Annotated in this window: 92 protein-coding genes and 1 pseudogene; 49 read left to right on the forward strand and 44 right to left on the reverse strand. The window is 39.7% G+C overall.

Annotation, left to right across the window (positions count from 1 at the left end; genetic code table 11):
* Window positions 1-54 precede the first annotated feature (54 nt).
* The 4 genes from FTU80_RS03940 to FTU80_RS03955 all read right to left on the reverse strand — a co-directional run bounded on the left by FTU80_RS03940 (window position 55) and on the right by FTU80_RS03955 (window position 3,104).
* Window positions 55-699: a regulatory protein RecX gene (locus FTU80_RS03940; protein WP_180084305.1), complete on the reverse strand. Its 645-nt coding sequence runs from the start codon at window positions 697-699 to the stop codon at window positions 55-57.
* An 80-nt stretch (window positions 700-779) separates the two neighbouring features.
* Window positions 780-1,823 (reverse strand): recombinase RecA, encoded by a 1,044-nt coding sequence (gene recA, locus FTU80_RS03945; RefSeq protein WP_078193524.1) that lies wholly within the window; start codon window positions 1,821-1,823, stop codon window positions 780-782.
* A 146-nt stretch (window positions 1,824-1,969) separates the two neighbouring features.
* Window positions 1,970-2,410 (reverse strand): RNA-binding S4 domain-containing protein, encoded by a 441-nt coding sequence (locus tag FTU80_RS03950; protein WP_180007773.1) that lies wholly within the window; start codon window positions 2,408-2,410, stop codon window positions 1,970-1,972.
* Entirely contained in the window at window positions 2,403-3,104 is a 702-nt protein-coding gene (locus FTU80_RS03955; protein ID WP_180084306.1) for an HAD-IA family hydrolase, read from the reverse strand. The genes FTU80_RS03950 and FTU80_RS03955 overlap by 8 nt, the downstream gene beginning before the upstream one ends.
* Before the next feature lie 13 nt (window positions 3,105-3,117).
* Between FTU80_RS03955 and FTU80_RS03960 the strand changes: the two genes are divergently transcribed.
* Both FTU80_RS03960 and FTU80_RS03965 read left to right on the forward strand, forming a co-directional pair.
* Entirely contained in the window at window positions 3,118-3,969 is an 852-nt protein-coding gene (locus tag FTU80_RS03960) for a 3'(2'),5'-bisphosphate nucleotidase CysQ (RefSeq protein ID WP_180084307.1), read from the forward strand.
* Window positions 3,970-4,038: 69 nt separating this feature from the next.
* A complete protein-coding gene (locus FTU80_RS03965) occupies window positions 4,039-4,782 on the forward strand; it encodes a histidine phosphatase family protein (RefSeq protein WP_078188709.1) in 744 nt (247 codons plus the stop codon).
* 90 nt (window positions 4,783-4,872) lie between these two features.
* Here the strand turns inward: FTU80_RS03965 and FTU80_RS03970 are convergent, their stop codons facing one another.
* Window positions 4,873-5,316 carry a hypothetical protein gene (locus tag FTU80_RS03970; RefSeq protein WP_180004630.1) on the reverse strand — a complete coding sequence of 148 codons (444 nt, stop codon included), beginning with the start codon at window positions 5,314-5,316 and terminating at the stop codon, window positions 4,873-4,875.
* Window positions 5,317-5,760: 444 nt separating this feature from the next.
* On the opposite strand from FTU80_RS03970, the gene FTU80_RS03975 reads away from it, so the two are divergent.
* Entirely contained in the window at window positions 5,761-8,355 is a 2,595-nt protein-coding gene (locus tag FTU80_RS03975; protein ID WP_180084308.1) for a M66 family metalloprotease, read from the forward strand.
* Window positions 8,356-8,459: 104 nt separating this feature from the next.
* Here FTU80_RS03975 and rpsT read toward each other — a convergent pair whose 3' ends face one another.
* Window positions 8,460-8,726 (reverse strand): 30S ribosomal protein S20, encoded by a 267-nt coding sequence (gene rpsT / locus FTU80_RS03980; RefSeq protein WP_078188707.1) that lies wholly within the window; start codon window positions 8,724-8,726, stop codon window positions 8,460-8,462.
* A 215-nt stretch (window positions 8,727-8,941) separates the two neighbouring features.
* Between rpsT and FTU80_RS03985 the strand changes: the two genes are divergently transcribed.
* The 6 genes from FTU80_RS03985 (at window position 8,942) to FTU80_RS04010 (ending at window position 14,575) form a co-directional block, all read left to right on the forward strand.
* The gene (locus tag FTU80_RS03985; RefSeq protein WP_180084309.1) at window positions 8,942-9,607 is read left to right on the forward strand and encodes an NAD(P)H-binding protein; all 666 of its coding nucleotides are present in this window, start codon (window positions 8,942-8,944) and stop codon (window positions 9,605-9,607) included.
* A 10-nt stretch (window positions 9,608-9,617) separates the two neighbouring features.
* Window positions 9,618-10,130, forward strand: coding sequence for a ribonuclease E activity regulator RraA (rraA, locus tag FTU80_RS03990; RefSeq protein ID WP_180084310.1), 513 nt, complete (start codon window positions 9,618-9,620; stop codon window positions 10,128-10,130).
* 145 nt (window positions 10,131-10,275) lie between these two features.
* On the forward strand, window positions 10,276-11,055 hold the full coding sequence (locus FTU80_RS03995; protein WP_180078403.1) for a glutathione S-transferase N-terminal domain-containing protein: 780 nt from the start codon (window positions 10,276-10,278) through the stop codon (window positions 11,053-11,055).
* 225 nt (window positions 11,056-11,280) lie between these two features.
* Entirely contained in the window at window positions 11,281-11,964 is a 684-nt protein-coding gene (locus FTU80_RS04000; protein WP_078188703.1) for a response regulator transcription factor, read from the forward strand.
* Between the two features lie 53 nt (window positions 11,965-12,017).
* Entirely contained in the window at window positions 12,018-13,856 is a 1,839-nt protein-coding gene (locus FTU80_RS04005; protein WP_306669691.1) for an ATP-binding protein, read from the forward strand.
* Window positions 13,857-13,879: 23 nt separating this feature from the next.
* A complete protein-coding gene (locus FTU80_RS04010) occupies window positions 13,880-14,575 on the forward strand; it encodes a hypothetical protein (RefSeq protein WP_180084312.1) in 696 nt (231 codons plus the stop codon).
* Window positions 14,576-14,625: 50 nt separating this feature from the next.
* Here the strand turns inward: FTU80_RS04010 and FTU80_RS04015 are convergent, their stop codons facing one another.
* The 4 genes from FTU80_RS04015 to FTU80_RS04030 all read right to left on the reverse strand — a co-directional run bounded on the left by FTU80_RS04015 (window position 14,626) and on the right by FTU80_RS04030 (window position 17,517).
* The gene (locus FTU80_RS04015) at window positions 14,626-15,792 is read right to left on the reverse strand and encodes a cupin domain-containing protein (RefSeq protein ID WP_180027242.1); all 1,167 of its coding nucleotides are present in this window, start codon (window positions 15,790-15,792) and stop codon (window positions 14,626-14,628) included.
* A gap of 96 nt (window positions 15,793-15,888) precedes the next feature.
* Window positions 15,889-16,434 (reverse strand): hypothetical protein, encoded by a 546-nt coding sequence (locus FTU80_RS04020; protein WP_162689708.1) that lies wholly within the window; start codon window positions 16,432-16,434, stop codon window positions 15,889-15,891.
* Between the two features lie 106 nt (window positions 16,435-16,540).
* On the reverse strand, window positions 16,541-17,134 hold the full coding sequence (locus FTU80_RS04025) for a nucleoside triphosphate pyrophosphatase (protein ID WP_180084313.1): 594 nt from the start codon (window positions 17,132-17,134) through the stop codon (window positions 16,541-16,543).
* Entirely contained in the window at window positions 17,134-17,517 is a 384-nt protein-coding gene (locus tag FTU80_RS04030; protein WP_078188698.1) for a DUF2237 family protein, read from the reverse strand. Before FTU80_RS04030 ends, FTU80_RS04025 begins: the two co-directional genes overlap by 1 nt.
* A 140-nt stretch (window positions 17,518-17,657) precedes the next feature.
* On the opposite strand from FTU80_RS04030, the gene FTU80_RS04035 reads away from it, so the two are divergent.
* From FTU80_RS04035 to FTU80_RS04050, 4 genes are all read left to right on the forward strand, one after another.
* Window positions 17,658-18,845: a phosphoglycerate kinase gene (locus FTU80_RS04035; protein WP_180084314.1), complete on the forward strand. Its 1,188-nt coding sequence runs from the start codon at window positions 17,658-17,660 to the stop codon at window positions 18,843-18,845.
* Window positions 18,846-18,996: 151 nt separating this feature from the next.
* Entirely contained in the window at window positions 18,997-19,272 is a 276-nt protein-coding gene (locus FTU80_RS04040; protein ID WP_078193510.1) for a hypothetical protein, read from the forward strand.
* 122 nt (window positions 19,273-19,394) lie between these two features.
* Complete coding sequence (fba, locus tag FTU80_RS04045) at window positions 19,395-20,432, forward strand: class II fructose-bisphosphate aldolase (RefSeq protein ID WP_180007283.1); 1,038 nt, start codon at window positions 19,395-19,397, stop codon at window positions 20,430-20,432.
* A 111-nt stretch (window positions 20,433-20,543) separates the two neighbouring features.
* Window positions 20,544-21,398 (forward strand): EamA family transporter, encoded by an 855-nt coding sequence (locus FTU80_RS04050; RefSeq protein ID WP_180084315.1) that lies wholly within the window; start codon window positions 20,544-20,546, stop codon window positions 21,396-21,398.
* A gap of 350 nt (window positions 21,399-21,748) precedes the next feature.
* Here FTU80_RS04050 and FTU80_RS04055 read toward each other — a convergent pair whose 3' ends face one another.
* Both FTU80_RS04055 and nfsB read right to left on the reverse strand, forming a co-directional pair.
* Entirely contained in the window at window positions 21,749-21,982 is a 234-nt protein-coding gene (locus FTU80_RS04055; protein WP_078188692.1) for a hypothetical protein, read from the reverse strand.
* Window positions 21,983-22,097: 115 nt separating this feature from the next.
* Complete coding sequence (nfsB, locus tag FTU80_RS04060) at window positions 22,098-22,751, reverse strand: oxygen-insensitive NAD(P)H nitroreductase (protein WP_180084316.1); 654 nt, start codon at window positions 22,749-22,751, stop codon at window positions 22,098-22,100.
* 252 nt (window positions 22,752-23,003) lie between these two features.
* Here nfsB and hpaI point away from each other — a divergent pair, with 252 nt between their 5' ends.
* Together hpaI and FTU80_RS04070 are read left to right on the forward strand one after the other, a co-directional pair.
* The gene (hpaI, locus tag FTU80_RS04065) at window positions 23,004-23,798 is read left to right on the forward strand and encodes a 4-hydroxy-2-oxoheptanedioate aldolase (RefSeq protein WP_180084317.1); all 795 of its coding nucleotides are present in this window, start codon (window positions 23,004-23,006) and stop codon (window positions 23,796-23,798) included.
* Window positions 23,799-24,125: 327 nt separating this feature from the next.
* The gene (locus tag FTU80_RS04070; RefSeq protein WP_111883736.1) at window positions 24,126-24,344 is read left to right on the forward strand and encodes a transposase; all 219 of its coding nucleotides are present in this window, start codon (window positions 24,126-24,128) and stop codon (window positions 24,342-24,344) included.
* Window positions 24,345-24,396: 52 nt separating this feature from the next.
* On the opposite strand, the gene FTU80_RS04075 is transcribed toward FTU80_RS04070, so the two are convergent.
* The gene (locus FTU80_RS04075; protein WP_180084318.1) at window positions 24,397-25,806 is read right to left on the reverse strand and encodes an LLM class flavin-dependent oxidoreductase; all 1,410 of its coding nucleotides are present in this window, start codon (window positions 25,804-25,806) and stop codon (window positions 24,397-24,399) included.
* A gap of 304 nt (window positions 25,807-26,110) precedes the next feature.
* Between FTU80_RS04075 and FTU80_RS04080 the strand changes: the two genes are divergently transcribed.
* Window positions 26,111-27,358 (forward strand): SfnB family sulfur acquisition oxidoreductase, encoded by a 1,248-nt coding sequence (locus FTU80_RS04080; RefSeq protein WP_180084319.1) that lies wholly within the window; start codon window positions 26,111-26,113, stop codon window positions 27,356-27,358.
* A gap of 12 nt (window positions 27,359-27,370) precedes the next feature.
* The gene (locus tag FTU80_RS04085; RefSeq protein WP_180084320.1) at window positions 27,371-28,630 is read left to right on the forward strand and encodes a monooxygenase; all 1,260 of its coding nucleotides are present in this window, start codon (window positions 27,371-27,373) and stop codon (window positions 28,628-28,630) included.
* 234 nt (window positions 28,631-28,864) lie between these two features.
* On the opposite strand, the gene FTU80_RS04090 is transcribed toward FTU80_RS04085, so the two are convergent.
* Both FTU80_RS04090 and FTU80_RS04095 read right to left on the reverse strand, forming a co-directional pair.
* Window positions 28,865-29,584: a UDP-2,3-diacylglucosamine diphosphatase gene (locus FTU80_RS04090; protein WP_180084321.1), complete on the reverse strand. Its 720-nt coding sequence runs from the start codon at window positions 29,582-29,584 to the stop codon at window positions 28,865-28,867.
* Window positions 29,585-29,722: 138 nt separating this feature from the next.
* On the reverse strand, window positions 29,723-30,232 hold the full coding sequence (locus tag FTU80_RS04095; RefSeq protein ID WP_078193500.1) for a peptidylprolyl isomerase: 510 nt from the start codon (window positions 30,230-30,232) through the stop codon (window positions 29,723-29,725).
* A 168-nt stretch (window positions 30,233-30,400) separates the two neighbouring features.
* On the opposite strand from FTU80_RS04095, the gene FTU80_RS04100 reads away from it, so the two are divergent.
* On the forward strand, window positions 30,401-32,128 hold the full coding sequence (locus tag FTU80_RS04100; protein WP_078193499.1) for a glutamine--tRNA ligase/YqeY domain fusion protein: 1,728 nt from the start codon (window positions 30,401-30,403) through the stop codon (window positions 32,126-32,128).
* Window positions 32,129-32,263: 135 nt separating this feature from the next.
* The gene (locus FTU80_RS04105; RefSeq protein WP_180084322.1) at window positions 32,264-33,175 is read left to right on the forward strand and encodes a bestrophin family protein; all 912 of its coding nucleotides are present in this window, start codon (window positions 32,264-32,266) and stop codon (window positions 33,173-33,175) included.
* A 9-nt stretch (window positions 33,176-33,184) separates the two neighbouring features.
* Here FTU80_RS04105 and FTU80_RS04110 read toward each other — a convergent pair whose 3' ends face one another.
* Window positions 33,185-34,108, reverse strand: coding sequence for a LysR family transcriptional regulator (locus FTU80_RS04110; protein ID WP_180084323.1), 924 nt, complete (start codon window positions 34,106-34,108; stop codon window positions 33,185-33,187).
* A gap of 96 nt (window positions 34,109-34,204) precedes the next feature.
* Between FTU80_RS04110 and FTU80_RS04115 the strand changes: the two genes are divergently transcribed.
* Both FTU80_RS04115 and FTU80_RS04120 read left to right on the forward strand, forming a co-directional pair.
* Window positions 34,205-35,269 carry an aldo/keto reductase gene (locus tag FTU80_RS04115; RefSeq protein WP_180084324.1) on the forward strand — a complete coding sequence of 355 codons (1,065 nt, stop codon included), beginning with the start codon at window positions 34,205-34,207 and terminating at the stop codon, window positions 35,267-35,269.
* 79 nt (window positions 35,270-35,348) lie between these two features.
* Window positions 35,349-35,807: an SRPBCC domain-containing protein gene (locus FTU80_RS04120; protein ID WP_373685170.1), complete on the forward strand. Its 459-nt coding sequence runs from the start codon at window positions 35,349-35,351 to the stop codon at window positions 35,805-35,807.
* Window positions 35,808-35,946: 139 nt separating this feature from the next.
* Here FTU80_RS04120 and FTU80_RS04125 read toward each other — a convergent pair whose 3' ends face one another.
* Window positions 35,947-36,483: a lecithin retinol acyltransferase family protein gene (locus tag FTU80_RS04125; protein ID WP_078193494.1), complete on the reverse strand. Its 537-nt coding sequence runs from the start codon at window positions 36,481-36,483 to the stop codon at window positions 35,947-35,949.
* 135 nt (window positions 36,484-36,618) lie between these two features.
* Between FTU80_RS04125 and FTU80_RS04130 the strand changes: the two genes are divergently transcribed.
* Window positions 36,619-37,395 carry a phosphodiester glycosidase family protein gene (locus FTU80_RS04130; protein WP_257221425.1) on the forward strand — a complete coding sequence of 259 codons (777 nt, stop codon included), beginning with the start codon at window positions 36,619-36,621 and terminating at the stop codon, window positions 37,393-37,395.
* Window positions 37,396-37,451: 56 nt separating this feature from the next.
* On the opposite strand, the gene FTU80_RS04135 is transcribed toward FTU80_RS04130, so the two are convergent.
* From FTU80_RS04135 to putA, 4 genes are all read right to left on the reverse strand, one after another.
* Window positions 37,452-37,700 carry a hypothetical protein gene (locus FTU80_RS04135; protein WP_111883726.1) on the reverse strand — a complete coding sequence of 83 codons (249 nt, stop codon included), beginning with the start codon at window positions 37,698-37,700 and terminating at the stop codon, window positions 37,452-37,454.
* Between the two features lie 263 nt (window positions 37,701-37,963).
* Window positions 37,964-38,188 carry a hypothetical protein gene (locus FTU80_RS04140; RefSeq protein WP_078188679.1) on the reverse strand — a complete coding sequence of 75 codons (225 nt, stop codon included), beginning with the start codon at window positions 38,186-38,188 and terminating at the stop codon, window positions 37,964-37,966.
* A 252-nt stretch (window positions 38,189-38,440) separates the two neighbouring features.
* Complete coding sequence (trmA, locus tag FTU80_RS04145; protein ID WP_180084326.1) at window positions 38,441-39,523, reverse strand: tRNA (uridine(54)-C5)-methyltransferase TrmA; 1,083 nt, start codon at window positions 39,521-39,523, stop codon at window positions 38,441-38,443.
* A 229-nt stretch (window positions 39,524-39,752) separates the two neighbouring features.
* Window positions 39,753-43,484: a trifunctional transcriptional regulator/proline dehydrogenase/L-glutamate gamma-semialdehyde dehydrogenase gene (gene putA, locus FTU80_RS04150; RefSeq protein ID WP_180084327.1), complete on the reverse strand. Its 3,732-nt coding sequence runs from the start codon at window positions 43,482-43,484 to the stop codon at window positions 39,753-39,755.
* 133 nt (window positions 43,485-43,617) lie between these two features.
* Between putA and FTU80_RS04155 the strand changes: the two genes are divergently transcribed.
* Window positions 43,618-44,112: an Lrp/AsnC ligand binding domain-containing protein gene (locus tag FTU80_RS04155; RefSeq protein WP_180034812.1), complete on the forward strand. Its 495-nt coding sequence runs from the start codon at window positions 43,618-43,620 to the stop codon at window positions 44,110-44,112.
* A 61-nt stretch (window positions 44,113-44,173) separates the two neighbouring features.
* Here FTU80_RS04155 and putP read toward each other — a convergent pair whose 3' ends face one another.
* Entirely contained in the window at window positions 44,174-45,676 is a 1,503-nt protein-coding gene (putP, locus tag FTU80_RS04160) for a sodium/proline symporter PutP (protein WP_180078440.1), read from the reverse strand.
* A gap of 423 nt (window positions 45,677-46,099) precedes the next feature.
* Here putP and aspA point away from each other — a divergent pair, with 423 nt between their 5' ends.
* The 5 genes from aspA (at window position 46,100) to FTU80_RS04185 (ending at window position 54,053) form a co-directional block, all read left to right on the forward strand.
* Window positions 46,100-47,548 carry an aspartate ammonia-lyase gene (gene aspA, locus FTU80_RS04165; protein ID WP_180084328.1) on the forward strand — a complete coding sequence of 483 codons (1,449 nt, stop codon included), beginning with the start codon at window positions 46,100-46,102 and terminating at the stop codon, window positions 47,546-47,548.
* 316 nt (window positions 47,549-47,864) lie between these two features.
* Window positions 47,865-48,221 carry a hypothetical protein gene (locus FTU80_RS04170; protein WP_180084329.1) on the forward strand — a complete coding sequence of 119 codons (357 nt, stop codon included), beginning with the start codon at window positions 47,865-47,867 and terminating at the stop codon, window positions 48,219-48,221.
* Window positions 48,222-48,400: 179 nt separating this feature from the next.
* The gene (gene mfd / locus FTU80_RS04175; RefSeq protein WP_180084352.1) at window positions 48,401-51,868 is read left to right on the forward strand and encodes a transcription-repair coupling factor; all 3,468 of its coding nucleotides are present in this window, start codon (window positions 48,401-48,403) and stop codon (window positions 51,866-51,868) included.
* 222 nt (window positions 51,869-52,090) lie between these two features.
* Complete coding sequence (locus FTU80_RS04180; RefSeq protein ID WP_067762788.1) at window positions 52,091-52,525, forward strand: HIT domain-containing protein; 435 nt, start codon at window positions 52,091-52,093, stop codon at window positions 52,523-52,525.
* A gap of 61 nt (window positions 52,526-52,586) precedes the next feature.
* The gene (locus FTU80_RS04185; protein ID WP_180084330.1) at window positions 52,587-54,053 is read left to right on the forward strand and encodes an adenylate/guanylate cyclase domain-containing protein; all 1,467 of its coding nucleotides are present in this window, start codon (window positions 52,587-52,589) and stop codon (window positions 54,051-54,053) included.
* A 175-nt stretch (window positions 54,054-54,228) separates the two neighbouring features.
* Here FTU80_RS04185 and fdx read toward each other — a convergent pair whose 3' ends face one another.
* The 8 genes from fdx to FTU80_RS04225 form a co-directional block, all read right to left on the reverse strand.
* On the reverse strand, window positions 54,229-54,567 hold the full coding sequence (gene fdx, locus FTU80_RS04190; protein ID WP_078193483.1) for an ISC system 2Fe-2S type ferredoxin: 339 nt from the start codon (window positions 54,565-54,567) through the stop codon (window positions 54,229-54,231).
* A gap of 16 nt (window positions 54,568-54,583) precedes the next feature.
* On the reverse strand, window positions 54,584-56,443 hold the full coding sequence (gene hscA / locus FTU80_RS04195) for a Fe-S protein assembly chaperone HscA (RefSeq protein WP_180084331.1): 1,860 nt from the start codon (window positions 56,441-56,443) through the stop codon (window positions 54,584-54,586).
* Window positions 56,444-56,482: 39 nt separating this feature from the next.
* The gene (hscB, locus tag FTU80_RS04200) at window positions 56,483-56,998 is read right to left on the reverse strand and encodes a Fe-S protein assembly co-chaperone HscB (protein ID WP_180007824.1); all 516 of its coding nucleotides are present in this window, start codon (window positions 56,996-56,998) and stop codon (window positions 56,483-56,485) included.
* Between the two features lie 104 nt (window positions 56,999-57,102).
* Window positions 57,103-57,423 carry an iron-sulfur cluster assembly protein IscA gene (gene iscA / locus FTU80_RS04205; RefSeq protein WP_078188668.1) on the reverse strand — a complete coding sequence of 107 codons (321 nt, stop codon included), beginning with the start codon at window positions 57,421-57,423 and terminating at the stop codon, window positions 57,103-57,105.
* Between the two features lie 37 nt (window positions 57,424-57,460).
* On the reverse strand, window positions 57,461-57,847 hold the full coding sequence (iscU, locus tag FTU80_RS04210; RefSeq protein ID WP_078188667.1) for a Fe-S cluster assembly scaffold IscU: 387 nt from the start codon (window positions 57,845-57,847) through the stop codon (window positions 57,461-57,463).
* 104 nt (window positions 57,848-57,951) lie between these two features.
* Window positions 57,952-59,169: an IscS subfamily cysteine desulfurase gene (locus tag FTU80_RS04215; protein WP_078188666.1), complete on the reverse strand. Its 1,218-nt coding sequence runs from the start codon at window positions 59,167-59,169 to the stop codon at window positions 57,952-57,954.
* A 1-nt stretch (window position 59,170) separates the two neighbouring features.
* Window positions 59,171-59,644, reverse strand: a complete 474-nt coding sequence (locus FTU80_RS04220; protein ID WP_078188665.1) for an Rrf2 family transcriptional regulator — start codon at window positions 59,642-59,644, stop codon at window positions 59,171-59,173.
* 112 nt (window positions 59,645-59,756) lie between these two features.
* Complete coding sequence (locus tag FTU80_RS04225) at window positions 59,757-60,404, reverse strand: hypothetical protein (RefSeq protein ID WP_078188664.1); 648 nt, start codon at window positions 60,402-60,404, stop codon at window positions 59,757-59,759.
* 206 nt (window positions 60,405-60,610) lie between these two features.
* On the opposite strand from FTU80_RS04225, the gene FTU80_RS04230 reads away from it, so the two are divergent.
* The 4 genes and pseudogenes from FTU80_RS04230 to FTU80_RS04245 all read left to right on the forward strand — a co-directional run bounded on the left by FTU80_RS04230 (window position 60,611) and on the right by FTU80_RS04245 (window position 64,698).
* Complete coding sequence (locus FTU80_RS04230; RefSeq protein ID WP_180084332.1) at window positions 60,611-61,081, forward strand: phasin family protein; 471 nt, start codon at window positions 60,611-60,613, stop codon at window positions 61,079-61,081.
* A gap of 166 nt (window positions 61,082-61,247) precedes the next feature.
* The gene (locus FTU80_RS04235; RefSeq protein ID WP_078188662.1) at window positions 61,248-61,520 is read left to right on the forward strand and encodes an HU family DNA-binding protein; all 273 of its coding nucleotides are present in this window, start codon (window positions 61,248-61,250) and stop codon (window positions 61,518-61,520) included.
* Between the two features lie 132 nt (window positions 61,521-61,652).
* Window positions 61,653-63,518, forward strand: coding sequence for a SurA N-terminal domain-containing protein (locus tag FTU80_RS04240; RefSeq protein ID WP_180084333.1), 1,866 nt, complete (start codon window positions 61,653-61,655; stop codon window positions 63,516-63,518).
* 254 nt (window positions 63,519-63,772) lie between these two features.
* Window positions 63,773-64,698, forward strand: a pseudogene (locus FTU80_RS04245) (alpha/beta fold hydrolase).
* Window positions 64,699-64,774: 76 nt separating this feature from the next.
* On the opposite strand, the gene FTU80_RS04250 reads toward FTU80_RS04245, so the two are convergent.
* Window positions 64,775-65,644 carry a DUF2797 domain-containing protein gene (locus tag FTU80_RS04250; protein ID WP_180084353.1) on the reverse strand — a complete coding sequence of 290 codons (870 nt, stop codon included), beginning with the start codon at window positions 65,642-65,644 and terminating at the stop codon, window positions 64,775-64,777.
* A gap of 34 nt (window positions 65,645-65,678) precedes the next feature.
* Here FTU80_RS04250 and FTU80_RS04255 point away from each other — a divergent pair, with 34 nt between their 5' ends.
* The gene (locus tag FTU80_RS04255) at window positions 65,679-66,149 is read left to right on the forward strand and encodes a DUF6231 family protein (RefSeq protein ID WP_078188659.1); all 471 of its coding nucleotides are present in this window, start codon (window positions 65,679-65,681) and stop codon (window positions 66,147-66,149) included.
* A gap of 111 nt (window positions 66,150-66,260) precedes the next feature.
* On the forward strand, window positions 66,261-66,887 hold the full coding sequence (locus FTU80_RS04260) for a YidB family protein (protein ID WP_111883715.1): 627 nt from the start codon (window positions 66,261-66,263) through the stop codon (window positions 66,885-66,887).
* 86 nt (window positions 66,888-66,973) lie between these two features.
* Here the strand turns inward: FTU80_RS04260 and FTU80_RS04265 are convergent, their stop codons facing one another.
* Genes FTU80_RS04265 through FTU80_RS04275 form a run of 3 tightly spaced genes read right to left on the reverse strand, consistent with a single transcriptional unit; the run spans window position 66,974 to window position 68,929 of the window.
* The gene (locus FTU80_RS04265; RefSeq protein WP_168378601.1) at window positions 66,974-67,582 is read right to left on the reverse strand and encodes an OB-fold-containig protein; all 609 of its coding nucleotides are present in this window, start codon (window positions 67,580-67,582) and stop codon (window positions 66,974-66,976) included.
* A gap of 16 nt (window positions 67,583-67,598) precedes the next feature.
* On the reverse strand, window positions 67,599-67,925 hold the full coding sequence (locus FTU80_RS04270; protein WP_180041404.1) for a Rieske (2Fe-2S) protein: 327 nt from the start codon (window positions 67,923-67,925) through the stop codon (window positions 67,599-67,601).
* Window positions 67,925-68,929 carry an adenosine kinase gene (locus FTU80_RS04275; protein ID WP_180084334.1) on the reverse strand — a complete coding sequence of 335 codons (1,005 nt, stop codon included), beginning with the start codon at window positions 68,927-68,929 and terminating at the stop codon, window positions 67,925-67,927. The genes FTU80_RS04270 and FTU80_RS04275 overlap by 1 nt, the downstream gene beginning before the upstream one ends.
* 277 nt (window positions 68,930-69,206) lie before the next feature.
* Between FTU80_RS04275 and FTU80_RS04280 the strand changes: the two genes are divergently transcribed.
* From FTU80_RS04280 to FTU80_RS04295, 4 genes are all read left to right on the forward strand, one after another.
* The gene (locus FTU80_RS04280; RefSeq protein WP_078188654.1) at window positions 69,207-69,656 is read left to right on the forward strand and encodes a GNAT family N-acetyltransferase; all 450 of its coding nucleotides are present in this window, start codon (window positions 69,207-69,209) and stop codon (window positions 69,654-69,656) included.
* Window positions 69,657-69,823: 167 nt separating this feature from the next.
* Entirely contained in the window at window positions 69,824-70,597 is a 774-nt protein-coding gene (locus FTU80_RS04285) for a hypothetical protein (protein WP_180084335.1), read from the forward strand.
* Window positions 70,598-70,738: 141 nt separating this feature from the next.
* Window positions 70,739-73,678 carry an insulinase family protein gene (locus FTU80_RS04290; protein ID WP_180084336.1) on the forward strand — a complete coding sequence of 980 codons (2,940 nt, stop codon included), beginning with the start codon at window positions 70,739-70,741 and terminating at the stop codon, window positions 73,676-73,678.
* Window positions 73,679-73,696: 18 nt separating this feature from the next.
* Window positions 73,697-74,854: a phospholipase A gene (locus FTU80_RS04295; RefSeq protein ID WP_180034824.1), complete on the forward strand. Its 1,158-nt coding sequence runs from the start codon at window positions 73,697-73,699 to the stop codon at window positions 74,852-74,854.
* Between the two features lie 65 nt (window positions 74,855-74,919).
* Here the strand turns inward: FTU80_RS04295 and FTU80_RS04300 are convergent, their stop codons facing one another.
* From FTU80_RS04300 to ilvA, 4 genes are all read right to left on the reverse strand, one after another.
* Window positions 74,920-76,257: a TrkH family potassium uptake protein gene (locus FTU80_RS04300; protein ID WP_168378596.1), complete on the reverse strand. Its 1,338-nt coding sequence runs from the start codon at window positions 76,255-76,257 to the stop codon at window positions 74,920-74,922.
* Between the two features lie 52 nt (window positions 76,258-76,309).
* Complete coding sequence (locus tag FTU80_RS04305) at window positions 76,310-76,969, reverse strand: TrkA family potassium uptake protein (RefSeq protein ID WP_078188649.1); 660 nt, start codon at window positions 76,967-76,969, stop codon at window positions 76,310-76,312.
* 104 nt (window positions 76,970-77,073) lie between these two features.
* On the reverse strand, window positions 77,074-77,562 hold the full coding sequence (locus tag FTU80_RS04310; RefSeq protein ID WP_180084337.1) for a hypothetical protein: 489 nt from the start codon (window positions 77,560-77,562) through the stop codon (window positions 77,074-77,076).
* A gap of 173 nt (window positions 77,563-77,735) precedes the next feature.
* Window positions 77,736-79,274: a threonine ammonia-lyase, biosynthetic gene (ilvA, locus tag FTU80_RS04315; protein WP_180084338.1), complete on the reverse strand. Its 1,539-nt coding sequence runs from the start codon at window positions 79,272-79,274 to the stop codon at window positions 77,736-77,738.
* A 107-nt stretch (window positions 79,275-79,381) separates the two neighbouring features.
* On the opposite strand from ilvA, the gene rpiA reads away from it, so the two are divergent.
* Together rpiA and FTU80_RS04325 are read left to right on the forward strand one after the other, a co-directional pair.
* Window positions 79,382-80,053, forward strand: a complete 672-nt coding sequence (gene rpiA, locus FTU80_RS04320; RefSeq protein ID WP_078188646.1) for a ribose-5-phosphate isomerase RpiA — start codon at window positions 79,382-79,384, stop codon at window positions 80,051-80,053.
* Window positions 80,054-80,265: 212 nt separating this feature from the next.
* Complete coding sequence (locus FTU80_RS04325; RefSeq protein ID WP_180084339.1) at window positions 80,266-80,943, forward strand: SprT family zinc-dependent metalloprotease; 678 nt, start codon at window positions 80,266-80,268, stop codon at window positions 80,941-80,943.
* 213 nt (window positions 80,944-81,156) lie between these two features.
* Here FTU80_RS04325 and FTU80_RS16375 read toward each other — a convergent pair whose 3' ends face one another.
* Window positions 81,157-81,435 carry a hypothetical protein gene (locus FTU80_RS16375; protein WP_228157131.1) on the reverse strand — a complete coding sequence of 93 codons (279 nt, stop codon included), beginning with the start codon at window positions 81,433-81,435 and terminating at the stop codon, window positions 81,157-81,159.
* A gap of 131 nt (window positions 81,436-81,566) precedes the next feature.
* Between FTU80_RS16375 and argC the strand changes: the two genes are divergently transcribed.
* The 5 genes from argC to FTU80_RS04355 all read left to right on the forward strand — a co-directional run bounded on the left by argC (window position 81,567) and on the right by FTU80_RS04355 (window position 86,600).
* Window positions 81,567-82,619 (forward strand): N-acetyl-gamma-glutamyl-phosphate reductase, encoded by a 1,053-nt coding sequence (gene argC / locus FTU80_RS04335; RefSeq protein ID WP_180084340.1) that lies wholly within the window; start codon window positions 81,567-81,569, stop codon window positions 82,617-82,619.
* A gap of 79 nt (window positions 82,620-82,698) precedes the next feature.
* Window positions 82,699-83,448: a hypothetical protein gene (locus tag FTU80_RS04340; protein WP_180084341.1), complete on the forward strand. Its 750-nt coding sequence runs from the start codon at window positions 82,699-82,701 to the stop codon at window positions 83,446-83,448.
* Between the two features lie 18 nt (window positions 83,449-83,466).
* A complete protein-coding gene (gene clpS, locus FTU80_RS04345) occupies window positions 83,467-83,880 on the forward strand; it encodes an ATP-dependent Clp protease adapter ClpS (RefSeq protein WP_078188641.1) in 414 nt (137 codons plus the stop codon).
* A gap of 12 nt (window positions 83,881-83,892) precedes the next feature.
* A complete protein-coding gene (gene clpA, locus FTU80_RS04350) occupies window positions 83,893-86,169 on the forward strand; it encodes an ATP-dependent Clp protease ATP-binding subunit ClpA (protein ID WP_180084342.1) in 2,277 nt (758 codons plus the stop codon).
* A 77-nt stretch (window positions 86,170-86,246) separates the two neighbouring features.
* The gene (locus tag FTU80_RS04355; RefSeq protein ID WP_180084354.1) at window positions 86,247-86,600 is read left to right on the forward strand and encodes a YnfA family protein; all 354 of its coding nucleotides are present in this window, start codon (window positions 86,247-86,249) and stop codon (window positions 86,598-86,600) included.
* Window positions 86,601-86,647: 47 nt separating this feature from the next.
* Here the strand turns inward: FTU80_RS04355 and FTU80_RS04360 are convergent, their stop codons facing one another.
* The 3 genes from FTU80_RS04360 to FTU80_RS04370 all read right to left on the reverse strand — a co-directional run bounded on the left by FTU80_RS04360 (window position 86,648) and on the right by FTU80_RS04370 (window position 88,902).
* Window positions 86,648-87,124, reverse strand: coding sequence for a hypothetical protein (locus FTU80_RS04360; protein ID WP_180026239.1), 477 nt, complete (start codon window positions 87,122-87,124; stop codon window positions 86,648-86,650).
* A gap of 91 nt (window positions 87,125-87,215) precedes the next feature.
* The gene (gene argF, locus FTU80_RS04365; RefSeq protein WP_078193464.1) at window positions 87,216-88,136 is read right to left on the reverse strand and encodes an ornithine carbamoyltransferase; all 921 of its coding nucleotides are present in this window, start codon (window positions 88,134-88,136) and stop codon (window positions 87,216-87,218) included.
* A 112-nt stretch (window positions 88,137-88,248) separates the two neighbouring features.
* On the reverse strand, window positions 88,249-88,902 hold the full coding sequence (locus FTU80_RS04370) for a TetR/AcrR family transcriptional regulator (RefSeq protein WP_078188637.1): 654 nt from the start codon (window positions 88,900-88,902) through the stop codon (window positions 88,249-88,251).
* A gap of 239 nt (window positions 88,903-89,141) precedes the next feature.
* On the opposite strand from FTU80_RS04370, the gene prpB reads away from it, so the two are divergent.
* Together prpB and prpC are read left to right on the forward strand one after the other, a co-directional pair.
* Window positions 89,142-90,026, forward strand: coding sequence for a methylisocitrate lyase (prpB, locus tag FTU80_RS04375; RefSeq protein WP_180023756.1), 885 nt, complete (start codon window positions 89,142-89,144; stop codon window positions 90,024-90,026).
* Window positions 90,027-90,028: 2 nt separating this feature from the next.
* A complete protein-coding gene (gene prpC, locus FTU80_RS04380; protein WP_111883699.1) occupies window positions 90,029-91,165 on the forward strand; it encodes a 2-methylcitrate synthase in 1,137 nt (378 codons plus the stop codon).
* A 65-nt stretch (window positions 91,166-91,230) separates the two neighbouring features.
* Here prpC and FTU80_RS04385 read toward each other — a convergent pair whose 3' ends face one another.
* Window positions 91,231-91,848, reverse strand: coding sequence for an aminotransferase (locus FTU80_RS04385; RefSeq protein ID WP_180084343.1), 618 nt, complete (start codon window positions 91,846-91,848; stop codon window positions 91,231-91,233).
* 78 nt (window positions 91,849-91,926) lie between these two features.
* Window positions 91,927-92,403 carry a CinA family protein gene (locus FTU80_RS04390; RefSeq protein WP_180041411.1) on the reverse strand — a complete coding sequence of 159 codons (477 nt, stop codon included), beginning with the start codon at window positions 92,401-92,403 and terminating at the stop codon, window positions 91,927-91,929.
* 236 nt (window positions 92,404-92,639) lie between these two features.
* Between FTU80_RS04390 and FTU80_RS04395 the strand changes: the two genes are divergently transcribed.
* Window positions 92,640-92,870 (forward strand): hypothetical protein, encoded by a 231-nt coding sequence (locus tag FTU80_RS04395; protein ID WP_078190858.1) that lies wholly within the window; start codon window positions 92,640-92,642, stop codon window positions 92,868-92,870.
* A 1,192-nt stretch (window positions 92,871-94,062) separates the two neighbouring features.
* Window positions 94,063-94,272, forward strand: a complete 210-nt coding sequence (locus FTU80_RS04400) for a cold-shock protein (RefSeq protein ID WP_180084344.1) — start codon at window positions 94,063-94,065, stop codon at window positions 94,270-94,272.
* Window positions 94,273-94,622: the final 350 nt, after the last annotated feature.

Genomic DNA, 94,622 nt, shown 5'->3' on the forward strand with positions numbered 1-94,622 from the left:
TATATTATTCTTTATTTTAGTTTTATTAATTCTTCATTTAGATCTATATTTTTTTTATTCGTCATCAAATTCTTTACGTGCAATCACTTTAAAAATCGTATCGAGATCAAAGCCTCGATATTGCAAAAAACGTATTTGTTTGGCTTTTTGTTTTGGATCACGTTCAACAGCTTTGCCAAATTTTTTTATCTTGAGCTGGTAGGCTTCAGTGACCCAATCTGTTTCTTTTAATTCATCCTGAATTAATTCACTGTCTACTTTTTTATTTTTTAACGCGAGCTTTATACGATTAGGGCCTTTACCTTTACGTTTTTGACTCGATAGCACCATCTCTGCTACACGCTGATCGCTTTGATAGTTCTCACGCGCGAGTTCTTCCACCAAGTCTATGACTTCTTCACGGCTATCCGCATACAGTGCTAATTTCTCGATTAAATCCGCTTTTGAGTATTCTTTACGTGTGAGTACTGCAAAAGCGTACGAGCGTAGACGAGAGCCGCGCAGTCCTGGTTTTTTTTCAGCATGAACATCTTTACCATTGGTGTCAAAATGCAACGCAGTGTGATCGATCACCGAAGTATTGTCATGTGAAATGTCAGTTTGTGCAGCATGATTTACGCAGGTAGTTTCTTCAGCTTCTGCAAACTGTTGTTTCAGTGCTTCATAATCAAGCAAGAGTGGAAAATGGTCTTTAGTCATGGGGTCATTTTAATACAAATTTTGAGTGCAAAACAAAACGCCCCGTAGGGCGTTTCGTGTGCTATTAAAGTATGCTGTAATTAAGCATCTAAAAAGTCTGGTTCTTCTTCGTCTTTGTCTTCTACAGGTGCTGTACCCGTAGTCAGAAGTTGTTCACGAATCAGTTTTTCGATAGTTTGCACAAGTTCAGGGTGTTCTTCTAAGTGGCGAATGGTATTGTTTTTACCTTGCCCAATCTTGTCACCTTGGTATGAATACCAAGCACCTGCTTTTTGAACAATTTCTTGTTGTACTGCGAGGTCAACAAGCTCACCTAAATGGTTCACGCCTTTACCATAAAGAATTTGGAAAATCGCTTCACGGAATGGAGGAGCCATTTTGTTTTTCACAACTTTCACTTTGGTTTCTGAACCAATGATTTCGTCGCCTTCTTTCACTTGACCAATACGGCGGATATCTAAACGTACAGATGCATAGAATTTAAGTGCATTACCACCAGTTGTGGTTTCTGGGCTACCAAACATTACACCAATCTTCATACGAATTTGGTTAATGAAGATCACCATACAGTTAGAACGTTTCGCATTACCGGTAATTTTACGCAGTGCTTGGCTCATCAGACGAGCTTGTAAGCCCATGTGTGAGTCACCCATTTCGCCTTCAATTTCGGCGCGAGGGGTCAGTGCAGCGACCGAGTCGACAACGATCAGGTCAATGGCACCTGAACGTACCAGCATGTCTGCAATTTCAAGTGCTTGTTCACCATTGTCTGGCTGTGAAACAAGTAAGTTATCAATATCTACGCCAAGTTTACGTGCGTATTGAGGGTCTAATGCATGTTCAGCATCGATGAATGCACAAGTACCGCCAGCTTTCTGACATTGTGCAATAGCTTGTAATGTCATAGTCGTTTTACCAGAAGATTCAGGACCGTAGATTTCTACGATACGACCTTTAGGCAAACCACCAATACCTAGTGCGATATCTAATGTTAAAGAACCTGTAGAGACAGCTTCAACTGCCTGTACGGTGTTATCACCAAGACGCATAACGGTGTTTTTACCAAACTGCTTTTCAATTTGGCTTAAGGCCGCATTTAACGCCTTGCTTTTATTATCATCCATCTTACAACCTCAATACGATGTCACGAAACAATATACTCAAGTGGATGTATTCAGTTTAAATCTGTTCCACGAGGGTATAGTGACAGAAATCATCCTTTTGTTCTATGAAAATCACAACAGGTGCGACATGTTGTGACGCTTTTAACTTAATCATCATTATAAGACCATTGCTGGTCAAACTGTTGATCATTTTCTCTTTTAAATTTACCAATATCTCGACGATCTTTTTTACTTGGTCGATGATCTGGCCGAGCTAGATTATGCAATTTTCTTTGTGATGCGAGCAATTCCCGTTTTGCAATACTGACCTCAGTTTCATCATAAAGCAGCTGAGCGGTTGGGGCAGGCCCACGAACATCCGACAGTGCTTTCACCACCACGGTTTTTTTCTCAAGGCCTTGTGCAATGGTTAATTCCATGCCTACACGAACTTCACGAGAGACTTTAACGCGTTCGCCATTATGATGAACTTTACCGCCTTCAATAGCATTTTTGGCAATAGAGCGTGTTTTAAAAAAACGTGCAGCCCACAACCATTTGTCTATACGCATACCAACCGCATCTTCGGATAGATTTGATTTACGCATATTTTTTCTGTTCCTCGGCTTGCTCAGTCGTTTGAGCTTCTAAAATAGGGATTAAATCTGTTAATGCGGACAGCATTGGGTAATTGCAAGTCTCGCGAGGCGCTTTGGCAGATGAAGGTTGCTGAATCGAATAGAGCTGTTCAATCCCAAAAAGTTTTGCACCATTGAGCACTTTTTCTGTGTCATCAATGAAATAACAGTTTTTTGCATCGAAGAGATGTTTGCTTGCTAATATTTGCCAAAACTCAATAAACTCTTTGGCATGACCGAGAGTCTCTGAACTGACGATAACATCGAAAAAATCACGAAGACCGGTTTCTTCAAGTTTGAATTGTAAGCCTGCATAGTCGGCATTGGTCGCAAGCCAAATAGGATAGCCATTTTCTTTCAGATAGGTGAGTAGCTCAATGCAGCCTTCGCGTTTAGCCACTTTGGCTTTTTGTTCTATTTGCATTGCCAAAACATCAACACCAACTTGTGATGTCCAAAAGCGAGAGGAGTACCATTTTAGGGTATGATTATGTTGTTGATAAAAACTAAATAGCGTTTGCTTGCTTTGTTCGAGTGAGCACTGATGCTGTTCAGCATAGCGAATTGGCAGCAGCTCATTCCAGATAAAATCATCATAAGCAAGATCGAGTAAAGTACCGTCCATATCAAAGATGATCGTCGGCTTTTCTGAGTAATTTGGCATATAAAGGTATTCTATGTTTAAAACAACAACAGCACCGCAAGACCCACTGATTTTGCAGTTGGTTCCCATTGTGACACAAGCTTGCGAAATTTTGCGAGAAGAATATCAGCGTTATTGCTCAGGTGCAGATTTTGATGTGGAACGTAAAAGTGATGATTCACCTGTAACGCAAGCTGACTATCGTGCAAATAGCTATATTACCCAAGCTTTATCCGTAGTTTCTAACTTGCCTGTATTGTCAGAAGAAGGTGATAAGTCAGAGCGTATGCAATGGCAAAGATTTTGGCTGCTTGATCCTTTGGATGGTACCAAAGAGTTTTTACATAAAAGACCTGAATTTACCATTAATTTGAGTTTGGTTGATGGCGCCAATACCACCTTTGCCATATTGGCGATCCCGGGGGAATATAGCGTATATATTTGCCCCTTTGCGGGACTGCCGTTGAAATATGATAGCCAGTCAACTGCATGGTATGAATATGTTGAAACCTCTGAAGAGAATGTCGTACATGTTGGCTTGAGTCAGAGTGCTAAAAATAAACCGATTTATACGGACTATCTAGACGCTTTAGAAAAACTCACTCCTTATCAGGCCTACCATGCTGGTAGTGCATATAAGTTTTGTATGATGTTAGAAGATCGAGTGGATATTTACCCGCGTTTTCATCCTACCTGTGAATGGGATACCAGTGCTGGACAATGTTTAATCGAGCGTATTGGTGGTGGATTGGTTGATTTTAAAGGTCGCGCATTTTTATATAACCAGCGCAAGACTTTATTAAATGGTGGATTTATTGCATTTAAAAATGCCGAAATGAAAGAATTGGCCTTAAATGCTTTGGCAAACATGCCTGACAAAACTTGAGCTAAATCGGGTTCATGCTATAGTGTCAGCACACTCCGTTAAATCTCCTGCATTTAAGAACTGTCAATTATGGCCCTAGATTTGCTCCCTCCTAGTATGCTGAAAGCAATAGACTTATTGCCGGATGAAAAGACGCCTGTAACATTGTTTACACGTCATTCCATTCGTGAAGTTGTACAAGGACAAGGCTTGGCCGGTTATGACTTGCAACTGACCCATCAAGGACGTGATTTAGCCGAAGCGTGGGGCAGCTATTTGGTTGAAAATACCGATCGTGTCATTCAGCACTGTATTTCGAGTCCAATTCAACGCTGTGTGGATACGGCGGCATTGATGATTCAAGGTGCGGATAACGTCACGATTGAACCGAATACCCACCATATCGAGATCATTGAACAAGGATTATTGGTCGAGCCGGGGAGTTTTGTGCTCGATATTAAAAAAGCAGGACCATATTTTCAAAAGCAAGGCGCTTTGGGCTTTATCAATAGTTTTGTGAATAATGCTTTGCCGGGTATGAAACAGCCCATTCATGGGGTGGTAGATGTATTGGAGTTGATTTACAACACTCATCCAACCAATGATTATGGGCTGAGTCTAGCGGTGAGTCATGACACGATTTTGGCTGCAATTCTTGCCATTATTTCAGGTAAAAATATCGTGACACGCGAAGACTGGCCGAAAATGATGGAAGGTTTATTTGTTTGGTTTGAAGGAGATGTATTCCTTGAATCTAAACTGAAATGGATTTGGCGTGGTGAACTAAATGAATTAAATATTCGTGAATTTCAGCAAGCTGAACAGCAACTTTAAGAAATTTTGCTAATAATAAAAAAATTTAAAAAAGGCATCCTATAAATGGATGCCTTTTTTATCTGCTTCAATATTTCATTAAATAAAAGATTAAATATTGGCTTTAATTCGTGCAGGATACTGATTTAAATCAATACTTGAACCGTCGTCACTATAAGGCCAGCGGCTAGTATTGACAGGGAGATGTTGTTGGTGGATTCGACTGTATTTGTCTGCGGCAATCAATGTGGCAATGTCATGATCTTTAATGCTATACGCTTGCACGAGTTCAACTGGATATTGTGTGCGTTCAAAAAATGCAGCTTCCGTTTCCCCTTGATGCAGCGCAAAGATGCGTTCTACAGCCGGTAAATACACGCCATATGCTAACCATGAGTCTACGCCTTGAGAGGCTTGAATCTCAGCGGTTGATTTCATATTTGAAATGACTTTACCTAAAATGTCTTTTTCACCTTTCGATGTAAAATATTCAATATATTGATTTTCTGCTTCTGCAAATTTTTCTAATGATGGCAAAAATTGGTTAATCGACATTTTTATCCCTCTTTTCATTTGTACAGCAATGGCTGCCTAGGATGAAAATTAAAATACCATAAAAAATATATGGGATTAAACCATTTCTAAAAATTTTTATTTACAAAGTTTCTAAAAATATCCTGACAATTTTTGTCGGGAATATACGATTGTATTTAAAGGACTACACCTTAATTTTAGTTGATAAGTGAAGTACCTGTCACAGCAATCGTGATTCAGCCAATACTAAATATTTAGATTTAATTTGAATTGTTAATAAGTGACAAAACGCGGCAATTGAATGATTAATAAAAAGAAAATAGCATTATATTTGTTGTAACTTATTGATTTATATATTTTATGTAAGTCTCTTTATTGGATTTTTTTGTGGCTAATTGGGGAATAGTAGTGAAAAGTGTGATAGATTTTTCATATAACAAATTATCAATTTGTATTGTGTCATTCATGTTAGTTGCTTGTGGTGGTGGAGGCGGTGGTGATAGTTCAAGTGGTTCTGCATCAACTGCAAATTATCCAGAACCGACCCAAGACATAGTCGATGATACCAGTATTGGCTTTTATGACTACGATGCAAATGATGCTGTTCGTGAAATACGAAATGATTTAGTCGGCAACTTTTCAGCGCAAGTTCAATTTGGTCAAAGTCATGTCGTCGATCCGAATGCGAACGAAGCCAAGAAAATGCCACAGTTAACCAGTGAAAAAGAAGCGCTGCTTATCGTGACGCCAACACTTGATATGCAAAACATCAAGCAACTCAAAGTAGAAATCTATCAAAACAACCGCTTAATTCGTACCGCGACATTGGATGATCCGACGCAAATGCCTGTTTCAGACCAGAGTGGGCAAAGAGGTCGTCCAGATGTTTGGTACAGTAAACGCGCGTGGACCACGAAACTCAATTGGGATGAAGTTAAACCCGGTCTAAGATTAAAATTTATCGATGCAAATAAAGTCAGCGGTGAATTGGCTGAAGATAAAATCGATTTTGCTGCACCAGGTGAATTGGTTTTAAATAATATCCGTGTTGGTATGTTGGCAGATAAGCCAAATTCTACCGGTCACTATATGCTGCTTGAGCCTGAAAAAGCAGGTACAGATTATTTCCAAACCATTCCTGCAGCAGAAATGACCGTTGCACAATATGATGATATGCAGTTAACACGTGCAATGGTTTCCTCAGGTGTTATTTATGACAGTAAAAGTGCTGGAGATGGTGGTGTTTATGCAGGAGACATGCGTGAAGATGTCGGTAAATCAACCTTTAGTGTCGGTATAAACCTTGCCAACTGGGGCATTACCAGTGCATCTATGGCCAACCAAAGCCAGCCACAATTAACCCAAACAGTGGTTGTCCATCATACGAAGGGGAGCTATGCCAATGGTGTGCATACTCATGGACTGAGTGGCGGTAATGGTATGCTGACGCTCTATGATTCTGTAGGGAATGAATTTAGCCATGAAATCGGTCATCACTATGGTTTAGGACATTACCCTGGTCAGGTAGGCGACAATCTATTTTGGGCTGCACATCATGCGGATAGTGGATGGGGCTATATTGCCAACCGTCATATGATGCGTGGTAATTTATCGTGGACAGCGACATGGAAGTGGGATGGTAGCAATGGGATCCCTAATTTTAAAAATCTGTTCCCGTACGGTAAAGATGCCATGTCTGGAGGGTATACCGATAGTAATGTATCACGATATACGCACTACACGGGTTACAGCACATTCCTGAAAATTCAACCACACTTTGACCGTTATGTCTGGGATGAAACATCACCTACAGGCTATAAAAAGTGGAACAAAACCACTCGTGAGATGGAAGTCGCACAACCGAAAATGCCAAATTCGACGGCTCCGGTTTGGTATAACGCAGATCAAAATTATCCACGACCACGGGTCTTTGGGCAGCCTGTCATTACAATTTTAGGTGGTTATGATCCAGTCAATCAAGTCGGTTTGTTATACCCTGCGGCACGTTCAAACTGGGGCAATGTTTATGATCTAACAGCTGCCAATACGGCCTTAGATCAAGCGGCATGTTGGTTGAATGTGCAATACACTCATAAAGTCAACAATATTGCTTTAGCACCTGCACGATTAGGTAGTAATGCCAATAAACTGCATGTCAATTTAGCTTTGGCAGATCAACCACAGAAGGTCGATTTATACTGTAAAAAAGCAGGTGAAGAAGCCAAATTATTAGCAAATATTGATATTCCAGTTTACAGCACAGCGATCAAGCCGGCCGTCAAAATTGGACGTCAACATGGTTATAGTGCTTTGCGTGCTATTGAACTTCCTCAATTGGAAAGTGCTTTGGAAGCGCAAGCTGCAAATGCTGTTGTTGCTCTTAATCCAACTGAAAAAATGCTGTATGAGTCATATAAAAATGACAAGTCATTGATGAATAGTGTGGCGCGTCAGCAATTAACCCGTTATGAGTCGCAACAAAACACCGCATACCGACTAAATCGTTGGATGAATGTGTATGCTCAAGACCTAACCAATCAAGTACCTGAGGCGCAAAGCGCGCTCGAAGCATTTATGAAAAAGCTTTCAGTCACTCAAGAAGGTTTGTTCGAGCAGGCGACATTGATCAAAAATGGTAACAACTGTTTGAAATCTGAAACCTTAACTGATGGAACATTAAATTTATACATCAGTGGCCCAAGCGGTTGTACGGCGGATGATACTGAACAGTGGGTATATGATGCGATTGGTCGTATACACAGCAAGTCAAATCCAGATCAATGCATAACAGGCAACGGTGGTTCAGCTAAAGTGACGCTAGAACGTTGCGTGTTAAACCAAACCAACCAAATTTGGACCATGGACCCTACGACTACAACGATTCGTCAAAGTGGTCAATGTATGGATTTAAATACGGGACGTTTGCAGAATAACCGTGCGGATTTAATTCGATATAGCTGTACCAATGGTGGCAATCAACGTTGGACAAATTTGACAGCAAGCCAAAACTTATTATGGACATATTTATCAGCGACGAATATGAGGTTGATCAATAAATAATCTGTAAATAGAAAATAAGGTCCTTATTGGACCTTATTTTTTTGCCTTTAAAAATCGATAGGCACAAAAAAAGCCCTAAAAAGGGCTTTTTTCATCGCAACAAATTAGTTAGCTAAAGCTTTAACTTGTGCATTTAAACGGCTCTTATGACGAGCAGCTTTGTTTTTATGGATGATGCCTTTATCAGCCATACGGTCGATTACAGGAACAGCTTTTTTGTAAGCTTCTGTAGCGACAGCGTAATCACCAGCAGCAATAGCAGCTACTGTGCGTTTAAGATAAGTACGAACCATAGAACGTAAGCTTGCGTTGTGTTGACGTGCTTTAACGTTTTGACGAGCACGTTTTTTTGCTTGAGCAGAGTTTGCCACTCGTGCACTCCTTGAAATAGATTGGTCTGGGCGGGCTGAAATTACATCTGAAAACCAACATCAGAAGAACTATCACCAGCCCGTAAACAAGTGCCATATTGTGATTAAACTAAGCGCTTAAGTCAAGTCTTGACATGCTTTGACAACATTTTAGATGCAGAAAAATTTTAAAGAAAACGTTAGATTAGTCTAAAGTGATTGAGATTGTATGAAAAATGACTAAAAGTATAGAGAATGCAATTGTCATTGGGGCAACAGGATTGGTCGGGCGGGAGCTGGTTCGTCAGCTCAGTCAAAATACAGGATGTAAGAATATTACTGCTGTGGTACGTCAGCGTGACCATGAACTGAATGGACTGGCAAAAGTTCAACAATTGGTTATTAGTGACTTTCTTTCTCTGACTCAGGATGATGTGAGAGATTATAGTCATGCCTTTAGTTGTTTAGGCTCGACCATTAAAAAAGCAGGGTCTAAAGATAATTTTTATCAAATTGATTTTAGCATCAATGCGCATTTTGCTGAATTATTAGAATATACAGAAACCCATTTGATCATTGTCAGTGCTATGGGCGCTGACGCCAATTCCGCATTTTTTTATAATCGAGTCAAAGGGGAATTGGAATATTATTTAAAAACCTTAAAGTTAAATCAACTTTCGATATTAAAGCCTTCGCTGTTACTTGGTGAGCGTCATGAATCTCGACGTTTAGAAGATGCGACACAGAAGCTCTATATGCGCTTTTCGCATTTTGTGCCTGACCGTTTCAAATTTAAGCCAGTGACAGCACAGCAAGTGGCTCATACTATGGTCGAGGCTGCACAAACTCAGACTGAAAAGTTCGAGATTTATGATAATTTACGCATACTAACAATTAAATGAGGGAAATACCGTGTCTACAGTTCCATTCGTCACCTGTGATTTACTTGATGATCATCCAGATAAAGAATTACAAGTGGTGATCCCGTCATTGGATGGTAAGTTCTTTCAAAGTTATGGTGCACGGAAAAGTTTTGGCGGTCAGGTGATTACGGTCAAATGTTTTGAAGATAACTCTCGTGTTAAAGAATTATTGGCAACCGATGGTACGGGTAAAGTATTGGTTGTGGATGGTGGTGCGTCGATGCGCTGTGCCTTGATGGGTGATATGATTGCTGAATCTGCAGTCAACAATCATTGGAATGGTGTCATTATTTACGGCTGCGTGCGTGATGTTGATGCGATTGCAGAACTTGATTTAGGTGTGCATGCTTTGGCTGCGATTCCACAAAAAAGTAACCGCAAAGGCGTGGGTGAAACAGATATTCCATTAAGTTTTGGTGGTGTAAACATTCAGTCTGGTGATTTTATCTATGCTGATAATAACGGCATCGTTGTTTCAAAAGAGCAATTGGTTGCTTTATAAGCGTATTTGAATTTTTAGTCGTGGAATGAAAGCGTAATTCTTGCTCATACACGACGATATAAATGTGAAAAAGAAAATACAAACATCAGCTGAGGACTCTCGGCTGTTGTATAAAAATACCAAATAAAAAAAGAAAGGAAAAAGTATGTTGTTGCATCAATTAAAAGTGGCGCAAGCGTTGCTCTCAGGCGTAGCAGAAGGCGGACGAGGTACAAATGGGACGCCTTATCCGAAACAACCTGAAAAAGCCCTTAAACTGTATGAATTTGAAGGGTCTCCCTATTGTCGTCGTGTACGAGAAGTACTAACCACACTCAATTTGGATTATGAGGTCTACCCATGTCCCAAAGGGGCTAAAAAGTACCGTTTAGAGGTACAGAAATTAGGTGGAAAACAACAATTTCCTTTCTTGGTGGATGACAATACTGGGGATCGTTTGTACGAATCTCAGCAAATTATTCATCATCTATTTAAACATTATGGCAAAACAGGCCAAACGCCTAAAAAATATGCCAATTATCCTAAAATTCCGTATGTTGCCTATGTTGGAACTTTAATTAATGGGGCTCAAGGGGTGTGGGTGCAGCGTAAAGTTATCCATCGTGATGCACCAAGTCAACTCTTAGAACTATGGGGTTTTGAAGCGAGTCCATATACACGCATCGTACGTAGCGCATTGTCTGAAATGGAATTGGCATATACCTTTCATAATGTGGCTAAGGAGCGTTGGCAAGATCAAGGATTAGCGATAATGCGCTTAAAACCTGGTAAATATGTACCTCTAAAAGGTGGTAAGCGTGAACAAGTGTTAAAAATCATGGGGAACAATATTCAAGTGCCATACTTGAAAGATCCTAATACTGGTGTAGAACTTTTTGAATCTGAAAAAATTGTGCAATATCTGAAAAAGCAATATTTGAGCTAATCTTACTCAAGTTTAAGCTAAGTGCAGTGTATAGTCAGACAGATGGCTATACACATATTGTAATGATAAATGGGTCTAAAATTAGAAGAAAAATGCATCATAGCTGCATCAATTGAATTAGAATAAATTATTAAAAATAAGAAATTTACTTAATTATAGGGATATCCTAAAAGGATTAAACTCATTAATGTAAAAGACATTTCATTTTTTCGGGGGAAGTAAATCATGTCACCACAAGAAGTCATACTACCCGTACCGGTGCTTGTCGTTGAAGATGAGGAAATTATTCAATTACGTTTACGTCAAATTTTGACGGAGCTGGGTTATAAGCGTGAAGAGCTTATCTTCACCAAAAATGTTAAAGAATCTATTCAAGCCGTAGAGACACAACCGATATCATTAGCCTTAGTTGACTTAGGTTTGCCTGATGGCAGTGGTATCGAAATTATTGAAAAAATACGTTCCCTCGAAAGTAATACTATGATCTTGGTTGTCTCTGCATGGAGTACACAAGAAAGCTTATTTGCTGCGATTAAAGCAGGTGCAACAGGCTATGTATTAAAAGAACGTGATGATGCTGAAGTACTTTTATCTATTCGGAGTATTTTACGTGGTGGGGCGCCGATTGACCCATTTATTGCACGAGAAATCCTAAAACAAATATCCGAAGCTGAAGCACCAAGTCCAGAACAAACAGTCGCCGATGAAGCAGACTTAAACCTGCTGACCAGTCGTGAAAAAGAAATTTTATGTTTGGTTGCTCAAGGTTTGAGTAACCGTGAGATTGCTGAACAGCTTTTTGTATCACGCTATACCGTAGAAAGCCATATTAAACATATTTACCGAAAATTAGCCGTAACGAAACGAACCAAAGCCGTGAGTACAGCAAGATCTATGGGTATTCTATAATGCGTAAAGGAGGATATTTTTTCTTATTTATCCTCTGTTTAGTATGGGGGAGCTTGAGTCATGCAGAGCAAGTATTCCCTGTAAATGATCAATGTAATGTAACTGTGAATAGCATTTCAAGGGTGAAGACACCATCCAATCAAGAATTACCCAGAACGGGATGGAAAACCACACAATTACCTGATCGTTGGAAAGAAGATAAAGACTGGGAAGGTTATCAAGGTGGTGCTTGGTATAGACTAGACTGGTCTTGGTACTGTAAAAATAATGCCCGTTTGGCAGAACCCATCGTACTATATATTGATTATATCATTAATACGGGTTCAGTCTTTCTGAATGGCGACTTGCTGTGGACCAATAAAAATCTTCAAGAACCGATTTCTAAAAGTTGGAATGTTGCGCGCTATTGGATTTTACCGATAAGTGGAATCAAACATGATCATAATGAAACTTTGATCTATGTGTATGGTTACTCGAGTTTAAATGCTGGCTTGGGCCCAGTAGTATTTAACAATGTAATGGCAACGGTAGAGCAAGCCGAAAAAACAACATTTACACGTCGGACCATATTACAGTTAAATATTTTTCTTTCTGGGGTCTTGGGTCTAATTTGCTTTATCATTTGGTTGATGCGTCCTCGTGATACCAGTTTTGGCTGGTTTGCGCTTTCAACAGTGCTGTGGATTTTATTTCTCAGTAATGCCCTGACTACTGAAACCTTTCCATACCCAGATTCGGTTTTTTCTGCCAAAGCTAATCTGATATTTGTAATGCTGTACTTTCAGTGCTTTAGCATTTATATCTTACGCTTTCTTGGGCGTAAGTTTCCACGAATAGAACTGTCATTTACAATGTTGACTGCTGCACTGATTGGTGCGGTGTGTATTTGGCCATTCGAACAAAATGCAGATATTTCGAGCCTTATTTTCTTTTTGTATTGTGCATTCTTTTTTATCACTTACCTCTATCTGTGTAAAATTTGTTTCAAAGAACGAAGAAAGGACTATATTTTATTAGCAATCTGTTTGACTGCGATAATTGTGATAGTCATAGCTGACATCATGGTCTTGGTACTCTTTCCAAAAGAAAATTTTACACCTTTATCACCCTTTACTTCACCGATTATAACCTTATTTATAGTGGTGATCTTGGGGGCGAGACTCAATCGAAATATACAGAAAATTGAAAAATATAATGATGATTTGGCATTTGAAGTTCAGAAAGTCAGTGATGAACTATGTAGTAGCTTGAATGATAAACATCAGCTTGAACTGAGTAATGTACGCCTGCAGGAACGGATTAAATTATCGCATGATCTGCATGATGGTCTGGGCGCATCCATTGTGCGCTCGATGATCTTGGTTGATCAGTGTGAAAGTAATATTCCAAACAGACAGTTCTTGTCGATGTTGAAATTATTGCGCGATGATTTAAGGCAAATTATTGATAGTGGATCATCTTTAGACAGTAAAGTGCCAGATTCACCTTTGCTCTGGATCGCACCTGTTCGACATCGCTTTAGTCAGTTGATGGATGAAGTGGAAATGAATGCCAAATGGTGTATTCCTTCGCAGTGGGCGATCAAACCAACGGCAATTCAGTGTCTGACTTTAATACGAGTGATTGAAGAAAGCCTGACCAATATTGTGAAACATAGCCAAGCAAATCATGTCAATGTCACGCTGTCACAGTTCGAAAATGGCGCATTGTTATTAACTATTGAAGATGATGGCGTCGGTTTTGATGTTGAGAGTGTTTCAAATCATGGCATGAGTATCGGTATGAGAAGTATGAAAATGCGTGTGGAGCGTATAGGCGGAAATTTCAAAATTCATTCTCAGCAAGGCTGTACCATTATTCAAACAGAAATTAATTTAAAATCAGCTGCATAAAATAATATGTTGAAATAATAAAAATGATGATCAATTCGATATTAAGTCATCTAAAGCGCATTGCATTCTTCTGCTGTGTCACTTTTATCGCCGCTTGTGGTTCGCAGGATCATGCGTCTAAACCAGGTGAGTATGGGCAGATTTTGTTCCAACAAGCAGTGTTAAGTACCGAAGAAATTCAACAATTACTCAGTGAAAGTCAAAGCGATACAAATGCATTAAACACTAAAAATTTTGCAGTGGATTACACGGCGACATCGAGCCAAAACCTATATCGTGCAGTCTTGTTGGTCAGAGGTAGGGCAATGACCAGTGGTGAGGCATCTGTAAAATTTCAAATTGATAACTACAATGCTGCTATTCAACAAATCTCAAGCAATCTTATGCAAATGGATGCAGGTGTTGATCAGGTTGAACGATTAGAAACATTGGATGCAGGACAAGATTTTATTTTTGTTATGGACGGTGCGCCGTTTTCAGTCAATGCTGCCATTGAGCCAAATAGTATGACCAGTCAACTGAGTTTGTTAGAGTCAAGGAATGTGGAGTTTCAAAGTATTGAATTACAAATTTGGCAAGGCAAAGGTAGTCAATACGGTGTAATGCGCTATCTTTGGTTTATTGGATTGGTGTTATTGATTGTATGGGTTTATCGTGTGATCGTGGAGAAAAAAGCCGATCAAGTCGAAGATTTTTTAAATCGTAGAAAGCGAAAATAATGCTATTCAGCAGTATAAAAAGGGAGCATGACGCTCCCTTTTTATTGAGTTTATTCAGCTTCCGTTGGGACGAGCATCAGCACAGATTCATTTAATAGCATGGCAATATCTTCTAAGATATCAGCATCATATAAAGATTCGTCTAGCGCTAGACTTTGGCCATCGGCAATGGTTTTTAAATGCACTGCAAATTCGTCTGAGATACAGATTCCTTCGCCATTTGCCCAAAACAAAATATCACCGTCTTGCTCTGTATATAGTAAGCGTGAAGCCGGTTCTAACATGAGTTGATAGCCTTGATCTAAGGCCTCTTCAAGATCACCAGTGCCGATTTCTTCGGCTTCAGGAATATTGTCAGGATATTTAGGTTCTGACATTAAGCTCATGATTGCATCTTCAAGTACGGTTGAATTTTGCAATTGTTCAAATAACTTTTCTTTTAAATACTCAAGTTCATTTTCAGTCACTTGGCCAATCGCACTGATTTGGTCACGTAAAATGTCAGTTAATGGATTTTTAAGTAGAGGATTGTCTGTGAATTTGTCTGTCACTCGATCCATCATTTCAGTGACATTTGGCATGCGGAAGCCAAATGAATACGTCAGACATTCATCTTCAGCTACGCCATAATGTGATAGGCCTGGTGGCACATAAAGTAAGTCGCCGGGAGCAAGTACTTCATCAAAATGAACGTCCATTTCTGGCAGTAAGCGAAGCGGTTGACCTTCGACAAATGAAGTATCTGCATCACACATCTGACCCAATTGCCAACGGCGGTGACCATAGCCTTGTACGAGGAATACATCGTAAAAATCAAAATGTTGCCCGACAGAGCCACCTTTTTGTGCATACGACACCATGATGTCATCACGACGCCATTGCGGAATAAATGAAAACTGCTTCCATAGCTCGGCTAGGTCAAAAGAATAATGATCGACAGCTTGAACCAATAAAGTCCACAGTTTCGGCATTTTTTGAAAATCGGCTTTAAGTAGTGGGGAAGATTTCACTGTCCATTGGTTAGGATCACGATCTTTTTGTTTGATGAGACGTGCAGTGACGTTATCTTCTAAAGCCAATTCTAGAACGTCTTTCGGTTCAAGTATTTGGGCAATTTCAGGGAGTGCATTTCGAACCAATAATGGTTTTTTTTGCCAATATTCGGCAAGGAATTGTTCAGCGCTGATGCCGCCGAGGATGTCAAGAGAATGAGCCATAGCTAAATACATACAATTTCAATGGATATATTGTCCCTTGAGATTCCTGTTTTTAGCAAGGCTCTATTTCATTAAATTATTTCGATTAGCTTGAGACTATTTTAAAGGATTGTCTTTGAGATATTGCATGACTAATTTTTCAACTTCCAAATCATAGCTATTGGCAGCAGCCGTGGTCGCTGAAAATTTCATGAATTGCTCAAAATGTGCATTGGTGTCAATTTTAGTATTTTCTTTATCAGACATTAATTTGAAATGATTCGGCATGACTTTTGCCATCATTTCAACATTTTCGGTTTGTAGTTTTAGAAGTTTTTTCACTTCAACTGTTTGTGGTTGAATGCTTTCAAATTTTTGTTTGCCTAGAGCAACCAGTTTATTGATTTGTTGTTCTGGCGTGTTACTACCACCGGTTTTGGTTTTAGTGCCCAGTTGTTGAATGATTTGCTCCTGCATCGCAGCGCCTTGTTGTTCTAATTCAGCATAGATAAATTTATATTGAACCCACTCATTGACTAAGTTTTTGTTGTATTGCTGAGAGTTGGTCACAGTTTGATTCACTGTATTGGTATGACCGTTTGTCGAACAAAATAGAAGGCTAATGCTAATGAGGCTAGATGAAATTAAATTAAACGTTTTCATGTTTTCAGTTCTTGGTTGTAATAAATAAGTAAGTGACTTTTTAATCATTAGCCCATAAAGAGCTAATGATGTGTTTATTATGCTGTAACAAATAAAGATTTTAAAATTATGGGACTAAGATCTTAAGCTCACGCAAAATATGGCAGAGTTTAATCATCGGCATACCCATGAGTGTAGTTTGGTCTTGCCCGATCATTTCTTCAAATAAGCTAATCCCTAAACTTTCACATTTAAAACTGCCAGCGCAGTGTAACGGTTGTTCAACCTGAACATAACGTTCAATTTCAGGCAAGCTAAGTTTGCGAAACTTCACTTTATAGTGCTCGACAAGGGTTTGTTCAAAACCTGTCGATTTTTGTTGGACACTGAGTGCCGTACTGAAATAAACGATTTTGTCAGAATTGGCTTGAAGCTGCTTAATGGCTTTTTCATCGCAAAGCGGTTTACCGATAAAAATATCTGGTGCACCTTCGCGCCATGCGACTTGGTCAGAACCAATCACAATCGCGTCTGGGTGCTGGTTTGCAATCGCAGAAGCTTTTTCAAATGCCAGTCGCTTTGCTAACTCATCGGCGTGGTTTTCACCGCGAGGTGTTTCGTCTATATCTGGTACGATTGAGTGGTAATCAATCCGTAAACGGTCCATCAGGTCTTTACGGGTTTGGCTGCTCGAAGCCAAAATGATTTTGGGAGTACTCATTACACTGCATATTCCATAAGTACATCAAGCGGCACATAAGACAGCGCCGCTTGGTGACACGCTTGTATTTTAATAGGTGGGGCAAATCCTTCTTGATACGCCTCCACCCAGCGAGTCACACAGATACACCAGAAGTCACCAGGTTGTAGTCCTGGAAAACCAACTTCGGGTAAGGGTGTGATTAGGTCATTGCCAACTTTTTGGGAAAAGTTTAAAAATTCAGATGTCATTTGTGCACACATCGTATGCTGACCAAGGTCTGTTGTTGCTGTATGGCAAAAGCCATTTCTAAAATATCCGGTAATCGGATCAAAACAACAGCTTGCCAAGGGTTCGCCTAAAACATTTAAACGATTAATATTTGGGTCTGGATGAATCGACATAAGCGCTGAATCTTTATAAGGCTTTTCGCTATCATAACAAAACTTTGGCTCGACATAGCTTTTCTGCAAAAGAAGCTAACGTTTTTCTGCATAATCATTTAAAATCGTCGCGTTTTGATATCAATAAAAGAGAGTAATGCATGAACTTTCAGCGTATGACTGACCTAGATTTGGCGGGTAAACGTGTTCTGATCCGTGAAGATCTTAACGTACCAGTTAAAAATGGCGTGATTACAAGCGATGCACGTTTACGTGCGGCGTTGCCAACAATTAAAGCAGCTTTAGAAAAAGGTGCTGCTGTAATGGTGTATTCACACTTAGGTCGTCCTGTTGAAGGTGAGCCTAAAGCAGAACAGTCTCTAGCACCTGTAGCCGCTTATTTAACAGAAGCTTTGGGTCAAGATGTTCAACTGATCACTGATTATTTAGACGGTGTTGACGTTGCGCCAGGTCAAGTGGTTTTACTAGAAAACTGCCGTTTCAACGTAGGTGAAAAGAAAAACAATCCTGAATTATCTGCTAAGTATGCAGCACTTTGTGATGTTTACGTTATGGATGCATTTGGTACGGCTCACCGTGCAGAAGCATCGACTGAAGGCGTAGCACGTTGTGCAAAAGTGGCTGCCGCAGGTCCTTTACTTGCTGCTGAGCTTGATGCGCTAGGCCGTGCACTTAAAACTCCTGCAAAACCAATGGTTGCGATTGTTGCAGGCTCAAAAGTTTCTACTAAATTAGATGTATTAACTTCACTATCTGACATCTGTGATCAATTGATCGTGGGTGGTGGTATTGCCAATACATTCTTAGCTGCTGCGGGCTTCAATGTTGGTAAATCACTTTGTGAAAATGACCTGATCGACACAGCAAAAGCCATTGCTGCAAAAGTATCTGTACCACTTCCAACAGATGTTGTTGTTGCTGATGCTGCTGAAATTGATTTTGCTGACTTCCTTGGTTCATTAGCTGCTGCAAAAGCTGTTGTGAAAAAAGTTGAAGATGTAACAGACAACGATATGATTTTGGATGTAGGTCCTGAAACTGCAAAAGCATTTGCAGAAATCTTGAAAACTTCAAAAACTATTCTATGGAATGGTCCAGTAGGTGTGTTTGAAGTTGATCAATTCGGCGAAGGCACCAAAGCATTGTCTTTAGCGATTGCAGAATCTGAAGGCTTCTCGATCGCGGGTGGTGGTGACACGCTTGCTGCAATTGATAAATATGAAGTTGCAGACAATATTGGTTACATCTCGACTGGTGGTGGTGCTTTCCTTGAATTCGTTGAAGGTAAAACTCTTCCTGCCGTAGCAGCGCTTCTTGACCGTGCTTAATTTAGTATTATTAATAAGATAGTACAGTATTAAAAAAGGTTGGCTTCGGTCAGCCTTTTTTTATCGCCCATTCATTTTGCCGTCATCAAAGTGCAATATTTCTGCAATAAAATTCATCGCAACACCTAATTCGCAGTAGTAGGAAACAACGATGAACTTAAAACTTGCACTTGCTGTACTTTTAATCGCACCATTAACTTTGACAGCTTGTGCTAAAAAAGAGTCTGCACCAACGGAATCAGAAGCATCTGCTGTTGCCGTAGACAATGCTCAAACAACGCCAGAACAACAAAAAGCCATTGATGAACTTGATAAGCCAGTATTGGATGAAAAGAACCAAGATGTTCCTGCTGAAATTGCAAATGCACCTGCAGACGAAGCAACAGCTGACGCTGAAACAGCCGCTTCAGCAGCAGCAGCTCACTAAGATTGTTGTCTTTATTTAAAAAGTCCCTGCAAATGCAGGGATTTTTTTTTAAATAGTGTTATTTGTTGCTGAATTGAAATGATTGAGCATGTAGAATATGCGGCATTACCTGGGAGGATATTATGGCTCTTATTTCATTGCGCCAGCTCTTGGATCACGCCGGCGAACATGCTTACGGCGTACCAGCATTCAACGTAAACAACTTAGAACAAATGCGTGCAATTATGCTTGCAGCAGATGCAACAAATTCACCTGTAATTGTACAAGCATCTGCGGGTGCACGTAAGTATGCAGGCGCTCCGTTCTTGCGTCATTTGATTTTGGCAGCAATCGAAGAATGGCCACATATTCCTGTGGTTATGCACCAAGACCATGGTACTAGCCCTGATGTATGTCAACGTTCTATTCAACTTGGCTTCTCATCAGTGATGATGGACGGTTCTTTAGGTGAAGACGGTAAAACACCAACTTCATACGAATACAACGTAGATGTGACTCGTCGTACTGTTCAAATGGCACATGCGTGTGGCGTTTCAGTAGAAGGCGAAATCGGTTGTTTAGGTAGCCTTGAAACTGGTATGGCTGGTGAAGAAGATGGTGTAGGCGCTGAAGGCGTACTTGACCATTCTCAACTTTTAACTTCAGTTGAAGAAGCGCGTTCATTTGTATCAGATACAAATGTTGACGCACTTGCAATTGCGGTGGGTACTTCACACGGTGCGTACAAATTTACTCGTCCACCTACAGGTGACATCTTAGCGATTGACCGTATTAAAGAAATTCACGCTGCGTTACCAAATACGCATCTTGTAATGCACGGTTCAAGCTCTGTGCCACAAGAATGGTTAGCTGTAATTAATGAATTCGGTGGTAACATCGGCGAAACTTATGGTGTTCCAGTAGACCAACTTGTAGACGCAATCAAACACGGTGTTCGTAAAATTAACATCGATACTGACTTACGTCTTGCATCTACAGGTGCTATGCGCCGTATGATGGCTGAAAAACCAGCTGAATTTGACCCACGTAAATTCTTCTCTGCAACTGTTGATGCAATGAAACAAATTTGTATCGATCGTTATGAAGCATTTGGTACAGCGGGTAATGCTGACAAGATTCGTCCAATTTCTTTAGAGAAAATGGTGAGTCACTATAAATAATTTGTCTTGAGATAGATTATTTTTGAAGAAAAGCCCACAATTAAGTGGGCTTTTCTTTGATTTGAACTTAGAAAAATTGCTTTAAATACAACTCAAGAATAAGAGCGTGTCATGGAATTGATCTTTGCTGCCGCGATTTGCAGTGTTCTCGTTTCAGTAATTCTAAAACTATGTCGTGATCGGGGTTTTAACCCTGCACAAATGATCACATGGAATTATGCATCCGCGAGTATTTTATGTTTTCTATGGTTTAAACCGGATCTAGCTCATATTTCGATTAATAAAACACCGTGGGTTTTAATTGCGGCTTTGGGTGTATTACTGCCTACGATTTTTTATTGCTTAGCGCGCTCACTGCAAACAGCGGGTATTTTAAAAACCGAATTGGCTCAGCGTTTATCTGTTGTGCTTTCTCTTAGCGCAGCCTATTTTATTTTCAGTGAATATTTTAATGCCATTAAGCTCATTGGTATCGCACTTGGTGTACTTGCGGTATTGCTGATTTTATTTTCACAGCGCAAGGGAAGCATTGATGGAAAGCAGGGTATTTTATTTTTATTAAGCGTTTGGGCAGGCTATGCACTGATTGATGTGCTATTAAAATTTGCTTCAGGTTTGGGCATGCAGTTTGCGGTGACTTTAAATTTGGTGTTTATTTGTGCATTCTTACTTTCGAGCATTTATAACATCGTACAGCACGGCAGTTTGGGGCAGACCAAAAATATCCTCGCTGGATTGGGCTTAGGTCTCTTAAACTTTGCCAATATCGCACTGTATGTGAAAGCCCACATGTTGCTTAAAGACACACCTGCAATCGTGTTTGCTGGAATGAATATTTTGGTCGTGGTTTTAGGTGTGGTTGCGGGCCTCATCATCTTTAAAGAAAAATTGAGAGTCGCAACCGTCTTTGGTTTGATTGCAGGGATCATGAGTGTGGTTTGCTTAGCATATGCCATGTATGTCTAAGATAATTTTTAGCAAAAACGATCGGGTGTTGTAGTAAATCATCCCATTCAGCCACGCCCATGAGCAGTCCTTGATCTCGACAGGTTGGACACTCAGGGCAGTGATGATCAGTATATTGATCAGTATATTGATAAGTATGTAGATACATTTGATGGCAATGACCGCATTCAAACTTCATCGGCATTTGTAGTAAATATGACATGTCCCACCTCTGCTTGATTTGTTGTTCTGATTCAAATTATTCAGCAAAGTCCAGACCAATTTATAAATATTATATTTTCACATTGTTGCTAAATATGTCGTTATTAAAAAAGCCCTCGATTTGAAGGCTTTTAGTTTTAGATGCTTAGTTAACGTGTGAGTTGTTGAAAACGTTGTAAGGTGTTTTCAAAATAACATTTACCCACTGCAACGGGGTGTTTTAGGAAATCTTGAGTTTCAATCGTGCCTTGTAACTGACCCGGTTGTTTACAGTTTGGGCAGTTTGGATAGCTATGGAGCATATCGCCCGCATATTTTTGTAAATAAACCGTATTGCACGCTTCGCAATGAAATTTCATGGGTAATTTTATAGCTGTAGGCATAGGGAGAGACCTGAGTATATTTTGAGCAGAATATACTCGATAATTGTTTAAATAATAAGTCCTGAAATGACAAAAAAGAGGCAAAATTGCCCCTTTCGTCGGTTTTATGGAAAGCTTAGAGGTGTGTAAAAATTTCTTCAGCATTCAGACGTGATTTAGGTAATTTCGCATTGAAATCATTTTCGCTACGATAGCCTAAAGTCATCAGTACAGAAGGAATCAAGTTTTGTTCAACTAAGCCCAATTCTTCAGTGATGATCGCTTCGTCAAATCCACCAATCGGTGTTGCATCCACACCTTCAATGCCTGCTGCCAAAAGCATTTGACCTAAAGCAATAAATGTTTGGTTTTCAGCCCAACGTTGAATATCACCTTTTTCATTACGATAATAATCGACATAACCTGTACGGCTGTCTTTTTGACCTTGTTTGGCTTTGTCATCTTTAAAGCGACCACTACGATCATCCTGATTTAAAAGATTATCTAAATGCTCTGTAGTGATGTCTGCTTTAGTACAGAATAAAATCGTATGTGATGAATCTAAAACTTTTGGGGCATTGTAGGCATATTTTCCTACTAAGGCTTTGGCAATGCGTTGTTTGGCTGCATCATGATCTGCAATAAAAAAATGCCAAGGCTGAATATTAATGGAAGATGGTGTTAAACGGAGTATTTGTAATAAACGCTCAAATTGTTCCTGTGGAATTTTTTTAGCAGGATCATATGCTTTCGTGGTATAGCGTTGTTTTGATACGTTTAACAGATCCATCGAATATCTCCAGATATAGTTTGCTGTAGTTTAGCGGATAAATGGCCAAATGGTCTAAGGAGAAAATTTTCCAAAGATAGATCTTAGTCGTATATGCTGTACTCATTGGCTAAAAATTAACAGATTTAAGCTGTATGAAGTGCGAATTAGAGTTATATAAAATCATAAGATAGATAAATGCTATTGGTAGTTTTTGCCAAAAGGCGTTTAATCAATTGTAGTTAATCATAGTTTAAGCATGAGACAGCAGCGATGGATTACACCAATCATTTCAAGAAAAAATTAAAAACCGAACAGCAGATTGGTTTGTGGGTCGGTTTAGCCGATGCTTATGGTACTGAAATAGCTGCAAATGCAGGTTATGACTGGTTGCTAATTGATGGCGAGCATGCGCCAAGTGACTTGCGGACGACATTGTCGCAACTGCAAAGTATTGCAGCATATCCTTCGCAGGCTGTGGTTCGACCTCCAATTGGTAGTGTGCAACTGATTAAACAATTGTTGGATATCGGTGCGCAAACCTTGCTCATCCCTATGATCGAAACTGTTGAACAAGCTCAACTTATGGTTAAGGCAGTACGTTATCCACCCGAGGGTATTAGAGGCGTTGGTGCAGCATTAGCACGTGCAACACGTTGGAACAGTATTCCTGACTATTATGCAAATGCACATGAAAATATCTGTTTACTGATTCAGATTGAGTCAATTGAAGGGATTAAAAACTTAGATGAAATACTGAAAATTGATGGCATCGATGGGGTGTTTATTGGTGCAGTAGATTTGTCGGCGACGATGGGTTATCAAGGGAATCCGAATCATCCTGAAGTACAAAAAACCGTGATTGATGCGATTCAGCGCATACGTAAGGCGGGTAAAGCTGCAGGTATTTTGTCGACACAACATGATGTGACTCAGAAATATATCGAGTTAGGCACAGAATTTGTTGCCGTGGGTGTCGATACCAGTGTGCTCATGAATTCGTTACGTGAACTTTTATCGAAATACAAAAATGATACCCCAGTTACGAAAACAGAAGGTGGTTACTAAGCGATACAGCCTTCGTTATATTATTCACTGTATGGGTAATTAATTTACTCGATGGTTAAAATTTTAATTCAATAATTTTAGCAAAAGTAGTAGCTTAGAGTATATGTAAACTCTACTTTTGCTAATCAAAGCGCAATATTGTATACTTCTGCTTAACTCGAAGCGGGTAATGTTCCTGCTTATCTTTTTTATTTAGCTGATTGTGATTTATCTGTATTCAAGCTTCTGACTTGAATCTTATCTTTGTAACTACAGAATTATTATTCCAAACCCGATTGATTAATCTCTTTGTTCTGTCACAAAAAGCTCACATGTTGAGTAAATCTTTTGAATATTTTAAATACTTGGCAAACTGCCAAAGCTGTAAATGGCGATGAAATTAATGTGAAATTGGTGCCTTTGAAACGTCAACAAAATACCAATGCTGGTTTAATTTGGGTGGATGTTGGGCAAATGATTGAATTAGAAACAGGCGAGACATTTAACCTGAATCTAGATGGTAAAAGCTTCTATACTGGCCCAAACCAGCTATATCGCTTAGCCTGAAAGCAAAAAACAGCAGATCATCTGCTGTTTTTTTTTGCCTAAAAAAAGCGGCTTAAGCTATTTCACCGTGTTGATTGATGTTCGCAACTTGAGCGTGGTTTTTATATCGGTATTGCGCCGCACGGTGGTTGTCGGGCAATTTCGCGCCTTGGCCGAAGAGTTTTTCACGCAAGGTTCCGTCAGCATATTCTGTTTGATATACACCACGACGTTGTAATTCTGGTACCACGTATTCCACAATATCTTCAAAACTCTTATGCGCCAATATGTAGGCTAAGTTAAAGCCATCGATACCAGTGTACTCAATCCACTCCTGTAAACGGTCTGCCACGGTTGCTGGAGAGCCGACAATAACAGGTCCGTTACCGCCGACACTGGTCCATTTTGCAATTTCCTCAATCGTCCAAATTTTATCAGGATCTGCCTCTACATAAGATTGCAGCATGGATTGAATGGCATCGGTTTGAATGTATTCCACTTGATCTGTTGGTTTAAACTGAGAAAAGTCGACACCTGACCAGCCAGAAGCCAGGGTCAAGCCGCCGTCATAGCTGCCATATTGCTGATATTCACGGAACTTAGCTTGGGCTTTTTCATCGGTCTCATCAACCACTATGGCCAGCATGGTATAGATCAGGACAGAATGGGGATCTTTGCCTTCTTTTACTAAATTATGCCGAATACCATTGGCCAGTTTTTTTACTGCAATTTGAGTCGGTGCCGAGATGAAAACACATTCTGCATTTTGACTGGCAAACTGCTGTCCGCGTGCGGATGCGCCAGCTTGATATAAAACCGGTGTACGCTGGGGTGAAGGTTCGCAAATATGAATGCCAGGAACAGTAAAGTATTTTCCTTCATGTTGAATTGGATGCACTTTGCGGTGATCAGCAAAGATACCATTTTGTTTATCGCGCAGCACGGCATCATCTTCCCAAGAGCCTTCCCAAAGTTTATAGAGGACTTCTAAGTATTCATCTGCAATGTCATAGCGGTTGTCATGACTGACTTGGGTTTTTAGGCCTAAATTTTTAGAGCCGCTTTCTAGATATGAAGTCACAATATTCCATCCGGCACGGCCTTTCGTCAGGTGATCTAAAGTACTCATACGCCTTGCGAAAGGATAGGGGTGCTCAAATGAAATTGAAGTCGTGACACCAAAGCCTAAATGTTTGGTGACGGCTGCCATTGCGGGAACAATTTGCAAAGGATCATTCACTGGCACTTGCACTGCGCCAGTCAGCGCATGTTCAGCAGAACCATGATAGACATCATAGATACCCAAAACATCTGCTATAAAGACACCATCAAATTTTCCGCGTTCTAAAATTTTAGCTAAGTCGGTCCAATATTCTAGGTCTTTGTATTCTGTAGAACGGTCTAATGGATGACGCCATAGACCGGGTGACTGATGTGCAATACAGTTCATTTCAAAGGCATTGAAGCGAATATTTTTAGACATGATTTTTTACTGGGTTATTTAATCTCTTGCATAAGAGGGTATATAAAAATACAGCTGCATTTATTAATAAAAAGTCAAAAACAAATCTGAATAAATGCTAATCATAATTTTTGAATACTTCATATATTCATATGGATAAGCAGATATTTTTTTTGTTTGGTACGGCTTATAAAGATTTTGTTTGACAATTAAAAATGTAAATTCCATGTCATGAAAACTGATTTGTTTTGATGATAATTCTATAAATAATCAAAATAAAAAGTGCTAGCTTATTTGAATAATATCTAAACTGAGAATTTTAATAATGACTTCAAAAATTGAAATTAAACTAAAAGAGGCGCAAAACATTCCGCGCGATTTCTATCAATCTAACGGTTTAGCGCATATTATTCGATCTGATCAAGAAGCTATCGAGGTTGCTGAACAATTAGCAGTGGAATTTACAAAAGAATCAGCTAAACGCGATCATGAACGCCGCTTACCTTTACAGGAAGTACAGCAATATTCAGCATCAGGTTTGTGGGGCATTACTGTACCGCGTCAATTTGGTGGTGCAGAAGTGAGTTATAAAACCCTTGCAGAAGTGGTCAAAATTATTTCTAGTGCAGACTCATCCCTAGGACAAATTGCTCAAAACCATTGGGCCTTTGTCGAGCATATTCGTTTGGATGCATATCCATCACAGCAAGAGTTTTTCTTTGATCAAGTCTTACAAGGTAAACGCTTTGGCAATGCATTTTCAGAAAAAGGTTCCAAAACAGTTGCAGAATTAACAACAGCCATTGAGTTTAAAGATGATTATGCGCTCATTAATGGTCAAAAATTCTTTGCAACAGGCGCTTTGCTTGCACATTGGATACCTGTGGTTGCAGTGAATGATGGAAAGCCTTATGCGGCCTTAGTACCCCAGCATACGCCTGGTTTAACCATTATTAATGACTGGAGTGGTTTTGGACAAAGAACGACAGTCAGCGGTTCTGTACTGTTAGACAATGTCAAAGTGGATTTAAATCACATTGTATCCATTCATCAAGCTTTTGAACGTCCAACGGCTGCGGGCGCTATTTCTCAATTCATTCAATCTGCTGTCGATGCTGGTATTGCGCGCGGTGCGATTAATGAAACGATTCAATATGTGCGCCAACATGCACGTCCTTGGATTGATTCAGGCTTAGAAACGGCGGTGCAAGATCCGTATACGATTGCCAACATCGGCGAGTTGAAAATTAAACTCCGAGCTGCAGAGGCAGTGTTGGCTTTGGCGGGTGAAGCGATAGACCGAGCCGTAGAGAACCCAACAGAAGAAACGGTGTCAGAGGCAACACTACTGACAGCAGAATCTAAGGTCCTGACGACTGAAATTGCGTTACTTGCGGCGAATAAACTATTTGAACTCTCAGGCACACGATCAACGTTGTCTGAGCTGAATTTAGACCGTCATTGGCGTAATGCGCGCACGCATACTTTGCACGATCCCGTACGTTGGAAGCTGAATATTGTAGGCAACTACTATTTAAATGATGTACCACCGCCGCGCCATGCTTGGAGTTAAGAGGAGAAGATTATGACGATTCAAAATAATAAACAGCCCTTATCTTTAGGGGCTGACTATGATCAAGTGGCCGCTAAGTTCCGTCCGATTTTTCAGAGAATTGCAGAAGGCGCTTTGGCGCGGGAACAAAATAGGAAACTGCCGTATGATGCAATTTCATGGTTAAAACAAGCTGGATTTGGTGCGGTCCGTGTACCCGTGGCTTTTGGCGGTGACGGGGTTTCACAAAAACAGTTGTTTCAGTTGTTAATTGAATTGGCTAAGGCCGATTCTAATGTTGTACAGGCATTAAGAGGTCATTTTGCTTTTGTAGAAGACCGTTTAAATGCGCAAAAAACACAAGATCAAACGGTTTGGTTTAAACGCTTTCTGCAAGGCGATTTGGTCGGTAATGCTTGGACAGAAATCGGAAAAGTTGAAATTGGAAATGTTGTTACCCGAGTTACTGAAAATGCGCAAGGTCAGCTAAGGGTCAATGGTCAAAAATACTATTCTACCGGAACAATCTTTGCAGATTGGATCGATCTTTTCGCTTTAGATGAAACAACGAATCAACATGTTATAGCCGCAATTTCAACACATGACGCTGGCATACAAGTATACGATGACTGGGATGGCTTTGGCCAAAAAACCACAGGCAGCGGCACACTGAATATTCAAGATGTCAGCATTGATCGTGATCATATTTTGCCGTTCGATCAGCGCTTTAAATATCAAACGGCGTTCTATCAGGTCGTGCATTTGGCAACGCTGGCAGGTATAGCACAAAATGCTGTGGACGTTTTCAGTAATGAAGTCCGTGAACGCACACGTATTTACAGCCATGGTAATGCTGATTTAGTTCGAGATGATGCACAAATTTTACAAGTGATTGGTAAGGCGTCGGCACAGTCTTATGCAGCTCAAGCAATTACACTTCGTGCAGCAGAAGCTTTGGATGTCGCATATTTAAGTCATTTTCAGTCTGATACCCAGTTGGATCAGCAAGCGAATGACCGTGCGGAGCTTGAATCCTCTAAAGGGCAAGTGGTCATATCAGAGTTGGTACTAAATTTGAGTAGTGAATTGTTTAATGCCTTGGGCGCTTCAGCAAGCTCGACAACTAAACAGTTAGACCGCTTTTGGCGTAATGCTCGTGTAGTGTCATCGCATAATCCACTTATTTATAAACAGAAAGTCATTGGTGATTGGGAGATTAATCAAACGCCGCTACCATATGTATGGCAAATTGGTAATAGTCCAGCAGTTAAGCAACCTGTCATTGCTGCTTAATTAATATCTGAAGATGTTCACTGTGGATGAAAGTAGTCCATAGTGAATTCCTTGTGAAATTATTTTTAAGTTTAAACTTTGTTTTTTTAAGATTTTAAATGACGTTAATCTGCTATATGTAGGATGCAGTTCAATTGATAATCTGTTGAGATAGTCTGGTAAAAGGCTATGTCTTGATATATGGATGTGTTGTTTTAACCAAATTTGACGACAGGATTAACTAAAGTCTAAGGGTTAGTAAGACCATTTTTTTAATTTTAAATCACTCACAGATGGGTTTTCACCAACCTCTAATATTTGAGCTTGTTCTGCGCGCCAGTCCCCTAAAACGATACGTAGTTTGCCATGCACATCATGTATTTGGGGCCGGTGGGTATGTCCATGAATCAGTAGATCGGCATGCTCTAAAGCTTTTTCTACAGCTTCAGCATTTACATCCATGATTTCATAAGATTTAACTTGCTTAGTTTCTGTACTTTTTTTGCGGAATCCATTGGCTATTTTTTGTCGAATGCTAAGCGGTAAGCTTTTTAAGAAACCTAAAAGCAAAGGATTACGAATCACTTTACGAAACTTTTGGTAAGACACATCATCGGTGCAAAGTAAATCTCCATGTTCAAGGCGAATTTTATAGTTGCTAATGTGGAGATAATCCACGTCTTGTAATAATTGACCGTGAAATTTATCTAAAAACTTTTGACCCAATGCAAAGTCACGATTACCTACTTGGAAATAAATTTGATTTCCCAAAGAAGTAAAATCTTTTAGCGCTGCAATGATTTCATCTAACCATGGGGCAGTAAAGTCATCACCAATCCAAGCATTAAACCAATCACCTAAAATATACAGCTGGGTATTTTGAGTTTTGTATTGTTCTAACAAAGCTAAAAACCCCCGAACGAGTCGAGGGTGTTCAGGTGACAAATGTAAATCAGCGATAAACAGATAGGTCACGAATCTTTTCCTTATTCTAAAAATCCCTCCCAGCCTCCCTTTGGAAAAGGGAGGAGTTCCGACATTTATTTCATATTGAAACTCCCTCCTTTATTAAAGGGACTTGCGCAGCAATGCTACTCAGGGAGAATTTAAAAATTATTCAGAAATGATTTTAGCTGATTCGATTACAACGTTCTCTAGAGGAACGTCTGCGTGGTAGCCACGGTTACCAGTACGAACGCTTTTGATTGCGTCAACAACGTCAAGACCTTCAACTACTTTACCAAATACTGCATAGCCCCAACCTTGCGCTGTTTTACCAGTGTGGTTAAGGAAGGAGTTGTTTTTAACGTTAATGAAGAATTGAGCTGAAGCAGAATGAGGTGCTTGAGTACGTGCCATAGCGATCGTACCAACATCATTGCTTAAACCGTTGTCAGCTTCGTTTTCAATAGAATCACGAGTTGTTTTTTCTTTGAAGTTTTCATCCATGCCGCCGCCTTGGATCATGAAACCATCAATAACACGGTGGAAAATCACGCCGTCATAGAAACCATCGCGAACATACTGTAAGAAGTTTTCAGCAGTTTTAGGTGCTTTTTCAGTGTTAAGCTCAAGAACAATACGACCTTTATTGGTGTTTAATTCGACTTGAGGAAAACTCATTGTGTAATCTCCTGTACATGGACATGAAAGCCATGGGTTTTTTGGTTGTGAGAAGCATAAGCAAACTGTAAACTACAAGGCAAGTAAAAACGTTACTTTCTTTGTTAAAAATAAAGAAAAGCGTTTTAATTATCCTAATTTTATCTTTATAGAAGTGATTTTATTACCATGAAGCCAAACGATGTTGTTTCATCCCTGCCTAACAATCCGACAACCAAGAACAATGCCCCTGTCGAAGCTGCGCAGCAGGAACAACAGCCAGGCTTAGATTTTGTACGTCAAGTCATTACAGATGATTTATCTGCAGGTCGTACCGAACAAGTTGTAACACGTTTTCCACCAGAGCCAAATGGCTACCTACATATTGGTCATGTAAAAGCTATTTGCCTAAACTTTGGTATTGCTCAAGAATTCGCAGGTCTATGTAACCTCCGTTTTGACGATACAAACCCGGATGCCGAAGAGCAAGAGTATGTAGACGGTATTGCCAATGACGTGAAATGGCTAGGTTTTGAGTGGAACGGCGAGCCACGTTATGCATCAAGCTATTTTGATCAGCTTTACACTTGGGCAGTGCAATTGATTGAACAAGGTGATGCTTATGTGGATTTGCAGAGCCCTGAAGAAATCAAACTAAACCGCGGTAATTTTGTGGAGCCGGGTAAAAATTCGCCGCAACGTGATGCTAGCGTAGAAGAAAACTTAGCGCGTTTTGAACAAATGCGTAATGGTGAGTTGGGAGAAGGTCAGGCAGTACTACGTGCCAAAATTGATATGACTTCACCTAACATCCATATGCGTGATCCTATTTTGTATCGTATTTTGCATTCTGAACATCACCAAACTGGTGATAAATGGAAAATGTACCCAATGTACGACTATGCGCATCCATTATCAGATGCCATTGAAGGGGTTACGCATTCACTGTGTACACTAGAGTTTGTTGATCACCGTCCATTCTATGACTGGGTTGTCGAGAAAGTTAAATCACCATCTGTACCACATCAGTATGAATCAAGCCGCCTAAATGTAGATTACACCATTACCTCTAAACGTAAATTACGTAAATTGGTTGAAGGTGGATTTGTGAATGGTTGGGATGACCCGCGTATGCCTACCGTTGTGGGTATGCGCCGTCGCGGCTTTACCCCAGAAGGTCTGCGTGACTTCTGTAAACGTGTAGGTGTAACTAAAGTCGATGGCAGTATCGTAGATGTTGCAATGCTTGAATACTGCATCCGTCAGTCTTTAGAAAATACTGCTTCGCGTGGTATGGCAGTGTTGAATCCACTCAAAGTGACTTTAACTAACTTGCCTGAAGCAATGGATTTGGTGCATGCACGTCATCCAAATGTAGACATGGGTGACCGTATCATTCCGTTGACTCAAGACATTTACATTGATCGTAAAGACTTTGAAGAAGTTGCGCCTAAAGGCTTTAAACGTCTTATTCCGGGCGGTGAAGTGCGTTTACGTCATGCGTATGTGATTAAGTGTGATGAAGTGATTAAAGACGAGAACGGTGAAGTGGTTGAATTGAAATGTTCAATCGACCCTGAAACTTTAGGTAAAAACCCTGAAGGCCGTAAAGTGAAAGGTGTTGTACATTGGGTTTCTGCAAGCAAGGGTATTGCTGCGGAAGTTCGTATCTACGACCGTTTATTCACTGAATCAGACCCTGAAGTGGGTGATGACTTCCTTGCAAACTTAAATCCAGAATCACTTAAAGTGGTTCAAGCGGTCATTGAGCCTGCATTGGCAGAAGCAAAACCTGAAGATCGTTTCCAATTTGAACGTGAAGGTTACTTTGTTGCAGATCAGTTTGATCATACAGCTGAAAAACCAGTGTTTAACCGCATCTTAGATTTGAAAGACAGTTTTAAACCGGGTAAATAAAATCTTAGTTTTTAAAGGGATTCATCTTTGAATCCCCAATAGGTTAAGATCAAGTAGGTTAAGATTAAGCTCAACTTCGGTTGGGCTTTTTTCATGCTTGAGATGGTTCATTAAGGCAGTACAGAGGGGAAATAAGTGATCATTCGAAATAAAAATAATAGCTTTAAACTTTTATTTGCATGGCATGGCACGATACTCCCAAAAGTCATGCCTGCGTTGGCTGTCGTCGTGAGTTTGTCGGCGATTTTGGTGTATCTAAGCGCTGCACACTACCTGAATACGCCTGAAGTTCCAGCCATCGGATTTACCATCTTTGGGGTAATTCTGTCGATTTTTTTGAGCTTTCGAAATACTGCCTGTTATGACCGTTGGTGGGAAGGTCGCAAGCTTTGGGGCACATTGATTGCCAATACACGCCACATGATTCGGGATAGTCATGTACTTGAAGATGAGCAAAGAACCGTGTTGATGTACCGCATCATGCTGTTTTGCAATTTGTTACGTGATCGCTTACGCTATGAATCACAAGATATTGCACATTTTAAAGACGGCGTAGCTTTGACGGATCAGCAATGGCAGCAATGCCGAGACAATATCAATGCACCACAGTATTTACTTGAAATTATTCAAAAAGATTTAGTCAAAACCTATAAACAAGGTCAGATTACAGACATTATTTACAGCACGCTTACACGTCATACCGTAGCGATGGGTGATATCCATGCAGGCTGTGACCGTATCATGACCACGCCATTACCATTTTCCTATTCGGTGCTTTTACATCGTGCAGTGTATTCATTTTGTCTGATTTTGCCATTTAGCCTAGAGGCCAGTTTAGGGATATGGACACCTGTCATTGTGGCTTTGATTGCATATTTATTTTTAGGTTTGGATGCGTTAAGTGCAGAACTGGAAGAGCCTTTTGGCTTGCAGGAAAATGATTTACCGCTGGACTCGATTGTACGAAACATTGAGCGTGAAATGTATAGCAGCTTAGAAGTTGAACTTCCGCCGTTGATTAAGACTTTTAACAGTAATTTAAGATAAATTCTTGGCCTAATTTTCAGATAAATTCGGCGATACGTACCAAGCATATTGATGCTGAAAATAATCGTCCAAGTGTCGCATAAAAGCCTGTACTTTAGGCGGAACAAAATGTCGATGCGGAATTACCACATAGATTGCAGTACTTTTAACAGGGATCTTGGGTAGAACTTGGATGAGCTGGCCAGATTGTAAATCTTCATCCACATGCCAGATGGAGTGGTTTGAGATGCCTAAACCTGCAAGTGCTGCTTGGCGTACGCCTTCACCTGAGTTGATATGAACTTGTCCTGAAACAGGTATATTTATGTTGTGTTGATCTTGGACGAATGTCCAAAGCTGCGAAACACCCTTAGGGTATTTCTGTAAAATGCATTGGTGTATAGAGAGCTCTTCTAGGGAGTGAGGTTCGCCATGTTGTTCGATATAGCTAGGCGAGGCACACAAAATACGACGGTTTAAGCTGAGCGGTTTAGCAATCAGTGATGAGTCTTCTAACTGTCCAATACGTATCGCAACGTCGATACCTGCGGAGACCAAATCTAAATTTTGATCGGTCTGTTCAATATCCAAAGTCAATGTTGGATGCAACTTGGCAAAGGCTGCAAATACTGGCCCTAAAATACGATTTCCAAAAACTTCTGAACATGTGATTTTTAATACGCCGCTGAGTTGTTGTGGTTCAGGCTGAAATTGGCTCAGGAGAGAATTAAATTGTTCGAATAAGGGAAAACCTTGCTGCAATAAAACAGCACCTTCCTGTGTTAAATGTAGCTGCCGTGTAGTGCGATGAAATAAGCGCAGCCCTAAACTTTGTTCGAGTCTGTGTAGACGGCTACTAGCGACAGAAACAGAGAGATTGGCCTCTTTAGCGGCTTGACTGATTGAACCCAGTGTCGCCATTCGTGTGAATAACTCGAAATCTTCAGTTAGCATTATCAATATAATCAAGAAAGTCTTTCTTGATATTCAGGGTTTTTCTGATAAATATCTGTGCATATTCTGTGTATAAATCAAACACAGGAAATATCTATGAACTATCACAATCTAGGGCAATCTGGCTTACAAGTTTCAGAGTTCGGCTTTGGTGCAGGTACTTTTGGCGGGCAAGGCCCAATTTTCTCTGCATGGGGGCAAGCGAGCTTAAATGAAGCTCAGCGCATGATTGATCTCTGTATTGATCAAGGCGTGAATTATTTCGATACCGCAGATGCTTATTCAAATGGTGCCTCTGAGCAGATGCTCGGTGCATTACTTCAATCAAAACGCCAAGAGGTGATTATTTCCAGCAAAGTGGGTATTCGATTGAATGATGGAATCAATCAAGGTGGATATTCTAGAAACTATTTAATACAAGCCGTGGAGGCGAGTTTAAAACGGTTAAGCACAGATTATATTGATGTGCTGCAGCTGCATCAGTTTGATAGCACGACGCCACTTGAGCAGCTGATGCGCAGTTTAGATGACTTGGTACGTAGTGGAAAAGTTCGCTATATCGGTGCATCGAATTTTTCAGGCTGGCAGCTTATGAAAGCACAGTCGATTGCCCAACAGCATGGCTATGAAAAGCTAAGTGTGCATCAAGTCTATTATTCTTTGATTGGACGTGACTATGAATGGGAGTTGATGCCTGCGCAGCATGATCAACAGATTGGTGCAGTGGTTTGGAGTCCGCTGGGCTGGGGGAGATTAACAGGAAAATTTGATCGTGAGCATGCGATTCCAAAGCAAAGTCGGCTGCATGAAACAGCACAATTCGCACCGCCAGTTCGACATGAAAAGTTATTTGCAGTGTTAGATGTAATGCAAGAAATTGCCATGGAAACAGGGCACTCTATCCCGCAGATTGCATTGAATTGGCTGAAAACCAGACCGACTGTGTCTAGTATTTTGATAGGCGCACGCAATGAACAGCAACTGTTGGATAACCTTGCGGCGAAGGAATGGTCATTAAGCGTAGAGCAGTTAGCCCGATTAGACGCAGTCAGTGCAGTGTATCCACCTTATCCATATTATCCCTATTGGAATGGGCAATTTACAGAGAAGAATCCCACGCTAGTGACATCAGCCTTTATTTCAGAACATACAGCAGAATAGGGCAATAACAATTCAGTGGTAGGCAATGATCAGTTCTCTGTGCTATCACTGAATAAAATTAAAATATGAAGGAATGCTGATGAGTGTCGTGATTGAAACCCAGATGTTAATTCGTAAGTCCATCAATATCGTATTTAATGCTTTTGTTGATCCTTTAATTACACAGCATTTTTGGTTTAGTGCATCGAGTGGCTATTTAGAAGAAGGTAAAACCGTGCAATGGACTTGGCAAAAATATAATGCAGTCGCCAATGTAGACGTACTGAATATTAAGGAAAACCAATTAATTCAAATACAGTGGGGAGAACCAAAAACTCAGGTCGATTTTATTTTTGAGCAAATTAGCCCGATGGAAACCTATGTCCGCATCAAAAATTCAAAGATTCCTCTGCAAGGTCAGGCATTGATTGATTTTATTATTGATAGTACAGGGGGTTTTACAACGGTTTTGGATGCAGCCAAAATTTATTTAGAACATGGCCTGCAAAGCAAATTGGTTGAAGATAAATTTCCACCTTTTAGCAATGCGAACTTTTAGTAATGTGAAGCGTTACCAAGATTAAGTATTACATCTGATACGCGGTAAGCAAAATCTTGTGTATTGGCACAGGATCTCGAAGCAATGTGCTGATGTATTGAAATTTGATAAAGCCACAGTTCAACGATGCTGTAGTGGATTAACGATTTTTATGTTCTTCACGCTTTAAATAGGTATAAACCGGCATCTGCATTTTGGCTTTTTCGCGCAGTTTCTTTTTAATATAGAACACCAGTGCAAAGCAAGTGGTGGTCACGGTTAGCATCATACTGCTCATAAAGCTCATCAGAGAACTGACATAACCAATCGTGGTGAGTCGGTTCATCATACGGAATACTTGTGGACTACTTTCAACACCAGTAATGGCCCATGTGCATAAGTGTTCACAGTTATTAATAATCAGATGATAGTTGTTTTCATGCATACGTGAGCGCATGCGACGCACCACTTTACGACCTTTAAATTTTGGATTGCTATATGACTGAACGATAATTTTTTTGCCGTGGCTGAATTTTTCGATAGAAGTCATTTCAATCGGATGTTTTTTGAAAAGGTGTGCAAAACCAGAGTAGTGAATGACTCTACCGCGGCCGGCATATATGCCATGATGGCTATAACCGAAGTGTTTAACAATCAGATGTGTTCCAAGAGGAAAACCATCTTTCTGCACGTGCATGAATTTACCAGTCCTACTTTAAATCCGAATTATTTTTAAAGATTAGTCTACTTTTAATCTGTGAATTAATCGACTATTTTAGCGATGATTTAGCTAAAATTTGTTCGATTTTTAACGTGCACTATGGATAGGGTCATGCTTGGTCTTCAATCAACCTCAATGTTTAAAAAAATGCGCTTTATGATGCTGCTCGGTCTGATTTTCTCACCGAGTATTTCCTATGCCAATATTCAAGCGAAACGTGTCAGTCAGCCCATTGCCGTGGATGTGGTTGAAATTTCGGATCTGAGTCAACTAAAGCTCTATTTATATGATGCAGAGCAGCAGCCATATCGATACTTACAGCGTTTAAAGCAGTCATTAGCGCGTAAATGTAATACGATGAACTTCGCAATGAATGCAGGGATGTATCATGCAGATTTAGCGCCTGTTGGTCTTTACGTTGAAAATGGGCTGCAGAAAAAAGCCTTGAATCGTGCAACACGAGGCTTTGGTAATTTTTTAATTCAGCCGAATGGTGTTCTGGCATGGAACGCCAAGAGCGCGGTGATTTTAACCACGCAAAAATATGCTTCCACAAATTTTAATGCACGATATGCTACGCAGTCAGGTCCAATGCTGGTGGTAGATGGAAAAATCAATTCAAACTTTATCCCACAGTCAGATTCATTGAAAATCCGCAATGGTGTGGGGATCAAAAACGGCAAGTTGTATTTTGTGATCAGTCGTGAAGGCGTGTCATTTTATGCATTTGCACAATATTTTATGCAGCAATTATCGATTAACAATGCCTTGTATTTAGATGGATCTGTGTCTAGTGCAGAAATCCAAGCATTGAATAGACATGATTCAAGTTTGAAACCTTTAGGGCCAATTGTAGCGTATACAACAGCATCTCAATGCAAACAATAAAAGCCCGAATGGTCAGGCTTCATGTATACAGTCTTTAGATTGATAGCAACTATTGTTTATTTGCCAACTAAACCTAAAAAGGTACTTTGGGTTTGGCACATTTGAATGGCTTGTTCTTTAGATTGTTTTTTAATACTTTCTTCAAACTGTTTTTTCTGTTCTTTGATTTGCTCTTCGTTTAAGCCCATTTGTTTCGATAAGGCTTCGAGTTTGTCCCAAGATTCTTCGCATTCTTTGGGAATTTGGCTACAAGCACTTAGACTAAGTATGCAGCAGGCGATTAGGCAAATTGTTAATTTATTCATGTTTATTCCTTTAGTGTTTATATCAATCCAGTTTAGTGGTTATCTGCCTCTAGTTTAGTGCAATATTAGGTTTTATTGTCGTGTGTTTAAAAATTAGACATTGTTGATTTGCCTTGGAGCATAGCATAAAAGCTGTAAATAGCGATGTGGCCAATCCACAAAACCTGATCTGTAAATAAGCGGCATACTTTTGATTAGACTAAAAAATGAAAAAGGCACTCTGTAAAACAGAATGCCTTGTTTGAACATTGAATGTTCAGACTCTACTGTAGAGGTAGATGTTGGATTTCATTTAATTCCTTACGGCTATAACCGCGCGAAGCGAGTACTTTTTTGATACCGAGGATAACATCTTCATCCGTTGCCTTTGTAAGAGCAGCAATAAGCTGTTCATTGGTTTTACAAGAGCAATCATTTTCAACACAGGCAATTTGATTCTTATGCCCGTTTTGCTGTTCTTTAGCGAACAACTTATGCCAAAAACTCATAGAGCCTTCATTTGCGACCTAACATAGGACGAAATATAACCAATCCAATAAATAAAGCAAGACTACTAAAGTGATATTTTAGCCAGTTGAATGATCATTTTTTCGATTGGACTTTTAGAATCTTTACCTAATTGATATAGAAAGGCTTCACTTGCACTGCATGTGGCGAGAAAATAAAGCTTTTTTAATATATAAAAAAGGAGCTTTTAGAAAGCTCCTTTTATGACAGCAACATGACTTGAAATAATTTGTTTAAATCTTCTCAAGAAACACGCCAGACTCTACATGGTGTGTGTAAGGGAACTGATCAAACAAGGCAAATTTGCTGATTTTATGCGTTTGTGAAAGCAGTTTGAGATTGTCATGCAAAGTATCTGGGTTGCATGAAATATAGATAATGCGTTCAAAACGTTGCAACAGTTTTAGTGTTTCATCATCGATACCTGCACGCGGTGGATCGACAAATACCGTATCGAAGTTATAGCTTGAAATTTCAATCTCAGCTTCTTCAAGGCGGCGGAATGTACGTTCAGCATTGTAGGCTTGGGTAAACTCTTCAGCTGAAAGACGAGCCACTTGGATATTATCAATACCATTTTGCTCAATATTCCACTGCGCGGCACAAACTGAAGACTTGGCTAATTCGGTTGCCAAAACGCGATTAAAGCGTGTTGAAAGAGGCAGCGTGAAATTACCATTACCACAGTAGAGCTCAAGTAAGTCTTTGTCTGAGTGATCCGCAACCTGACACGCCCATTCCAGCATTTTTTGACATACGCCGGCATTGGGCTGTGTGAAGCTACTTTCAATTTGTTTATACTGATATTTACGGTCAAATACTTGGAGTTCTTCAACCACATAGTCATCAGTTAAAATCACGCGCTGACCACGACTACGACCATAAATCTTGATATTGAGCTTTTCAGACAGCGCTTTGGCAGCAACTTCCCATTCAGCATTGAGCGGGCAGCGGTAAACCAATGAAACCAGCATTTCACCTTTCAGCGTTGCTAAGAAATGAACCTCAAATAATCGGCTAGATAAGATCTCTTGTGCCTTGAGTTCATTTAATAATACGGGCATTAAATCATTAATGCTTTTATCTGCAATCGGGAAATCTTTAATTTCGACAACTTGTTTTTCATTGTCTGCATTGCGTTCAAACATTGCATAGAACATATCATTTTCAGTATGCCAAATTCGGAATTCCGCTCGCATACGAAAGTTTTGTTCAGCAGAAGGAAAAACTTCTAAAGAGGGAGGGTTGTATTCTGAAAATTGAGCCGTAATGCGGGCAACTTTGGCATCAAGTTGTTGCTGATAAGTTGAAGTCATATGCAGTAAAAAATCGCAAACATATTAAAAAAAGTCATGTTAGCAAAATTCACCTTATAAGACTAAATTAATTCCACTTTTGGCTGTATTTATCTGTCGAGAAAATGAGTCTGAATGCGCTAAACAGAATATTTATCTAGGGGTAGTTAAAAAAACGCTCAATCTTTATGGAACATTCATAAAGATTGAGCTAAGTGAGGAACTGATTAGTTGGAGTTCAATTCAGTGTTTAATTCATTGTCATTAAGCTGGCATTACCACCGGCTGCCGCTGTATTGACACTGATTGCCCGTTCAATCACGAAACGTTCTACAGGGATGTCATATTGGCCTGAAGCTAAATGCGTAATGCCAATAATTGCACCTTCACGAGAAGCGATAACCTGTTGAATCTTTAATAACTCAGCTTGTTCACCATGGTGTAAAACCGCATCAAAATTGCCATGATAAATATCCGTGATCACTTTAAATTGGTCCACGAGGATTTTCGGCATGCTATTTAAGTGTTTTAACACAAAAGTATTGTCTGCAAGTACCACGGGTTGACTACCCACCGATAAAATCGCAGCAATTTGATTCAGTTGATCTGCATCATTATTAGCCAATGAAAGCACACCCTTACGTGCCAAAATGGCATATTGGTTGTTTTCACCGGTTGGTCCTTGCAGTTCAAAACTTTGTCCTGCAGCTATGGCCTGCGGTGTTTGAATAGCAATGCCTGAAAAATGTTGCTTCGCCCAAGTGTTAAAAGCCTCATATGCAGGGAAGTGTGCAGCTTGCGTTTCTGCCTGAGCAGCATAAGGTGTAGCCAATTTTTTCTCAGAAACTTGATGCATTAAACGGTAAAGATATAAAGGACCGCCAGCTTTTGGACCTGTACCTGATAAGCCTTCGCCGCCAAAGGGTTGTACACCAACCACAGCACCTACAATATTACGGTTAATGTACAGGTTGCCGACTTCTGCATGACCGATGACTTTTTGAATCGTGTCATCAATACGTGTATGCAAGCCCATGGTTAAACCATAACCTTTGGCATTAATTTGTGTTAATAGGTTTTCAATCTCACCATATTTGTAGGTGATTAAATGCAATACTGGCCCAAAAACTTCGCGTTCTAAATCATTTAAATTTGGCAGTTCAATCAAAGTTGGTGCAACGAAAGTTCCCGTACTTAAGGCATTGCCATCAGCATTAAACATGATTTGATGTACTGGATAGCCTTTGCTACGCATCTTCTCAATATGTTTTTCAATATTTTGCTGTGCTTCAAGGTCGATCACTGGGCCAATGTCAGTTGCTAAAAGTGCAGGATTTCCAACCCGAAGTTGCTTCATCGCACCTTGTAACATGGTACGGACAACGTCCACATTATCTTCTTGCACACAGAGAATACGTAGGGCAGAACAGCGTTGACCGGCACTATCATAAGCTGAGTTAACGACATCCAATACCACTTGTTCTGTCAATGCAGATGAGTCAACAATCATGGCATTCTGACCGCCAGTTTCAGCAATCAAAACCACGCTTTCGCCAAATTGGTTTAAGCGCTGTGCCACGGTTTTTTGCAAGATACGTGCGACTTCTGTTGAGCCAGTAAACATGATGCCTTGGACACGTGAGTCAGCACTGAGTTTGGCACCAATGGTTTCGCCACGCCCAGGAAGGAGTTGCAATACATCAAACGGAACACCTGCTTCCCATAAAATATGTACAGCTTGAGCAGCAATCAGCGGTGTTTGTTCAGCAGGCTTGGCAATCACGGTATTACCTGCAACCAAGGCTGCAGCAATTTGACCTGTGAAAATAGCAAGCGGGAAGTTCCATGGGCTAATGCACAGCACAGTGCCAAGAGGTTCAATTTGCGTATTTTCTGCTAGATCAATCATTTGAGCTGCATAATAACGTAGGAAATCTACAGCTTCACGGACTTCAGCAATAGCATTGGCATAAGTTTTACCACTTTCACGTGACAACAACACCATGAGAGATTGCAATTGTGCTTCCATCAAATCTGCCGCACGGTTTAAGCATGCTGCACGCTGGTCTTTGGCTAAAGTTTTCCATGAAGCTTGGGCATTTACCGCATTATTGAGAGCGATTTCCGCTTGTTCTAAACTGGCTTCACTGACACTGCCGACCACATCACTACGGTTTGCAGGGTTTGTAATGTTGATGGGTGCAGTGTGAATTTCATCTAAATTAGCGCCCATTGCACTAGCATGCCACTGGGTATGTGCATGCTGTACTGCCGTGGTATTGAGCTGAGATAAGTCGCGATCATTGGCTAAATCGAGTCCTTTTGAGTTGCGACGTTCAGTGCCATACAAATCTTGCGGAAATGGGATAGAAGGATGCTTAGCGCCAGTGATACCTTCTTTTTCAGCCGTCGCTAATATCGTCTGTCTTGGATTTTCAATTAAATCTTCAATTTTTAAATTTTTATCTGCAATACGGTTGACGAAAGAGGTATTCGCACCATTTTCCAGTAAACGTCGTACCAAATAGGCCAATAAGGTTTCATGGTTACCCACTGGTGCATAAATACGACAAGGCACACCCAGTTTGTTATCAGACTTCGAACCCACCACTTGTTCATAGAGGGGTTCACCCATGCCGTGAAGGCACTGAAATTCATACTGGCCTGGATAGTAAAGCTCTGGCTGTGCTAATTGGTAGATCGTAGCAACGGTTTGCGCATTGTGTGTTGCAAACTGAGGATAAATTTGCTCAGGCGCTGCCAAGAGCTTTTTAGCACATGCAATATAAGACAGGTCGGTATGAACTTTGCGCGTAAATACAGGATAGTCACTCATACCTTCAATTTGCGCTTTCTTAATTTCGCTGTCCCAGTATGCACCTTTTACTAAGCGGATCATTAAACGTTTTTGGCTACGCTTAGCGAGGTCAATAATATGGTCGACCACATAGAAACAGCGTTTTTGGTAGGCTTGAATCACAAATCCAATACCTTTCCAGTCTGCTAATTTAGGCTCGAAACACAGGCGCTCAAGTAGTTCCAAAGAAATTTCTAGGCGGTCAGTTTCTTCAGCATCGATGTTTAGACCAATATTGTAATGCTTGGCTAATACTGCAAGTTCAAGCACTTTGCCATAAAGTTCGTTATGCACACGGTCGATCTGTGAACGTTGATAGCGCGGGTGTAGGGCAGATAATTTGATCGAAATGCCTGCTCCGTTATAAACATCCTTACCTTCAGAAGCTTGACCAATCGCGTGGATCGCATCGGTATAGTCTTGATAATATCGTTCAGCATCAGGTTCAGTTAATGCTGCTTCACCTAACATGTCATATGAATAACGGAAGCCTTTGTCTTCTAATACTTCTGCATGTTTAAGCGCTTCATTGATGGTCTCGCCTGTGACAAACTGTTCGCCCATCATACGCATAGCCACGTCGACAGCTTTACGGATAATGCCACGACCACTGCGTGCTAAAATACCCGTCAATAGACTAGACAGACTTTTTTGTTGAGGGGTTTCCATCAGTTTACCCGTCAGCATTAAGCCCCAAGCAGCTGCATTTACGAACATGAGGCTACTTTGGCCAACATGATCTTTCCAGTTACCTTGGTTGATTTTATCTTTGATCAGTAAATCACGTGTTGCTTTGTCTGGAATACGGAGTAGAGCTTCAGCTAAACACATGAGCGCGATGCCTTCCTGAGAAGACAATGAAAACTCTTGTAGCAAGCCTTGTACAATGCCTGCTTTACCTGTACCGCTTTTACGTTCACGTAATGAATGGGCTAAGTCAAAAGCCAATTGTTGAATTTGATCGCTGATCGGGGAAGGGATTTCACTGTGTGCTAATAAGTTTTCAATGCACTCAGTTTCAGCACGACGCCATGCTGTATTAATCGATTGTTCAAAGCTATTCTTGTCTTTAAATTCAGTGATGTAGTCATCGCTTCCCGTGACTTCAAATACTTTTCCATTCATGTTTCAATTTTCCGTGTCAAAGTTCTATGACGAGCAAATAAATCTTGAGCTTGATCCTTTATTTAATTTATCATCACAGAATATTTAGCGAATAACTCACTATAGTTTTAATAATATTTAGAGAAAAATTCAGATGAGTAGCCAATATTTGAGCTTAGACCGTATAGATATTCGAATTTTAGAGCTGCTGCAACAAGATGGAAAATTGTCCAATATTAAGCTTGCAGAAATGGTGAATTTATCACCTACTGCGGCGTTGGCACGTGTGCAAAAATTATCGAAGGAAGGCTTTATTTTAGGCTATGAAGCACGTTTAAATCCGGTCTTACTCAACAATGGATTTGTGGTTTTTGTGGAGATTTTACTAGATAAAACCACGCCCAACGTATTGGAAGATTTTTCGGATGCAGTGCGTCAAATTCCAGAAATCGTAGAATGTCACATGATCAGCGGTGGTTTTGATTTTGTGGTGAAAATACGCTGCGCAAATATGGAAGAATTTAGAAAAATTTCAGGGCAGGTGCTTTGGCAATTACCTGGTATCAAGGAAACGCGTAGTTATCCTGTGATGGAAGTGATCAAAGAAAGTATGCAAATTAAGCTGAAACCTGCGGCTCGGCCGAAGTAGCTAATCATCAATAATTGAGTACTAAAAAGGGGCATTTAGCCCCTTTTTAGTGTCAAAAATTTTAGATTTCAGACATTTCTTTTTGATATTGCGCTTCGGCTTTTTCAAAGCGTTCAACCACATCCGCCTCTGGTGCTTTGCCCAATAAGCTCACGACAACGATACTGATCGCAGAGAAAATAAAGCCTGGAATGATTTCGTATAAACCAAGGTGGCCTAAGTAGTTTTTCCACACGATGACAGTCACAGCACCCACGATCATGCCAATGATTGCTCCGTTAAGCGTCATACGTTTCCACAGCAATGAAAGAATAATCAGTGGGCCAAATGCAGCACCGAAACCTGCCCATGCATAAGCCACTAAGCCTAAAACTTTACTTGCAGGGTTCATTGCAAAGGTGATTGCAAATACGGCAATTGCCAAAACCATCGCACGTCCAATCCAAACCAATTCTTTTTGCGATGCGTTTTTACGAATAAATCCTTTGTACAAATCTTCCGTCAAGGTTGTTGAACACACCAATAACTGACAGCTAAGTGTGCTCATCACCGCAGCTAAAATTGCGGCTAAAATAATCCCAGCAATCCACGGATTGAATAGAATTTTAGTCAACTCCATAAATACCGTTTCAGGGTTGGCATTAACGACACTTGCCAGTTCTGGGTGGACTTGGAAGTAAGCAATACCGATATAACCCACTGCTACAGCACCGCCTAGACACAGGATCATCCATGTCATACCAATGCGTCGTGCATTCGGAATGGATTTAACAGAATCGGCTGCCATAAAGCGAACCAAAATATGCGGCTGACCAAAATAGCCTAAGCCCCATGCCATGCTGGATAAAATCGCAACTGTACTTAAACCTTCAAATAAATTAGAAGCTTGTGGGCGAGCTGTTTCCAAAACAGCAGCAAGATTTTGACTGTTATCACCTAAAGCAAGGTAGGCGATGATCGGTGTGATCAGCAGTGCAAAGATCATCAGACCCGCTTGGAAAGTATCGGTCCAACTGATCGCTAAGAATCCACCAATACAGACATAGCTGATGGTTGCAATTGCACCAATCCACAGTGCTGTTGTGTAGTTCCAACCGAATAAACTTTCGAAAAGTCGTGCGCCAGCCACCATGCCAGAAGCACAGTAAATCGCAAAGAACACTAAAATCACTACAGCTGAAATGATACGTAAAATCTTTTTACGGTCTGCAAAACGGCTCGTGAAATAATCGGGCAGGGTCAGGGCATTATTTTGATATTCGGTATGAACACGCAAGCGTCCGGCAACGATCAGCCAGTTCAACCAAGCACCGATAATTAAGCCGATTGCAATCCAAGCTTCGGAAAGACCAGATAGATAAATTGCACCAGGGAGACCCATGAGTAGCCAACCACTCATGTCGGATGCACCTGCTGAAAGTGCAGTCACAACACTTCCTAAACTTCGTCCACCTAAAATGTATTCGTCAAAGTTATGCGTAGCTTTGTAGGCATACAAACCAATGGCAAGCATTGCAAGAATATAAAAAATAAAGGTGACTAATGTCGGGTTTAAATGGCTCATAGGCGGTTCATCCTTAATGAAAGCAAATCATCTCTGTCCTAGATGAAAATTTGTACTTCTGTCGTAAGTCGCAGATTCAAGCACGATTTAAAAATTACACTCTGTAACCTTTAAGCATATTTTATGTATGTTTTGCGTAAATGATATTTTTTCTTATTACAAATCGAATTTTTTATTGTGCTGCTGAAATGTTGTACAGAAGGGAATTTAAATTTTGAAATGTAAATCTACTTAAGACTTTTCATCACAAAAAGAGAACTAATGAAATTAGGTAAAAATTACACAATGTTACATGGTGAACAAGAAATGTGCATTTGAAATATTTGGTTGCAAATGTGCATCACATCATCTGTAGTGAGATGATTTGAACAGGTCGAATATGAGGTATGCACAGTCTTGGTGCGTAATTAGAGGGAATGCGCAGTGACAACGGTTCAAATGGAAAAAACGAGAATAGAGCATGATTTATTGGGGGATAAAGCAGTCCCGCAGTCATGTTATTACGGTATACATACATTGCGTGCCATCGAAAACTTTCAAATATCAAAGCAGCATGTCGGACAAAATTTAAACTTTTTACGCGCTATTGCTCAGGTAAAAAAAGCGTCAGCAGAAACCAATTATCAATTTAACTTAATACAAGATGATATTCGCCAAGCGATTCAGCAGGCGTGTGATGCATTGATTGATCATCCTGAACAATGGGCAGATTCATTTCCAATTGATATTTATCAAGGTGGAGCAGGCACTTCTATTAACATGAATGCCAATGAAGTCATTGCCAATATTGCCCTTGAGTCGCTCGGAGATGCGAAAGGCAGTTATCAACGGATTCATCCCAACGACCATGTTAATAAGTCACAATCCACCAATGATGTCTATCCAACAGCGCTGCGTCTAGCAACATTTAGCGCTTTTGATGCTTTATTTGTTGTTTTAAATCAGCTAATTGGAAGCTTACATATTAAAGCCGATGAGTTTAAACATGTCATCAAAATGGGGCGTACACAGTTACAAGATGCTGTTCCGATGACTTTGGGGCAAGAGTTCCGAGCATTTGCAACATTATTAAAAGAAGATTTGAAGTTGATTGAGCAAAATCGACAGCTTCTATTGGAAATTAATTTAGGTGCGACGGCAATTGGCACTGGCGTGAATTCTCCTGCGGGTTATGCAGCGAAGGCCGTTGAAAATCTAGCTCATTTGACCGGTCTAAAATTGCAAGGTGCAGAAGACTATGTCGAAGCAACCAGCGATTGTGGCGTATTTATTTTATTATCAAGTTGCTTAAAACGTTTAGCTGTCAAACTTTCTAAAATCTGTAATGACTTACGTCTTTTAAGTTCGGGGCCACGAACAGGTTTAGCGGAAATTCGTTTACCTGAGTTACAAGCAGGTTCGTCCATTATGCCTGCAAAGGTCAATCCTGTGATCCCTGAAGTGGTCAACCAAATTGCATTTCGAGTGATGGGCAATGATTTAACCATAACTTTAGCCGCAGAAGCAGGGCAATTACAATTAAATGTCATGGAGCCGGTCATTGCATTGTCCATGAATGAATCGATTGAGCTTTTGGTGAATGCCGTAAAAACATTAGATAGCAAATGTATCCAAGGAATTCAGGCAAATGAGCAAGCATGTTTTGATGCTGTGATGCGTAGTGTAGGAATCGTGACCTTACTCGATCCATATTTAGGTCATGCAAAATGTGATGAAATCGGTAAGCAATGTATTGCCGAAAATAAAACCATTCGCCAAGTGGTTTTAGAGCAAGAGCTGTTAACTGTAAGTCAATTGGATGAAATTTTCTCGATTGAAAATTTAGTTTCTGAAGTGACACCATTTAGTATGCCACTCGCTCAAGTGAGTTAAATGCTTATTTAAGACTTTTAAATAGCCCCCATGATGAGTAAATGACGAAGGTTAATCCTTCGTTTTTTATTTGAAGAAATCAGTGGTAAATCTAGAAAACTAATCTGATGGCAGTGATGTTTTAGATTTCTAAAAGAAAGTATTGGGTTGAAAATAAAACGCTATATTTGCTTAAGATCGTAATTATAGTTCTATATAGTCATGAAGGTTTGGATGAAAAATTTAGCGCATAGATAAAGTCAGAAATACTTTAACTTGCCCGAAAAAGGATGTAATCGAAGTACAATAGGTTTTTTATCATGTTGTAGATAGTCAGATGTTTAATAAGTTAGTCGATTTATTCAAAGGCGCTAAAGAGTCGCCTGAGCAACTTTACTTAGAACAACACCACATTCAATATGATGAAACTCAGGGTTATATCATTGAAGGCGTAGTTTTAAATACATTGTCTGAACGTATGGAATATCTGTCGAATAGAAAAATGACAAATTTCGATGATTTAAAACAGCTCTATGCCACTGCAATGATTATCAATGAAAAAATAGACCTGGAAATTGCAAGTCAACGCTTTGTTGCACGATTAGGCAATACTGAAGAAAATCTTTTGCAATTTAAACACTATGTCAAACTATTGAATGATTATTATCGTCAATTCATCCGTGATCGTAAGTAAGTGAATGGACTGCAGTGTTTGAGTTTGATGGGTGCGTTTAGGGTACTCATCAATAGAAAATACAATCGCAAATCCACATTGGTTAAAACACTGTATATAGTTGCTTAAATCTCGGAATGTAAAAAGCATCGTGTTAATATGATCACTAAGTGATTAAAACATTAAAAGCTATTTACATCATGTTCCAGCAAGAAATTTCACAACTCAATCTTAAACAGCTCAAAGCTGGCGAAAAGCGGTGGGTCGGAAACTTACAGGGCTCATCTGCTGCATTATTATTTAAAGAAATTAGCAAACAATCGAAACAGTTGTTTGTGATTGTAGCACGTAATAATCAGCATCTCGGGCAGTTAGAAAGTGAGCTGGAATTTTACGGAATTAAGCCGACTATTTTCCCTGATTGGGAAATTTTACCTTATGACCGCCTATCGCCACATCAAGACATCGTTTCTGAGCGCTTGGCGATTTTGTCCAATATGCCACAGCAAGGTGTGTTGTTGGTTTCAGCAACAACTTTAGCGCAGCGAGTTGCGCCTGCATCTTGGGTATTAGGTGAACACTTTGATATTAAAGTAGGTCAAAAATTTGATATCGAACAACAAAAATTAAGATTAGTACAAGCGGGCTATCACTTGGTGGATACCGTTTATGATCATGGTGAATTTGCAGTACGCGGCAGCATCATGGATATTTACGCTTCGGGGCAAAGTTCACCGATTCGTATTGACTTATTTGATGATGAAATCGATACCCTCAAATTCTTTGATCCTGAAACTCAGCGAACCACCCAAAACTTAGATTATTTTACGGTTTTACCTGCAAAAGAATTTCCATTAAAAGAAGCGCGCTCACTGTTTCGTGATCGATATGCGGAAAATTTTCCGACGGCAAATCCAAAGAAAAACCCAATTTATCAAGATGTACAAGATGGTATAGCTTCACCGGGTATTGAGTTTTATTTTCCGTTGTTCTTCTCTGAACAAGCCATGAAAGAGCAAAGTACGCTATTTTCGTACTTACCAGAGAATGGCATTGTCATTACAGATAAAGCCATAGATGACACCTTGATTCAGTTTTGGTCAGACATTGTGCGTCGTTATGAAGACCGTCGTCATAATGTCGACCAACCGATTTTGCCGCCAGAGCAGATTTTCCTACAACCAAATCAAGTGTTAGAACAATTAAATCTTTGCCGTCGTATCGTGGCTTCGCCTGAGGCTTTTGATGAACGCAATGGCGTGATCAATCTTGCTGCTGAGATTCCACCCCGTTTACCTGTCGATCCTAAACGTGAAAAGCCATTTTATGCTGTTAAGCAATATATCGATGCGGCAAATTATCCAGTGCTTTTGGTGGCTGAAAGCGCTGGTCGACGTGAAACTTTAAAAGATGCATTGCGTCCAAGTTTGGGTGATATCCCAACGGTCGAAAGTTTTGATGATTTTATGCATTCTATGCATGCGATTGCGATCACCAATGCACCCTTAGATCGTGGTTTATTGCTAACTGACAAGCTCAGTGTAATTTCTGAAAATCAGCTTTATGAACACCGTGTGGTTCAACGTCGTCGTAAACGCCAACAGGAAGTATCAGAAGAGTTCCTTGTTCGTAGTTTAACCGAGCTCTGTATTGGCGCACCTGTGGTTCATATTGATTATGGTGTGGGGCGATATGCAGGTTTAATTACCTTGAGTATCGATGACCAAGACCATGAGTTTTTGCAGTTAGACTATGCCGATGCAGCTAAGGTGTATGTCCGTGTAACAAACCTGCATTTAATTAGTCGATATAGCGGTGGTGACCCAGATCTAGCACCATTACATAAATTGGGCACAGATGCATGGTCTAAAGCGAAACGCAAGGCTTTAGAGCAGATCCATGATGTGGCGGCAGAACTTTTACATATTCAAGCACGTCGTCACTCGAAGCCGGGTTATGGATTTGAACTGGATCAAAGTCTCTATATGCAGTTTGCTAGTGGCTTCGCCTATGAGGAAACTCTAGATCAAGCCAATGCTATTGAAGCGACACTCTATGACATGCAACAAGCGAAGCCGATGGATCGCTTGGTTTGTGGTGATGTCGGTTTTGGTAAAACAGAAGTGGCCATGCGTGCTGCATTTGTGGCAGTACAAAATAACAAACAAGTGGCTGTACTTGTGCCAACCACGTTGTTGGCGCAGCAGCACTACGAGTCTTTCAAAGACCGTTTTGCGGACTGGCCTGTACGTATTGAAGTCCTTTCACGTTTTGGTTCATCAAAATCACATACCAAAACCATTGAAGACCTCGCAGAAGGCAAAGTGGATATTGTGATTGGCACACATAAAATCTTGCAGGAAAGTGTGCAATTTAAAAATCTCGGCCTCATGATCGTTGATGAAGAGCACCGTTTTGGTGTACGTGATAAAGAGCGAATTAAAGCCTTACGTGCCGATGTTGATATGCTAACGCTAACTGCAACGCCTATTCCACGTACGCTGAATATGGCTTTTAGTGGCATGCGTGATCTATCTATTATTGCAACGCCGCCTGCACGTCGACTTGCTGTGAAAACCTTTGTACAAGAGCATACTGGAGATTCGATCAAAGAAGCCATCTTGCGTGAATTGCTACGTGGTGGACAAGTGTATTTCTTACACAACGAAGTCGAGACCATTGAACGTACGGCAGAAACCTTACGGGAATTGGTCCCTGAAGCACGTGTTGCGGTTGCTCATGGTCAAATGCGTGAGCGTGAACTAGAGCAAATCATGCAACAGTTCTATCATAAAGAATATAACGTGCTGGTGTGTTCAACCATTATTGAAACTGGGATTGATGTGCCAAACGCCAATACCATTTTGATTGAACGTGCAGATAAACTGGGGCTGGCGCAGTTGCACCAATTACGTGGTCGTGTTGGTCGATCGCACCATCAAGCATACGCCTATTTACTTGTACCTTCGCTCAAAGGCTTAAAGGGTGATGCTGAAAAACGCCTAGATGCCATTTCGCGTGCATCGACTTTGGGTGCGGGTTTCATGTTGGCTACAGAAGACTTAGAAATTCGTGGTGCAGGTGAGTTGCTGGGTGAACAGCAAAGTGGCTCAATGCAAACCATCGGTTATAGCCTGTATATGGAAATGCTTGAAAAAGCCACCAAAGCCATTCAAAAAGGCAAAACACCTAACTTTGACTCTCCATTATCATTAACGGCTGAAATTAGCATGCATATGCCAGCCTTAATTCCAGATGATTATTTGGGCGATGTGCATCAACGGTTATTGTTCTATAAACGTATTAGTAATACGGATACTCAAGAGAAACTCGATAACATTCGTATGGAGTTGATCGATCGTTTTGGCTTACCGCCGCAAGCAGTTAAGCAGTTATTCTCTGTCCATCAGTTACGTTTAAAAGCGGAACAATTGGGTATTACTAAAATTGATATCAGCTCACATGGCGGCAGTATTGAGTTCTCACCAGATACACCTGTTCAAGCCATATCCATCATCCAAATGATGCAAAAGCATCCGACTTTCTTCCGAATGGAAGGTGGACAGCGTCTAAAAGTGATGGTCATGCTCGAAGAATATGACAAACGCATTCAATTTATAAATGACTTATTAGACAGTTTACTGAAGGAATTAGCGCCAAATCACTAGATTTGGCGTATAAATTGCTTGTTTAGAATGAGTAGATTTTATGCGTGTATTTTATATAGAAGAAACGCTTGATTTTTTTGAAAAATTTATTAGAGTCATAAGCAAGCAACGTTTTATTCAAATGCGGTTTATTTGTAATGAAACGTTCTGTACAGAATATTCACACCCATAAGGATGTGATAGTATTAGCCATCATTCTAATTTTGCATCATTTATAAAGATATGTTTAGTTTACATCCACAACTTGCTCAAGATACGTTTTATGTAGGCGACTTTCCTCTGTCAACATGTCGTTTGATGAATGATATGCAATTCCCGTGGCTTATTTTGATTCCACGTGTTCCGGGAATTACAGAGCTTTATGAATTAAGTCAGGCAGACCAAGAGCAGTTTTTACGTGAATCAAGCTGGTTATCAAGCCAATTGTCACGTGTATTCCGTGCAGACAAAATGAATGTAGCTGCATTGGGTAATATGGTTCCACAATTACATTTTCATCATGTTGTACGTTATCAAAATGATGTGGCTTGGCCGAAACCAGTTTGGGGTACGCCAGCAGTTCCTTATAACAATGATGTCTTGGCACACATGCGCCAAACACTGATGCTTGCACTACGTGGTCAAGGTGATATGCCTTTTGATTGGCGTATGGACTAATCCCGATTTACGGACAATATCAGGATAGTAGAAGAATGAGTGTCCGTATGGGGGCGATCGAGTGCCGTTAGACAATTTAATCAGCAAAGAGCCTAAACAGTTTGAATATTTTCATCGTTTGATGGGATATATCATGCTGTCTTTGGTGATTGTTGTCTATCATTACACTCAGCCAGATACGCAATATCAAATCTATATTCCTGCATTTTTATTTTTTCTGATTTTAGTCGTTCCTAAGTTTTCTCATTGGTTAATTTATCGATATAGCAATCAAGTTAAGCGTAATGTGCTTTTTCTGATCGATATCATCGTTATTGCTGTACTGATGTCTGCAGTACATTTAAGCCTTGTTTTAACTTTTCTTGCGGTCTTTGCGCTGCTATATACAACCATTTATAACAAAATCAATTTCTTAATGATGTCCTTGGCCGGGATTGTAGGCGTCACTGTATTTTATTTATGTAATATTTATGTCTTTGGTTTTCAAGAATATTTTGAGTCAACCAGCAGTGAGTTAACCGTTCTAGGTTTTTTGTGTCTTATTACATATTTCAGTGTGGGGACATTTTATCAACACACCCAAGTTCAGTCTTTGAGCAATAAAAAGAACCACTATTATGATCAGATGAATCGTTATATGGAATTCGCTAATCAATTGAGTCGTTATGCGCCAATGCAGCTTTGGCAATCGATTATGAAAGGTGAGTCTGAAGCTAAAATCGAATATAAACGTAAAAAACTCACGATTTTCTTTTCAGATATCCAAGGGTTCACAGAACTTTCTGAAACATTAATCCCAGACGATTTAGCATTTCTACTCAATGACTATTTGAGTCATATGACTGAGATTGCCAAACAGTATGAAGCGACTGTCGATAAATTTATGGGTGATGCAATTCTAATCTTCTTTGGTGATCCACATAGCCAAGGTGTAGAGCAAGATGCAAAAACTTGTTTAGAGATGGCAATGGTTATGCGTCAGCAAATGAAGTTACTGCGTGAACGCTGGGTTAAAATGGGTTATCCGCCGCTACACATTCGTATGGGTATTTCTACAGGGTATTGTCACGTTGGGAACTATGGTGCGGCTCACCGTATGGCTTATACCATCGTTGGACGTGATGCAAACTTGGCTGCAAGATTACAAAGTGCTGCTGAAGTTGACGAAATTTTGATTTCAGATGACACGCATCATTTAGTGAAAAATGACTATTTATGTGCGCCCAAAGCACCGATCTTCTTAAAAGGTATCAAAGGCCCAGTACGTACTTGGCAAGTGATGGAAAAGTACACCTCACAGAAAACAGATTATCAGCGTTGGTTCGACTACGAATATAAAGGCTTTAATCTATTGTTGAACTTAGATGAAGTACAAAACTTTGAATATCCTGAACTAATACATGTTTTAGAACGTATGATTCAACGCTTACAAACTCAGCAAAAAATGACCAACTCTGCTGGTATTGTTAAACTGAATTTAGAAGACGAAGTGATCGAAGAAGTCAAAAAAACTGAATCTCACTCTTAATTTCACATATACATTATAAAAATTAGATCTAATCGTATTGCCTTAAATTCTAAAAATAACTCAATTCATTCTTTTATCAAAACGTCTTCTTTTTTGTAAATTGTTGAATAGTTTTATGCATAAAAAAGCCAGTTACGATGAACTGGCTTTTTGATTATAGAAAATTATCTATAAATTAATGATTTTCTGAAGCATGGTTGATGGTGTATTTAGGAATTTCAATTTCCAAATCTTCATCTTCAATTTTTACTTGGCATGACAGGCGAGAGTCTGGTTCTAATCCCCATGCACGATCGAGAAGATCTGCTTCGACATCATCCATTTCATCTAGACCATCAAAACCTTTACGTACAACCACATGGCAAGTGGTGCACGCTTTAGACATATCACATGCATGCTCAATTTTGATGCCGTTTTTTAACATGCTTTCGCAAAGGTTAGCATTTGATTCGACTTCAAACTCAGCGCCGTTTGGGCAGATTGTTGCGTGAGGCAGTACTTTAATACGTGGCATAATCTTGACCTATAAATTAATTTGAGTTTGACCAGTCATCGAGTTTTGTGCCTTTCAATGCGGCATCAATGTGCTGATTCATACGAGCTGCAGCAAATGCATCGCTATGTATTTTAAGCTGTTCTACAGCATGTTCAATAGCTTTGATATCTGTCGTTTCAAGTGCAGCATCTAAAACAGTGCGTGCAGCAGTGAGGGAACTGTATTGCTCTGGGTTGAGGAGTTGAGCATCCACTTTAAGTGCTTGATCAAGTGCTTCAAGTTCACGTTTTGCTTCCACTTTAGTTTCTTGAAGATGACGTAAGTTTTTATCTTCTTCAGCAAACTTATAACCATCAATCAGTAAGCGTTCAGTGTCGGCATCAGATAAACCATAAGATGGTTTGATGTCAATTTGAGCATGCACACCAGAAGTGGTTTCTTTGGCTGACACAGTTAGTAAACCATCAGCGTCGACCTGGAAAGTCACTTCAATACGCGCTTGACCCGCAGTCATCGGTGGAATACCACGAAGCACAAAACGACCTAGACTACGGCAATGTTCAACTAGATCACGTTCACCTTGTACAACATGAATCAACATCGCTGTTTGACCATCTTGATAGGTTGTGAATTCTTGGCGACGCGCCACTGGAATAGCTGTATTACGCGAAATAAGGCGCTCAACCAAACCGCCCATGGTTTCTAAACCTAAAGAAAGCGGTGTGACGTCTAAAAGCAATGAACCATCTTTAGAGTTACCAATAAGCTGGTTCGCTGTAATCGACGCGCCAATGGCCACAACTTCATCAGGGTTAATAGTGCAGAGCGGTTCTTGATTGAAGACATCTTGAACAGCTTTTTGTACAGCATACGAGCGGGTAGAACCACCGACCAATACCACATTTTGAATATCGCTGAGTTCAAGCTTGGCATCACGCATGACACGTTTACAAACGCTGATGGTTTTATCCAAAGCAACTTTAATGATTGATTCAAAAGTAGGGCGGTCTAAAGTCAATGATTGATCAAGAACTTTAAGCTCTACAGATTCAGCCTCGGTTAGAGCTTCTTTTGCTTTACGAGCAGAAACGATGAAATGTGCATATTCCGCATCATCTAAAGTTTCAATATTTAGTTGTTTTTTTGCCCATTTTACAATCAGACGGTCTAAGTCATCACCACCAAGTGCCGTGTGGCCACCCGTTGCTAGAACTTCAAAAACACCTTGAGAGAAACGTAAAATTGAAACGTCAAAAGTACCACCACCCAGATCGTAGATCACATAGTTTTGATCATGTGCAAGATTGGTGTCTTGGTCTAAGCCATAAGCCACTGCCGCAGCAGTCGGTTCATTTAATAGACGTAGTACATTTAAACCCGCAAGCTGAGCCGCATCACGCGTTGCTTGACGCTGTGCTTCATCAAAATAGGCAGGCACAGTAATGACAGCACCATTTACTGGATTGTTTAAGCTGCTTTCTGCACGGTCTTTTAGTTGTTTTAAAATTTCAGCAGAAATTTCAACTGGTGTTTTACGACCTTGTGCAGTTTCAAAAGCAGGCATTTCATTCGCTTCACCGACTAAGTTGTACGGGTGTTGGAATTTGATATCTGCTTTAGAGCGACCCATAAAGCGTTTTACAGAAACGATGGTGTTTTTAGGATCAGTCGTTAAGAATGCCTTTGCATCGTCACCATATTGCGTAGTGGATTCGCCATAGTGTGCAATAGAAGGGAGTAACACACGACCATGTTCATCGTTAAGCACTTTCGCTTTACCAGAAAGTACCGTGGCTACTAAAGAGTGTGTAGTCCCAAGATCGATACCAATTGCAATGCGGTGTTCATGCGGTGCACTTGATTGACCAGGTTCTGCAATTTGCAAGAGAGCCATGTGTGTTACATCCTTTGAACGTCAAATATAAAAAATAAATTAAAAATCATCGTCTAAATCAAAGCTATCGTCGTCTAAGAAGCGATCTTCAGCTTTATCGATGTCAGCCATTACTTTTTGGAAGAAGCGTAATTTACGTACGGTATCACGTGCTTCTGCCCAGTCTTCGTCGTCATAATCAATTTTAAATTCACGAACCAAACCATCTATCCATTGCTGAACTTCAGTTTTAAGTGAAGTGAGGTCATCAGCAGAGCATGCCTCATCTAACTGTTCACGAATTTCTAAGGCATCTTGTAGGAACTCAAAATCACTAATTGATTGATCAAGGTGATAATCTTGTTTTTTGAGACTTAAAAGATATGCAGCGCGGCTATCAACATTGGATAAAGCTTTAAATGCTTGATTAATCTCACTAGATTTTATCAGGGCTAGATCTTTGTCTTCGGCTTTATCTGGATGATATTGTTGCTGCAACTTTAAAAATTCAGCTTTTAAAACTGCTAAATCAATATCGAGTGCTACAGGTAAGTTAAACAACTCAAAATGATTCATGGGAGATGGTGTCCGCAATAGAGGTGCAAAAAGTGTTGCTTTAAATGCAATTAAAACAGTGAATTTTACACTGTTTTAATGCGAAAAAGGAGCGTGGAAATGGCTTAAACCGTAAACGATTCGCCGCAGCCACATTCGCCTTTTTTATTTGGGTTATTAAATTCAAAACCTTCGTTTAAACCATTTTTCACATAGTCCATCTCCATACCTTCAAGATAAACTAAGCTTTTTGGATCAACGAATACTTTTACGCCAAACTGATCGAATACTTGGTCATGCGTGTCAATATCATCGACAAACTCAAGTACATAAGCTAAACCAGAACAGCCAGAAGTTTTCACGCCAACGCGAATACCTTCACCCTTACCGCGATTCTTGATGTAATTGCTGATATGAGTTGCAGCATTTTCAGTTAAATGAATCATGAAAACTCCGTTAATCTTTTTTAAAACACGTAAACAATTAAGCTTTTACTTTCTTGCTACGGTAGTCTTCTACAGCAGCTTTGATTGCATCTTCAGCAAGTACAGAGCAGTGTACTTTTACTGGTGGAAGTGCAAGTTCAGTTGCAATATCAATGTTCTTAATTGCTTGAGCTTCATCAAGAGTTTTGCCTTTTAGCCACTCTGTTACTAATGAGCTAGATGCAATTGCTGAACCACAACCGTAAGTTTTGAAGCGAGCTTCTTCAATTACGCCGTTGTCATCAACTTGGATCTGTAGACGCATAACATCGCCACAAGCTGGTGCACCGACCATACCTGTACCAACGTTTTCTGCATTTTTGTCTAAAACACCAACATTACGAGGGTTTTCGTAATGATCAATTACTTTTTCGCTATAAGCCATGATGCTTCTCCAAACCTCGGGGTCAGCCTTAAGATTAATATGGGGGTGAAATTACGTTAATCAATGAGATAGCCTTAAAATAAAAGCTATCTCACCGGGATGAATTAGTGTTCAGCCCATTCTACAGAATTAAGGTCGATACCTTCTTTGTACATGTCCCAAAGCGGTGAAAGATCACGTAGTTTTTCAACTGCTGCTTTGGTAATTTCAAGTACATGATCAATATCGGCTTCAGTGGTGTATTTACCAAAGCTGAAACGAATCGAGCTGTGAGCCAATTCGTCTGAAAGACCCAATGCACGAAGTACATAAGATGGTTCTAAAGTTGCTGATGTACATGCAGAACCAGAAGATACTGCGCAATCTTTAAGTGCCATCATTAACGATTCACCTTCAACGAAGTTAAAGCTGACGTTTAGATAGTTTGCAACGTTGTATTCTGGGTGACCGTTCAGGAAGACTTGTTCAAGACCTTGCAAGCCATTCCAAAGTTTGTCACGAAGTACACGAATACGAGTTTGTTCGGCATGTAGGTTTTTGCCTGCAAGTTCGAACGCTTCGCCCATACCCACGATTTGGTGAGTCGCTAGCGTACCTGAACGCATACCACGTTCATGACCGCCACCGTGCATTTGCGCTTTAATACGTACACGTGGTTGACGACGTACATAAAGAGCACCAATACCTTTAGGACCATAGATTTTGTGGCCAGAGAAACTCATCAAATCAACTTTCATTGTTGAAAGATCAATTTCTACTTTACCAGCAGCTTGCGCAGCATCTACATGGAAATAAGTTTTGTTTGCACGAGTCAATTCACCGATTGCAGCTACATCTGTAGTTGTACCGATTTCATTGTTCACCATCATCAAAGATACAAGAATTGTATCTGGACGAAGGGCTGCTTGAACCATTTCAGGTGTGATTAAACCTGTTTTTGCTTCTGGCTCAAGATAAGTAATTTCGAAGCCTTCTTCTTCAAGCTCGCGGCAAGTATCAAGAATTGCTTTATGTTCAATTTTACTTGTAATAATGTGCTTGCCTTTAGATGCATAGAACTGAGCAATACCTTTAAGCGCAAGGTTGTCAGATTCAGTTGCACCAGAAGTCCAAACGATTTCGCGTGGATCAGCTTTTACTAGATTAGCAACTTGTTCACGTGCATATTCTACTTTTTCTTCTGCCTGCCAGCCGTAAGCATGAGAACGAGAAGCTGCATTACCAAAAGTACCGTCAAACGTTAGACATTCCATCATACGTTCTGCGACTTGAGGGTCTACAGGTGTAGTTGCTGCATAGTCAAGATAAATAGGACGCTTCATGTCAAATACCTGTAACCGATAAAAGGGCTGAATCAAAGTTTGCTGAATTTTGACGAATTGATACGGTTTGAACGTTATCGCGTGCTACAAGGTCAGCAAGGGTGATTTTTGCAAGATAATCGGCAATGTGGTGGGAGAGTTCCTGCCATAAATCGTGAGTCAAGCACATTGCACCATTTTGGCAGTTGCCTTTGTGGTCACAACGGGTTGCATCAACTGTTTCATTTACAGCTTCAATAATTTCCAAAACAGTGATGTCTTCAGCACTACGAGCAAGGTGGTAACCACCGTTTGCTCCACGGATGCTGGAAACTAAGCCGTGACGCTTTAATTTTGCAAATAACTGCTCAAGATAGGCCACTGAAATGGTTTGACGAGCTGCAATTTCTGCAAGAGTGATCGTTTGTTCAGTTGGCTGCAAAGCTAGATCAAGTAGAGCAGTCACTGCGTAGCGACCGCGAGTTGTTAAGCGCATGATTCGATACACATGTTAAGTCTAGATGTGCAGATTTTATGAATCCTGACTAAAATAGTCAAGTTTTTTTGAGATTGTTTATTTGTTTTATTTTGTCTGAAAAATTATGTATTTATTTGAACCACACATTATACACTAATAACGTTATTAAAAGAACAGATATTAGACTAAAAGCGATATTAATCCGCTTTTGACGACGTTCGATACGCTTAATACGGTTTTTGTATTGTTTAACTTCAACTTGTAGCGTGTTTATTTTAGAGCGTTGCTGTTCAATTTTTTCTAAAAGTGGGGCAATACGTTTTTTAGATGCAACGATATCGTTTTCTTCGACAGGTTCAGACAACCAGTGTTTCCAGTCAGATAAAATTTTCGGCACACTAAATAAAGAAACCAAATCACGAAATTCATCTTTTAAAACTACATCGCCATCGATACGCATGGTTTTGATGCTCTTACGATTACCAAATACAAAAATTTTCACCAAATCCATTAGTGTCGTGCGGACATCAAGGTCGATGGCTTTATCTGGAGATTTAGTGTCGAACAGAATGCCGTGCTCAGTAAACTGAACATAAAAGTCAAAATAAGGGATGTAGCTATTTATTTTTAGTGCGACTTTTTGATCAACAAATTTTTTAGCTTGTAATGCTACAACACGGTCATGTTTTAAAATGAAGGTAAAAATCGTTTCTAAAACAATCAGGGTCATAGTAAGCAACAAATGTGGTTGAGCTTGTGTTTGTTGCGTATCGCTCATAAAAAAATGTCCTTGTTAAAATCTGAAAGCACTGGAAACTGAGCGTCCTGCTCTAGAGGAACTTAGAATATACCAAAAAGTTGGTAATTCACTAGCTTTGTAGAACAGTTTAATCAATCTATCAAGTTATATGTTTGCTATTATGTTGTTAAAATGAAGAATCACATGTTGATGTGCACATAAAATAATCAGGAGAAGTGCGGATTATGGAAAATACAGAAAGCATAATTGACGATGCACAGGAAACATCAGAAAAGCTGGCTAAACCTCGGGTACGTAGTCATTCTGATCGTCGCTCTAAAATGGATTTTCGTAAATATACCAAACAGATTTGGTTGGCTGGATTAGGTGCTTTTTCACGTGCTGAGGGAGAGGGAAATAAGCTTTTTGACTCTTTAGTCAAAGTTGGAGAGGAGCTTGAGTCCAAAACGATTGATATTGCAGATCAAACTGTCGAAAAAGTTTCAGAAAAAGCCAAGGAATCTGTAACCGATACGAAAGATAAAGTAGAAAAAATTTTAGATAATAGTGTTAATCATTCTTTAAACCGTTTAGGATTGGTGACTGTAAAGGATTTACAGCACTTAGAAAGGCTTATACTTCAATTACATACTAAAGTTGACCAATTGGCCGAAGAGAATGCCCAACTGAGGGCCGAAATATTAAAAAAACACTAACTTTTTTAATATTATCGAATTTTCAAGGTTTTTTTCGTCAAAAAATTCTATAAAAAGAGGTTGAGGAGTATTGCGTTTAACCCTAAAGCATTGCTATAAAGGCGTTATGGCGTTTTATACAAATTCTTGAACCTTAAATAAACGATATTAAGAGGACGTAATTTTCATGAATAAATCAGAATTAATTGATGCAATTGCCGAAAATGGGGGATTATCTAAGGCCGATGCCGGTAAAGCTTTAGATGCTACAATTGCTGCAGTTACCAATGCATTAAAAGCTGGTGATACAGTTACTTTAGTTGGTTTCGGTACTTTCAGCGTAAAAGAACGCGCTGCACGTACTGGTCGTAACCCACAAACTGGTGCGACTTTAGAAATCAAAGCAAGCAAAGTTCCTAGCTTCAAAGCAGGTAAAGGCTTGAAAGATTCTGTAGCTTAATCTTATTAAGCACATGAGACGCGCCATAAATTGGCGCGTTTTTTATTGGTAAATGTGATTAATTGATATATCGCATTCATTCATCTCGGGTTTTCGGTTAAAATTCACCGCAAATAAAATATTGGAATACTTATGGAATCGTTTCGTAAAGTCATTAAGGGTTGGCTGGGCAAGGTCTTGCTCGTTTTGTTTTTGACCCCTTTAGCACTTGTAGGTATTGAAGGATATTTTAGTGGTGGATCTAAAGATGCAGCAAAGACTGTAAACGGTACTGAAATTTCTCAAAAAGAACTCGAAGCACTGACGAACTCATTAAAAGAACAATATCTTGCATATGCTCAGGGTGATGAAACATTATTGAATCAAAATTTCATTAGCAATAAAGCGATGGATACTTTGGTTTCACGCCAATTGCTATTGCAACAAGCTGATAAATTAGGCATTAGCTTGAGTGATGCACAAATTGTGCAAATGATTCATCAGCAGCCAAGCTTTCAAGTCAATGGTCAATTTTCTGATGAAGCGTTTGCGCGATACCTCGAATCGATTGGTATGACGAATCGCACATTCATTGATAATTTACGTAAAGACCATGCTTTAAAAATGTTGTCTACAACATTTATGGAATATGCATTGGTGAGTAAGCTTGATATCTTGCAAATTGCGAACTTACAAACGGAACAACGTAGTATTCAGTTGGCGAGCATTAATCTTGAAAATTACAAGAAAAATGTAAAAGTATCTGATGCTGAAATTGCGGCTTATTATGAACAACATAAAAACAAATTTAAGCAAGCAACTAGTGTTGATGCAGATTTTGTCGTATTAACACCTGCTAATATTACTGCAACTGTAGAAGCTGCAACTGATGCTGAACTGAAAGAAGCATATAACAGCTTTGTTGAGAATGCACAGAAGTCAGTTAAACCTATCGTTAAGCACATCATGATCACTGCGGACAATCGTTCAGATGCCGAAGCTAAAAAACTGGCTGAAAGTGTTCAAGCTAAAATTAAAGCGGGTTTAAGCTTCAACCAAGCTGCTGCGCAATTCTCTGAAGATCCTGAATCTAAAGCAAAAGGTGGTGAACTGGTTGCTTATGAAAAAGGTGTGTTTGGTGATGCGTTTGATGCTGCAGTTGAAGGTGCTCAAGCTGGTCAAGTGACTGCTCCAGTAAAAACAGACAGTGGTTATCACTTGATCGAAAAAGTGGCGCCAGCTGTAAAAGTGGCTTCATTTGAACAAGAAAAAGCTCGTCTGCAAGCAGAAGTCGCTGCTTCGAAAAAAGCCAATGTTTTTTCTGACACTGTAAACAGCCTCAATGATATGGTTGTGAGCAGTGATGCCCTTGATGTCGTGGGTCAAGAAGTGAAAGGTGTAAAAGTTCAATCATTGAATGGCTTAACATTAGCATCGCAACATCCAGTTTTAAGTGATGCAAACGTCAAAGTTAAATTGTTTAACGATGATGTTAAAAATGGTGAACGTAATGTTTCATCTAGCATTCAGTTGAAAAACGGTGATGTAGTTTGGGTAAAAGTGCGTAACTATCATGCTGCAGGTGTTCAAACCTTAGCTGAAGCGAAAGCGCATGTGAAAACTCAGCTGATTGAAAAGAAAGCGTCTGATGCTGCAAAAGCCCAGGTTCAAGCGACATTGAAAGAGTTTGCTGCAAAACCTGCTGCTTCAGTCGCGAAAGGCAATTTAAACTTTGAAAATGCGGGTACCTTTACTCGTGCTGATGGTTTGTTGAAACGCGAAATTCAACGTGCTGCATTTAGTGTAAAAGCGCCGAAAGCAGGTCATTGGTCTGTTACGACTACAAATCTACCAAATGAGTTGGTTGTAGTTGCTGTGACTGCAGTGAACAAACAATCTGATGAGGCATTAACGGGTGAGCAGTTAGATGAGTTAAAAAAACTTTATCAACAGCTTCGTGGTCAGCAAGAATTTGATGACTACACACGTTATCTAAAAGATCATGCCAAAATTAAATAATTAAGGCAGCTTTAAAAAAACCAGCTTCTGAGCTGGTTTTTTTTGGCTTAAATTGACAGATATAAATTTTATTTAAAAGATTTGGCAAATGAAATATCGACTCTAGCATCGTAGATTGATGTTCTCAAAAAAATAATATGAAGAAGAAATAACTCATCACGACAAGGATTAAGCGGATGACATCTCTGTATATGCTTCAATTTAAGCGTTTAAAGAACTGCTTATTGCGATGGATGGATCATTATTTTAAGCACATGATACTGATGCTACTAACGATTTGCGTTGCTAGTAGTATTCAAGCTGCAGAACTAAACTTTAAAAATGTTCTAGAGCAGGAAAGAGCTTGGGCGGGCTTGACCAGTAAAAAGTCAAAAATAATGAAATCGAATGGACATACAGTGAAGGGGGAAATTCACAAAAACCGACGCTGCTGTTGCTGCATGGTTTGTCAGGCACGCGTGATAATTGGAACCGCGTTGCCCATTATTTAACGGCCAACTATCATGTCATTATTCCAGATCTGCCAGCACATGGAGAAACTATTGTCGCAGATCAATTTGATCTATCGATTCCAAATTTAACTGAAAAATTACGACGATTTATTGATGCTACAAAGTTAGATCCAAATTTACATATCGCAGGGCATTCGATGGGTGGTGCAATTGCCATGCTATATAGCGCTCAGTATCCCTTAGAAGTGAAATCTTTATTGTTGGTGGATTCGGCAGGTGTCTTTAAGTCGAGCAATACAGCGTATCTAAAAGATACGGCAAAGCTTGCAGAGCTAGTGGTCAGAAAAACTGGTGATTTTGATCGCGTGATGAAGATCGTGATGCAATCCCCGCCTTTTATTCCACAAGAATTAAAAATTGGGCAAGAAAAGTTGATGATAGTTCAGTCTAAACAAACCAATAAAATGGTGGAGCAACTGCAAAAAATGGCCACCTTGTATACGCCGGAGTCCTTTGCTTTGGTTGCACGAGGCATTGATGCACCTGTGTTTATTATCTGGGGGAAGCAAGATCAGATTATCAATGTTGAAGTAGCAGAAGAATTGAAAAGCTTATTTAAAAAAGCCGAAAAACCGCTGGTATTAGACCATGTTGGTCATATGCCTATCTTAGAAGCGGAGCAGTTAATGGCGTTGCCATATTTAAAGTTTCTTTCAACTGTTCAATGAATAAAATCGGTAAAATAGGTGTAAAAAAGCGAGAAATATCTCGCTTTTTAAACTTAATTAGACACGTTGAGTTGATTTAAGTACGTACTTTAATTTCATAGCCCGTGTATTTTCGAATATTAATCACACCGGTATCCAAAATCAGATACTGACCTTTAATCCCTTGTAATTTTCCTCGAATAATTGGGGTTTTGTCCAAATTATGCGATTTGATTTTTTCAGGATATTCATCTACCGGGTAGATAAATTGGCGTGGCAACTCATCTTCTAACAGTTCAACAGTTTCATTAAACTCTAAATTTTGGCTAAATTCTTCACGAATGGTCTGAATTTTTGGTGCAAATTCTTCCACCAATTGGTCGCGAATTTCGATCAGGTTGATGGGTTCTGCTACACCTTTTAGCAATTTACGCCAATCAGTTTTATCGGCCACTTGCGTTCCAAACATGACTTCAAGCTGACCAGATAGACGACGTGAACCAACTTTCATAATAGGCAAAGCTTGCGTCGCACCTTGGTCCAGCCAACGTGTAGGCATTTGACCAAGTCGAGTAATCCCCACTTTTAAGGCACTCGAATTGGCTAAATAGACAATATGCGGTTGAAAGCAAACTTCATGGGCAAAATCATCTTCACGGCAAGTCCCGAGATGATAATGACAGGTTTCAGGCTTCATAATGCACATATCACAAGAAGCCTTAGTCTTCATGCATTTGAAGCAATGACCTTGTGAATACGATTTAGGCGTTTTTGCGCCGCAAGAAATGCAGTAGATATTTCCAGTGGCTTCAATTTCAATTTCTTGGCCAAGGCTAAACGGTAGATCAACTTCTGAGCGATCTAGAATAAATTTATACTCAACATTTGCCTTGTGTGTATGTTGATCAGTTACACTAAGGTCTTTAAGACCTGCATGCATTTTATGGCAAATGCCTTGTAGTTCCATACGAATACTCACTTCATTATTAAGGATGCGGTCAATGGCTGAACAAAATGTCATCACTTCTATGCTAGACGATTTGTCAAAAGAGCAGCCCATTTCAACCGCAATCTGTATTGGTCAGGATCTTGAGCAATACAATCAATTTCATCCAATTCAATGGCAACATTTTAACGTAACTGAGTTTTTAAATCTGCCTTTTACCCAGCGTTTTGACCTTGGATTTGTGATTCTTGATACTGAAACGATGTTGAGTTTGGATCAGCAGCAGAAAACGCAGATGTTGGTAAAATTGCGTGACCTATTTGCCAAACGCATCGTAGTGGTGAGTAAATTACACGATGAACAATTATTACGTGCTTTAGGCTTTACTCAGCTCATTGATAAAACCACGCATGAAAGTGATTTTGCTTTATGGCAGTTTAATATTTTGACTTATAAACACATTCCAGATTGGTTTAACTCTAAATTTTGGGCAAATCCTGAAAACTGGGATAAATTCCGTTGGTAACAAATACTTAGCCTGCGAGAAATTGCAAAAATTAACAAACATTTATGATAAATCTGTGTTTTCCCACGTATGCTGTAATGAATTTATCTAGGTTTCACTGGGAAAAATAAAATGACAAATTTAAATAATATTGTTGAGATTTTAGCAAAGCAGGCCCTTGGTGGTGCAAACAATCAAAATCAACAAGGTGGTCTGGGTGGTATTTTAGGTTCGGTGCTGGGTCAATTGGGCGCAAATGCAGGCACTCAAAATAACCAAACCAATGCTCAAAACCAAGCGGGTGGTTTGGGTGGAATTTTAGGCTCTGTGTTGGGCCAACTGGGTGGTGCAGCGCAGCCGCAGCAACGTAGTAGCGGTGGTAATGCATCAACCATTTTAGTAGCAGTGTTACCTCTGGTGCTGGCTTGGATTCAAAAACAAGGTGGCCTACAAGGTGCTTTGGATAAATTACGTGGACAGGGCTTGAGCAGTCAGGTTGATGATTGGGTATCTACAGGCCCTGGTGATAATGCTGCTGTGACTAATCAACAAGTACAAAATTTATTTGATGATGCCGAAGTGGAGCAAGTTGCACAAGAAACACAAACTCAGAAACAAGATGTATATAGCGCAATTTCAAGGGTATTGCCGCAAATTATTGACTCATTGACGCCACAAGCTGGACAAACTAATCAGCAAGAAGCGAATGCTGATATTCAACAAGTGATGAATTTGGTCTCAGGTTTCCTGAAGCGTTAATCAAAATATCGATTTAGGTATTTGATTGAATACAAGCCAGTGAACACTGGCTTTTTTATGATTTGAAAAATGATAACAATGTGACGCTAAGATGGATTAAATAAACGGTTCGACACACTGATTTTTTTGCCAATATAGTGTGATTTTTTTTGACGAATCAAAATGATTTTCGACTGAAATTCTAACTCACCAAACTCTGGCTCAACTTGCACATAATGTAGTTGACCAAACTCATCACGCACACGGGCTTGAGCTGAAAAGCCGGGACGGGCATTTCCACTTGAAATGGTGGCTAGACGACCCAGTAGGTTAACGGTTTGTTTTTTATATTTGGGCGGGACAACCTGATCCAAACAATGGATCATAAATACCGTAAAGAATATGGCAATAATCAGCGCAGGTAAAATAAGATAATAAGCAGGTACGAATTGACCTTCTTTGGCATGTATACAGAACTGAAGTACATAGCCTGCAAAGCTAAAATTCATCAGTAAGAAGAACAAAATCAGAGTCTTAGAAAATTTGACATTCAATAATGCCAATTCTTGTATGCGCTGAGGGGCAATTCTTTTTAAAACTTGGCTAGGACTAATATTTATATAGTAGCCAATGGTTTCAACCATGCCCAATAACAGTACGGCTAATAAACTTAAATGAAAGGGTATTAAGTTATAGTCTGTTAAAAATGCGGACATGGTTGTATTCCAGTGTTTATTCTTCTGTGAGGTAGATTCCACCATCAGAATGCACGTTAATGTTCACTTTTTCAAGGGCTTGACCCTGACATGGACCAGAAATACATTCCCCAGATTCGACCATAAACAGGGCGCCATGTGTTGAGCACTCAATAAATTCTTGGTCACGATCTAGAAACTGATTTTCTAGAAACTCAAGTTCTACGTGCAAGTGTGGGCAGTTATTTTGATAAGCGTAAAACATGCCATCACGTTGGGTGATAAAAATCGTTTCACCATCAGGCGTTTCGAATGATCGTGCTTCACGTTCAGGCACATCATCCGTCATGCAAATTTTAAACATTAAGCACATTCCTTTTGAAATGATTGTAAAAGCTGAGCATAGTCTTCAACTGCTAGGCGTGGACCAAACTGAGCCACAACTTCACTTGAAATCAAGATGGCAAGTTCAGCAGCCGTTTGATAGTCATGACCTGCATTCAGTGCATATAGGAAAGCACCCGCAAATGCATCACCAGCACCATTGGTATCAACTGCGGTAACTTTACGACCTGGCACAGTAAATGTTGCTACTTCATTATGGATTAAGGCGCCTTTGGCACTTAATGTAATGACAATGTGTTTACTTAGTGATTGCAATTTAGCAAGTGCAGCATCTAAATGATCTGTTTCTGTGTACATCAGCGCTTCTTGTTCATTACAGAACAATAAGTCCACGCCATCATCGAGTAACTCATCTAGACCTTGACGTGCATATTGCACCATTGCTGGATCAGATAAGGTCAAAGCAATTTGTACACCATTGGTTTTGGCGATTTGTCGTGCTTGTTTTACCGCTAGGCGTGCGCTGTCTGATGTAGAAAGATAACCTTCGATATATAACCATTTCGCAGTACTTAAGGTGCCAAAATCAATTTGGCTATCAGTCAATTCAGCAGTAATACCGAGGTAAGTATGCATCGTACGTTCAGAATCAGGGCTGACCAATACCATACATGTGCCGGTTACACCTTCACTGATTGATTGAGTTGCAGTTTGGATACCTGCGTCGTTTAAACCATTTAGGTAAATTTGACCTAAGTCATCATTGCCGACACGACAACCATAAAATGCAGTTCCGCCTAAAGCACTAAAAGCAACCGTTGTATTTGCTGCAGAACCACCAGAAGCTTGACCTTTATATTCTTGAGTCGCTTTTAGATTGTTATAAAGGGCTGCTTGAGTATCACCATCAGTCAGTTGCATCGTACCTTTTTGCAGATTGTGTTGAATTAGGAATTCGTCAGAGACTTTAAATTCTTGGTCAATAAGTGCATTACCAATTGCAAAAAGGTCAACAGTTGCCATGTTGTATGTTCACATCAAAAAAATGAAAGTGCTAAGTTTACACGAATGCTCAGGATTGCTGTAGTTTGTTGAAGAAAATTCAATTAAAGGACAAGTGTGTATAAAAATCGGGCAAATCCATTATATTTTTACATTTTTTTTGAATTAGTTGCCGTTTTAATCAGCTTTGCTATTGTGCAAATCGAAAAATTTTACTTTTATAGAGCTATAGGGTGTTCAGACTGAATCAAGATGATTTGGTCATCATAAATAGATTACAGATTAAAAGTGTGAATATATGGAAATTACGATTCGTCCAGCAGAGCAACTTCCTGCTCAAATCGAAAATATTGCTGCTTTGGCGCAGCATGAAGGCTATACATTTATACACCGTTTAATTGAAGAATATCAAAGTGGTAAAAATCGTTTTGACCAAACGGGTGAGCAATTATTGCTTGCTTATGATGGCGATAAATTGATTGCTTGTGGCGGTTTAAATCAGCAATGGGGTGATACTGGTGTAGAAGAACGGATTGGTCGAGTTCGCCGTTTCTATGTGCATCCGCAGTATCGTCAGCATGGCGTGGGTAAGCAGCTATTGGTGGAATTGGAAAAGGGTGCGAAAAAGCATTTTTCTGCACTGTGCTTAAATACTGAGCTTAAAAATGCTGCAAAATTCTATCAAAAACAGAATTATGTCTATGTTGAAAGCCATCCAAATTATAATTATTTCAAATATCTAGTTTAGTGTTAAATCCCAAAATAGACTCTAAATACTGTAAATGAAGCATCCGATTTCGGGTGCTTTTTTCTTGTGATAATTCTAAAAAAGAGCGCCTTATTTTAAGCAAATTTTTAAGCAAAAATTCATTTTAGTTATTGAAGATATAAGCATCAAAATAACTGCATAGAGTGATGCATATGCAAGTGCATGAGCTACAAGACTACGTAAAAAAAGTCCCTGAGATTACCGCACTGTTTTGGTTGACCAAAATTTTTGCGACCACCTTTGGTGAAACCAGTGGTGATGCATTGTCTATGTCCTTAAATTTGGGCTATTTACTCAGTACCTTTATTTTCGCAGGCATATTTATCAGTTTGCTGTATTTTCAAATACAGTCCAAAGCCTATAAACCTTATTTATATTGGGCCACGATTATTGCCAGTACCACGGTTGGTACGACTTTAGCGGATTTTGTAGATCGTTCCTTAGGGATTGGCTATTTGGGTGGTAGTTTGCTGTTGCTGAGTTTGGTGCTCATATCGCTTTTTAGTTGGTATCGAGTCGAAGGATCGATCAATCCAAGTGTAGTGAATTTGCCGCGAACACAGATCTTTTATTGGCTGACGATTACATTTTCTCAAACGCTAGGTACAGCTTTGGGGGACTGGACTTCCGATAGTGCGGGATTAGGCTATAGCGGTGGCATTTGGCTATTTGGTGGTTTAATTCTATTGATGGCGTTGTTGTACTTTTTTAGTCGGGTCTCAAAGACGTTTATATTTTGGGCCACTTTTGTTTTGACACGTCCATTGGGCGCTGTTGTTGGCGATTTTCTAGATAAGCCAATCAGTTCAGGTGGATTGGATCTAAGTCGCTTTATGGCTTCTTTTGTATTGTTGTTGGCGATTGTGATTTGTGTCTATTGGTCAACACGAAATGATAGGCAATCCATAAAACCAGTCTAAATGTTTTAGTGCGAAAACAAGTGATTTTTAAAATTAAAGTTCAAGTTGATTAAAAAAGTTGGAAATGTTGTTTCGGTGAATCTAGTTATGATTTTTTAAGGTATACTTTGCCTAATTTAAATGAATAGATTAGGAGCACACATGACTGTAGATGTCACTGAAACCATTTCTCAAACTGTACATCCCGCGTTTCAGTTGATTCGTCAACATCATGTTGAAGCTTTAGACATTTTAGTGTCTGAATATAAACACAAAGTGACTGGCGCGGTGCATTATCACTTAGCCACAAACCATGACGAAAATGTATTTTTAGTTGCCTTCCGTACGCAGCCTATGGATTCAAAAGGTGAGGCGCATATTCTTGAGCATACGGCACTGTGTGGCTCAGAAAAGTTTCCTGTACGTGACCCATTCTTTTTAATGATTCGTCGTTCACTCAATACGTTTATGAACGCGTTTACCGCTGCGGATTGGACGGCTTATCCATTTGCAACGCAAAACAAAAAAGATTTCCAAAACTTGTTAGAAGTTTATATGGATGCTGCTTTTGCTGCGAATTTGAACCCGCTTGATTTTGCGCAAGAAGGGATTCGTATTGAGCTAGAAAATGGCGAAGCTGTATATAAAGGCGTGGTATTTAATGAAATGAAAGGTGCCATGAGTTCACCTTCAGATCAGTTGTATCACCAACTTGCACATCATTTATTCCCAGAAACGACATATCATTACAACTCAGGCGGTGATCCGAAAGACATTCCTGACTTGAGCTATGAAGAATTGGTCAGTTTCTACAAATCACATTATCACCCAAGTAATGCGGTGTTCATGACCTTTGGTAATGAGCCTGCATATAACTTACAAGAACAGTTTGAAACGCTTGCTTTGTCAAAGTTTGAAAAAGGTCAAACGCTGTATTCAAAACCTGAGCGTCGTTTAACTGCGCCTGTAACTGTAACTGAAACGTATGCAGTTGATGCTGAAGACCTCAAAGACAAAACCTATCATGTGCTTTCTTGGTTATTGCCTGAAGCAAGTAATATCAAATTACGTTTAGGGATGCGTTTGGTTGAGGGGGTATTGCTTGAAGATTCTGCTTCGCCATTACGTCATTACTTAGAAACCTGTGGTTATGCACAGTCGACTGGTCCATTCATGGGCGTAGATGACTCAAACTATGAAATGACGTTCTACTGTGCAATTCAAGGTTCCAACCCTGAGCATGCAGAACAATTTAAAAATGGCGTGTTTAAAGTATTAGAAGACGTTGCGGCTAAGCCTGTTGACCCGGCTTTAGTTGAGGCGATTTTGCATCAAATTGAATTGCATCAGCGTGAAATCAATGGTGATGGTACACCATATGGCCTAAGCTTAATTCTCAATGGTTTAAGCAGTGCGATTCACCATTCAGACCCTGTGGATGTCTGGGATGTGGATACGGCCATTGAACAAGTGAAGGAAGAGTTGAAAGACCCAATGTGGTTATCTAACTTAATCAAAACCTACTTGCTTGACAATCAACATCGTGTGCAATTAACTTTGGTTCCAGATGCTGAAAAAAATGCGTTGGAAGCGGCAGCAGAAAAAGCACGTTTAAAAGAAATTGTTGCGAACTTAACTGAAGCGCAAAAAGCAGAGATTATTGCGCAGACTGAAGCACTGAACATTCGTCAAGATACCCCAGATGATTTGAACCTATTGCCTAAAGTAGGTTTGGAAGACGTTCCTGCACAATTACAGATTGTACAAGGTCAATTACGCGAAATTATCAGTAATGGCTTGGATACGCCGTTAAATCTTTACCATGCAGGCACCAATGGTCTTTATTACCAACAAGTTTTGATTCAGATTCCTGATGAAGTGGTGCAATCGCCGTATTTCAATCTCTTATCGATTTTGATGGGTGAAGTTGGTGCAGGTGAATACGACTACTTAGAGCTACAACAGTTGCAAACAGCTGTGAGTGGCGGTTTAGGTATGGGCGCATCGCTGCGTTCAAAAGTGGACGATAAAGGTCAAATTAGTGCTTGGCTAACGTTGACCACTAAATCATTGGTGAATAATCTTGAAGCCATTCGCTTATTGAAATTGGCTTTTGAACAGCTACGTTTTGATGAGAAAAACCGTATCGTAGAGTTATTGCAACAACGTAAAGCACGTTGGCATTCACGTGTTTCTGGCTCTGGTCATAGCTATGCAATGCAAATTGCAGGTCGTCAACATAGTGCATTGGCGTTACGTGATTATCATAATACAGGCCTAGGCGCGCTGAACTGGTTGTCAGAACTTGTCAGCAAAATTGAGCAAGACGACACGGCTTATAATGCCTTGATTGATGAGCTTAAGTTAATTCACAACCTTTTGCTTAAAGCACCAAAACAATTCTTGGTGGTGTGTGAAGAACATCATTCAGACCGATTGGTTGAGGAAGTTCAAACCATTTGGGATAAAGTGGCGATTGATGACAACCCACATGCTTTAACTCAAGTGAATTTTGCAGATAGCAACAATGACGAAGCTTGGCTCATTCAAGCCAATGTTCAGTTCTGCGCTTCAGCATATCCTGCGGTGGAAGTGTCGCATCCTGATGCAGCACCTTTAATGATTTTGGCGGCTTATTTGCGTAATGGCTTCTTGCATAGCGCGATTCGTGAAAAAGGTGGTGCTTATGGTGGTGGTGCAAGCTATGACGGTAATGCATGTTCATTCCGTTTCTATAGCTACCGTGACCCACGTTTAGCTGAAACGTTTAAAGATTTTGACGCAAGTGTGCAGTGGCTACTGAATGCTGAACAACAACCGCATCAGCTTGAAGAAGCGATTTTGGGCCTAATTGCCAGCATGGATAAACCGGGATCACCAGCGGGTGAAGCTATTACAGCTTGTTATGCTTTATTGCATAAACGCACGCCAGCTTTCCGTCAAATGTTACGTGAACGTCTTTTGAATGTGACTTTGGAAGATCTAAAACGTGTTGCTGTGGCGTACTTGGTTGAACAACAACCAACAAAAGCTGTGGTTGCACCGGTGGCTAAGCGAGATGCTTTGGTTGAGCTTGGTTTCGAAATAAAACAAGTGAATTAAAACAAAAAAGGGGTTTTTATGGCGTTCAAATCTCTTGAGCGTACGACATTGCAACTGAGCCTCATTGCGCTCAGTTCAATGTATGTCAGTACTGTAAATGCACAAAATGCGGATGTGGCTGCTAAGCCTGCAACCGCAGAAGCATGTGTGGCACTTGAGTCAAATGCAGAGCGATTATCGTGTTATGACGCTTTGTTTAAAGTGCAACCTGCTGAAAAAGAAATGTTGGTCTCTGAGCGTCAAGCCGCCCAAGAAATTAAACCTGAGCCGACTGAAAAGCTGACTTTGAAAGAAAAAGTCAGTCATGCGTTTACGGACCGTTTATTTGCTGTAGAAGCACCGAACCTCAATCCAAATCTTTCATTATTGGATAGTCGTTGGGAGCTTTCTCCAGAAAGTAAATTGGGAACATGGAATATTCGCGGCTATCAACCTGTGTATTTAATGCCGGGATATTGGACATCGGATAAAAATGAACGTCCATCTAGCCCGAATGAAAATAACACGGTACAAGCCGATCAGGAACAAAACCTAAAATCGATGGAAGCCAAGTTCCAATTGTCATTAAAAACCAAAGCTGTTGAAAACTTATTTGGTGATAATGGTGATATCTGGTTGGGCTATACCCAGTCTTCTCGTTGGCAAGTCTACAACGAAGACGAATCACGACCATTTCGTGAAACCAACTATGAGCCTGAAGCCAGTCTGGTTTTTCGTACCAACTATGAACTCTTGGGTTTGAACTGGCGTATGCTGGGCTTAACTTTTAACCATCAGTCTAATGGACGTTCTGATCCCTTATCGCGGAGTTGGAACCGTGTCATGTTAAATCTAGGATTTGAACGTGACAATTTTGCACTGATGTTACGTCCTTGGTATCGTTTCGAAGAAGATACCAAAGATGATAACAACCCAGATATTACCGACTATGTGGGACGTGGGGATTTAACAGCATTTTATCGTCATAAAGATCATGACTTTAGTTTGATGTTACGTCATTCATTGAAAGGTGGTGATGACTCACATGGTGCTGTGCAGTTTGATTGGACTTTCCCAATCAATGGTAAATTGCGCGGCACAGTTCAATTGTTTGATGGCTATGGTGAAAGCCTGATTGACTATAACCATCGGGCAACCTATGTCGGTGTCGGTGTGTCATTAATGAATTGGTTCTAAAGATTCGAATTTAAAAAAACCACGCTAAGGCGTGGTTTTTTTATAACTGTGAGACAATGTACAAATCAACCAATCTGAATCTCAGAAGGTGGGTGTTTTAACCGACTCTTCTTCGGTGTGGCAATCAGATAGGCCAGTGTTAAGGGGCCAAGTCGACCTGCGAACATTAATAACATTAGGGCGACTAAACTGGCAGGTTGTAAGTCACTGGTGATGCCACGAGATAGGCCTACTGTACAGGCAGCGGATACCGCTTCGAACAACAAATCTAAAAAGCGTTTATCAGGTTCGAGAAGCAATAGACTGAAAAAACCAATAAATATCAACGTCACTGTAATGAAAATTACCGCTAATGCTTTAAAGGTGGTTTTTTCTGAAACAGAGTGGTTAAACACACGCAGTTCGTCTTCACGTCTTAAAAAACTGACAACACTGAGCACAACAATAATAAACGTTCCAACTTTAATGCCACCGGCCGTACTGAGAGAACCACCACCAATAAACATCAGTAACATCGTGACGAGTGATGATGCATCGCTCATGCTTTCCATGGGTAAGCTGTTAAAACCGGATGAACGTGGAACCGTTGCATGGAACCAAGCATTTAGGGCTTGATCACCTAGTGACATCGTGGCTAAGGTTGCAGCATTATTGGCTTCTAATAACCAAATGGTGATGAAGGCGAAGACATTTAGTCCTGCAATAGTCGATAAAATCAGCTTGCTATTGGTACTGAGTTTTTTCCAACTTTTATTGCGCTTAATGTCCATCAGTACCAAAAAGCCAATACCACCAATGATGTAAAGCATACTGATGGTAAATGTAATGAAATAACGGTCTGCGAAGCTCATTAAACTATTGGGAAATAATGAAAATCCACCATTATTAAATGCTGAAACACTATAAAAGGCAGCATAAAACAGGGCCTGATTAAAATTGTATTCTTGCATCCAAGCGATGGTCAAAATAACCGTTCCCACCATTTCAAAAAATAGCGAATAAAGCAGTACGCCTTTGATAGTCATGGTTACTTTGGCAAGGCTGGTTTGTCCAATGGTTTCTTGAGCCATAATTTGTTGTTTTAGCCCAATTTTAGGGGACAAACTCATAGCGGCCAATATCGCAAAGGTCATAAAACCGAGACCACCGCATTGTAGTAAACCCATAATCACGACTTTACCAAACACAGTATAGGCTTCGCCGACATTTACAACCGAAAGTCCAGTAATGGTCACGGCTGAGGTCGCTGTAAAGAGGGCATTGATCCAACTTAAATCACCATGATGTGAATAAGGGAGTTTTAACAGCAAGGTGCCAATGATAATGAGCCCAAGAAAACCCAATGCCAAAATACTGGGTGGACTGAGATTAATGGTATTACGCTGTTTATTGTGCAGTTTCATGTTTTTCTACTGTCATCTTGCGCGCTTGTGTGCAAATAGAGCACGACGCTGATTACAAAGTTGCTTTAAAGTGTTTAGCCAGTCGACGTAAATGTTCGAGTAAACCTTCAACCACTAAAATATCGCCTGTTTGTAAAATCAGGTTTGGATCTAAACTATATTGAAGCTCGGTGCCACGTTTATGCAAAATCGTCTTCACTTCAGGGACATGATCCATTATTTGATTTAAACGCGTGCCTTGTTGTGACTCTTTAATTTCAACTTTCACCAAATAATGGTCATCTTCGAGCACCATGTAGCGGCTCACCATTGGATAACTTAGTGACTGAGCAACACGGACACCCATATCTTCTTCAGGATGGATGATTTTGCTGATGCCTAAATGGGTTAAAATCATGTGATGCGCTTTGGACTTGGCTTTGGCCCAAATTTTGTTGATCCCCATGTTTTTAAGATGGAGCACACATAAGATGCTGGCTTCAATATCTTCACCAATTGCGACAACGACAGCTTCACAATTTTGAATATTGAGTTCTTGTAAAACGTGTTCATCTGTTGCATCAGCAATCACTGCATGGGTTAGTTGGTCCGAAATACTTTCAACAAACTTTTTATTGCTATCGATTCCAATGACATCGTGTTTTAAACCCATGAGTTCTGTGGCTACAGTTGCGCCAAAACTTCCTAAGCCAATCACAGCGAATTGAGCCATGCCGTATTCCTAAATTATTCTAAAGTTATTGAATATGTTGATGTTAGCTTGTTCAGCCTAGAGCGGCTATGAAAATTTACATAATCCATCTAAACCGAAAAGCTCTAATTTTTAATTTCTTCAGCGTTTTGATAGGCATAAAGTTCAGCAATATTGGGACAATTATCCATAACTTGTTGGTATTTAAAAATTTCATAACCTAATTTGTTTTTTAGAATGTATTGAAATTGATGCTGATCTTCTTTAATGACATTTAGGGTAGCTTTACGAACGAGCTTGGAATTGTTCTTTAAACGGTTTAAGCCATCGCATGAAAATTCACGGATAATGGCTTGAACATATTCGGGAGCGGTTTGATCACTTAGCTCATCAAAGCGAATATATACAATGTAATTTGGATATTGATTCAACATTTCAGCCTGCGCGGTATAGCCGTAAATATTTTCTAGATTTTGCGTACGTGACTGATTTGGAATTTGTTTCATACTTTGACGAATCTTATCTTCCTCTTGCTTAAGTTGATAAGCCGGATATACATAAAAATATCCACCTAAACCCACAATGGCGATCATTAATAAGACATAAATATTCAACTTTAATTATCCATTTTGTTTTATTTTCAATGGATTATAGGGTATGGTGAATTTAACAACAATGACAGCGTTGATGAATTAAATTGATGAATATATTTATTTTGATGTAGAAAAGAATTGATACAAATAAAAAAGCTGGAATCTAGATTCCAGCTTTTTTATAGAAGTCTCATTTATTTCAAGAAACGTTGATAACCGAGGTTATTGGTAATCTCAACATATGGGTAGGTAATATTTTCCAATGTTTCAATCAAACCATCAGGGTTTTGTTTCGCATCCGTTGCTTCCATACCCACCAATACACGACCTTCCGCAGCACCGTGGTTACGGTAGTGGAATAGGGTGATGTTATGGGTCGGACCAAGACGTTCTAAGAAAGTCAGTAGTGCGCCCGGACGTTCTGGGAATTCCACGCGGAATAGGCGTTCATTTTCAATGTCTGCATGTCCGCCAATTAAATAACGGATATGGAGTTTAGCCACTTCATCATCGGAAAGATCGTCTACATCGTATTGGAATTTTAAAGTTTCAAAAATTTCCTGACGTTCTTTTTCGCCATTTTTGAGACTAATACCCACAAACACTTGAGCGGCACTTGAGTTGCTTGCGCGGTAGTTAAACTCAGTAATGTTACGGCCTTGTAGTGCACGGCAGAATTTTAGGAAAGAACCTTTTTCTTCTGGAATGGTCACAGCAAAGATCGCTTCTTTACGTTCACCCAGTTCGGTACGTTCTGCAATGTAGCGCAGACGGTCAAAGTTCATGTTTGCACCGCAAACAATCGACACCATATTTTTATTTTCTAGGCCGTGCTCTGCAACATACTTCTTAATACCTGCAAGCGCCATTGCACCTGAGGGTTCAACAATGCTTCGGCATTCATCAAAGGTATCTTTAATCGCTGCACAGATTTCATCGGTATTTACCAGTACAACTTCACGCTCAACAATAGGGCCTGAGTTATCTGATTTTTGTAGCTGAATCACTTCAAATGGTTTTTCACCAATTTGTGCAACCGCCGTACCGTCAGCAAATAAGCCAACAGAAGGCAGTATCACACGTTCGCCAGATTCAAATGCGGCTTTTAAACATGCTGATTCGTCATATTCAACAGGAATGACTTTAACATGCGGTGCCACATCACCAAGATAAGCAGCTACACCGGCAATAAGACCGCCACCGCCTACAGCAACAAATACATAGTCCACATCACGCCATTGACGAAGAATTTCATTGGCAATGGTTCCTTGACCGGCCATAACGAGTTCGTCGTCATAAGGTGGAATAAAGGTCATACCTTCATCTTTTGCACATTGGATTGCGTATTTATTGGCTACATCAAAAGAATCGCCATGCAGAACCACTTCACCGCCTAAGCGTTTAACCGCTTGTACTTTAATGTCTGGTGTGGTTTTAGGCATAACAATAATGGCGCGAATACCCAACTTTTTACCAGATAATGCCACGCCTTGAGCATGGTTACCTGCAGAAGCAGTAATAACGCCACGTTCCAACTGAGATTTCGGTAATTGACTAATACGGTTGTAGGCACCGCGTAGCTTGAAAGAAAAGACAGGTTGTAAATCTTCGCGTTTAAAGCGAATGTTATTGTTTAGTTTTTCACTAATTCGTGGCGCTGCTTCGAGTGGGGTTTCGATTGCAACGTCATAGACCGTTGCCTGTAATATTTGTCGAACCAAACGAGACAGCATGTTAATTTTCCATCTAACAGTTTAAAATAGGGGTTTATTGTAACAAACCCCTGTACATTTGGGCTGAAAAATCAGCGTCTAATGTCAAAAAATAGTTGAGCCAAGTTATGAGTCTGTATGCAACCCAAGATGAAAAGAAACAAGCTGCTGCAAAAGCTGCGTTAAAGCATTTGCCAAAGGGCGGTATTTTGGGTGTTGGTACAGGAAGTACTGTGAACTTCCTCATCGAATTATTGCCAGAGCTTCAACTCGAAGCTGCTGTTGCAAGTTCTGAAGCAACTGCACAACGTTTGAAAAAATTAGGCATTGAAGTGGTTGATATGAACCACGTTGGAGGTTTAGATGCCTATGTAGATGGCGCGGATGAAATCGACCGTCATATGCACATGATTAAAGGCGGCGGCGCAGCGTTGACTCGTGAAAAAATCGTGGCGTCTATTGCGAAAAAATTCGTTTGTATCGTAGATGATTCTAAATGGGTTGATCAGTTGGCACGTGAATTTCCGCTTCCTGTAGAAGTGATTCCAATGGCACGTTCTGCTGTGGCACGTAAAATCGTTTCTTTAGGCGGCGATCCTGTGTACCGTGAAGGCGTAGTAACAGATAACGGTAATGTAATTTTAGACGTACACAACTTAAATATCCTAAATGCATTGGAACTTGAAAAGACTTTGAATGACATACCAGGTGTAGTGTGTAACGGTATCTTTGCATTAAACAAAGCTGATATTGCTGTTGTTGCAACTGATAACGGTATTGAAGAGCGTACTGCGGTTTAATCTATAGAAAATTTAAATGTAAATAGAGTTTCGATTTATATTTAAATTTCTAATGGAAGTTCCCTCTCCTTTGAGGAGAGGGTTAGGGAGAGGTCAATTTAAAAGTCCCCCTCATCCTAACCTTCTCCCAGGGGGAGAAGGGACTCCTAATATATTTTTGAAAATATTTAAAATTCAATTTATGCATTATTAATAAGCTTTTAAAAGAATAAATGACACCCAACCTTCCTGAAATTCAAATCACCCGAAAATTACGTGCCACACGCTTAAGACTGCGTGTAGAACCAACTCAAATTAAATTAACGGTTCCCCAGTTTTGTACTCAGCGCCAAGTTCAAGATTTTCTGAAACAATCAGAACAATGGATGATTGAGACATGGCAAAAGCAGCAGCAAAAAACAGGGCAGATTGATAAAACGCTACCAGTAGAATTAAAACTATTCAATTTAGAACAGCCTTTAAGTATTGTTTATAAAGTTCAAAAACATTCATTCATCTTAGATGAAGAAAATCATCAGCTATTCATCAGTGATCGGCAGCCTGAGCAATATTTAAAAAGCTTTGTGATTGCTTATGCCAAAGAGTATTTACCAATTTATTTAAAGCAAGTGAGCAGTGAAACAGGCTTGAAATATGGTGATTGCTCAATTCGTCAGCCCAAAACTCGCTGGGGGAGCTGTTCTGCAAAGCATGACATTATGTTGAATAGTGGGCTGGTACTTTTTCCGTTGGAAATCACGCGTTATGTGGCTGTACATGAGTTAGCGCATACTAAGCACTTTGACCATAGCCCAAACTTTTGGGCTGAAGTGCAAAAGCATGATATAAATTTTCAGCAGCATCGAAAAATACTAAAAATGACGGCAATGCCTTGGTGGTGGGTGCTCTGAATTAAAGGCACTAAGTTGTAAACACTAAAGCATTTCTTAATATATTATTTCAATTAAATCAAATCCTTCTTGGTATGTAGGCGGTTCTAATGCGTAATAAACATTGGTTAATGCCATCAGATCGACTATTTCATCTGAAGGGCGTTGAGCGTTTCTTTTTATGCATAACTCGAGCGGGATTTGAAACCATACAGCAACGCATTTTTTACCCAATTATTTAGCTTGCTCAATTATCGGTAGACGTTCAGATTGCTTTACTAAAATAGCATCAAAAATAATATTTTCAGGTTCGCGGGATATTTGGTTTTTGGCCCAAGTTGATTTCCCAGCCCCTTGGCATCCGATCAATATATAAATGATTTTAACCTTTGGGTTAGTTTTTAATTCATGCTTAAAAGCGTCAAAACAGCATTGCCATGCTGGAATATTTCTTTCTTTAGTGAAGACACGACCTTGAGCTGTGGATAGGTAATGATCAGGATTTATATGCATGATCTGACTTAATAGGATTCAGAAGATAAGCTAACATTATAAAGTGAAGCTTTATATGTCAAAACAGTTCAGAAAACCGTAACTTCCTGTCATACTACGCAGTCATCAAATGGATACTTTGAATAGAGGTAATGAGCGTGATTTCAGTAGGTATTGTCGGCGGTACAGGTTACACAGGTGTTGAATTACTGCGTATTTTACTGCGACACCCAAATGCAGAAGTGAAAGTTTTAACTTCGCGTACTGAAAATGGCCGCCGTGTGGATGATATGTTCCCAAGCTTGCGTGGACATACAGACCTTTGCTATTCAGATCTAAATATTGAAGAACTAAAACAATGTGACGTTGTATTCTTTGCGACGCCGCACGGTGTTGCAATGAAACACGCAGAAGAGTTAGTTGCTGCAAATACTAAAGTGATTGACCTTGCTGCTGACTTCCGCTTGCAAGACTTAGCTCAATTTGAGAAATGGTATGGTTTAGACCATGCCTGTCCAGAGCTATTAAAAGATTCAGTTTATGGTTTGTCTGAATTAAACCGTGAAAAAATTCAAAAGGCTTCAGTGATTGGTAACCCAGGTTGTTACCCAACAACTGTTCAGCTCGGTTTAGCGCCAGTATTAAAAGCCGAAGGATTAGTGAAACCTGAAAGCATTATTATTGATGCAAAATCAGGTGTGTCTGGTGCAGGTCGTAAAGCCAGCCTAGGTATGATCTATTCTGAAAATGCAGATAACTTTAAAGCATATGGTGTAGCGGGTCACCGTCATCATCCCGAAATAGTAGAAGCCTTAGAAAATATTTCAGGTCAAAAAGGTGTGTTTAACGAAATTTTATTCGTACCGCATTTAGTACCGATGATTCGTGGCATGCTCAGCACTATCTATATTGATTTGACAGACGCAGGTGCTTCTGCGGATTTACAAAGCATATATGAACAGTTCTATGCCAATGAGCAGTTTGTAGATGTTATGCCTGCAGGAAGCTCACCTGAAACACGTACTGTGCGTGGTGCGAACCAATTACGTATTGCGATTTGTAAACCTCAGCCGAAAAAATTAGTGATTTTGGTGGCTCAAGACAACTTGGTGAAAGGTGCAGCAGGTCAAGCCGTACAAAATATGAACTTGATGTTTAGTTTTGCTGAAAATGCAGGACTTCAAGGCATTGGTTTATTACCATAAGAAACGATTTAAAACTTCACACACATTTAAAACTGGATTTAAATGTGTGCCTTGAGTGAACTAAAAATAAGAGATGACGATGTCGAATACAGAATCTAATTTCAAGTCAGAACCTGAAAACAGTGAAAAAACGCCTTTTATGAAGACGAATATGCCACTGGCGATTGGTGCAGTTGTACTTGCATTGAGCAGCGGTTTTCTCGGATATAGTATCGGTCATCGTCAGGGCTTAACTGTGGTCGGTTATGATGCAGATGCAGAGCAACTTGTTGATGTAGTGCAAAAGCAAAAAACTGAATTAGCAGGCCTGAATAAAAGTTTGAATGCGGCAATCCAAGAGCGTGATGTCGCTGTAAGTAATTCAAATGATTTATATTTGGCTGTTAAAAAAGCACGTGATGATCAAGAGTTAACCGGTAATTTGGGTGTTTTGTATCGTGAAGTATTGCGCCAACGTGGTGGTATGCCGCTTGCAGTACAACATTTAGCGATTAAACCGTTACCTGAAAATGCGTATGAATACCAACTTGATCTCGTTCAAGTAAGTCCGTCAAAAAGTAATGTATCTGGAAGTGTTGAGCTGCGTCTAATTAAGGGTACAGAAGTACTTGCAGTGCCATTAGAAGACAAAAACTTTAACTTTAGTGAAAGTGAACGACTCACTGGACGTTGGACCATGCCAAAAGGCTTTAGTCCAGACTTTATTGAAGTGCGTTTAACCGGTTCTAAACCCGTTATTCGCCGTTTTAGCTGGTCGAAAGGTCAGCCTGTTGAAAATCAATCTGCCTTCCTTTCAGAAATTCCTCAAACTGAAGCAAGTGCAAACTAAGTGTGAAACCTAAATCCTATGCGAACCAATAAGCGTCAAACGTGTTTATCTGACATTAAAAATTCATTTTACCAATCTGGTTTAGTGGACTGGCATCTAAACCCGACTCTCAGCCAAGGTACGCAGGATGATGGTGATTCAGACATTCAAGTATTGACTGCGCCACCTGAGTTAAAGCGTCCTCCTATGTATGCTGTCGTTTTAATGAACGATGATTACACTCCAATGGACTTTGTAATTGAAATTTTACAACAATACTTTGCTTTGAATCTTGACCAAGCCACTCAAGTAATGCTAACTGTACATTATGAAGGAAAGGGTGTTGCAGGGGTTTATCCGCGAGACATCGCAGAGACTAAAGCAAATCAGGTCAATAATTACGCTCGGTCGCAAAGTCATCCATTACTTTGTCAGATTGAGCCAAAAGATTAATAAGGGGATTACATGCTCAGTCGTCAATTAGAAGTATCACTACGTTTGGCTGTCAGCATGGCTCGTCAAAAGAGACATGAATTTTTGACGGTAGAACATTTATTATTGGCTTTACTGGATAATGATTCCGCTGTTAATGCATTGAAAGCATGTGGCGCAGACATTATTGTACTTCGCAAAGAACTTGAAGAATACGTAGAACAACATACCCCTAAGCTTGGCGAAAATAGCGATCAAGCGCCACATCCTACAGAAAGTTTTGATCGTATTTTGCAGCGTGCAATTTTCCATGTGCAATCGAGTGGTAATGACCGCACTGTAGAAGGTGCAGACATTTTAGTTGCGATGTATTCAGAGCGTGATTCATTTGCGGTGTATTTACTTAAACGCCATCAAATCAACCGTTTGACATTAACGCAGTACTTGTCTCATGGCACACGTAAAGATGAAGTCCAAGCTGAAGAGGAAATTGAAGAGCTCGATGGTGAAAACACCACGTCTTCAAATTCTGGCCCATTAGAGCTATATACGACCAATCTGAATGTTGAAGCTCAAAAAGGCAAAACAGATCCACTAATTGGTCGTGAAAAAGAGATTGAACGTACAGCTCAAATTCTATGCCGCCGTCGTAAAAACAACCCGCTTTTGGTAGGTGACCCAGGTGTAGGTAAAACTTCTATTGCTGAAGGTTTGGCTTGGCTCATTGTAAATGGTAAAGCTCCTAAACCGCTTGAAAATGCTGAAGTATTTAGTTTAGACATTGGTGCTTTAGTTGCAGGAACTAAATACCGTGGTGATTTTGAAAAGCGTTTAAAACAACTGTTAAATGCATTGAAGAAAAAGCCCGAAGCAATTTTATTTATTGATGAAATTCATATGATCATCGGTGCAGGCTCAAGTATGGGCAGCACGATGGATGCATCGAACCTCATCAAACCAGCTTTGGCGAATGGTACTTTACGTTGTATCGGTTCAACGACTTTCCAAGAATACCGTCAAGTTTTTGAAAAAGATCATGCATTATCTCGTCGTTTCCAAAAAATTGATGTCAATGAACCATCTATTTCAGAAACGATTGATATTCTGCGTGGCTTAAAAGGCAAATTTGAAGAATTCCATCATGTGAAATACGAAGATCAAGCGTTGGTTTCTGCGGTTGAACTATCAGCGAAATTTATCAATGATCGTTTCTTACCTGATAAAGCCATTGATGTGATTGATGAAGCTGGTGCGCAGCGTCGTTTAAAAGCTGAGCAAGATGATACAGTCATTTCAGTTGAAAACATTGAAGATATCGTTTCGAAAATTGCGCGTATTCCACCGAAAACTGTCTCTAAAGATGACAAGAGCGTTCTTGAAAATCTTGAGCGTGATCTGAAACGTGTGGTGTTTGGTCAAGATGAAGCGATTGAAGCGCTTTCATCTGCGATTAAATTATCTCGTGCAGGTCTTAAAGCACCAGATAAGCCAGTGGGTAATTTTGTCTTTGCGGGTCCTACAGGTGTGGGTAAAACTGAAGTCACTAAGCAATTGGCAAAATTATTAGGCGTTGAACTTGTACGTTTCGATATGTCGGAATACATGGAACGTCATGCCGTATCTCGTTTAATTGGTGCGCCTCCGGGTTATGTAGGTTTTGATCAAGGTGGTTTGTTGACCGACGCGATTCATAAAAATCCGCATTGCGTACTTTTACTAGACGAAATTGAGAAAGCGCATCCAGATGTCTTTAATTTGTTATTACAAATTATGGATCATGGTTCATTAACGGATAACAATGGTCGTAAGTCTGACTTCCGTAACGTCGTGTTAGTGCTGACTACCAATATTGGTGCAGAATCAATTTCACGTGTGAGCATTGGTTTCATGGATCAAGATAACAGTAATGATAACCAAGACGCGATGAAAAAAGCCTTCTCTCCGGAGTTCCGTAACCGCTTAGATGGTGTTATTCAATTTAAAGCATTGCCAACAACTGTCATTGAAAGTGTGGTTGATAAGTTTTTAACAGAGCTTCAGGCACAGTTAGATGACAAAAAAGTGGTTCTTGAGGTTGACCAAGATGCACGCGAATGGATGGCAGAGCAAGGATACGATCGCTTGATGGGCGCTCGTCCAATGCAGCGTTTAATTCAAGAGCATTTGAAGAAACCGCTTGCTGAAATGATTTTGTTTGGCGAGCTTGCGGAACATGGCGGTAATGTTGGTGTTTCAGTGAAGAAAGAAAATGGCAAAGCTGTGGGCTTAAAACTCGAAGTGTTTGAAGACCAAACCGCTGAACCTGCTTAAGTAATTTAATTAACGAAAAACCCGTGCTTGCACGGGTTTTTTATATTTATTCGACGCTAGATTTGGGTTTCTCAATGATGGACATACCATTAACAAAAGTGCTGACCACATTTGGTTTATTTGCACTGACAGCACTGATGGAAATTTTAGGCTGTTACTTCCCATATTTGATTTTAAATCAGCAAAAATCGCAGTGGTTATGGACTCCAACAGCGCTTGCATTGGCTGCATTTGTTTGGTTATTGACGTTGCATCCAGCAGCTTCGGGTCGTATCTATGCAGCCTATGGCGGAATCTACATTTTCTCTGCATTGCTGTGGTTGCATTTTGTCGATCACGTAGTTCTAACACGTTGGGATATGCTAGGTGGCGTCATTGTGTTGGTGGGCGCAGCTGTGATTGTATTACAGCCTCAAGGTTTAATTCGTTAAGTTAAACAATGCAAAAGTTAAACCAAGAGCTGTAAGAAATTAGATATTTATTTAAATTTGCACTCTGTATTTTTAATGATAATTTCGTATTGTTTGCTACCCGAGCTTAGATCCATTTCAATTTTATATGGATTAACACGTTGAAATTGATGCTCGAATAGTAATTCACAGTTTTGGAGTGAATTATGCTTGATGAGTTGCTTCACCTTATGTTCACCGACTGATTGTTCAAATTGCGCAAAATCAGGGGTGGTGATAATACCATCAATTTCAATCTTATCCGCTTCCATTTCCATTTTTTCCATCAACATATTCTGATCAACTTGATAGGGAAGAGTGCGTGAATCTTCATCACTAATGGCAGCCAGTATTTCGTTTAAACCTGTTTTATTTTTAATTTTAAAATTGCTATCTAAAATCTGATTTTTCACCAAGTATTGATCTAATTCACTTGGTTCACCAGCAAAGCTAAAAGTAGATAAGCTCAATCCAAGAGCCAATAAGCAAATATTTCTTAAACGCATAATCTTAATCACTTATAAAAGTTATGGTTTTATTAAAGCATGCAAAAACAAAAAAAGCACCCGAAGGTGCTTCATTTATCTAAGTAAAACCTTAGTCTTTTTTAAGATTTTCGTTAATTAAGAATTCAACAAGTGCTTTTTGTGCATGTAAGCGATTTTCAGCTTCATCCCAAACCACAGCATTTTTGTGGTCAAGCATATTTTCCGAAATTTCTTCGCCACGATGCGCAGGTAAGCAGTGCATAAATAGGCAGTCAGCGTGAGCAAGATCCATCAGGCGTTCATTCACTTGATAATCAGCAAACGCTTTTTCACGAATTTTTTGCTCTTCTTCTTGGCCCATACTTGCCCAAACATCTGTAACGATTAAATCTGCATTAACTGCAGCATCTTCGGCAGAATCAACAAGTTCCACACAGTGTGCAAATTCAGATAGAAATTCTGCTTTAGGTTCATAGCCCTTAGGTGCAGCGATTTTTAATTTAAAGCCCCACATATGAGCAGCTTCAATATATGAGTTACACATATTGTTGCCATCACCAATCCAAGCAACCGTTTTACCTTCAATAGAACCACGGTGTTCAACAAATGTTTGAACATCGGCAAGTAATTGGCAAGGGTGGTGATCATCTGTTAATGCATTGATGACAGGAACTTTTGAATAAGAAGCAAAACGTTCAACAATGTCATGACCAAAAGTACGAATCATTACAATATCAAGCATGCTTGAAATCACGCGTGCAGAATCTTCTACTGGCTCGCCACGCCCTAATTGAGAGTCGCGAGATGAAAGGAAAATTGCACTACCACCAAATTGGCTCATTCCTGCTTCAAACGATACACGTGTACGGGTGCTCGATTTCTCAAAAATCATGCCCATGACTTTACCAACGAAAGGTTGGAAAACTTCATTGTTATGCTGTTTGCGCTTGAGTTCGATACCGCGCTGTACAATTTGATTGAGTTCTAAAGTCGATAAATCGCGTAAAGTTAGAAAGTGACGTAGAGCCATTGTTACTCCACAATAATTGCTGAATCAAAAAACAAAACAACAATTAGTTGTTGGTTGGTTAGAGAAAAAGGAATCGATTAATATACTATAAGAGAGGTAAATTGCAAAAAATCTAGCGCTTTTGGTGACCGTCTAGGAAACGATCGACGCAATAACTGATGTAATTGATGGTTTCTTGATCATTTTCATCAATGGTAATGCCCATGAGAACGCGCCATTCTAAATTTCGCAAAATTCCAAAATAAAATTGAGCCGAAAACAACGGGTTTTCACAATACAGCAAACCGTGTTGATGCGCTTGATTTAAAATTTCTGCAACGGTGTTCTGAATTTGTTTTGGGCCTTGCTCATGAATATAACGTGCTATTTCAGGATTACGTCCTGTTTGTTCTAAGACTAACCGCATAAATGCCGCATTTTCAGGCATCACGATATGCTGATGAAAGTCACTTAAAGTATTGATGAGATAAGCACGAATATCGGTGTCAGGGCTCACCGTAAATGGTAGGCAAATATCTTTGAAAAATAAGCAGCGACGATAGTCACAAATGGCCTTAAATAATCCGTCTTTATTACCAAAATATTTATAGATTGACGCTTTTGAACCACCCGCATGATTCACGATGTCATCTAATGAAACTGCATCAAACCCACGTTTTAAAAAAAGCTCCGTAGCACTTTCTAAAAGCGCAACACATCGTTCATGTCCGCGCCGCGTTTGTGGCTGGTCATGCGTTAAAGGTTCAATGTGTATTAAATCTTGCATAAAGTGATAATATTTAACAAAAAAAGAGCTGATTTGACGATAATTATAGCAAAAAATTCAGTACTTTTCTGCTTTGCTCATAAATAAGGGATCTTTGACTAAAGAATAACAACAGATAGGTGACAAGTGAAATATTTGACTAAAGTTTTAGAGTTAATATTCTACAAAGCCATAGAGTTGGAAAAAAATATGGATATACTCAAACTTCGAAAATTAAAGTAAATGCCGTGGAAAGGAATATGACACAACAAACGTCTGCAGGCTTAAGATTTAGACAAGCATTGGAAATCGAAAAACCATTACAAATCATTGGCACAGTAAATGCCTATGCAGCAATGATGGCAAAAGAAGTTGGCTATAAAGCCATATATTTATCTGGTGCAGGTGTTGCGAACTATTCATATGGTTTACCTGACTTAGGCATGACCAGTTTAGATAATGTTTTGGAAGATGTTCGTCGTATTACTGAACGTGTAGATACGCCATTACTTGTCGATATCGATACAGGTTGGGGCGGTGCATTTAATATTGCCCGCACTGTGAAGCAAATGATTGCTGCGGGTGCAGCAGCGGTTCATATCGAAGACCAAGTGGCACAAAAGCGTTGTGGTCACCGTCCGAACAAAGAAATTGTGACGCAGCAGGAAATGGTTGACCGTATTAAAGCGGCTGTTGATGCAAAAACCGATTCAAACTTTGTGGTGATGGCGCGTACAGATGCATTACAAAAAGAAGGTTTGCAAGCAGTGATCGACCGTGCATGTGCCTGTGTAGAAGCAGGTGCAGATGCGATCTTTGCTGAAGCAATGACTGATATTACCATGTACAAAACTGTCTGCGATGCTGTTGGTGTCCCTGTACTGGCAAACATTACAGAGTTTGGTGATACCCCTTACTACACCAAAGAAGAACTAGGCGAGCAGGGTATTGCAATGGTGCTTTACCCATTATCACCAACACGTGCAATGCAAAAAGCGGCACTAGAAGTAATGCATGCGATCCGCAATGAAGGTACACAAGTCAATGTACTGGATAAAATGCAACAACGAAAAGAACTCTATCAATTCCTCGATTATCACACTTTTGAAAACACCTTAGATAAATTGTTCACTGAAGGAAAATAAAAATGGCTGAAGGAAAAGTACTCACGGGCGCAGGACTGCGCGGACAAGTAGCTGGTAAAACTGCATTGTCAACTGTAGGCAAAAGTGGTGCGGGCTTAACCTATCGTGGTTATGACGTTCAAGACTTGGCAGAAAACTGTCAGTTTGAAGAAGTCGCGTACCTGATTTTCTTTGGTGAATTACCAACAACAGAACAGCTTGCAGCATACAAAGCCAAACTCAAATCATTGCGTCAATTACCGCAGGCGTTGAAAGAGGTGTTAGAACGCATTCCTGCTGACTCGCACCCAATGGATGTGATGCGTACAGGCGTTTCAATGCTTGGAAATTTAGAAACTGAAAAATCGTTTGAAGAGCAACAAGATGTTGCAGACCGTATTTTGGCAACACTACCGGCAATCATCTGCTATTGGTACCGTTTCAGCCATGATGGCGTACGTGTAGAAGAAAACACTGATGATGATTCAATCGGCGCACAATTCCTACATTTACTGCGTGGTGAAAAACCAAATGAATTGCATGAGCAAGTGATGAACGTGTCACTGATTCTATATGCAGAGCATGAATTTAATGCCTCTACATTCACAGCGCGTGTATGTGCATCAACATTGTCTGATATGCATTCTTGTATTACAGGTGCAATTGGTTCACTTCGTGGTCCATTACATGGCGGTGCAAACGAAGCTGCAATGGAAATGATTGAAAACTGGACGTCTCCAGAAGAAGCTGAGCGTGAAATGTTGGGTAAACTTGAGCGTAAAGAAAAGATCATGGGCTTTGGTCATGCGATTTACAAAGACAACGATCCACGTAATGGCATTATCAAGAAATGGTCTGAACGCCTAGCAAAAGACGTCGGTGATACTGTACTTTATCCTGTATCAGTGCGCTGTGAAGAAGTGATGTGGCGTGAAAAGAAATTATTCTGTAATGCAGATTTCTTCCATGCATCTGCATATCACTTCATGGATATTGCAACCAAACTATTCACGCCAATCTTTGTAATGTCACGTGTAACAGGCTGGGCAGCGCATGTAATGGAGCAGCGTGCGGACAATCGTATTATTCGCCCAAGTGCAGACTATACAGGTCCGGAATTACGTAAAGTTGTGCCGATTGCAGAGCGTTCTGCGGCATAATTTTAAAGTGTAATAAAAAAGCCTCAAAAGAGGCTTTTTTATTATTTGTTATTTAAGTTAACAATCTATTTGGTTAGTAAAACCGGATCTTCAACGCTATATCCTGTTTCAAATGGAATCCCTAGATATTTAACAGTCACTAAATAAAAGGGCTTTTGCATTACACGATAAGTTTTAGAGATTTTTAAACCTTCTTTATAGGTCTCAGCCTTTTGTACAGCGCTTTTATACTGCGAATTTTTAACACGATATTGATAGGTCCATTTATCAATGGTTTCAGTGGGGTCATACCATGATTTTGCAGTGCCATTCATGGTTGTTAATACCTGTATTCGAGCATTATTGTTATTTACTGGTGTTAATTTGACTAAACGTTTTTTTATTTTCGCGATTTCTTTATTAAACTGGGTGCTGTCTTGATCGTAATCAATCCGTTTTGTCTTTGGATTAATATACAAAGACTTCACTGTAATTAATTGCGTCGGTTTTTTGCTATCTAATTGATAATAATATAATTGTGGTAAACGACCACGACCATCTTCAAAATGACGCATTAAATAGATTTTTTGGTCTTTTTTATCAAAACCTAAAACCTCAATGGTTTGAGGGCCGCCTACCGTCGCGAAAGCAGAGCAGGACAGTAGGGTGCTAATTGCGAATGCATTGAAATGACGTAGCTGCATTTTCTTGTCCTGATAAGTAAATTCCTCAATACAGTATGCGATGCAAAATGATATTTAAATATGAAGATTATGTATGTTTTATTCTGCATTTAAGATGTCTAATACACTGTGAGCAACATTTTCAGTTAACTGATCTAAGCGTTCTAAAGCCGTACCCAAAATAAAATAATGATAATTATAGATACGACCATCATGTAAGATTGAAATATAAAATGTTCCTTCGGGTTTTTCTACGGTTGCACTGCCACCGGGTTTGAGTAATCCGGTGCAGGCCACCACGAAGTCCGCATGAAAAAATAGTTGTTGTCCTTGCTCAGCCATTGCTTGAGTCACTTCTGCGGATTCGGCCGTAAATTTTTCTATTAGTAGAGGATCTACTTTTAAAATTTCACGCTTGATCGATGGATCATAGCTGACAAGACCACCTAACAAGATATCTGCACCACTATTCTTATAAATTGAAAATTGGCTACATAAATAACCAGAGCTCGCACTCTCGATAAACGCGATAGTCATGGATTTTTGTTCTAAAGCATCGCAACACAGTTTAAGCATGTGCTTACCCCAAAGTAGAATGGTGAATGATCATTAGTATTCTTAAAATTTTAGCATTGATTTCGCTTGCCTGTAATTTCACTAAAAGTCTAAGTTGGTACTGTGTGTGTTGTGGAATTCACGAAAATAGCGTGATTGTTTAGAAGCTGTACGAAAATATGAAATAAAGGTTTCTTCGGAAGGAAAACGATGTTAAAACTTAAAATAAAGAGCGTAACAAAAGTAGGTTTATTTCAATGAAAACGACTGTTAAATATGTAGTATTAAAAAGCCTAGACTATCAATTGGGCACGCCACTTTTTCAAGAAGAATTAGACGCAGATAGCCTGTATTTTGATCAAATTCCGGCTGTAATTCAGTATCAAAATCATCAATTCAAAGTGAAAAGCAAAGAGTTAAAGCGTGTTTATTTGGCGGAAGAAAATGAAGACATGCAAACCATTATTGTGAAAGTACTTGCCGTTTAATTTCGATCAATTTGTAGTATTAAAAATACAGTTCTCATTGAGTTGGGAGCTGTTTTTTTGTATTTGACAGACTCAAATTTATATATAAATCTAGATTTAAAGGAGATATGTATTTTTAATGACCACTTGATCGTGTCGTCTTCGCTATTCGACTAACAGCTATTTAATCCCCCAGATATTATTTAGTATAATTTATCTGTTTTTTCATGGGGGGAAGAAATGATGGACTTATTTAAATTTCTAAAAAGCTTTAATACAACGGGCACTTATCTTTTAATTTCAACGATTTCGCTAGTTTGCTTAGTTGTGTATTTCTATTTTATTAATCCAAAATGATCTAAGTTGGTTACCAACATCTTTGGCTTTAAATAAAGATCTTAGTAAATAAAACTACATAATTAATTTTTATATCAAAAATATTGATATAAATTTTTGAATAAATTTAAAATAGAGCTAATGGTTTTAATTCATTTGTGTATGGGTAAAGCCAAAACGATAGCAAGGTTTTTCTATGCAAGATTTTATGAAAGAAGAAGCGCCACGTACGAAAGATTTTGGACGTAGGTTTGTTCATCTAGGAATTATATTGCGGAATAAGACCTTACCGGTAGGTTTGTGCAACAAAGCCTTTAACGATATAAAAACTTTAATTTTTTAAAATTGTAAAAAAATAACTTTTAAGACTTTTAGGTTATGTACTTTAATTAAACTTAACAATGGTTTAGCTAGATATTTAAATTGGATAAAAGTTAATATCTTTAATTTGCATTAATGTTTTGTTTTTTGATATATTTCGCACTTTTAAATTTATACAATTTAGTTAAATTAATAGAATAACTATTCTAAATCAAGCAATCAAAATGCCCAATTTATATGATCATAATGTTTTAAGGCAGATCTATGATTTTATAGTCGAACGGGAAGGATTCGAAAAATTAACACCCTATAACCAAGCTATGGAGTTTTTCAAAGAACTTTCTCAAGGAGATCAATCGGACGTCATACAAACGGAGCCAAATATCCTTTATGGAAAATTTGGGAGCATATCTAAAATCAATCTTAGATTAGTACCCTTATTTCGAGAAAAGGATAAGTTCTTAAAATGGGCTTATGAGCAACTAAACTAACTAAATAACTTACTAAGTATTACTAAAGAGTATGAAATAACAAACTCAAACATTAGGAATAAAAAATGACTAACAATACCAGCGGTATAGTGAAATGGTTCAATGAAGGTAAGGGATTTGGATTTATACAATCTGATAGTGGTGAAGATTTATTTGCACACTACAGTGAAATAAACATGAGTGGATATAAAGTACTGAAAGAAGGGCAACGTGTACAATTTGAAATTACTCAAGGAAAAAAAGGCCGACAAGCTAGCAATATCACAGTTATGTAAGGCAACTGTGTTGGGTTGCTAACCGCAGTTAATAAACATAAAAATTTAGCCGTAAAAATTTTTTTGAGCTTTGTGCACATGGGTACAAGCTTCAAAATACTTATTACAATATTTTTCTTTAGTTTAATCGTTATTTGCTTTGTAGTTCATACGGAAAACAAGGAAATAAGGTTAAGTGAAATGAAACGATTGGTTAAATAATATTTATGTTATTAAATTTAAATAGGGTCTGTTGACATTTACTGTGCAAAAAAATAGCGAGAAAGTAGAATTTAATCGCCAAACCAAATCTACTCCTCGCTATGCCTCGTACAATGTTGACTGATCAACACTGGTCTAAGTTAGAAAAC

The sequence above is a fragment of the Acinetobacter sp. YH12145 genome, assembly GCF_013418335.1.
Lineage (GTDB): Bacteria > Pseudomonadota > Gammaproteobacteria > Pseudomonadales > Moraxellaceae > Acinetobacter > Acinetobacter amyesii.

Bases quoted from the DNA above. Each gene is read 5' to 3' on its own strand.
- FTU80_RS04235 (WP_078188662.1), top strand. From the start codon at position 61,248: ATGAATAAATCAGAATTAATTGATGCAATTGCCGAAAATGGGGGATTA.
- FTU80_RS04115 (WP_180084324.1), top strand. From the start codon at position 34,205: ATGAACTATCACAATCTAGGGCAATCTGGCTTACAAGTTTCAGAGTTC.
- FTU80_RS04140 (WP_078188679.1), bottom strand. From the start codon at position 38,188: ATGAGTTTTTGGCATAAGTTGTTCGCTAAAGAACAGCAAAACGGGCAT.
- FTU80_RS04010 (WP_180084312.1), top strand. From the start codon at position 13,880: ATGATGATCAATTCGATATTAAGTCATCTAAAGCGCATTGCATTCTTC.
- clpS (WP_078188641.1), top strand. From the start codon at position 83,467: ATGCGAACCAATAAGCGTCAAACGTGTTTATCTGACATTAAAAATTCA.
- FTU80_RS04055 (WP_078188692.1), bottom strand. From the start codon at position 21,982: ATGCCTACAGCTATAAAATTACCCATGAAATTTCATTGCGAAGCGTGC.
- prpC (WP_111883699.1), top strand. From the start codon at position 90,029: ATGGCTGAAGGAAAAGTACTCACGGGCGCAGGACTGCGCGGACAAGTA.
- FTU80_RS03985 (WP_180084309.1), top strand. From the start codon at position 8,942: ATGACTAAAAGTATAGAGAATGCAATTGTCATTGGGGCAACAGGATTG.
- FTU80_RS04100 (WP_078193499.1), top strand. From the start codon at position 30,401: ATGAAGCCAAACGATGTTGTTTCATCCCTGCCTAACAATCCGACAACC.
- FTU80_RS04285 (WP_180084335.1), top strand. From the start codon at position 69,824: ATGCATATGCAAGTGCATGAGCTACAAGACTACGTAAAAAAAGTCCCT.
- FTU80_RS04395 (WP_078190858.1), top strand. From the start codon at position 92,640: ATGAAAACGACTGTTAAATATGTAGTATTAAAAAGCCTAGACTATCAA.
- FTU80_RS03960 (WP_180084307.1), top strand. From the start codon at position 3,118: ATGTTTAAAACAACAACAGCACCGCAAGACCCACTGATTTTGCAGTTG.
- FTU80_RS04075 (WP_180084318.1), bottom strand. From the start codon at position 25,806: ATGTCTAAAAATATTCGCTTCAATGCCTTTGAAATGAACTGTATTGCA.
- iscU (WP_078188667.1), bottom strand. From the start codon at position 57,847: ATGGCTTATAGCGAAAAAGTAATTGATCATTACGAAAACCCTCGTAAT.
- FTU80_RS04080 (WP_180084319.1), top strand. From the start codon at position 26,111: ATGACTTCAAAAATTGAAATTAAACTAAAAGAGGCGCAAAACATTCCG.
- FTU80_RS04265 (WP_168378601.1), bottom strand. From the start codon at position 67,582: ATGTCCGCATTTTTAACAGACTATAACTTAATACCCTTTCATTTAAGT.
- FTU80_RS04385 (WP_180084343.1), bottom strand. From the start codon at position 91,848: ATGCAGCTACGTCATTTCAATGCATTCGCAATTAGCACCCTACTGTCC.
- nfsB (WP_180084316.1), bottom strand. From the start codon at position 22,751: ATGGATCTGTTAAACGTATCAAAACAACGCTATACCACGAAAGCATAT.
- FTU80_RS04260 (WP_111883715.1), top strand. From the start codon at position 66,261: ATGACAAATTTAAATAATATTGTTGAGATTTTAGCAAAGCAGGCCCTT.
- FTU80_RS03995 (WP_180078403.1), top strand. From the start codon at position 10,276: ATGTTGTTGCATCAATTAAAAGTGGCGCAAGCGTTGCTCTCAGGCGTA.
- FTU80_RS04015 (WP_180027242.1), bottom strand. From the start codon at position 15,792: ATGGCTCATTCTCTTGACATCCTCGGCGGCATCAGCGCTGAACAATTC.
- FTU80_RS04360 (WP_180026239.1), bottom strand. From the start codon at position 87,124: ATGCGTTTAAGAAATATTTGCTTATTGGCTCTTGGATTGAGCTTATCT.
- putP (WP_180078440.1), bottom strand. From the start codon at position 45,676: ATGAGCCATTTAAACCCGACATTAGTCACCTTTATTTTTTATATTCTT.
- FTU80_RS04400 (WP_180084344.1), top strand. From the start codon at position 94,063: ATGACTAACAATACCAGCGGTATAGTGAAATGGTTCAATGAAGGTAAG.
- FTU80_RS04135 (WP_111883726.1), bottom strand. From the start codon at position 37,700: ATGAATAAATTAACAATTTGCCTAATCGCCTGCTGCATACTTAGTCTA.
- FTU80_RS04280 (WP_078188654.1), top strand. From the start codon at position 69,207: ATGGAAATTACGATTCGTCCAGCAGAGCAACTTCCTGCTCAAATCGAA.
- FTU80_RS04305 (WP_078188649.1), bottom strand. From the start codon at position 76,969: ATGGCTCAATTCGCTGTGATTGGCTTAGGAAGTTTTGGCGCAACTGTA.
- FTU80_RS04295 (WP_180034824.1), top strand. From the start codon at position 73,697: ATGGCGTTCAAATCTCTTGAGCGTACGACATTGCAACTGAGCCTCATT.
- FTU80_RS03950 (WP_180007773.1), bottom strand. From the start codon at position 2,410: ATGCGTAAATCAAATCTATCCGAAGATGCGGTTGGTATGCGTATAGAC.
- hpaI (WP_180084317.1), top strand. From the start codon at position 23,004: ATGGATTACACCAATCATTTCAAGAAAAAATTAAAAACCGAACAGCAG.
- FTU80_RS04110 (WP_180084323.1), bottom strand. From the start codon at position 34,108: ATGCTAACTGAAGATTTCGAGTTATTCACACGAATGGCGACACTGGGT.
- FTU80_RS04030 (WP_078188698.1), bottom strand. From the start codon at position 17,517: ATGTCGATTCATCCAGACCCAAATATTAATCGTTTAAATGTTTTAGGC.
- FTU80_RS04125 (WP_078193494.1), bottom strand. From the start codon at position 36,483: ATGCACGTGCAGAAAGATGGTTTTCCTCTTGGAACACATCTGATTGTT.
- FTU80_RS04390 (WP_180041411.1), bottom strand. From the start codon at position 92,403: ATGCTTAAACTGTGTTGCGATGCTTTAGAACAAAAATCCATGACTATC.
- FTU80_RS04270 (WP_180041404.1), bottom strand. From the start codon at position 67,925: ATGTTTAAAATTTGCATGACGGATGATGTGCCTGAACGTGAAGCACGA.
- recA (WP_078193524.1), bottom strand. From the start codon at position 1,823: ATGGATGATAATAAAAGCAAGGCGTTAAATGCGGCCTTAAGCCAAATT.
- FTU80_RS04155 (WP_180034812.1), top strand. From the start codon at position 43,618: ATGAGTAGCCAATATTTGAGCTTAGACCGTATAGATATTCGAATTTTA.
- FTU80_RS04250 (WP_180084353.1), bottom strand. From the start codon at position 65,644: ATGGAACTACAAGGCATTTGCCATAAAATGCATGCAGGTCTTAAAGAC.
- FTU80_RS04130 (WP_257221425.1), top strand. From the start codon at position 36,619: ATGCTTGGTCTTCAATCAACCTCAATGTTTAAAAAAATGCGCTTTATG.
- clpA (WP_180084342.1), top strand. From the start codon at position 83,893: ATGCTCAGTCGTCAATTAGAAGTATCACTACGTTTGGCTGTCAGCATG.
- FTU80_RS04325 (WP_180084339.1), top strand. From the start codon at position 80,266: ATGACACCCAACCTTCCTGAAATTCAAATCACCCGAAAATTACGTGCC.
- FTU80_RS04230 (WP_180084332.1), top strand. From the start codon at position 60,611: ATGGAAAATACAGAAAGCATAATTGACGATGCACAGGAAACATCAGAA.
- iscA (WP_078188668.1), bottom strand. From the start codon at position 57,423: ATGATTCATTTAACTGAAAATGCTGCAACTCATATCAGCAATTACATC.
- FTU80_RS04120 (WP_373685170.1), top strand. From the start codon at position 35,349: ATGAGTGTCGTGATTGAAACCCAGATGTTAATTCGTAAGTCCATCAAT.
- FTU80_RS04040 (WP_078193510.1), top strand. From the start codon at position 18,997: ATGAACTTAAAACTTGCACTTGCTGTACTTTTAATCGCACCATTAACT.
- FTU80_RS16375 (WP_228157131.1), bottom strand. From the start codon at position 81,435: ATGCATATAAATCCTGATCATTACCTATCCACAGCTCAAGGTCGTGTC.
- putA (WP_180084327.1), bottom strand. From the start codon at position 43,484: ATGAATGGAAAAGTATTTGAAGTCACGGGAAGCGATGACTACATCACT.
- FTU80_RS04240 (WP_180084333.1), top strand. From the start codon at position 61,653: ATGGAATCGTTTCGTAAAGTCATTAAGGGTTGGCTGGGCAAGGTCTTG.
- FTU80_RS04355 (WP_180084354.1), top strand. From the start codon at position 86,247: ATGGACATACCATTAACAAAAGTGCTGACCACATTTGGTTTATTTGCA.
- FTU80_RS03970 (WP_180004630.1), bottom strand. From the start codon at position 5,316: ATGTCGATTAACCAATTTTTGCCATCATTAGAAAAATTTGCAGAAGCA.
- argC (WP_180084340.1), top strand. From the start codon at position 81,567: ATGAGCGTGATTTCAGTAGGTATTGTCGGCGGTACAGGTTACACAGGT.
- FTU80_RS03965 (WP_078188709.1), top strand. From the start codon at position 4,039: ATGGCCCTAGATTTGCTCCCTCCTAGTATGCTGAAAGCAATAGACTTA.
- mfd (WP_180084352.1), top strand. From the start codon at position 48,401: ATGTTCCAGCAAGAAATTTCACAACTCAATCTTAAACAGCTCAAAGCT.
- FTU80_RS04050 (WP_180084315.1), top strand. From the start codon at position 20,544: ATGGAATTGATCTTTGCTGCCGCGATTTGCAGTGTTCTCGTTTCAGTA.
- FTU80_RS04215 (WP_078188666.1), bottom strand. From the start codon at position 59,169: ATGAAGCGTCCTATTTATCTTGACTATGCAGCAACTACACCTGTAGAC.
- FTU80_RS04085 (WP_180084320.1), top strand. From the start codon at position 27,371: ATGACGATTCAAAATAATAAACAGCCCTTATCTTTAGGGGCTGACTAT.
- FTU80_RS04290 (WP_180084336.1), top strand. From the start codon at position 70,739: ATGACTGTAGATGTCACTGAAACCATTTCTCAAACTGTACATCCCGCG.
- hscB (WP_180007824.1), bottom strand. From the start codon at position 56,998: ATGAATCATTTTGAGTTGTTTAACTTACCTGTAGCACTCGATATTGAT.
- FTU80_RS04025 (WP_180084313.1), bottom strand. From the start codon at position 17,134: ATGAGTACTCCCAAAATCATTTTGGCTTCGAGCAGCCAAACCCGTAAA.
- FTU80_RS04275 (WP_180084334.1), bottom strand. From the start codon at position 68,929: ATGGCAACTGTTGACCTTTTTGCAATTGGTAATGCACTTATTGACCAA.
- FTU80_RS03940 (WP_180084305.1), bottom strand. From the start codon at position 699: ATGACTAAAGACCATTTTCCACTCTTGCTTGATTATGAAGCACTGAAA.
- FTU80_RS04035 (WP_180084314.1), top strand. From the start codon at position 17,658: ATGAACTTTCAGCGTATGACTGACCTAGATTTGGCGGGTAAACGTGTT.
- FTU80_RS03975 (WP_180084308.1), top strand. From the start codon at position 5,761: ATGTTAGTTGCTTGTGGTGGTGGAGGCGGTGGTGATAGTTCAAGTGGT.
- FTU80_RS04000 (WP_078188703.1), top strand. From the start codon at position 11,281: ATGTCACCACAAGAAGTCATACTACCCGTACCGGTGCTTGTCGTTGAA.
- trmA (WP_180084326.1), bottom strand. From the start codon at position 39,523: ATGACTTCAACTTATCAGCAACAACTTGATGCCAAAGTTGCCCGCATT.
- argF (WP_078193464.1), bottom strand. From the start codon at position 88,136: ATGGCTCTACGTCACTTTCTAACTTTACGCGATTTATCGACTTTAGAA.
- FTU80_RS04255 (WP_078188659.1), top strand. From the start codon at position 65,679: ATGGCTGAACAAAATGTCATCACTTCTATGCTAGACGATTTGTCAAAA.
- ilvA (WP_180084338.1), bottom strand. From the start codon at position 79,274: ATGCTGTCTCGTTTGGTTCGACAAATATTACAGGCAACGGTCTATGAC.
- fdx (WP_078193483.1), bottom strand. From the start codon at position 54,567: ATGCCACGTATTAAAGTACTGCCTCACGCAACAATCTGCCCAAACGGC.
- FTU80_RS04095 (WP_078193500.1), bottom strand. From the start codon at position 30,232: ATGAGTTTTCCTCAAGTCGAATTAAACACCAATAAAGGTCGTATTGTT.
- FTU80_RS03955 (WP_180084306.1), bottom strand. From the start codon at position 3,104: ATGCCAAATTACTCAGAAAAGCCGACGATCATCTTTGATATGGACGGT.
- FTU80_RS04220 (WP_078188665.1), bottom strand. From the start codon at position 59,644: ATGCGCTTAACAACTCGCGGTCGCTACGCAGTGACTGCTCTACTTGAT.
- prpB (WP_180023756.1), top strand. From the start codon at position 89,142: ATGACACAACAAACGTCTGCAGGCTTAAGATTTAGACAAGCATTGGAA.
- fba (WP_180007283.1), top strand. From the start codon at position 19,395: ATGGCTCTTATTTCATTGCGCCAGCTCTTGGATCACGCCGGCGAACAT.
- FTU80_RS04170 (WP_180084329.1), top strand. From the start codon at position 47,865: ATGTTTAATAAGTTAGTCGATTTATTCAAAGGCGCTAAAGAGTCGCCT.
- FTU80_RS04370 (WP_078188637.1), bottom strand. From the start codon at position 88,902: ATGCAAGATTTAATACACATTGAACCTTTAACGCATGACCAGCCACAA.
- FTU80_RS04300 (WP_168378596.1), bottom strand. From the start codon at position 76,257: ATGAAACTGCACAATAAACAGCGTAATACCATTAATCTCAGTCCACCC.
- FTU80_RS04340 (WP_180084341.1), top strand. From the start codon at position 82,699: ATGTCGAATACAGAATCTAATTTCAAGTCAGAACCTGAAAACAGTGAA.
- FTU80_RS04180 (WP_067762788.1), top strand. From the start codon at position 52,091: ATGTTTAGTTTACATCCACAACTTGCTCAAGATACGTTTTATGTAGGC.
- hscA (WP_180084331.1), bottom strand. From the start codon at position 56,443: ATGGCTCTCTTGCAAATTGCAGAACCTGGTCAATCAAGTGCACCGCAT.
- FTU80_RS04225 (WP_078188664.1), bottom strand. From the start codon at position 60,404: ATGAGCGATACGCAACAAACACAAGCTCAACCACATTTGTTGCTTACT.
- rpiA (WP_078188646.1), top strand. From the start codon at position 79,382: ATGAGTCTGTATGCAACCCAAGATGAAAAGAAACAAGCTGCTGCAAAA.
- FTU80_RS04020 (WP_162689708.1), bottom strand. From the start codon at position 16,434: ATGAAAACGTTTAATTTAATTTCATCTAGCCTCATTAGCATTAGCCTT.